This is a genomic window from Acinetobacter sp. CIP 53.82 (genome assembly GCF_000369465.1).
Taxonomy (GTDB): Bacteria; Pseudomonadota; Gammaproteobacteria; order Pseudomonadales; family Moraxellaceae; genus Acinetobacter; species Acinetobacter indicus.
Map to the genome: position 1 here is coordinate 621,669 of NZ_KB850045.1, position 115,343 is coordinate 737,011.

The window sequence follows — 115,343 nt, forward strand, 5'->3', positions numbered from 1 at the left end:
GGTTTTAAAGTCAAAACCTAGAAGGAAAATGGAATATAGGTATAAATCAGGCCATAGGTCACGGCCGCTGTCAGCGTAGCCGGTACAATTTTCTTGTATTTAAAATACAGCCCGGTCAGCACTATAAATCCGACCAGCATGGCAAAACTTTTATTGGGCGTTTCCAGTAACGGTGGCAAGGTCGCGACCACCAGCATTGAACTGATTGCGGCAATACCAATTGAACCCAGGGCAATCTTTAGCCAGAGAGCACCCCGTTTTTGTGAGTCCTGCTGAAACTTCTGAATCACAAAAAACGGCCCGAAGCGTGAAGCAAAATTGGCGATGCCGACCACAATCCCGACCAGAATAATTTCAAGATTCATGTGAGCCTCCTGCGTATGCATCATCCAGTTGTTTTAAGACATAGTGTTTGAACAGACCTGCAAAAATGCCCGATAAAATACCAATAAAGATGGCAGCGGACAGGTCAATGAAATAGCAGGCGATAGCTGATACCACCAAAGTCACACTGACCACAAAGGTATGTTTTTTCTCAAAGGCGGCCAGCAGGAAACTCAGGAACAGGGCCGGTAATAGGAAATCCAGTGCGGCTTGTAAAAACTGCGGCAGCTTACTGACCTGATCGGCAAACAGACCGCCCAGTAAAGAACCGAGCGCCCATGACATCCAGCTAAACAGACTTAAACCCAGCATCCAGGATTCCGACCATTGTTGCCGGCGCTGCGACAGCTTGATCATGCCAGAAGCAAAGACTTCATCGGTCAGGCCCCAGGCCCAGATCGCGGTTTTCTTTAAATTGAGCCGGTCCTGAATCAGGTTGGTTAAGGCCGGGCCATAGAGCAGATGGCGAATATCCAGTGCAATGACAGTCAGGGCGGTCATCCAGATGGAGGTGCCGCTGCCTAACAGGGCCACCACCAGAAACTGGCTGGCACCGGCATACATGGTGCAGGATAAAAACAGGGCTTCCCAGGCGCTAAAACCGAATTGGGTCGCCGAAACGCCAAATGCAAAAGAAACGGGGAGATAAGTAAAAATAATGGCTTGGCTATCTTTAGCGCCTTGCCAAAAACCGGCTGGCTGTGTGGAAAGCGTTTTGTGTTCAGACACGACACACCTGAAGGAGAGTTGAACAAGGAGTCAAATGATGATTGTGTATTGTACCCGAATTCACTAGCATAGTGCCGAAATGTTTGTTGAAGCGAGCCAGATATGTGGATGTTCAAAACACGTCAATTTGTGGTTGCAACTGTACTGGGCAGTAGCCTGTTATTACAGGCCTGTGGGGGCGATCAGTCCGGTGAAAAGCCGGAAATTAAACCTGCACCGAAACTGACCAATGATGCAACGGCGTATGCAGAAGCGGCCTGGAAGCTGATGAATGAGGTGGAACCTTATGTTTATCGCAAACAGCGCAATTTAATTGAAGATAATGTACGCAAACCGGCGCGCCAGTTAAGCACCGAATGGCGCATTAACGTCAAAATGACCGATTCAGTCACCGAAGGAAAATATGCCTTATGCCGTAAAGCACTCACCAGTCTGGAAATCTGGGCGCGTGCCACTTTGGAAAGTAGCGCAACGGTAAGCCAGAAACAGGCCGATTATGAACGCGATAAACAGCAATGTGCCGATGCGATTGCCCATCCGGAACTGGGCAATACCGATCCCAAACAAAAAGGCAATGCGATTGCGACAGCATCCTGAAGCATCAATAAGCGGAGTTCTGGCTCCGCTTTTTTAATGGCGCCGCCGTATTAAATTGATCTTTGCAATCAGAATAGCGATTACATTACACAATTAGTCTGCAAGATATTGGCGCATCTTTCACGGTGCTGAACGGTTATGGTGCGCTTGAGTGCACTGAAATCAAGCGCTTTCGAGAACTGGAAAGCGTAGGGAATTCAATAACATCTCAGTAAATCAAAGAAGATATCAAGATCGGTTCGCTGAATTGATTAATTTTCTTGCTTAAATTGTGGTGAGCCAAAGATTGCTCTTCAAAAAAAGAGTATAAAAAAACCCTCAAATATTTGAGGGTTTTTCATTGATATCAGGCGATTACACGTTAAAACGGAAGTGTAAAACATCACCATCTTGTACGATGTAAGTTTTACCCTCTAAACGCCATTTACCTGCTTCTTTGGCACCGGCTTCGCCGTTGTATTGTACGAAATCATCATAGGCCACACATTCAGCACGGATAAAGCCTTTTTCGAAGTCGGTATGAATGACACCTGCCGCTTGTGGAGCGGTTGCACCGACTTTCACCGTCCAGGCACGTACTTCCTGCACACCGGCAGTGAAGTAAGTTTGTAGGCCGAGTAAGCCATAACCTGCACGGATGACCACGTTCAGGCCAGGTTCTTCCATACCCATCGCTTCTAAGAATTCAGCACGTTCATCATCTTCTAATAATGAAATTTCGGCTTCAATCTGGTTGCAGAGTGGTACTACAATCGCATTTTCAGCTGCTGCCAGTTCACGTACTGCATCTAAGTGCGGGTTGTTTTCAAAGCCATCTTCCGCCACGTTGGCAATATACATGGTTGGTTTTAAGGTTAATAAACCAAAACCACGAATCAGTTTACGTTCGTCATCGTCCAGATTGGCTGCACGTGCCGGTTTGCCTTCATCCAGTAATGGCAGGATTTTTTCTAAAACGGCTTTGGTCGCAACCGCTTCTTTGTCACCGCCTTTGGCTGTTTTGGTTAAACGGGTCACGGCTTTCGATACCGTTTCTAAGTCGGCCAGCGCAAGTTCAGTGTTGATGGTGGCAATATCGTCCAGCGGGTCAATTTTACCATTGACGTGAATGACGTTTTCATCTTCAAAACAACGCACCACGTGAGCAATCGCGTCAGTTTCACGGATGTTGGCCAGGAACTGGTTACCCAGACCTTCACCTTTTGAAGCACCTGCAACCAGACCGGCGATATCCACAAATTCCATGGTGGTCGGCAGGACACGTTGTGGGTTTACAATGGCCGCCAGTTTGTCTAAACGCGCATCCGGCACCGGCACAATACCGGTGTTTGGCTCAATGGTACAGAACGGGAAGTTTTCAGCAGCAATTGCAGCTTTGGTTAAGGCGTTGAAAAGAGTCGATTTACCAACGTTAGGCAGACCTACAATACCACAATTAAAACCCATGAAATGACTCACAAAGTGTTATTCAAAAATTGTCGCTGATTTTACATGAAAGCCAGCATAAAGTCAGGTCATGGCGGGGATGTTTGTTGAAAAAGCATATTTATGAAATATGTGCTGCGGATGGTGGAGTAATGCGTGCCGTATCTGTGTTGATTTTTAAACAGGATAGCCTGACCTAGATACGCTTGATGAAGCGTTTGGCCGAATACCGGCGATTTTTGAATAAAAAGCGCATTGTTTTTCGGCAGCAGTATGACTAAAGTAGCCAATGGATGTTGGCTGTTCAAATTATTGAACAAAAAATAAAAATTGACGGAGAAGATATGCGTATTTTGTACCAGTTTCCTTTATCTCATTTTTGTGAAAAAGCACGCTGGTTGCTGGATCATAAGGAACTGGATTATAACGCGCAGAACTTAATTCCGGGTGTGCATCGTGCTTTTGCCAAGCTAAAAACCGGACAAAACAAGCTGCCGATTTTACGCGATCAGGATCAATGGATTGCGGACAGTACCCAAATTGCCCTGTATTTAGATGAGGTGTATCCGGAGCATACCTTATTACGCCCAGACCCGACACAGCGCAATGAAGCACTGGAGATTGACCAGTTGGCCTCGACTCTGGGCTATCACGTTCGTCGCTGGGGCTTGGCACATACTTTATCTGAAAGTGAGCAGCCTTTAGATTTGCTGATTGGTGAAAAAGGTTATTTACGTCAATTTGAAAAATACTCCAAACCGATTATGAAGATGCTGATTTCCAAAGGCTATCAGCTGGATCAGGACAAGGTTGATGAATCGGAACGGGAAATGCGCCGTTTAATAGCCGAATTAAACCAGCGTCTGATAGCCAATGGCGGCGCATATTTTGTCGGTGAGCGTTTAGGCCTGGCGGATATTGCGGTCTGTTCCATGCTGGCTCCGATTCTGGAAATTCAGGATACACCGTGGGAAAAAGAGCAGGGCGAAACCTTGTCCGAACAATTCCTGCAATTTAAACAGGAACTCAGTGATTTACCTTTAGGGCAATATGTACTGAGAATTTATCAGACCGAGCGTCATGCCCGTGTGGACTGGCGCGGTATCTAAACGGCAACCATAAAAAATACGCGCCTGTAGCGCGTATTTTTATGACTTTATCAAATCCATTAAATGAATGGGGTAGATGAATCCAGATCAATTGCAGGCAGTTGCGGCGCAAGGCTGAGCAGGTCAAAGTTGCTGCTACTGCTTTCTGTACTGGTCGATTGCAGAGCTTCTTGAAGTTCAGGTAACAGGTTGTCCAGACTCAGACTGCTGTCTGCTCCTGTACTGGCGCCTTGTAACAGATCTTCCAGATTAAAGTCAGTTGAACCAAATGCATCGCCCAAGCTGTCAGTAAGATTGCCTAGGTCAAAGTCTGTGCCACCGTCAGTCAGACCTTCCAGTAAGCCACCTAAATCAAAACCACTGCCGATGTCTGGGAGACCGCCAAGTAAGGCACTTAAGTCAAACTCACTGCTGCTACCTGTTAAGCCTTCAAATAACTGGGTCAGTGTTTCAAGGTTCAGATCACCGGTGTTATTGCCGATGAGTCCTTCAAACAGTTCAGAAATCGTTTCAAGGTTAATTTCACCCGTATTACCACCGATTAATCCGCTGACTAATCCGGCAATTGCACCGATATCAATATCACCAGCACCGCCGCCAATCAACCCACCAACCAATTCAGCAATCGCTGCGATGTCGATATCACCTGAACCACCGCCAATCAGACCGCTGACTAATCCGGCAATCGCGCCAATATCAATATCGCCAGCGCCACCACCAATTAAACCGCCAACCAATTCAGCAATCGCTGCAATGTTGATATCGCCTGAACCACCACCGATTAATCCACTGACTAATCCGGCAATCGCGCCAATATCAATATCGCCAGCACCGCCGCCAATCAACCCACCAACCAATTCAGTAATCGCTGCGATGTCGAGATCATCCGAACCACCACCGATTAATCCGCCGACTAATCCGGCAATTGCACCGATATCAAAGTCGCCAGCACCGCCGCCGATGAGACCACCGACCAGATCAGCAATGGCTGCAATATCGAGATCGCCCGAACTACCACCCATCAGGCCGCTCACCAGTTCTACGATTGCGCCGATATCAAAGTCACCAGCACCGCCGCCAATGAGACCACCAACCAATTCAGCAATGGCTGCAATATCGAGATCGTCAGAACCACCGCCAATCAAGCCACCAATCAGCTGGCTGATGGCTTCAAAATCCAGATCAGCAGTATCATCGCCAATCAGACCACCGATTAAATTGCTAATTGAGCCCAGATCAAAACTGCCCCCATTGGCTTGGGTCAGTTGATTAATCAGGCTAGAAATATCCAAACTGCCGCTATTACTTCCTGTAAACTGGCTGATTAAATTGCTAAGACTGCTACTGTCCAGGCTGTTTCCAGACAACAGACTTTGCAATAAGCTGTCGAGGGTTGGGGTAGAGGGGCTGGTGAGTTGTCCAAACCAGTTCGACAAGGTCGAGCTGATGCCACTGAAAAAGCTGCTGGTTTGGGTTTCGACAGTTAAAACCGGGCTGAGCTTGCTTTTCAGCAAACTGAAAGATTTAAAAGCCATGAAGACGATTCCTTGTGTTCTTATGTTTTTGTTTTGCTGGTGTTGAAACGCATCTTTTTTTAATCTATTTGTATACACTTGTAAAAGATGAACGTTCTGGAATTAGCTGTATTTGGGCAGAGAAGGCAATTTAAACGCAGTAGAGAGAAGGAAATTTTTGAGAAAACAGCGGTTTATTGAAGCTAACCGTTTATCTGTTTTTAAAAGATCAAGATAAATGGCAGAGGTCTGATCCGTTAGGCTACAGTTGTGTCTGCACATCATATCTTGAAAAAAAATTTCAATAGATGAAAAAATAATGAGAAATAAATATTGTTGTGGTACTGATTCGGCTAAAATTATAAAGTGTCATTGCCTGTTAAAAAGAGTATAAAAATGGAACTGGATCGCTTTGATAAGCATATTCTTGAAATTTTAAGTCATGAAGATGTCAATTTAAATGAACTGTCGGAGCGGGTGAATTTGTCGGTGAGTTCGGTACATCGCCGGATTAAAAGCCTGATTGATCATAATATTATTTCAGGTTTAAAGCGGGAAATTAATTACCAGAAACTCGGCTTTAGTCTGCATGTCCTGTTGCAGGTGTCGCTGAGTAAACATGATACCGATACCTTTGCCAAGTTTCTGGAAGAACTGGAAAATATTCCCGAAGTGATTAATGCCTTTTTGGTGACCGGGCAAACCGCTGACTTTATTGTAGAAGTGATTGCGCGGGATATGGAAAACTACAGTGAAATTTTACTCAAACGCATTGGTAAAATTGACCATGTGGTGGCGCTGCATTCGAGCTTCGTCATTAAAGAATATAATGTTTTAAACTGCTCGAATTTGCTCAATAAAGTTTAATTTCTAAGAAATAAAAAACGCGCCAGATGAGCGCGTTTTTTATCTGTAAGTTTTAAGCATCTAAGGCTGCTAAAACGTCATCAGAGAATTCAACGTTGGTATAAACGTTCTGAACATCATCCAGATCTTCAAGCATATCAATCATCTTCATGATTTTCTTAGCCTGATCGATGTCGGTGATTTCAGCTTTGGTTGATGGGCTCATCACCACTTCAGCATTGTCAGATTTTAAACCTGCTGCTGCTAAAGCATCCTGAACGGTACCAAACGTTTCTGGAGTGGTAATCACCAGAATTTCATCTTCAGAGACTTCAATATCTTCTGCACCGGCTTCTAATGCCACGTCCATGATCTGATCTTCTAAAGACACATCTTCAAACGTAATTTCACCACGTTTGGTGAATAAGAAGGCCACTGAACCGTTGGTGCCTAAGTTACCATCGGTTTTAGAGAAGCAGTGACGAACGTCTGGTACGGTACGGTTTAAGTTGTCAGTCATGGTTTCAACAATCACGGCCACACCGCCGACACCATAACCTTCATAGGTGACTTCTTTTAAGTCATCGTTATCTTCACCGCCAGCACCACGTTGAATCGCACGGTTAATCACATCACGTGTCATGTTGACCGATAATGCTTTTTCGACTACAGCACGTAAGCGAGGGTTGCTCCCTGCATCCGGACCGCCGAGTTTAGCAGCAGTTGTCAGTTCACGAATGTATTTGGTAAACAACTTACCACGACTAGCATCTTGTTTGGCTTTACGATGCTTGATATTGGCCCACTTGGAATGACCCGCCATGCGAAATATGCTCCTTGTAGATTGGCTGTATGCCGATCGAATTGCACAGATTCTACCATAAGCCCTTTTTCTGAAAAAAGGGCAGGGTTTTAAGTTTTAACTGAAAAATTTACGCTGTTTTCACGTCTGGAATAATAATATCCAATCCGGTGTTTTCTTTATAGAGCTGTTTGATCAGCGCGAGATCATGCGCCAGGTCGGTTGGATAAATTTTACCAAAAATCCCGCCTTGCTTGGTTTTAGAGTTGGCATACATCAGCACAATCGGCACATTGGCGGCTTTGGCAATATGCCAGAAACCGGTACGAATTGGCTTACGTGCTTCACCATTTTTGGCACGGGTCGCTTCAGGAGCAATCACCAGATTGAATTTTTCATTGCGCTGGAACAGCTCCACCATTTGTCCCACGATGTCCTGATTGGCTTTACGATCAACCGCAATACCGCCCACGGCTTCAAGTACCGGTTTAAGTGGACCTTTGAATAATTCTTTCTTGATTAAGGTATGAATTTTCATGTCGAAAATTTGGAAGATGGCCAGTGATAGCACTGCATCGAGCATCGAGGTATGCTCAAAACCAATAATGACCTGTTTATCTTCCAGAATATCAGGTTCGACGTTATAGCTCCATCCGGCAACTTTAAATGCAGCTTCGCCAATAAATTTTTTTAACATGGGTACAGAGTAAAACAAACGAAAGCGCATAATTTGTGCTTGTTCGGCTTTAGAGTCAAGGGTTAATTTGTGCAACTGTGCAGAAAAAATAAAGACCTGTTTAGCCGCAGAATATAATCTAACAACTTATTGTTTTTAGATATAAATTAAAAGTTATTAAGACTTAAAATAAATGAGTATATAGAAAATTACTATTAAAAAAAGTGAAAAAAAAGCTATTCAGCAGATAATTTAAGCATTAGACTTTTGTCGTAGATGGGTCGTAGTTCAGGCCAATGTCCAACTTTAGGCTTAACCTCAACAGGAATAGCAAAATGACATATTTGACCGCACTAATTGTTGCTTCGCTCATTTTAATGGTGATTGTGCTTTGGTCTATTGCTGAACTTGTGTTCGAATCGCGCAAAGAAAAGTCACTGAACTCAAAAAGAGTTTAAAATTTCAGCAATACGAATACTTTATAAGTTTTTGTACTCACGATATAAAGTTATTTCAAAAAAGTATAAATTTTTTATTGATTTATTGCTTTTTTATCTTAAAAAAAATAAATTTCGAATTTACCTCTCATGATATGAGCGCAGTTTCAGTGCAATGCTTGAGGAGATGATGTTGTGCAATTTCCTGCTAATTTTTGAGCTTCTGGTTAACTGTTGTCTTACTGTACAAGCGATTTTGAAAGGGCTTGTATTTTAAAAAAATCTTCGATAGTATTCATGGCGCCTGAACTTGTTGATATATAACAATTTCAGTGAAAAGGGCCTATAGCTCAGTTGGTTAGAGCAGCGGACTCATAATCCGTTGGTCGACAGTTCAAGTCTGTCTGGGCCCACCATATAAAACAACCACTTACGTGTACAAATCGTAAGTGGTTTTTTTGTTTTTAGATTCTGGTAAGCAAATGGTAAGCAGATAAAATCAACTTAAACAGTTTCTTTCTATAGTTCTACTAGGTTTTGATCTGTGCTTGGAATGAAGTCTTGAAGTTTGGGGTGAACACGGAAATCTGCTTCAGCTTTTGTAGATATCTCTTTAACTTCACTAGACCAGTTTTCCTTTCTGTATTCTCGCCAATTTAATTTAATTTTGAGTGGACGACTATATCCTTTTAATTCCATAAGGAAGATCTGATCACATAATTCATCAAATAAAAAGACATGTGAACGATGGAAGTGAGGATTTCTTTTTAGTAATAACTCTAATGAATTTATGAGAAGTGAACAGCAATCATTAGAAAGAGCAGTACTATTAATTGTTACTCCCCAGTGATGCAATAAATACAATGTACATAGGCTGTCGAGTGAGCCATAGCTTGCTATATGTTCTAAGCAACTCTTATCAAAATCTTTAATACGTCGATTGGATGAAATGAACTCTACGATATAGTGAGGTAGAGTAGTTAATTCTAATAATATAAGATCTTCATCAAATATTTGATATTTCAAAATTTTCCACAGGGGATGGTTGATAATTTGAGATGAACCAATACATTTAGATTCAACATTATTTATCTGGTATTTTTGTGGTGTGGATAATCCACATTTATACTTTGTAAAGGCTTTGTTGCACAAAGATTTCATAACTATATGATTTTAAAAGTTTTGATTATTTTTTGATCCAAAATTAAATTTATTTAAATCAGATGCTTACATATTTATGCAACAAAGCCATTTGAACCGTTAACATGTCAGTAGGAGTAGGATCTAATGGTGCAGAGCAAGATAAGGCAATAAATGCAGGTTTATTCGGTAGTGGTGAGCGATCATTCCCTGGCTTACCATCAATTAAGCGAATCCATTTGGATACAAGATTTGTATTCAATCCATGTTGCAAAGCGACCGAAGCAATTGAAACGTTCGGTGCTTTAAGGCAAAGGATTTCTTTCTTTGCTTCGAGAGGTTCATGTTCATCAGGGTTGTTACGTCGTAAAGGCTGTACGGCCTTATTTGTCTCGGAGAGTGGTGGCAGTCCAAACAACAAACCCCATGACCATAACTTATGGGGCTTGTTGGCTATTTTGCTGCGTATTGTGTGGCTTTTTGTGATTAAGCCTTACATCGCTTCACGCTGCGCTTCATCTTCCAAATAGCTTTCTAAAGAATCATCTAGCGCATATAACCATGGCGTGTGATGTGGCTTAGCCATTTTTCCAGTCATTACTGAGCGATAGACTTTATCTCTAAAGCCCATAATGTTTTCTTTTTTATGCTTTTTCCATTGCATGAAAATATCATGCACTGCATCAATATTGAATGATGGATAGTCCGTCTGCGCAATCAGGCGTTTGATGTAATCGCCTTGGAAGCGGGCAGATTGTTCATCGTTCAATAGGCGCTGCTCTTTTTCATGTAAGGTCTGCGTATGGCTCTGCATTTCTGCCGTGCTTGGTAAAGTAATTTTGCCCAAAATCACATCACGGACAAACCATGCTTGCGCATCGAACATATTGAAGGTGTACCATTGATCTTGCATGCCCAAGTAGAACAAGCGAGGATTCTTTTCCCACACCACACCCTGATATAAACCCTGCGGATAAAGGCAGTTATGTGTTCTGAGGCGTAGGTTATCTTCAATAAATGGGAAGTGGTGCAAATAGCCTGTGCATAAAATAATGGCATCAATTTTGGCAGATGTTCCATCACCAAAATAAGCAGTATTTTCATCTACACGCAGTAATTGTGGCTTTTCAGACCAGTTTTTAGGCCATTTAAAACCCATGGCTTTACTGCGATAGCAACTGTAAATTTGCTTAGCACCGTATTTATAACATTGTGAACCAATGTCTTCGGCAGAGTAGCTGCTGCCAACCAATAACACAGACTTACCTTTAAATTCCAGCGCATCACGGAAGTCGTGTGCGTGCAAAATGCGACCATGGAATTGATCAAAGCCTTCATAAACAGGAACACGTGGGGTAGAGAAGTGTCCAGATGCAACGACAACATAATCAAATTGTTCTGAATAGTGCTGTTGTTGTGCATAATCTTCGACATCTACCGTGAATTTTTGCGTTGTTTCATCATAGGCAATATGCTGAACGGCACTATTGAAACGGACTAAATCTTTGACCTGTGCTTTTTCTGCACGGCCTTTGATGTAATCCCACAGTACTGCACGTGGCGGATATGAAGCGATTGGTTTTTTGAAATGTTCATCAAAAGTATAATCGGCAAATTCTAGCGCTTCTTTGGGGCCATTTGACCATAAATAGCGGTACATACTGCCGTGGACAGGTTCCCCATGTTCATCTATACCAGTGCGCCAAGTATAGTTCCATAGCCCGCCCCAATCATTTTGTTTTTCGAAACATACAATTTCAGGAACTTGTAGACCTTTGGCCTTTGCTGACTGAAACGCTCTTAATTGGGCCATGCCACTTGGGCCAGCACCAATAATTGCAATTCGATCCATTGCTATCTCCATTAGTTTTGAGTTCTTAATTACCTCTCCAATTTTGAGTGTCACAATTTAGGATTTGAAATATAAGCATTATAAAGATAAGCAAATACAATCCTAAATTGAGCGATTAAAAATCTGTTCAAAATAGGATGTGAATTAAAAAATAAGAAAAAATAATAAAATGTGCTAAAGACAGTAAAAATTACCTAAGCAATTCATCTTTATAAAAAACACATTTTTTAAGAAAGCTGATCTTATCATAATTTCTGATTAATTGTGGTTTTGCTTAGTTATAAAAGTGAATTTAAAGTCATTCCATTAATATTGGCGGATTCAAGCGGCAAGTGCAACAGTATAAAAACCAGCCATAACTTCACTAGGCGTATACCAACCTAGTGTTTTTCTAGGACGACGGTTGAGTGCAAATTCTATCTGCTCTATTTGTTCGTTTACAATACTGAGCGTATTTTACTGTCACCTGCTTTTGATAAGTGACTTTGCTTGTTGACTGAACTGCCAGACAACTGATGTACTGGAACCAAACCTACATATGCAGCAGCTTGACTTGCTTTTTCAAACTTGTGCGAATGAAATAACCCCAACAGTAATAAGCCTGATCGTTCACCGATTGAAGGAATAGTTTGCAGTAATTTCAAATCCTGTTTCAATGTTGGATCTTGATCTATGTGATTATTTATTAACTTATCAATATGTTCAAGTTGCTGATTTAAATACTCAATATTCTCTTCAAGTAATTTAATCACAACAACGGAGGTATGAGTGGACTGCGCCTTTTCAAGTCGATTCTTTTCCTGCAATAGACTACCTAGATAGACATCTCGTCTGCCTAGTAAAGCTTTTAATAATCTGACATTTTCAGGTTCAGGCTGCCATATGATTAACTTTGCGGTGTAACCATAACGTGAAAGAGCTTCACTATCAGCTTTATCCGTTTTATTTAGCATGGACATGCCTTTGGCAAAGGCTCTTACTCGTGAAGGATTAGCCACACAAACCTTTACACCTGCATCATATAGATAATATCCCAAATTCTCATGATAAACCGAAGTCGCTTCCATGATTGCTGTCACTTGATCAGGTTCAATTTTAAGAGTGATGAGCCATTTGAACAGACTGCCAAAGCCACTTTCTGTATTAGTAAATATTTTATTTTTTCTTTTTCCAGTCAAACCTTGAGGGAAAATGCAACAATCTATTTTGGTTTTACTGACATCAATACCTAGCATAATCATGGTGATATTCCTTGAGTTTAAGCTATGATTTTTATCCCATTAACCATCATCTTACCTTGTGAATACAGCATCAAAGTGCTTAGTTACCGTTCAGAGTTGTATGAGGGATAAGGGCAAATTGTAGGTTTTATCTCAGGTTCAAATTTAAGATTTTAGCAGCACTCCAAACTCTACAATTTGCGTATAGTGGTAGCTAATCACTATATCAATCAAGATACAAAGCAGCACTGCTTCGCAAGGCTAAATGAGTTTTACTATGACCAGCTACCACAACAAAACAAAATGGCTTAACTAGAGCGGAATATCACTTATAAATAAGCTTTTAGTTGTTCAAACAAGTGGGACCACCTCTCACTCTCACTACCAACGCAATCGAGTCATTAAACAGTGAATACGCCAAGCGATCAAAAAACGTAAAGTCTTTCCAACGGATGATTCTGTACGTAAAGTGATTTACCTGGCAATTGATGCAGCGTCTAAAAAGTGGAATATGCATATTCGCGACTGGTGTTTAGCCATGAGCCGCTTTATTATTGAATTCGGTGACCGCTTAAGCAATCACCTTTAAATTTATGAAAAGCAATTACACAAAATTATTTACAGGCTCAGCGTGTAACCAAGTATTTTTAAAACTGTATTTACACAGAATTATTTACACCTTCATATTTGGATCAATCAAATGATGACTTTAATTTGACGTTTATGCTGATACATTTTTTCATCTGCTTCAATGACTGCCATTCGTAAATTTTTACTTGGTTCACGTGCCGCAACACCAACAGCAGCATTAATTCCAGCATTTTGTAAGGACTTTAAAAGCCGATTCACCAATTTCTGAGTATTTTCTAAAGTCGTTTCAATATTTAGAATGCCAAACTCATCTCCTCCTAAACGCGCGACTAAATCATTGGAGCGTACATTTTTCTTTAAGATTTCGGCCGTTTTTTGAATCATTTGGTCTCCAGCCGAATGACCAAATTTATCGTTTATAGCTTTTAAGTTATTTAAATCTATAATAATCACTGTGGTTGGATGTCCGTACGTTTTACATCGATCTTCCTCTAAATCCAAAAACGTATCCCAAGCACGACGATTAAAAACACCCGTTAAATGATCGGTTAATGAATCCATTTCAAGCTTTTCACTAACTCTTTTTTGTTCATTAATTTTAAGTTCATTTTGTAAAATTCGACTAAGTAATAAGCTGAATAGCTCTAATAGATCACTATATTGTTCTATACTTTGAGGCTGTACTGATGGATCAATAGCACATAATGTGCCGAAAATAGAACCATCTTCATTGAATAAAGGTTGCCCAATATAGGCGTTTATATCGACCATTTTGTTGATGCCTGCTTCTACATACAGTGGAATCTTTTTCGAATCAGGTGCTATGCGTGGCCCTTTATCTAGTACCATCTTAGAGCAGTATGAGTCAGCCCAATTGAAGACCTGTCCTGCCTGTACTCCATATCCATGATCTTTAGCTTGCAAAACTATCCAATCATTACTTTCAGTACGAGTAATCATCCATAAAGTAAAGCCTAAGTGATTATGTAAATACTCTAAAATTTTTTCACCAGCATCTTTAAAATCTTTAAAGTTTTCATAAGAAGGGATCATAATTACTCACTATTTTGATTAGGATTAAACCTAAAAAGTGGCAAAATGCCATTAAATAGGACCGATAGAAACTTTAATTCTCATCGTGTGAACCATACCGGGTTTGTCAGAGACGTTTTTATTTAAGGTAGGCCATTTAGAGGGGAACTCATCCTTTCAGGTATTTATGAAATAAAGCCTGTCTAAAATAACTTTTAAATCTTCTATAGAAACGGGCTTAGCAAAATAATAGCCTTGCAAGTAATTACATTTGCTCTCTGTTAAAAACTTAGCTTGTTCTTCTGTTTCTACACCTTCAGCCACGACTTCTAAGTTTAATGTTTTTGCCATTTGAGTAATTGCTATAACAATTGCCGCATCACTTTTATGTTCTGGCAAATGCTGAATAAAACTACGATCTAACTTAATTTGATCAATAGGCAGTTGACGGAGGTAACTCAGGCTGGAATAGCCCGTACCAAAATCATCGATTGCTACTTTGATTCCAAGTGCTCGTATAGCTTTTAAAATTTCAACCGATCTTTCAATACCCATCAGTAACATCCCTTCTGTTACTTCTATCTTCAATAACTTAGCATCAAAGTTATTTGTTAGTAGGGTATTTCTTAACTCAGCCAAAAAATTAGTACGTTTAAATTGTATAGGAGATATATTTACAGACACGCTAAGTTGATCTGGTCTATTCTTATTAATCTCAGTAATATCTTTGCATGCCTGATTTAATACCCAATTTCCTATCGCTGAAATTTGTCCAGTACGTTCGGCTAAAGGTATGAAAGACAATGGAGAAATTAAACCACGCTCAGGATGGAACCATCGAATAAGTGCTTCAACGCCTACAATTTTATTAGTTAAACTATCAACGATAGGTTGATAAAATAATTTAAATTGCTCATCTTCCAAGGCCATAATGAGTTCATGGCGTAACTGGATGTCATTCACTTTGTGAACCGTATTTCTGCCACTTGTATACCAGTGCCAAATGTTACGTCCTTCATTTTTGGCTTCATGCATTGCATGAATTGCATGATGCAATAACTCTCTAAAATTTTCGACTTCCTCTGTATCAGTCGCAATACCAATACTTGCGCTCAGACGAATATGATGCCCTTTTATATTAAAAGGTAAAGCTAAAATTTTTAAGACGCCTTCTACTGTTTGGGTTACTTTTTCCTGAGTATATTCTTTGTTTAATAATAGAGCAAAGCCATCAGCGGCAAAACGTGATAAAACATCATCTTCTTGTAAAATAGTCCGTAGACGCTGACTGACCAGCTTAATTAATTGATCCCCTTCAGCATATCCGAGATCTTTATTTATATTACGGAAGTCATCCAAATCAATATATAAAACCGCTAATGTATTGTTCATTCCACCCTTTTTGTAAAAGGCAAGGTCCAATAACTCTTCAAAAACCTGACGGTTAACTAATTCAGTAAGGCTGTCATGAGTACGCTGATAATTTATATATTCTTCATCTATAAGTTTCTGAGTCACATCTTGCTGGGTTCCAATAAAATGAGTACATTCATTATTTTGATTCCATACAGGGCTAAGAGTAAGTTGATTCCAGAACCAGGTGCCATCTTTCCTATAGTTTTTTAAGATAGTTTGAATTTCTCGCTTATCTTTAAGTGCTTGGTGAATTTCCTGAACTGCATTAATATCTGTATCTTCTCCTTGTAGAAAGCGACAATTACGACCTGAAATTTCTTTTTCGGAATATCCGGTTAATTTTAGAAAAGCAGGATTAATGTATACAATTTCATGATTTGAAGTAGCATCAGTAATTACAATACCATTAGGACTTGCATCTAATCCCCTTTTTAATAATTGTAAATGCTCTTCTGTTTTATATCGGTCTGTAATATTTTTTACAATTGCAAATACACCTACAATTTTTTTATTTTGAAATAATGGTAAAAAGGTGAGATCTGCCCAATATTTTTCCTCTCTAACGTCATAAATCTGTATTTCTAGACGTTGAATATGACCTTCTGTAGCTTTTTTAAAAGCTTCTTCTGTTATTTTTTGATATTGAAAATGAATAAAATTTAAATAGTGTAGTCCTACAATCTGCTCTAGCTCAAATCCATTAATCTTTTTTGATGTTATATTTAATTGAGTAATATTTCCATGTAAATCCAATTCATATACCGTATCAGGATGATGATCAAAAAAAGAATGATATTTATCATTCATAGCATTTTTATGCTGACGCTCATAATATAGATCGATCCCTAAAGCAGTCAGGTATGCCGCATGATTAAGCTTTTTAATCTCATCATCTGTTGGGCTCTTCGGTTTTCGATAATAAGTTGCAAAAGTTCCATATAAATTACCTTCAGAACTAATTATAGGAACCGACCAACAAGCAGAAATATTTTCTTCAATAAGAAATTTTTGATATCTTTTCCAGTTAGGATGAATAAAAATATCTTCACAAATAACGATATTACGATAATAAGCTGCTGCTCCACATGCACCAACATATGGCCCAATCTTTAAATTTGTTAATGCATTACGATATGCTGAAGTAAAATATTGTCCTCCACTGATTAAATTTAAATGTTTTTCATTCTCTGAGAAAAACATAATAGTTACCATTGATCCAGGAATTAAACCTTCCAACCACTTTGAAACTGTATCCAAAACAACTTTTAAATCAGTTTGCTTACCTAAAAAATCAAGAATAAATAAAGTATCAGGATTATTAGATTCTCTAGACATTACACACCATTCAATAAACGCAAACTCAAATCATAAGTGCGACACATTTGTAGTTAATTGAAAAAGTTAGGTGTATGCGTAGAATCATTAGACTTTTTCAACTCGCAATTAGAAGGCACACAATGAAGAAATACACTAAACTTTCTCAAGATAAAAGATACGAAATTTATACTACTTTGAAAAGTAAAAGTTCAATCGCTACGCTTGCTCGGGAGTTAGGGCACTCACGATCAACCCTCTATAGTGAATTAAAAAGAAATACTGGGTAACGTGGATGTAGAGCACAACAGGCAGCGAAATTTGTAAGTCAAAAAAGACGCTACCTTCCTTCATCACCCATGACAGCGTTTGCCTTCGCCTATATTGATTATCTGATTGGCTTGGACTGGTCACCAGAGCAAATTTAACGTGCTTTAACACAACGTGGTTGGCTGGATGTACCTTCACATGAGTGGATTTACCAGTACATTTATCAAGATAAATCAAAAGGCGGTAAACTTCATCTACACTTAAGGCATCAGAAGAAATATCGAAAACGCGGTTACAAAAACACGGATCGCAGGGGGCAAATCATTGATAAAACAAGTATTCACTGCAGAGACCAGGTCATTGATCAACGACAACGTTTAGGAGATTTCGAAGGTGACACGGTGATTGGTAAACATCATAAAGGTGCTTTATTGACTCTCGTTGATCGAAAGAGCCTGTATGTACATATTGTTCATTTAGGGTCAACGAGAGCATCCTCTCAAACGATTACTTGTGCATTAGATCGTTTACAAATGAGCCATGCTTATAGTGTGACATTTGATAATGGAAAGGAATTGTCCGAACACAAAAGAATTACTGATGCTGGGATGGAGACGTATTTTGCTGATCCTTACAAGTCTATTCAGCGAGCTAGAAATGAAAATACGAATGGTTTAATCCGTCAATATCTGCCAAAATCATCATCGTTTGATGACGTGTCAAACGAACAAATAGAGCAGATAGAATTTGCACTCAACCATCGTCCTAGAAAAACACTAGGTTGGTATACACCGAGTGAAGTTATGGCTGGATTTTATACTGTTGCACTTGCTGCTTGAATCCGCCACATAAAACAATAATGATAAGTGCAACACCAGGACGTGAGGTACGACAGGAGTTATACCTAAACCACCGATACGAAAAAGCCCGACAGGATGTCGGGCTTTTTTATTGTGTATTCACAGATTTTATTTAATTCGGCTAATGGACGAAAGTCAAAATACTCCATTTTAAGGGGCATTCTGTTATATTTTTTCTTCCGAAACTGTACCTACACTTCCTTAATCTGATGCGTAAAATAATGATAAATATGAGTTATGAGCAAGCATCGATGGATTTTTTATTTAAAAAAAATAAGGCATGGTTTGTATTTTTTATCATCACCATATATTCATTTCTGGGTTTTTTTATTGGCTTTGTAATTTGGGAATACGTTTTACAGTAAACCACAAGGTTTAAGAATCCATAGGATGCAGCCAAATAAAGTCCGTTTTAATTGGAAGTTGCTTTACCTAAAGAGAGTCCGCCTCGTTTTAATTTAGCGATTCCCTAAATTGCACTTGATTCAAGGATGCAGTTCAGGACTGAATTTCTGAAATCTGTTCAATCAAGAGATCGAGTGCCTTTGTATTCTGTTCATTCATTTCAAATGAACAATTAATACGGATGTGGTTCTGTTTTTTATTTTCACGATAAAAGAGAATACTTGGCGCGATGCCAATATTGTTTTGGATTATGTTTTCGTAAATTCGGCTGCTGTCTGCTTGTTCAGGCAGTGTCACCCACAGAAAATAGCCTGATGGATAATAATGCACGGTGCAATTTTCAGGTAGGTGCTTGCTGAGATATTGATAATATTGATTTTTAAGCCGTTTTAAGGTTGTACGAAGACCTTTTAAATGTTTTTCATAATGACGATGTGAAAGATAGTCTACCAGCGCATTTTGAATAAATGAGTTAACAGAGATAGTGCTCATCAATTGCAGATGCTGTATATGTTCCGAAAATTTTCCCGCATAAACCCAGCCAACGCGGAAACCAGCCCCCAAAGTTTTGGAAAAAGAAGAGCAGTGCAAGACCAAGTTTTTTTGATCATAATACTTCATGGATAGAGGCCTTTTTTGATCATAATAGAGCTCTTCATAGACATCATCTTCAATCAAATAAATTTCATGCTGATGCAGCAATTTAGCCAATTCAAATTTAATCTCGTCATTGACTGTAAATCCAATCGGATTATGGCTGTTCAGCATCATTAAACAGACTTTAATTGGATAGCTTGTAATGGCTTTTTTAAAGGCCTCTATATCCAGCCCATGTTCTGGGTGTTCTGGAATGGTAATGACCTTTAAGCCCAGATTTTCAGCTGCTTGCCAAGCTCCATAGAAAATCGTTTCCTGCAGCAGAATATAATCACCTGCCTGGGTCATGGCTCTTAAAGACAGATTTAAAGCATCCAGTCCACCAGAGGTAATCACGATGTCAGAGGGATCGGTGGGAATGCCTTGCATGCAATAGCGTTGAGCGATCAGTTTTCTGAGTTCGTAGTTTCCCGGCGGTAAGCTCGGCATTTGCTCATAGCCGACTCGGAATTTTGCCTGTTGCGCCAAGGTTTGCATCAGCTTCGGAGAATAAAGCAGTTGGCTATCGGGAAAAGCGCTTCCCAAGGGAATAATTTTTTCAGATTGAATGGATTTTAAATAACGGAATACCAGTGAGTTAATCTCAATTTTTTCATTCACAATGACTTTTTTTGCGAGCGCAGCTTGTAAGGGATTCTCTGCAACAAAGTAACCTAATTTTTCTTTTGAATAGATCAGTCCTTGAGCTTCCAGTTCTTGATAGGCATTCATGACTGTAATTAAGCTAAACCCTGAAATTTCGACTTGTTGTCTTAAAGAGGGAAGTTTCTCATGTGCTTTCCAAGCCCCTGTTTCAATTAGATGTTTTAGGCTTACGGCGAGTTGTTCTGATTTATACATAAAGTGTCATGCTCATATGAGAAAGGGATAGCCGTGATGACATGGCTATCCGAGGTTTTATCAAATATGCTTTTAATAGGCCAAGCTGAGTAGCAGTCTAAAAATTCCTGCAATTAAGCCTAGGGACAGGAAACCAAAACACCATAATAATATGAACCAGACTGTAGGATTCAAACGATTTTGCATTTTTTTCATCAGGGTCACCTTGCTTAATGATAGCCTTCATCACCAATACGCACTTTGTCACGGAACACCCAGTAGGACAAAAAGGGGCTTTGTTGCATAAATATGTAAGCATCTGATTTAAATAAATTTAATTTTGGATCAAAAAATAATCAAAACTTTTAAAATCATATAGTTATGAAATCTTTGTGCAACAAAGCCTGGGAGAATTCAGAGTGATTCCAAAAAATGATATAAGCTCAGTGTGAATGTGAATCACGTATCTGGGAAAAGCAGTTCAAAGCATATACCTTCTGCGCTATTAATCGCCTGATACATCCCTTGATGAAGCGTCATAATAGATGCCACAATGGATAGTCCCAAACCACCTGTTTGATGATAACTTTGTCTACTGGAACTGCATTGATAAAATCGCTCAAAGATATGCGGCAAATGTTCCGGGGCAATTTCTAAACCACTGGTCACGACCGATAGCGCAATCATAGGCAGTTTGTTGATGATCTTTCGATAGCTATGCACATAAATAGTCCGGTGCTTGCCGCCATGAATCAGGGCATTGGAGAGCAGATTATACAGAGCTTGTTGTAACTGTTCTGGATCTGCCAATAGCTCAGTTGCCTCAAGCTTTAAAACAAAATTGCAGTGTTGTTCTTCGGCTTGATACTCAAAAATGCTGAAGATATTTTCTATAAAGGATTGAAGTTGGATTTTTTGTCTGTTTAAGCAAACCTTCTGCGCATCTGCACGTGCCAGAAATAACATGCTGTCAATCATTCTTTTTAAGCGTTGATAGTCCTCTAGGTTGGAAATCAGTACTTCCTGATATTGTACGGGACTGCGTTCACTCATGAGTAAAATTTCGGTTTGTCCTATTAAATTATTCAATGGTGTTCTAAATTCATGCGCAATGTCTTCTGAAAAACGATTCAGCTGGCTATATCCCAGCTCAATACGGTCGAGCATGGCATTGATATCGGAGGCTAGTTGTGCAATCTCTTGAGGGGGATAGGGCAGATTGAGTCGCTGTTCAAGTTGCTGAATATTTATCGCATGGGTTTGTTCTCGCAGGGTTCTTAATACTTTTAATCCCAGATGGCTAGCAATAGCACAAAGGATGAAAATCGCCAAGATACCTGTGAAAACATAAATGACAAGGCTCTTTTGAAAAGGTGCAATGATGCCTAAACGTTCAGACCACTGTTTGCCTGCAATTAACAGATACGGCTGGCGATTAATTTGAATAGTTTTCCAGGCAATGCGGGTGGGATAAGCATGCGCCGATAAATCTTGGAATTGAATTTGGGGCTGATGGGTAAATTCAGGTAGAGGAATGCCAAGAGGATTAATGCTGATCAGCGCCTGATCACCCTGAATCAATAAAAACAAATTATCCTGATTTCCCAACATGTTTTGATACAGCTTCGGGCGAGCGATAATCTGTTCAATATTGCTACTGTCTTGTAGTAATATTTCCAGTCGCTCAATTCGCTCAATCAAAGCCCTATCTTGCTGAGCAATTAAAATCTGGTTGATACCCAGATAGGTCATAAATGCTACACCGCACAAGACCATTGCAGCACACCCTGTAACCAAGAGTGTTAATCGGAGTTCTAGCGAACGAATCGGTTTCAACATTATTTCTCTGCCGAAATTTTATAGCCCAAACCGCGAACAGTATGAATTAACTTTATATCATGTCCCTCATCAATTTTACTACGTAAACGCCTTACCGCTACATCAATAAAATTGGTATCGGTATCAAAATTGATCTGCCAGACTTCAGAAGCTATTTGCCTGCGCGTAATAATTTCATTCGGATGGCGCAGCAGAAAGCGCAAAAGGTTGAATTCTTTTCTACTGAGTTCTATCGACTGCTCGTTACGCCAGACTTTATGATGGATCAAATCCAATTTCAGATTGGCAATTTCTAATTGGTTTTCCTGTGCATACTGCTGGCGCCTAAGTAGACTTTTAATTCGGGCCAGTAATTCAATATAAGAAAAAGGCTTGGCCAGATAATCATCGGCGCCCAGTTCCAAACCTTTGACCCGATCAATCACCTGATCTTTTGCTGTAAGAAAAATGACCGGAATTTGGGAAAATTGTCGCAAGACTTTCAGGACTGCCCAGCCATCAATATCGGGCAACATTACATCTAATATGACTAGGCTATATGCATGCATCTTTAACTTTTCCAAACCTTCTAGTCCTGAATGGACGCATTGCGCCTCATAGCCAGATTCATTTAACCCTTTAACCAGATATGAGGCGATCTTCGCTTCATCTTCGATAATTAGAATACACATTTTGTTCAGACTCATTTTAAAGATGACAACTTTGTAATGTGATTGTCATCCTTCAAATCATTCAGGTTGTATAAGATTTTTAAAACTTAATTCAGGGCAATCATGATGAACAAACTCAAAGGGCTTATTGCAACAGTAATGCTGATGAGTAGCAGTACTTTTGCACAATCCGTTCAATTCAATCAAGTTTATTCACTTGATTCTCAGTCAGCACGAACTCTTACGGATGCTGCGGTGACTGCGTGTCAAAAAATACAGCACAATATCGCTGTGGTGGTGGTGGATCGGGGCGGAAATACGTTAATGGCAAACAGGCATGAAACTGTCGGACCGCATAATTTGGGCGCAGCTGAAAAGAAAGCCTATACCGCCTTATCGACCAAAACGGCGACTATGTTGTTAAGTCAAAATGCCAATGAAAACAAGGATGCAAAAAATTTAACCACCTTATCTAATCTACTGCTGTTGGGTGGCGGCCTACCTGTGCGTTATGAAAATCAGGTGATCGGTGCCATTGGCGTTGCCGGAGCAGGGGGTGCAAAAAATGACCATTACTGCGCTGAAACAGCTGTTAAGTCTATTTTCAATCCTTAAGGAATTCATCATGTTTAAAAAATTATTGCCACTTTCAACACTATTGTTGACCTCAATGACTTTCGCACAAACTAACCCTTTAAGTGTGCATGTGTTGAATCTAGAAAATGGTCTACCCTCAGCTCAAGTCGAAGTGGTACTCGAAAAAAGTACTGGGAATAAATGGGTGAAGTTAAATCAGCAACATACTGGTCCTAATGGCCGTATTACTGGATTGTTTCCTGAAAATCAGAAGCTTGAAGCCGGTATTTATAAAGTTACTTTTAAAACTGAGGACTGGTTTAAAAAAAATAAGCAAGATACTTTCTTTCCTGAAGTTCCTGTAATTTTTAAGGTAGATGGAAGTGTCAGCCATTATCATATTCCTCTACTTTTAAGTCCTTATGGATATTCGACTTATAGAGGTAACTAAGACTTAACAGGGCTAGTTTAACTAGCCCTTTTATTCGTGCTGAGTCCGTAAACTAGAGAAAAATCACAAAAAATTCATGATTGTACTGTTATTGTTTTAGTCATATTAAAGTCGATAAAGCTTATTGACGCTTCATGATGATTAAAAATGAGAATAGTATGAATCAATTTTCTGAAGAGGACTTATCCAGAATTATAGAAATGGCTTGGGAAGATCGAACTCCTTTTGAAGCTATTTTATGTGAGTATGGTTTAAATGAAGCGGCGGTGATCCGCTTGATGCGGCAAAATATGAAAGCATCGAGTTTTAAAATGTGGCGTGAACGCGTCACCGGCCGAAAAACTAAACATCTGCAACTGCGTTCACCCGACGTGATACGGGCCTATTGTTCACGACAATACAAGCGTTTTTAAGCGTTTGATTTTGAACGCTGTCTGGACTTACGTTTACATCGTTCAGAACAGTATCTGACTTCGTCCCAGCAGCGTTGCCATTTTTTGCGCCAAGTAAAAGGACGCAAACAGTGCATACAGATTTTTTCAGGGAGATGCTGTTTTTTCATGGTTTATAACTCATCAATCCTGCTAAGAAGCTGCTGGGCATGGCTGATGATCTGCGGCCGATCTTTAAGCTTGTCCAGCTGTCGATAGATCATGTACATACGTGGATTAGTACGGAATGTCGCTTCATGCCGGATCATGAAATACCAGTACAGGCTGTTGAAAGGACAGCTGTCCGGTTCGGTACGGGTTTTGACATTGTAGCTACAGTGCTTGCAGTAATCCGACATCTTATGGATGTAATTGCCCGAGGCCGCATAGGGTTTGCTGGCCATCAAGCCCCCATCGGCATGCATTACCATGCCCAGTGTGTTCGGTAGTTCTACCCATGCATATGCATCGGCATATACTGCCAGATACCACTCACTGATCTGCTTCGGGTCTATACCAGTCAATAAGGCAAAATTTCCAGTCACCATCAAACGCTGAATATGATGTGCATACGCATGCTGAAAAGTATTACGGAAACACTCAGCCATGCAGTTCATCTGAGTGCGGCCAGTCCAGTAAAATTGTGGCAACGGGGTTGAGTACTGCAGCGCATTGCGGCTGGCATACTCCGGCATGTACAGCCAGTAAATTCCACGCACATATTCGCGCCAGCCAAGGATCTGCCGGATAAAACCCTCCACCGCATTCAGTGGTGCATGACCGGCATAGTAGGCCGTTTCTGCGGCATCACAGACTTCTCGCGGCAGCAGCAAGCCACAGTTCAGATAAGGCGAGAGCAGGCTGTGAAACAGCATGTCTGCACCCTGAACCATGGCATCCTGATAATCTCCAAAATGCGGCAAACTGTGGGTAATGAAATGCTCCAGTGCAAGCAGAGCATTGCTCCGTGTGGTGGCCCAGCGGAAGTTGTCAAGGCTGCCAGAGTGAAGCGGAAACTCGCGCTCAACCAGTTCCAGTACATCCAGATCAATCTGATCGCGTTCAAAATTAAGTGTTGGAGGCAATGGTGGAGTGCCTGACCATGCCTTGCGATTGGCGCCGTCATAGTTCCACTGTTGTCCAAGTGGCTGCTGTCCCTGCATCAAATAACCGGTCTGTTTACGCATTTCTCGGTAAAAATATTCCATGCGCAACGTCTGGTAGCGGCTGGCCCAGTGCCGGAACTGCTCCGGGCTACAGAAAAAACGATCGTCATCCAGACAGTGTACTGGCAGTTGCAGCTGCTGGCTCCAGTGCTTTTCAATCTGCTGCTGCAGGCGGTATTCCCCGCATCGGGTCATTACCAATTCTGTGACGGGGAACAGCAGTTGCTGTGCCTGTACGAAATCCAGCAGGCTACGAATCGGACTGCCGTACTGAAAAGCATGGTAACGTACACGCCAGCCTTCCGCTTTGAGCTCTTTGGCAAAATGCCGCATTGCGCTAAAAATCAGGGCAATTTTCTGCGGATGATGGGCGACATAAGTCGCTTCCTCAACCACTTCGGCCATCAGGATCACATCCCGGGTACGGTCCAGCGCTTTAAGCGTAGCGAGCTGATGATGAAGCTGGTCACCTAAAATTAAACCGAAACGCATAGCCCTTCCAGACCCGATCAAAGATAGTCTAGTGTAAAGCCAGACAGTTCAATTTTTTGTGAAAACACAGATCAGTCCGCATGTTCAGTAAATTCAACCCGACCAGATGATCTGCTGACATTGCACATGAATCATGATTGCTACAATAACAGAGTGTTCATCTCTATAATGCTACATCCAGTTGATGAAATTCGCTTCGCATTATTCCTGAAGACATAATTGTTGTGAAAATTATGTGATTTTAATCAAAAAGATACAAATTATTATGGTTGTAATTCAGGCAACGTGCGCCTAGTATCTTCCGTGAAGTTACTCCATGTAAGCTTCCTTAGTTTTGTCCCATACACCCCTCTGTATGGGATTTTTTTTAATCAGGGAATTGTCATGAGCATGCATTCAAAAGCGTATATTTTTAGACAGCAGCAATTGCTGGTAGATGATCATTTCCAGTTGCCGCAAGTGGAAAGACTGCAGCACGACCTGAACCTGTCGGAAAATGGCCAGGTCATTGCACGCGATCTAAAAGAAGATGAAATAGTGCCCGAAGGTTATCAACTGGTCCCGATCCGGCAACTGGTACAGGTCTGGAGCAGGCCGCAGTTTGAACAGGCCAGCCGTGCCGTACAGTTACTGGAGTGGCGCCGTAATCATTGCTTTTGCAGCAAATGTGGCCATGCCACCCAGCAGCACGCCAGCCATTATGCCATGGTCTGTCCATCCTGTGGCTATAACCAGTATCCCCGGGTGAATCCCTGTGTGATTACCATCATTACCCGGGGTACAGATGAAATTCTGCTGGCAAAAAATGCCCGCAATAAAACTCAGATGTACAGCCTGATTGCAGGATTTGTTGAAGTCGGCGAAACCTTGGAGGAGGCAGTACGCCGTGAAACGCTGGAAGAAGTCGGGCTACAGATCAAGAATATTCAATATCTGGCCAGCCAACCGTGGCCGTTTCCCAGCAACCTGATGATGGCCTTCAGGGCAGAGTATCACTCGGGTGAGATTCAGATTCAGGAAGATGAACTGAGCGATGCGCAGTTTTTCAAGTTTGATCAGTTACCTGAGATTCCCTTCAAGGGCAGTATTGCCTATGCCATGATTCAGCATGTGATGCATGGTACCCCTGTGGCAGATGACAGCAAAGAATGGCTTTAACCCGGAAACCAGTCTAGGACTTTTTTAGCAGCACGCCTCCTGAATCACATCATTTCGTCTTCACGCTTTGTTCACATGCTGTTGAGTTATCTTAAGCCTAAAATCAAACAAGGCTAAAAAATGAAGATGCTATTCAAGTCTGTTTTGGCAGCGACAACGCTGGCGATAATCAGCTTAAGCTTTACTACGCAAGCTGAAACGGTTCCACCTCAGGCAGTCGATCAGGTAGATATCCAACGGTATGCGGGCAAGTGGTATGAAATTGCGCATCTACCGATGTATTTTCAGCGTAAATGCGTATCGAATATCTCGGCACAATACACTGTCAATGCCGATCAGACTATGGGCGTATTAAATAGCTGCCGGATTGAAAATGGTGAAATGATCAGCTCTGAAGGGGTGGCCTATCCGCAAAATCAGGGCAACAGTAAACTCAAGGTCAGCTTTTTGCCGCCAGGTTTAAGATGGATTCCGTTTACCAAAGGGCATTACTGGGTATTACGCGTGGATCCGGAATATAAAGTGGCGCTGGTCGGTGGACCGAGTACCAAATACCTGTGGATTTTATCGCGCGAACCGCAACTGGATGAAGCCACCTATCAGTCCTATCTGGATACAGCAAAATATTATGGTTATGACATCACAAAACTGATCAAATTGCCGCATTAATCTGTTACCCTTTTGCCGAACTCATTAGTCTCTCTACAGTTCGGCTTTTTTTTATTTCACTTCACATAAAATTCATATCTGACTGATTAGACTCATCAAATAGAATAAAGACAGTCGCTTGAAATAGGATGAGTCCATGTTGAAAAGTCTGATGCGATGGATAGACAGCTGGTCTACACCCACAGCGCCCAAAACCCTGACTGCTGAAAATAGTAAAATTCAGTGGTTCAGAATTTTACCCTTTATTCTACTGCATCTGGCCTGTCTGGCAGTATTCTGGGTGGGGGTATCGTGGTTTGCACTGGGTTTCATGCTCGCATTCTACCTAATCCGCATGTTTTCCATTACGGCCTTTTTTCATCGCTATCTGTCACATAAAACTTTTCAGACTTCGCGTCCGGTACAGTTCCTGTTTGTGTTGATGGGTACCATGAGTGCGCAGCGTGGCCCGCTCTGGTGGGCGGCGCATCACCGTTATCACCATCGCTATACCGATACCTTGCAAGACCCGCATTCCTCCACGCATGGTTTTTGGTACAGCCACGTTGGCTGGTTTTTAAACGAATATAACTTTGCCACGCGTAAAGAAGTCATTAGAGATTGGCTGAAATATCCGGAACTGATCTGGCTGGACCGTTTCAGTTTAATTGTGGTGCTGCTGACCGCGGGCGGTATTTATGCGCTAGGGGAGTGGCTGGCTATGACCTGGCCGCAACTCGGTACCTCCGGCCTGCAATTGCTGGTCTGGGGGTTTGTGGTCTCCACTGTGTTGCTGCTCCATGCCACTTTGTGTATTAACTCATTGGCGCATCATTATGGCAGCCGGGATTTTGACACTGAAGATCACAGCCGCAACAACTTATTCTTGTCACTCATCACCTTAGGCGAAGGCTGGCATAACAATCATCATTACTATGCTGGTAGTACCCGGCAGGGTTTTTACTGGTGGCAGATTGATGTGACCTATTACTTGCTGAAACTCATGTCCTGGCTGGGACTGGTCTGGGGCCTCAAGCCCATTCCGGCACGGATTTATGAAGCCAGTAAAATCGCTCAGGCTCGAAAACATAAAAAAGCTGCTACTGCCGACACTCACACGATTCAATCGAAGGAATCACCATGAAAATTGCAATTATTGGTTCAGGTATTTCCGGTCTGTACGCTGCCTGGAAACTCAGCAAAGTGCATGAAGTCACAGTCTTTGAAAAGAATAACTACTTTGGTGGTCATACCGATACCCATCAGCTGAATATCGAGGGTGAACAGGTTGCGGTGGATAGTGGCTTTATTGTGTTTAATGAGCATAACTATCCGCTGTTTTGCTCGATGCTAAAAGAACTAGGGATTCAATCGCAAAGCAGTGACATGGGCTTTTCGGTGAATAATCAGGTCAGTGGCTTACAGTACAATCCTTCAAAAAAATTCTCGCTGTTGTTCCGACCTCAAAACTTTCTTAATACTGATTTTCGCGCGATGTTGTCGGATCTGTTCCGTTTCTATGCGGCGAATAAAGATCTGGATGTGGAACAGGTCGATGCACAGCTCAGTATTGATGATTATTTAAATCAACATGGTTATAGCGATGCCTTTCGTCAGGAACATCTCTATCCGATGTGTGGGGCGCTATGGTCCTGCCCGGTCGAGCAAGCTGGACAGATTCCGTATAAGTTTGTGGTGAGCTTTTTCCAGCACCATCGCATGTTGCAGCTGAAAGACCGGCCATTATGGCTCACGGTCAAGGGGGGATCAGCTCGCTACGTTCGCGCCATTCAAGCCCAGTGCAATATCACGTTCCGTAAAACTGCTGTGCTTCATGTATCCCGTAGTTTCAATGATGTACTGGTTGAAACAGCACAGGGCAGTGAGCGTTTTGACTGGGTAATCTTTGCCAGTCATGCTGACGACAGCCTGAAACTACTTAAAGATCCGACAGCGCAGGAGCTGGACGTGCTGGGCAAGTTCCGCTATCAGGATAACCGCATGGTGGTGCATTCTGATACCCGCATCATGCCCAAATCTCGTCGCCAATGGGCCAGTTGGCATGTGCATGTGACCCAGAGTCAGGCAACTGAACAGACGCCATTCCAGCACAGTGGTATGCACTATGGTTTCAGCTACTGGATGAACCAGCTGCAGAACCTGAAATGCAAAACCCAGGTCTTTGCCACCCTGAATCCTAATTTTGCCTTGGATCCAAAAAAAGTCTGGGTAGAGCGGCATTACCGCCATCCTGTATTTGATGCCCCCGCAATTGAAGCCCAACAACGCTGGGCTGAGGTCAATGGACAAAACCGGACCTCATACTGTGGCGCCTACTGGGGCTGGGGCTTTCACGAAGATGGGGCGCGTAGTGCATCATGGGTGGTTGATCAGCTATTGCAGCAGACCGAGCAGGTAGCCTAGGAGCACATGATGCAGATGTATCCATTGGCAATCGCCGCTGCCGAAATTAGACACCGCCGTTATTTGCCCAAAGCCCATGCTTTTGAAACTCAGCTGACCTATCTATGGTTTGATCCGGATCAGCTTGCGACCTTTACCCGAAAATCTTGGCTATGGTCCTCTAGCCGCTGGAATTTACTGACCCTGGATGAGCGCGATTTTCTGAGCATGGAATGTGGTTCAATCCGGCAGAAAGTTGCACGCCTGCTAATCAAGCGGGAAAACTATCTGTTACCGCATGCCGCTTCCATCCGGGTGCTGGCCTTGCCGCGCACACTGGGTTTCCGTTTCAATTCCGTAGTGTTTTATCTGGTCTTTGGTGCCACCGACCAGTTGCTCTTTGTGCTGAGTGAAATCACCAACACACCGTGGAATGAACGACAGGTCTACATTCACGACTGCCGGTACAATGCAACTGAATATACGCCGTACCAGAGTCACCAGTTTGACTTCAAGAAGGCCTTTCATGTGTCGCCATTCATGCCGATGGCACTCGATTACCGCTGGCGCTTCAGCTTCTCCGATCAAAATAATGTAATCCATATGCAGCTGTTTCAGCAAGGAATCTTGCAATTTGATGCCACCATGCAATTTTCGTTGCAAGCCATCACAGTTCCTTCACAACAGCATCGCTATGCTGTGCTGAAAGTTCTTGAGCCCTTCAGGATGGTCGGTGGAATTTATCTGCATGCCTTTCGCTTATGGAAGAAGAAAATTCCATTTTACCGACATCCTAAAAAAGAAAAAGGAAACACTTTGTTATGAAAACACTGTTTATGGGAGAAGAAAGCACAATGCCGGTGGTACTGCGCCATCTGCTGAAATTACGTCATGGTCAGCTGATTTTTAAAGGCGTCTGGAACGGGGCTGTCGGGGAAAATAGCGATTTACAGGCGGTGATACAGGTGCATGATGTCCGTCTGATGGATCTGCTGTTCCGTAATGGTGTACTGGGTGCTGCCGAAGGTTTTATCCGTGGCTACTGGAGCAGTGAAGATCTGGTCGATGTGATCCGCATTTTGGCACGTAACCGCGATGTGCTGGACCAGATGAATCAGAATGCAGTGGCCAAAGCCAGCCAGTTACTGTTAAAGGTCTGGTATAAATCGCGCAAGAATTCGATTGATGGCAGCCGCAAAAATATTGCCGAGCATTATGACCTGAGCAATGACTTTTTCAAGCTGTTCCTAGATTCCAGCATGATGTATTCCAGTGCGGTGTTTAAAGAGCCGGGCATGACCCTGGAACAGGCTTCGGATTATAAAAAAGAGCTGATCTGCCAGAAACTGCAACTCAAACCGATGGATCATTTGGTTGAAATTGGCAGCGGCTGGGGCGGTTTTGCCATTTATGCGGCTCAGCATTATGGCTGTAGGGTGACTACCATTACCATTTCCAAAGCTCAGTACGATGAAGCACTCGCCCGAGTTGCTGAAGCAGGGCTGTCTCATCGGGTGTCTGTACAGCTTCAGGACTACCGTTTACTCGAGGGTAAATACGACAAATTGGTGTCCATTGAAATGATTGAAGCAGTTGGTGAGCAATATTTATCAACTTATTTCCGAAAATGCCGCGAGCTGCTGAAACCGAATGGTCTGGCCCTGATTCAGGCCATCACCATTGAAGATGCACGCTATGCCAAAGCCCTGAATACCGTGGACTATATCAAGCGCTATATTTTCCCGGGCAGTTTTATTCCCTGTATCAGTGTCATGACCCAGACCGCTTCCGAACAAAAACTGCGACTCAAACATCTGGAAGATATCGGCCAGAGCTATGCCCAGACCTTGCACTGCTGGCGTCAGCGTTTCTTGCAGCAGCATGATCAGGTACTTGGGCTTGGTTTTGATGAGCGTTTTATCCGCATGTGGGATTTTTATCTGTGTTATTGCGAAGGTGGTTTTAGGGAAGGCGTGATCAGTGATGTACATCTGCTGTTCGAAGCCAGTGCCTACTAAGCCAAGATAAAACAGGAGGGCCGAAATGCTGCTGAATTTACTGATGCTTAATGTCTTTATCATGCTCTGTAGCTGGGTGTTGGTGACCTATAACCGCAGAGCAGGGTTGGTCGATGTCGCTTGGAGTTTCAGTATTGCCCTCAATGTGATTATTGCCGCTTGGGCGATTGACAGTGCACCGATGTTGGTTCGCTTATTTCTGGGACTGGCGAGTGGGATCTGGTTTTCACGGCTGACTTGGCATCTGTTACGGCGCTATGCCAGTGAAACCCAAGAAGACACGCGTTATGCCAACATGCGCCGAGCGATGGGGGAGTATCAGCATCTTGGTTTTCTGGTGTTTTTTATATTTCAGGCAGGATTGGCTCTACTGTTTTCTTACCCAATGCTGAAGCTGTTAAGTATCTCGACCGAGCAATGGAATGACTGGACTTTGGTCACTGTGATTGTGGCGGGCACGATCATGCTATCCGCTTTGATAGGCGAAAGCACTGCCGATCAGCAACTTTACCGTTTTAAGCTAGATCCACAGAATCAAGGTAAAACCATGGATCAGGGTTTGTGGAAATATTCGCGCCATCCGAATTATTTTTTTGAATGGCTGCATTGGTTTGCTTATCCAGTGCTCGGTCTGGCAGCAGGATGCTATGAATTATGGATTTATCCACTGCTGATGTGGCTGTTTCTGTACTACATCACCGGGATTCCCTTTAGTGAACAACAGGCGCTGGCACATCGCGGCGACAACTATAAAGACTATCAACGACGAACTTCAATGTTTATTCCGTGGCCACCCAAACAGTAGGTAAATACATGGACTTTATGATTCAACAATCTTTAAAACTGGTCGAAAGCGGCAAGCTGCCCGATTCGGTGATTCGCGCGGGCATTCGCAGCCTAAGCAAAAAACGTCTGGCACAAGAAGGACGCTTTGACCCGGCACTGGCAGCTCGGCGCTATATGGATGTGCTGCATATGCTGAAAAATAGCGAGATTGCCATTGAGACAGACAAAGCCAATGAGCAGCATTATGAACTGCCGACCGCATTTTTCCAGGCGGTGCTTGGCAAGCGTCTGAAATACAGCGCTAGCCTGTTTGAACACACTCATACCACGCTGGATCAGGCGGAAGAAGCGGCACTTGCCAGCTATTGCCAGCGTGCACAGTTAAAAGATGGACAGGATATTCTGGAAATTGGCTGTGGCTGGGGATCTTTGAGTCTGTATATGGCCGAGCATTATCCCAAGGCCCGTATCACGGTGGTGTCGAATTCCTCGACCCAGCGCCAGTATATTCAGGAACAGGCGCGTCTGAAAAAACTGCAGAACCTGACGGTGATCACCTGCGACGTCAATGTGCTGCAACTGGAACCCGCGTCCTTTGACCGCGTGGTTTCGGTGGAAATGTTTGAACACGTACGTAATTACCAGAAACTGTTTGAAAATATCAGCAGCTGGCTGAAAGCGGATGGTCTGCTCTGGTGCCATATTTTCTGTCACCGTTTCCTGCATTATCCGTTTGAAGTGAAAAATGAATTCGACTGGATGTCGAGATATTTCTTTAGTGGCGGACTGATGCCGGCAGCTTCGACCTTTCTGCATTTCCAGCAGCATTTGCAATTAGAGCAGCACTGGCAATGGGCCGGCACGCAGTATGAACGCACCGCAAATGCCTGGCTGGAGAACATGGACCGGAAACAGGTCGAGCTGCAGCCCCTGTTTGAACAGACCTATGGTGCAGATGCCGCCATCTGGTGGCAACGCTGGCGGATTTTCTTTATGGCCTGTGCCGAGCTGTTCGGTTATGAGCATGGACGCGAGTGGGTGATCGGTCACTTTCTGTTTAAAAAGAAAACCGTATAATTGAATTGCGAATCGGATGGGCCAGCGGGGAATGCACCAATGTTAAAGCTGTTCAGGGACAAACACGATCATCCTCTGGGTGAGGTGTTTAACCGCTATTACTGGCTGCAAATCGGATTCATTGCCCTGTCTGTGGTGATCGGGATTGGCTGTAGTGCTTGGGTAATCAAGGGTTCCCTGCTCAGAACTGCGCTAGAACAGGAAATGTCACACTACTGGCAGCGGCTGGAACGTAATCCGGCTGCTGAACTGCCCGACACCAAAAACCTGTATGGTTACCGCTGGAGCGATGTGCCGCCAGTCCAATTTCGCCACATGCAGCTTGAGCAAGGGGTGAACCGGCATTTTGTCGATGGCAAGGAGCGCATGACCGTGTATGGTGAAAAAGACGGACAGCATGTGCTGCTGGTGTTTGGCGAAAGCAACGTCAACAAGCTGGTCTGGCTGTTTGGTCTGGCACCGCTGATGGTCAGCCTGTTTGTGCTATATAGCGTATTGTGGTGGTGGAACCGTCGGGCCCGACGTTATTTTTCCCCGATTACCCGGTTGGCCAATGCGCTGGAACATATCGACTGGGAACATCAGAAAAATCAGGCTTCGCCTTTTCAGGACATCCGCACCGACTCTAATCTGGAAGCTGAATACCTCAAGCAGGCGCTGGAAAAATATCATCAGGTATTAAGCGAATTTATTCAGCGTGAGCGTGAATTTACCGGAGATGTCAGCCATGAGCTACGCACGCCACTGACCATTTTAAAAGGGAATGTGCAGCTGTGTCAGGCACGCTATGGCGACAACAAGTCCTTTACCCGCCTGCATAACACCATTGAAGACATGCAGCTGCTGGTCGATACCTTGCTGGCCATTGCCCGCAATACCACCAACACTTTAACTGCTGAACCGACCATGCTTTCAGAATGTCTGGACAATCTGGTGCAGGATCTGGAAAGTGTCAGTCATAACAAAGGCATGCAGATAGACCTGCAAAAAGACCTCGATGAACAGCCGCGTAAACTTTATCCATCCATGACCAAAATGGTGTTTGGCAATATTCTGCGCAATGCGCTGAACTATTCACAGGGCACAGAAATTGATGTGATTCTGGAAAAAAATAAAGTGCTGATTGCTGACAATGGGGTCGGCATGCCTTTACCTAACAATTCTAAAGTTCAGGAACTGTCTGGTCAGCAGCTACAACTGGAAATCAAAGGGCATGGTATTGGATTGCAATTGGTGCAAAAGCTATGCAAACAGCTAGGTTGGCGTGTGGAGCTGTTTGACAGGCAATATTATCTTGACACTCATCAGAATGTTGATCTAGCAATGACCACTGGACTGATTGTTGTTGTGTACCTAAATTAGGCTTCATCTTCGAAAGCAATCTTTAAACCAATCCCAGATATGGTGTGAATCAGCTTTTGTTCAAAGGGTTTATCGACCATTTTGCGTAAATTATAGATATGACTGCGCAGAGCATCACTTTCTGGCTCTTCGTCACCCCAAAGCTGCATCATAATTTCCTGTTTGGTCAGTACTTTAGGAGAATGACGCATCAATAGCTTCAAAAGTTTAAACTGAATCGGAGGCAATTCAATGTTCTGCCCAGCTCGAGTTAGCTGTTGTGTTGCTGGGTCCAAAATTAGGTCATGAATTTGCAGACGACTGCTAGATACTTCACCCAGAGAACGTTTGATCAGGGCCTTGACCCGAACCACCAGCTCGTTAAAGTCAAAGGGCTTGACCAGATAATCATCCGTGCCGGAATTGAAGCCTTTGAGTTTATCATCCAAGGTATCCCGAGCGGTAAGCATCAAGACAGGTAAGTCCAACCCTTCTTCATTGCGTAACCACTCGCACAATTCATAACCAGAACCATCAGGCAAATTAATGTCTAGTAGTAAGATATGGTAGCGTTGCTGTTTCAGTAATTGTCTAGCAGCACTCAGATTGCGGGCATGATCGACCACAAAGCCATGTTCTTCCAGAAACTCGCATAGGGTAGAGGCCAGTTCATAATGGTCTTCAACCATCAGGATAAAATGTTTCGACATAGCGGCAGATACTAATTTAATAATTGCTGTTTTAATTTAGCACTAAATGGCTGGGGACCCAGCCATATATTAAAATATTGTTGTGCCAGAGGATGTTTAAGCTGCCCTAAACTTTGCTGGTTCAAAGATAAGCTCAGGGTCTGTGTAGCATGGTTGTATTTTAAACGGTAGAGGTCGCCTGATCTGACCGGACGATACAAATCGGTGATTGGGTTGAATAGAGCATGTATTTTTGCGTCTTTAACATTACGTTTCAGTAAATGTGTGGCCGCACGCTTAAATGCCCATTCCGGAATATTCTGTGTATAGGAAAAGTCCATCTGTATATTTTGTTTTTCCCAGGACTGGCTACAGTTTTGGGCAAAATAACTGGCCATACCGACCTGTTTTTGACCCACCATCAGCGGACCATTGCCGCATTGATTCAGGCTTTGTGCCTGTGCCCATGGACAGAAGCTACATCCCATCACTAACGCTGTACTAATCGCTATTTTTTGAAAGGCAGTAGCCATGAGTAGACCCCTCCAACATAAGGCAGGGAACGGTACAGGCCATTCGCAGGGTCCCAGAAATCCTGCTGGAAAATAATCTTGTTGTTTTCGTTGATCTTGATTTCACTGATACCGTAAGAGTCCATACTGCGGGTCGTGCCGAACAATTTAAAATCATAGGCCATATGCCAGTGCACATAGGCAGAGTCCTGATGATAAGAAGCGTTTAACAGCTTGACGCTGACCTTGCTGACCCGTTTGTTCATGCCTTGAAAGTGCTCGAGTAGATTTTGACGGGATGAAAATTGCGATAGCGTATCGTTAATAAACAGCTGGTCGGCATACAGTGCTCCAGCATTTTCAACGAATTCAGGTGTGCCCAAGGTATTAAAGGCTGAGGTAAAGCGGAGGCCGATATCCTGAGCTTTAGCCTGATCCAGCGCTATCCCCTGAATACCATTTCTGGATTGGGCGTAATCGGCTGAATAACTGGGAATACTTTTACATCCGGCTAACAACAGAAGCGGCAAGGATAAGGCTGTAGCAATTAGTGTTTTTACAAGTCTCATCATCAGTGTCCGTATGAAGTGTATGTTTATACCTTAGGCAGCACAGCGTGAACAGAATGTGAAATAGACGTTATAGATGAGCAATTGAATAGAATTTTTCAAATCAAAGATTAAATGTTTAACTTTTTTCTTCGGCCATTAACCAATCAATGATATTCATAACATCGCGATTTTCGTTATTTTTTCTGACCATTGCATAAAAATTATAGTCACAATAGATAAAACCAAAAGGGGCAATGATCTTTCCATTTAACATTTCTTTTTCTACTAGAATTTGAGGTGCTATGGCAATTCCTAACCCAGACACGGCAGCTTCTATCATTAAATTCAGACTATCAAAATAACGGTCATTGGATTTTGGTGAAAAGCTTATTTGAAACTGATCAAACCATGTATGCCATGCACTTTTATTTGAGTGGGTATGAAGTAATGGATAGTTTAAAAGATCATTTACGGAATGAAGAAGATTTATTTCACGATTACGAATAGGACCCATGTTATCGGGAAATAACAGATATTTATTCAAAAAGTTGGGAAGTAGATGATGCTCACTGACGCTATTGATAAATATGTCAACTTTTTCTTTTTCTAACAATTTTAAGTCATTACATGTCATTAATTTGATATGGATATTGGGATAAATGACTTCGAGCTTTTCTAATCGAGGAATCAGCCAATTTGCCATAAAACTATGAGAAGCGCCTATGACAACTTCTACTTCTGAAGTTTTATTTGTTAACTCAAAGATGCATTGTTCTAAACGATTAAAAAGCTCCATACAAACGAGCGATAATTCTTCGGCATCCGCCGTCAGAGAGATGGTCGAGGAATGTCGTATAAACAATTTTTTATCCAACCATTCTTCTAACTGCTTTATTTGATGGCTAATCGCGCTATGGGTTACACATAATTCTTCGGCAGCTAAGCTGAAACTTTTATTTCTGGCGACAGCTTCGAAAGCTTTTAAAGCATTAAGAGGAGGTAATGTTCTGCGTTTCATGTTGTAAAATTTTCTAACATCATAAGTTCAAAATATATCAATTATCATAAAAATGAAAATATTTTAAGATCAAACAAGTTTTGATAGTAAAAGAGATATGAGATGACAACCCCTTATACAGGTAATGGTCCTGATGATTTGGGATTTTTTGGTAAATTTGGCGGATGTTACATGCCAGAGAGCTTAATGCCAGCACTTCAAGAATTAGAGCAAGCCTTTAATACTGTTCGGCACAAACCTGAATTTTGGGCTGAATATCAGCAGATTTTAACGGACTTTGTTGGTCGTCCTAGTCCTCTTTTTTATGCAAAAAACCTAACAGCTTATGCAGGCGGCGCTCGAATATATCTCAAGCGAGAAGATTTGAACCATACGGGTGCGCATAAGATCAATAATTGTGTAGGGCAAATCTTATTAGCCAAATTTATGGGGAAAACCAGAATCATTGCAGAAACGGGTGCTGGACAACATGGTGTTGCAACAGCAACGGTTTGCGCGCTGTTTAAGATGAAATGTACTATTTTTATGGGAGAAACAGATATTCAGCGCCAACAAATGAATGTTGAACGTATGAAATTACTCGGTGCTGAAGTCAGAAGTGTTCAAAAAGGTCGTGGGACTTTAAAAGATGCCATGAACGAAGCATTACGTGACTGGATTCGTCATGTGGATACAACCTATTACCTATTGGGTACGGGTGCAGGCCCTCACCCATATCCCACCATGGTGAGAGAATTTCAGAAAATTATTGGTTTAGAAGCCAAAAATCAAATACTCCTGAAAGAAAATAAACTGCCTGATGCTCTAGTTGCTTGCGTTGGTGGGGGATCAAATGCATTAGGGTTGATGCATCCTTTTCTAGAAGACCTGAATGTCAAAATGTTTGGCGTTGAGGCAGGTGGAAAAGGAACAAATAGTGGTGAACATGCCGCCTCTATTTGCAAAGGTCAAGTTGGTGTGCTGCATGGCAATTTAACCTATTTATTACAAGATTCAGATGGGCAGATTTTAGAAGGACACTCTATATCGGCCGGCTTGGATTATCCTGGTGTTGGTCCTGAGCATGGTCTTCTGTTTGAAACAGGACGTGTGACATATACGGCGATCACCGATCAAGAAGCGGTAAATGCATTTCAGCTTTTAAGCCAACAGGAGGGCATTATTCCTGCGCTTGAGAGTTCTCATGCAATTGCGTATGCGATTCAACTTGCTCAAGAAATGCAGCCAGAACAGATCATTATTGTCAATTTAAGTGGCAGAGGTGACAAAGACTTAAACACGGTCAAAAAATATCTTGCAGGAGCTACAGCATGAACCGTCTAGATCAAAAATTAGAGCAATTGAAACTGGAAAATCGAAGCGGTCTGGTCTGTTATTTTACTGCTGGAGATCCTAATTTCGCAGAAAGTTGTCGTTTGTTAAGCCAATTGGGTCAAGCAGGGGCTGACATTATTGAAGTGGGTATTCCATTTTCTGATCCAGTAGCAGATGGAGAGATCATTCAGGCAGCGCATCTTCGGGCTTTAGATGCAGGTCAAACGGTAAAACAGACCATTGAGTTGGTAAAAGTAATCAGGCTGCATGATGACCAGACACCAATAATTTTCATGACTTATTTAAATCCGATTATGCAATATGCTTTTGAGACACTTATCGCCGAAACAGAAAATCTTATAGATGGAATATTGATTTTAGATGCTCCATATGGATATCGAGAAAAATTTGAGGTGCAATTAAATGAAAAAAATATGCATTTAATTGCAATGACCGCGCCGACGACCCCAATTGAAAGGTTAGAGCAAATTTCAGCGCGCGCGACAGGGTTTTTATATCATGTTGCAGAAAATGGATTAACAGGAGGAGACTTCAATTTATCTAATCTTGAGAAAAAGATGACTGAAATTAAGCCGATTTTTAATATTCCTGTTGCAATTGGTTTTGGGATCAAAAATGAAAGCCATGTTAAAGCACTAGCCAATAAAGTAGATCTTATTATCATTGGCTCAGCGCTTGTCGATACTTTTTTTAATAAGGGAATGAATGCGACTTTAGAAAAAGTGACGGTTTTTGCACAGATACTGAGACAAAATAAAGAATAGTCAGGCACCTTTCATAAATCTTCTTTAAAACCATAATTGAATATAAAACAATATTTTATATTAGACTTCTCCCGTGAGGGAGATGGAACTTTATACGTGGATTTTTTTCTAAAAGTGATCGCTTTTTAAAAATCACTATTATCATATAGATGTGACATGCGTTTTTGCTTTGTTTCAAGATAAGCTTTGTTAAAGATATTTAAACCAACTTTTAAAGGAATACGTTCAACAACATTAATTCCTAAATCAGTTAAAGATTTAATTTTAAGGGGGTTATTTGTAATGAGTTTTACATTCTTTATTTTTAAATAATCTAACATAATGGTACACATATCATATTTACGAGCATCTGCTGGTAAATTTAATAATAAATTGGCGTCAAGAGTATCATGTCCTTGATCTTGAAGGGCGTAAGCTCGAATTTTATTGGTTAGTCCTATGCCGCGACCTTCTTGGCGTAAGTATAAGATCACACCTTGACCTGCATCATTAATCATTTTCATGGTTGAATGTAATTGGGGGCCACAATCACATTTGAGTGATCCAAAAGCGTCACCTGTCAAGCACTCTGAATGAATTCTAACGAGTACAGGTTGATTAGAAATAGTACCCATGCCTTTGGCAAGAGCGATATGTTCTTCACCAGTACTTTGGTCTTGAAATGCTATAATTTCAAAATCACCAAATGCAGTAGGTAGTTTTGATTTTGAAACAAATTCTATAGCCATTGAAGAATACACCTATATAAATTTATATTTGATACGATTTACTTAATCTATCTTAAAAGCATCGGCTAAATTTTTTACAATTATAAATTTCAGCGTTTTACTTCTGATTAAAGAGTATGTATTTAATAGTGAATTTTTTGTGAAATGTTAAGTTGACAAAAACAACTAACCAGGTGGAAAAGTTTTTTAGTTAGCCAATGTTCACACATGCCTCGCATTGTTTCTATCCTACTCAGCCTAGAACAGCAAGAACAACTCATTTTTTTGACTAAGCATGCAAAACATTCGCGTGAAAGGCAACGTACCTAAATGATTCTTTTGCTTTCTGAAAGTAAAAGTGTTGTAGAAGTTGCTGTTTTACAAGAATGTATTTGATAAAAGATAAGGCTACTACGTCGACGTTGGGAGCTATATGAATTTGAATCGATCTAAGATGGGCATCGCTTAAGTCGGTGCAATACATTAACCTCGGACGATCAGGCGAAAATTCTAGGTTGGGTCAATACAACTACACTCGGCGCAGAACAAATCTGAGTCTAATTATATGAAGGATATAATGTGTCCGTGTCGATAATGTCAGTCAGTTAAGCAAACATTAGCAAAATGTAGTAAAAATGAGTGTATGCCAATACGCTCATTTTTTATGACTTTATCTGAAAATTTAGATTGCACTCTCCAAAAAGCCTCCCCCTCACTCGAGCCTGTAAATTAAATTGTGTAATTGCCTGAATTTGCTAAAGGAATCAAAACAGAAGACGATCTCAACCAATTCACCCGATTGTTGACCAAACTCACTGTTGAAACGGCTCTTAATGCCGAACTTACCGAACATCTCGGACATGAAAAAAATGCCCGTAAATCTGGCTCTCCTTCGGGGTATTATTTTTTCTTATGAACAATATTTTTTTTAATTTTGTTATCTTTAAGATAAATCATCTGAAAAACTTCAGATATTAAATAGTCTATAGAGTTCTTTCATAAGTCATTTTTTACTCAGCTCTAAATTATAGATTCCCGCAATTAAATTGAATCTCAAACCAAGTCTTTTACCTCGGTTGCGATATCGCTCGGCAAGGATTTTGAAGGTTTTTAAACTACCAAATACATGCTCAATGCCAATTCTTCTTTTATTAATTTCTTGATTGTAAAGCTTTAGCTCAGGAGTCAGTTTGCAACATTTTTTTGCTTTTAATGGCAATAGACTATTTGGATACACTGCGTAAATCCCTTGATAGCCTTTATCTGCAAGAATAAAGGAGCCTACAGGAATCTGATTCAAGTTACGTTTGAAGAGTTCGAAATCATGTACAGCACCATGACTTGTACATAAACTCAGAATTTTCTGAGTTCTATAATGAATGATGGCTTGAACTTTAAAAGTATGTGCCTTCTTTTTACCACTATAGCTCTTCTTCTATTTTTTTAGGTCTTTGTATTGGAATTTCTGTGGCATCTACGATCACCACATTCCAGTCAATACCTTCGCCTTCAGGCAAATTCTTCGGTAAATTAAATAGATTAGACTTGATTAGGAAATCCTCTACATGGCGAACGATTCTTGAAGCAGTAGGCTCTGACACGCCATAACTTGTTGCGACATGGAATAAAGTTCGGTATTCACGCCAATAGCTCAGACAAAGTAAAACCTGATCTTCTACACTTAATTTAGATGGTCTACCTTTTACAGGGATATGCATTTTTAGTTGTTCAACCATTAAATCAAAGGTTGACCATGAAATGCCTGTATATCGCTTAAACTGTGTTTCAGAAAGGTTCTTTGAATCGATGTATTTCATCCGTAGATTATGCCGTACTTCTCAAAAATTGAGAAAGCAAATATCCGTCAAAGAGTAAGATCATTTTTTGATTTATGAAAGAGATCTTATGTATAAAAGCAAAAAAGAGTAATAAATATATAAACACTTCAAGCTTATTAATTAGGGAACTTTAATTTTAAAATCTTTACGTAACCAAGCCATTTATAATGAAAACCCAAAATTATAACTTTTTCCCTAAATGATTCATTTTCAAAATAAAGACTAAAAGTACCGGACTTAGCAGCACCCAGAGCGCAACGAAGCTAATACTCTTGCTAAACTGTGCACTTAAGAGCCACATCACCATACATAAAATAGTGCCTGACGTGATTTGAACCAAGACTGGAAATGTCGCGAGTAGGGCATATCTGGAGGTTCTGGTTTTGATGATCTGTTTTTCACTGACGGTATAAAAACCAAAACAGGCCAGCCAGAGAAGTCCAAGCACTGCAATCCATATCATGATGAAGATCCTTGCTGCACAGTTTTGAGTTTGGTCTGGATTTTACGGACCGCCTTTTGCTGAATAGGGTGAATATTCTGGTGTAAAAAGCAAGCAAGCAGTGCCAATAGCCAGAGCATCAAATCAATACGTAAAAACAACCAGTAGCTTTTAAACGAATCAATATCGTGTTGCGAAGCCAGATAATACATATCAATCAGCGGAAGCATGAACGCCGCACCCATCAGGATTTTGAGTTGGGTTTTCCATAAATACTGCTGTGGCGTTAAACAGGCCAGCATGAAACTGCCAATCCAGATAATGAAAAAACTATAAATTTCATAATTCGGTGCACCTGCAGGGATGCTGACAAAACGATTGGCATACAGATAGCCGAGCATGGCCAGCGGAAGGCCAAGGATCATGCTGATATTTAAACGGTTAACTAGATAGTATCCGAGATGAAAACGTACCGACTTTTTCTGCATCTGACGTTTCAGGCTCCAGAGCAATAAACCCGAGGCAATCATGGCGCAACCTAAGAGGCCGGAAAAAAACAGAGCCAACCGTAACACCGGGTCAGCAAAACGTGCCATATGCAAGCCATACACGCCGGCATTTAAAGTGGCAATTGCACTGTCATTACGTGTGTTTTTTAGCAGTTTACCTGTGGCGGCATTGAATGTGAGTTGAGCCTGATTTCGGGTAATAGAATGATCTTTCAGTTCCGTGAAGGTGATTTGAGCCAGTTGGGTATTGGGCTGTTTAACGGTAATGCTCTCAAATTCAGTCTGTCCCCAATGCTGCTGTACCGTTGTAGTAAAATGCTGAACAGGAAGCATGTTGCTTTTGACAGGCGCAGTAGAAATAGCTGATCCATTTACAGTCTGGATATCTTCAAAATATTGAAAAGGATGTTCCGGATATAACTTTTTCATACCAGACGGCAGGATAATATAAAAGAAAATCGCCAATCCGGTAAAGGTAATAGTCAGGAAAAAGGGAAGTGCAATTACCGAACTGACATTATGAAAATCCAGATAGGATCGTTGTCCTTTAAAGGCCCTTAAGGTAAAAAAGTCGGTCAGGATTTTTTTGTGGGTAATAATTCCTGAAATCAGGGTGATCAGCATGATAAATGCTGCAATGGTCACCATCAGACGCCCGATGGTGTAGGGCATACCATACAGTTGAAAATGAAAATTATAGAAAAAATCTCCGCCTTGTGTCGCTGAAAGGGTTAATTCACGGCCCGTCGAGGCATCTAGAGTTTTCATTTCATAGTGGCCATCGGGTGTTTGCCAATAGATTTTATTGACCGGCGCGGCGGGATGAGCGACGCCAATGTACCAGTGCTGCGCATCTGCTGCATGTTGCTGTAAATATTGATAGGCCTTTTTGACCGCGGTGTCCTGATTTACCTGCATTGAGGCAAATTGTGGCTGCATCCACATGGTAATTTCATGACGATAATAGGTCACTGCACCGGTTAAAAAGATCGCGAAAAGCAGCCAGCCAAAGCTTAAACCCAGCCATGAATGCAGCCATGCCATAGATTGACGGACAGATTTATGCATGGTTTAACCTGTGAAGTGCGAGAGAATAAACAAGAGGGTGATGGGCACTAAGCCATATACAGAAAGCTTTTTTAAACTTTGAATACAGAAGATTCCAATCACGAAGCAGATATAAAAAATCAGTGCAGTAAAGGCCGCCAGATAGACCGATTCGGCTTTGGGAAGATAGGCTTGTAAAAAATAAGCCAGATCGCGTGCTATCAGGTAACTGCCTAGATAGCCCAGCCCAAAGCATATCCCCAGGCGGTACAGGATAGCGAGGGGCTGAATCACAGAAATCGAAATCATAGAGGACCTTTAGTTGCATCTCGACAAGAAAAATGAGTGGCTTAATGCACAAAGCTGAGCGTGGTGACAAAATATTGTTTTTTATAGGCTTGCTGATTAAAGGTGCCTGCTTGATCTAATTCTTTTGCCACTTCAAGCACGTACTGACCTTTCCATGGCGTAGCAATCGTAATTTGTCCCTGGCTATTGGTGGTGTATTTTTTCAGCCAGTACTGTGGAGAAAAGACGGTAACCTCCAGATCAGCCGCGGGCTTGCCTTGATACAGCACGGTAAAGGTATTGCTGTTGCGCTGGGCGGGGATAATATCCAGCTCGGATTCGGCTTTCAGATGCTGTCGGCCGGCTTTGGCATGGTAGCTCAGTAAAGATTCACCATAGATCAGTTCATGGCTGAGTTTTACATCAGCCTGATCTTGCGTGGCATAGACCAGATGATTCTGCTGAAGCTGAGGACTGAAGATTTTTTTGGCCTGAACCACTTTAGCTTGATTGAATGACTTTAAGGCACCTTCCTGAGTTTCTTTCAGCTGTTCACTGTATTCACCAAAGAAGGCATAGGTTTGAGCATTTGGGCCACGTTCCAGCCACAGCATATGCGCTTGGGCAGACAAGCTCATCGACAAGCCCATTGTCAACGCTATCATTTTTTTCATGTGTTTTTACCTGTTTTTTAAATAAAAGGATTGGCCCTGAAAAATCTTCAAGGCCAAGGGAGTAATCAATATTTGAATTTCACCGCAACGCTATAATTTGCCGGCGCACCATAGAAGCCTTGCTGGTTCGGGAAATTGAACAGGTATTTTTCATTGGTCAGATTATTTCCATTGGCCTGCAGGGTGATATGCTCATTCAGCTCATAACTGGTCATCAGGTTGACCAGTGCATACGCATCCTGTTCAAGCACACCCGCTTGCTGGGTCACGCCATTTGTGGTCGTTTCAGGTACTTCCAGATAGGTTTTATCCTGCCATTGCAGCCCAAGCCCCAGTTTGAGTTTTGGAATTTGTGGTACCTGGTAGGTCGTTAACAGATTAAAAGACTGGCTCGGATTAAAGGTACGGGCATCGCCGCCGTTGATCAGATCTTTGAGGCTAAACTGGGTATAACCAAAACTGAGATTGAGATGATCGCTTAACTGCCCGGCAAGGCTGAATTCATACCCTTGAGAACGTAAATCGCTGACTTGGGTTTTGCGTAACGTCGGAATGCCATCAGAGTCGCGTAGCGGATAATTACTTTGTTCTGTCCTGAAGATGGCCATGGTGGCAGTCAGTCTGTCATCTAACCAGGAACTTTTAATGCCGGCTTCGTAACTTTCACCTTCAATCGGTTTATTGAGATTGCCATCTGCCGCTTTGCTGGTTTGCGGACGGAAAATGGAGGTATAGCTTAAATAGCCGGTATATTCAGGACTGAAGTTATACGTTAGGCCGGCATAGGGGAGGACTTTATCTTCATCATAAATGGTGTCGGTACCATAACTGCTGCCTGTACTTTTGGCTTGTACATAATTGGCACCAAGCAGTACTTTGAGATCATCATTCAGATGCAGACGGGTGGCGGCATACAGGCTCTGATTTTTCTGCCGGATATGCATTTCCCCACTGGTTTTCGATAGATCCCAGCTCGGTTCTTCCGGGGTAAAACTGGCTAAATCTGTGGTGAGAGGCTGGGCAAAACGACCTCCGTAACCCAGTTCATCCAGCTGGTTTTCTGCCCAGATATACCCGACAGATGCTTCATGACGTTGTCCCCAGAGTGGATAAGTACCACTGAAACTCAGACTGGCTTGCTGCTGTTTATTGTCATCCAGATACATGCCCGGATAGAGAAACACGCCTGATGTGCCATCAGCCCCTGGCCGGCCGGACAGATATAAAAGTTTTGCATCCCGTTTTGTCCGCTTTTTGTCATAGCTGAGTTTGGCCGTCCAGTCACCCCCGAGTTTTTTTTCAATCTCGGCAAAATAGTTTTTAATATTGCTATCCCAATAGGCCCAGTCCGGACTGTAATTATAGTTTTGTGGATAATGAAGCTGTTCGCCTTCGGTGTTGATGAGCGGATTGGAACCCCAGTTCACGCTATTCGGTTGATGCTGGGTTTCGCTATACCCGGCGGTCAACAGGGTGGTATCGGTCAGATCTGCTTCTAGCACAGCCCCGACACCGTTTTTCTCCAGGCTATAACGCTCCAGATAACTGTCACCCGTCTGCTGATAACCAAACAGTCGCCCTCGGATTCTGCCATCTTCCGTCAGGGCGGAGGATACATCGGCTTCATAGCGCTGGGTATTCCATGAACCGTAACTGGCATTGAGTGCTGCCTGAAAGTCCTGAGTCGGGCGTTTTCGAATCAAGTTAATGGTTGCGCCCGGATCGCCAATCCCATTATTCAAGGCATTGGCACCTTTAACGACTTCAATCCGGTCAAATAAAAAACTGTCCGGATTGTCATTATTATAATTATAGCCTTCAAGCGGCAGCCCAACGCCGTCGACCAGCACATTGGAAATTTCAAAGCCGCGTGAGAGGTAAGAGCTTCGTTCCGTTTCCTGATTGCTCACCATAATACCGGGGGAGTTGCGCAGGACATCGCGGGTATTGTTCAGGCTAAAGTCATCCAGTTGCTGGCGCGTGACCACATTGACCGTTTGCGGCGTTTCTTTGAGTGGAATATCGAGCTTGGAGGCTGTTGCAGAGTTTTGAATAATATAACGTTGAGTATGTTCAGAACTTTGATCTGCCTTAGCGGGTTCAGCGGTCATGGTAATAGTGGCGAGCTGCTGCGTATCTTCTGCAAAGCCTTGTTGACACACTAAAATTGCAAGACTTAGCAAAGATAGCTTGAAGGATGGGTGCACGATGTAGGACATTTTTGTTAATGAAAATGATAATAATTATCATAAATTTTATTTGTTAATTTATTGCAAAGCAATCCTGATTCCATAGGAAATATGAATGAAAGATGAATAAATCATGGAGAAATTAGGAGGTCGTGCGCTTAAGTGTGAGATAGAAGGTAGCTATTTTTAGGAAAAATAAGGGGTTACTGTATTAGCTATTTCTGGCCAGTTCCTCCTGTATATATTGTTATATATTCTTTTAAATATTCTGGTTGGATGTTTTGGTGTTAAGTGATTGGCTTTTGAATAAGAATTGGGGGATAGAGGAGGTATTTTGCATCTTAGTCTATAAGAGATGACATCAATTCAATGATCGGGATAATGCAAAGCTTCTTTATCAAAGTTTTGCTCTGGTGAACAGGATTGGTGTCATATTGCTGTCAGCCATTTTTCAGTTCAACCACCTGAGTTCCTGTTCGCATCGAGATGACTTCATTTTTGAGCTACTCATATCAGCCCCTATGAATGACAGATAATCCAGTGACCTAGATGTTTTCATAAAGATAGACTATACAAAGAACTGAGCCTATTTAAGCATCTTTATTCAATCCGGTATTCAAAGGTATTTTTAATTTTAGCAACTTCAACAGCCTGACCATTGACGATCCGTGGCTGGTATTTGAACTGCCGGGCTGCATTGAGTGAAGGACGCACAAATATCGGATCACAGTCTGTTAATGCTTTAGGATTTACCACTTGGCCTTGAGTATTCACGCTATATTCGACCGTGCAGTTGCCTTCCAATTCATTCTCCAGAGCTCGCATTGGGTAATCCGGTTTCACTTTTGAAATCGGTTTATAGTTTTTTTCATCAAATACAGGCGGAGGTTGTGTATTTTCCGCCACTATCGGTTTGCTGACAGATGGCGCCGGCTGTGTGGTCGCAGCAGGCTGGGCCGGTGCAGGAGGAGCCTCATGCGTCACTACTGCAGTAGTTTGCATGGTGGTGGATGTATGATCTGTCATTGCTTGTGAGCTGGTGATTTTGGGTTGAGGATTTGGCTCTGGTCTTGCTTTGGCAGATTGGTTTGAAACTGGCTTCGCTTTAACCGGCTGAACGGGTTGAGTTGGCGCGGACTGGACTGGTGCAGCGACTGGGGGCATTACTTGAGGTTGAGCTGGTTCTTGAGTTGGCGCATGTTCAGGTTGGAGCTGAGGTGATATGTCAGCTTTTGGAAGCTGTATAAATTTAACCTGTACCGACTTGGGTGTGACTTCTTGGATGGGACTGTCAAAATTCTGGTTTAACACGCTGTAGACCAGGGTGGCATGCAATACAGCCGTCACAGAGAAAGCGACAGCAGTTGCTGGATTAATCCGTGATATGCTTTTCACTGATCCTGCTCCTCGGTGACTAGGCCCAATTGCTCAACGCCACTTTGTTGTAGCAATCCAATGGTTTGTGCAACAAGCTCATAATTGGCGCTACGATCCGCACGAATAAACACCTGAATATCCTGATGGATTTGTAGCAGTGGAGATAATTTTTCTTTCATTTCTGTCAGACTCGTTGCCCGATCGGTGACTTGTGTAGTATCGACACTTTCTCCCACATTCCAGTAATAGCGGCCATCTTCTTGAATCGAAATAGTAATGACTTTTTGTTCCTTGGGGGTGACCAGAGTTTCAGCCTCCAGATTCGGCAAGTTCACTTTTATGCCTTGGGTGAGCATGGGAGCAGTGACCATAAAAATCACCAGCAGCACGAGCATCACGTCGATATAGGGAACAACGTTCATTTCTGCGTTGAGTGCGTGCTTTTTCTGACGTTTCTGCATGTGGTATTAATTTCCTGCCTGTAAAAAACGCAGCATTCGGGTTTGTAATTCATTGCCGAAACTGTAATAACTATTAGAAATTTTTTCTGCACGGGCGCTCAGGCGGTTATAGGCAACCACCGCAGGAATGGCTGCAAATAAACCAATGGCGGTGGCAATTAATGCTTCCGCAATACCCGGTGCGACAGCGGAAAGGGTGGCTTGTTCAAGCTGAGACAGGCCAATAAAAGAATTCATGATGCCCCAGACGGTGCCAAACAAACCGATATAGGGGCTGACTGAACCCACAGTTGCCAGAAAACTCAGGTGCTTTTCCAGCTTTTCTTCCTGTTCACTGACACTGGTGAGCAAACGTCGTTCAACTTGATCGGTTACCGCTGCCGAGGAGAGGCGAGTGCTGGTATGTTGAAGTGTATGAAATTCATCCAGGCCGGCCTGATAGATCTGCCCAAGCCCCCCTGATTTCGGCTCGGATGGTTCGGTTGTGGCAAGTGGAAAAGGCTGTTGGCGGAACTGGCTTAAAAAGACTTTATTCGCAGCTGTTTCCTGACGCAGACGAATACTCTGTTTGATAATGACATACCAGCTAATAATGGATGCCAGTAATAAAATCAGCATTACTGCTTGAACCAGCAGACTGGCATGGCTAATCAATTCCCATACTGAAAGCTGTGCTGCAGATGGATTCGACATAAAAACCTCAATAAAATTATTCTTAGATGAAACACAGGTACAGCGCCGTAGGCTGTACCTGAGACAAGGGTTTATTCCAGACCCAAGGCTTGTGCAATTTTTTCCCAGGCCACATATTTGTAGTTCTGATTGCCTTCTGGCATACGCTTACGTCCGTCCTGAACCACCAGCATACCTTTTTTCCAGATGCCTCCCAGATTGGCTGAGGTCACCTCAAGCCCGTCCGTTTCAGAGACCGCATCAATCTCGTGATTCAGATTGGCTGAGATTTTAAATTTCCCGCGCAGCTGATAAGGGGCGGCAGCATCGACCACAACATAACTGTCATCTCCCTGGCTGGAAATGACCAGATAATCACGTACTTGACCTTTATAAATGGCCAGTCCTTCAATGTCCGCCTTGACCTGTTCCCCAACAGTAATCACCGGTTGTAGCTGAATCTGCTTAGGGTCATCCAGCCTGGTGGTCCACACTGCTTTTGCTTCTTCACCGATATAGATCCGGTCATGTTCATCATCCACCACACAGCCTTCAGGCTGGCTAGATACTTTAAACCTAAGGACTTCCTCTGCGCTCAGGCCGCTTGCCTTGCTTTGAATCTTATATTGCACAAAAGTGCCATTTTTATCGTTTGGAATGGCAAAGGTTTCACCTTGCCGGTTCTGGTACATACAGAATCCATAGATGTTATTGAGATCTGTTGGCAGTTCTCCTAAATCTTTGACCTGTCCAGTTTTTTGATGGATGCTGAACAGGTGAAGGCTGTTCTGATCGCGGTTGGTGGCGATGGCTAAATCGACTGTCTGTTGCCCCAGTTTGAAATTCGGTCGAATATCAACATTATTCAGACGGCCGACTTTTAAGTATTGCAGCTGTTTCCCGTTCAGGTCGTAGACCGCAAGGCCACCTTGTTTATCTGTACCCAGTACACGTGACAGACGTGGGTTAGCCTGATTGACCCAGATTGCGGGATCATCAGCCGCATCACCACGGCTTGGAACCAAATCGGTTTCGACATCTGCCGGGATGGCTAAGCCTGCTTTTTTAGGAGGCAGGGCTTGCGTGGTCCAGTTAATGTTCAATAGCTTGATCTGATCATCAACCAGTAACAGCTGTTTCTGGTCTTGGGTACCTTTCAGGCTGATACGTTCAGGCTCATCTACATTCTGTAGAGAGAGTGGAGGTAATTTGTGCCATGAAGTACCCTCAATGCGATAGCGGTACAGCACAGCTTTGGATTCATCCATTGCTGCCAGTGCATTGTCGATCAAGCTTAGTCCGCTAACATTGCCTAGAATTGATCCATACGGATGATTCAAATCTACTGGATAGCGGATCAGATCTGCTTCAGGATCTGCCTCATAGGCCCAAATGCCCACATCTTCTTCATTGATATACAATTTGTCATGATGGTCATCTACCACACAAAAACCACTGTTGGGTGGCAGGCTCATGTTACGAATAAAACGAGGGCTAATCTGGTTTGAGCCTCCAGACTGAATCATCCATTGCTCCCCGATACCTTCTTCTCCCACCAGAAAGCTATATAAAGATTGATCAGGCGTGAGATACAGGCAGTTATCTTCGGTTTTAAAGCTACGGGCCGCCAGATAGACAGGCTTTGCCCAGGTTCCGGTGTTTAAATCAAAACGGAAAATGACCGGTCGCTGCTGAAGTAAATCAGTGGTCTGGATAATCAGCTGTTGGCCAATGCTGCGATAGTCAATTTTACTGAACGAGCCGGGAATATGCTGTACACGTTGGGCATTTGAATTCCACAGGCTTAGGCCTTGGGTTTTGCTGCTGGTGAGCACTTGAGCATTTAAACCATCAATCTCAATCCAATGTGCATCTTCGACGGTGATGGGTAACTTGAAAATTTGCTCCACCGGCAGCGCAGGCTGATCCAATGCTGAAAGAGTCTGTTCCAGATGAAGCGGGCTGCTGATGGTATTCTTTTGGGTATGAGCAGAGGAGGTGCAGCCAGATAAAGCCACAAGCGCTGCACAGAAGGTGCTTAATTTAAAAAGCATTGTCATGATTTTTCTCTAAATAAAAAGTACCCAAAGCCAAAGTGGCTTTGGGTGAGCTAAAGGCTTAGAAATGTGTGAATTTCAGACCAACTTTATAGCTCGGGCCGTATTCTTCGTATTGCGCGTTATAATGACGATTGCCGTTATAGTTGTAATACACTTCATCGGTCAGGTTTTGTGCATTAAAGAACAGCTGGATATTTTTGTTAAAATTCACATGACCGCTCAAATCAACAAACACCTGATCATCGGTATATAAATCTTTTTCTGGCTCATCAATGCCAGAAATTTCATTCAGATAACGGGATTTATAGTTGGCGGCAAGACGCAGACCCACACGGTCGTTTTCCCAGCCGATCATGGCATTACCGACCACTTTAGATTGGCTTGGGAAATTAATGGTTCGGGTCATCAATTCACCATCGACCATACCATCAATATCGGCTTTGGCACGACTGAAGGTGCTGTTGAGACCAAAGATGAAGTTATGCCATTTTTGGCTATAGCCGAGTTCTACACCGTAAATTTTGGCGGATGAACCGTTTTTGAAAGTCATGGCTTCATCAAAATCGATCCAGTCACCAGTGCCTGCAACGTTAGCGTTATAAATAAAGTGATCAATATCTTTATAGAACGCATTCATGGAAATTACGCTGGCATCACCAAAGTATTTCTCTACGCCTAAATCAAAGTTGGAGGCTTCCAGCGCTTTAAGATTTGGATTACCAAACTCGGCTTCATCACCATCAATATAAATTCCCGGTCGGGATTGTTCAAAGTTTGGACGTACCACAGTATTGGTCCATGCGGCTCTTAAAATAGCATCACTACTTAATTGATATTTAAGATGCAGGCTCGGTAACCAGTGATCATAATCATTTTGGGTCGAAACAGCCGTGCTTTCACCGTCCAGAATCCGATAGCCTTGTGTTTCAAAATCGGTATCTTCATAGCGTAAACCCGCAATCACCCGTAACCGATCAAAATCAATGGTATTCATGACGTAAGCGGCATGAATATCTTCCGAAGTTTTATAATCGTTGATGACCGATTCTTCAGCATCTCGCCAGTCATTCAGGTTGAGCTGGGCCAGTTGGTTATGGATCGGGCCACTAGACAAGGTCGGGCCGAACTGTGCCAGTTCATAATGACCGTTTGAACCAAAATGGGCAGGGGATGTGTCTAAATCTTCAACTTTCCAGATTTCAGTATCATTGGTTTTGGTGCGCTGGCTGACTTTTGCCCCAAATTTGAAGATAGATGCATAATCGTTGAGCAGATAATCGCGGCTCAGATCGAATTTGGCATTTTTCTCTTTATCTTTGGCTGTGCTTTTTTCCCATTCTACTTCATCGAGTTCATATTGGCTTGGGTCATAGAAGCTGGCCGCGCCTTTCACGACAGGAATACGCGTGCTTGAATATTGCAGATCATCAAATTCACCGACAAATCCGGCACCGGCAATACCGCCCGGATTCTTTTCCGAGGCTTCGCTATAGCCGAGCTGAGCTTCCAGCGTCCACTGATCAAAACGGTTTTTACCGCCTAGCACAAAGGATTTAATTTCCTGGGTTTCTTCACGTTCTTTCAGTTCACGAACTACTTCTGCACTGCCTGGTGTATTTATGGCGAGCGGATCGGAAAATTCAACACCTGCAGCCTGACGGGTTTCATTGTCCTGGAAGCGGCTATATAAGGTACGTAAATAGTATTCACTGTTCTTATTTGGTCGAAAATCGAAATTCAGGCCCGCGCCCAGACGTTCACGTTCAATATCATATTGACGCATTTCTGTTTCTTCGAGCAGGCCATCCTCCCATTTCCCTCCGGTTTCAACGTTATCTGAACCAAAGGTACGCTCTTGCCAGCTCAGGGCTGCAGCGACACCAAAATTATCGGTGCCGGAACCGAGACTGAATTTCTGGCTCACCGCACCTGATACTTTCGGGCTATATTCTTCACGTTTTTCATCATAACCGCCTTCAACTGCAGCCGTATAAAACAGGCCGTCATGATCAAACGCCGACAGACTTTCAACCTGAATGGTCCCGCCCAGTGAGTTTGCATCCATATCTGGAGTTAAGGTTTTAACCACGGTTAAAGACTGCACTAGTTCTGCAGGTAAGACATCCAGCGCTACACCACGGCGCGATGCTTCTGGTGCAGGAACCAGCGTGCCATTAATCGTAACCGCATTCAGATCGGTGCCCAAACCTCGCACTGTAACAAAACGGCCTTCACCCTGGTCACGTTCAGTTGACACTCCAGGAATCCGTTGTAAGGCTTCCGCTGCGTTATCATCAGGTAGTTTTGCAATGGCATCGGCATGCACCACGCTGGAAATCGAATCGGATTTGCGCTGTTCTTTTAATGCTTCATTGATACTTGCGGCCTGTCCAATTACACGGACGTATTCGGTTGCGGTTTCGGCTGCCAGACTATGGCCAGTGGCCAACATACATAACACTAAAGTGCTGACCTTAAAGGTAAATGCTGCTGTTTTATTACTGCAATGAGTGCTCATTTATATTATCCCCAAAGAGCGCAATGGCTGTTTGTTGAGCACCTTAAATTTGGTCAATGACTAAATGATGACAATAATAAAAGCTGAAATGATATCCACCGATGTTTCAGTCCGGTTTGAGCTGATTTGATGGAAATATTGAGGCTCATGAAGAGCAGAAACGCGTATAAGCACCTGTTAGCAGTGGCATTAAAAGCGAAGCGACAGACTTTTTAAAATTTATCCTGAGCTGATTTGAAAATCGGGCAAAAGCGGCTTGTAATTAAATTGTCATAAAATACTGATTAGCTTATGAAAACAATAATTATGTTCGGGCTATGCTAAAACCATTCTTCTACTATCCACGGCACTTTTTACTGGTGATGATCATGGCCATCGCCTGTCTGGCTTTTTTTATGCTGTCCGGAAATTTTAAAGCACACAGTGAAATTCAGGTGATTGATGTGATTGGGGAGGGGCTGGCCTGTTTACTGACTTTATTATGGATTTATCTCATTCTGAAAAGCCGTCCAAGAGGCTATGTGACCCGATATTTTTATTGGGGACTGACCTTTGTCTTTCTGGCTTTATGGATGGATGTGCTGGATGAATTTATTGCCATCCCCAAAACATTGGTTTGGGATGATTTACTGGAATCCTTTACTCCCCCTATCGGTTTTATTGTGCTGACCATTGCTATGGTGAACTGGCATAAAGAGCAGCTGGTCTTGTCCAGAAAATTGCAAACCAAAGAGCATGTATTTCGGGATCACCGTTTATTTGATGCGATTACACCGCTGGCAGATGCCCAATACTTTAAACAGCAATTACAGCATGAAATTAACCAGCGCCATCATTCGGCAAAAAATATCCATCTGATGATGATCAATATTAAAGATTTAAGCGCCATCAATAGAGAGTTTGGTTTTGATACGGGCAATCAGGTCTTGTCGGTCATTGCACAAACCATCAGTCTGAATATCCGACCGTGTGATCTGGTCTGCCGTTTGGCCGGTGACAAATTTATTTTGATGCTGCTGGATCTGGCTGATGCACAGGTTGAGATCATGGCCAGAGAACTGCAGAAATGTATTCAGTCACAAATTTTTTATACACATCAGGATTTTCAGAAATTTAACATCGACTGCCGCTATACCATCAGTGAAGTTCAACAAGACAGCCCAGCTACGGAAATCCAGAAATTATATAAACAGATGAAACATCAGCAGATTATCAAGTTAAGAACAAGGATGTCGGTATGAGCTATCAGAATGATCAGTTGATTCTGCCGACTTATCTGGCACCTGCATTATTGATTGATTTAGCTGAGATGTACGGTGTAAATCCTAACCGTATTTTAAAAGGAACACCGGTGTTTATTGAGGGGCTGATCTCGGTGAATCAGTGTGTTAGTGTCGAACAGCTGATACACATGATCAGGAATTTGCATGAGAGTATTGTGCATCCTGAAGTGCAATTTTTATTTGGTCAGCGTTATATTGAAACTTTAACGCATCCGGCCTTAAATGCCATTGCGTATAGCCAGAATATTAAAGAAGCGATACAGCGCTATGTCGAGTTTCATATATATTTAAGCCCTTGGCTGACGCCGGTGGCTTACTATTCTGATCATAAAATTATTCTGTTCTGGCTAAATAGCCAGGAGCGTCATGCCACCTCTCTGGTTATTAGTGCCATGACGGCTGTCCGGACAATTTTGCTCAATAGTACCCAAGAAGAGCTGAAGATGAACTATCACTTTGTCGGTGCAGAGCCGGAATTTATTGAGCAGTTCTGGGAACATCTGGGAGAGAATATTCAATTTAATAGTCTGGTGAATGCCATACAGATTGATATTCAGGAGTGCACACAAAAACAGAATTATCAAACCAGTGCGATGCGCCAAGCCTACTATCATCAGGCGAAAGTGCTGCAACAACAGTCCGGTCTGGAGCAGAGCTTTCTGCAAGAGGTACATCATTTTTTGATTCGTAACATTCATCAGGCACCGAATCTGGAAGAATGTGCAGAATATTTTCAAATCAGTATTGCGAGTTTTAAGCGAAGATTGAATAAACATAATACCAGTTATCAGCAAATGCTGGATCAGGCCCGTTTGTTTACGTCTATACAATTAAAGACCTTATTTGCCTATAACGATGAGCTGGTCGCCGACTATTTAAATATTAATGATATTCATAATTTTAGAAGGGCATTTAAGCGCTGGAGTAATGTGGTTGTATCCTGATTTAGAGGATTTTATAGAGAGCTGGGACAGGTTTCGGCTTTGAGTTGAGGCCTTGATTGATGTCTCGGATTTCCAAGTGAGTTGCAATTTAATTTCCGTTATTTGTAAGCGTCCGCTGAGCCCCACTTTTTCTAACTCATTAATACCGCGATAGTGTCCACTAAATTTTAAGTGGACACCTATTTATGGATTTCAAGATAGTTATAGACAGCACACCAACGCTAAAAAAGCCCCGTCGAACCTTCACTGCTGAATTTAAACATCAACTTATTCAGCAATGCCAGCAGCCAGATACATCGGTGGCTAAGGTCGCAATGCAACATCAGATCAATGCCAATCTGTTGCATAAATGGATTCGTCAGTCCAGATCAATGGTTCCATCATTAACAACCCCATCTTGTCCACAGACCGACTTCCTTCCCGTCATTCTTCACCCGACGCCAGTCAAACAAGAAGCACCTCCGCCACCTGTGCCAGAGAGGAAAGCTACCGCTCATATCAGGATTCCATTACATGATGAACAATGTTCCGTAAGGGATCAGATGATCGAAATCGAATGACCGGTGGAGTCTGCAACTGAATTACTGCTTTTACTTCAGGGCTTGATCAAATGATCCGTATCGATGAAATCTGGTTGTCTACCCAGCCCATGGACATGCGTGCGGGTATGGATACGACCCCATACAGGCAGCTTAGAAAATTCCGCTCTGCTGGCTGGAAATACCTGTCTAGTTCACTGCCATATAGGCAGCTTAGAAAATTAGCCAAAGCAATCAGCGCCTCTCCACCACGTTCACTGCCATGTAGGCAGCTTAGAAAATTCACCAGAATTTTCAGTATGACAGGACCAGGTTCACTGCCATGTAGGCTGCTTAGAAATGGGTGCTTTTTTATTGCCAGATCAAGAGGGGGTTCACTGCCATGTAGGCAGCTTAAAAACACCCAAAATAAAACCGGAGCATTGCCCCAGTTTTATTCTTCATCTATTTATTCTTCTAACAGACTTCTTAACATCCAGGCCGTTTTTTCATGTACTTCCAGTCGTTGGGTCAGTACATCCGCAGTTGGCTGGTCATTGGCTTCTTCCACCACATCAAAAATACTGCGTGCGGTACGGGCAACTGTTTCATGGGCACGAACCAATAACTCCACCATTTCATTGGCTTTTGGTACACCTTCGACTTCTTCAATCGACGCCAGTTTTACAAATTCTTTATAGGTTCCCGGCGCCGGAAAACCCAGCGCACGAATCCGCTCGGCAATAACATCCAGTGCATTCCATTGTTCGGTATATTGCGTCATAAACATGGTGTGCAGGCTGTTAAACTGTGGCCCGGTCACGTTCCAGTGGAAATTATGGGTCATTAAATATAGGGTATAACTGTCGGCCAGAAGTCGGGAAAGCCCTTCGACAATTTTGGCCCGGTTATCTTCAGAAATACCAATATCAATATGCATCGATGCTTTTTTCATTTTCGCCATGAGTCGCTCCCAAAGCTTGTCGTTATAAGGAATCAGATGATCAACATACATGAATGTAGCACAGTTGCTGCTGCAAAAAGATTGCAGATGGTAGTAATACTGTATAAGCATCATCACCAGAAATCAGAGGAATTTTGAAGATGCTGAGAACGCGCAGATTAGGAGATAGAAAAGTCAATTTGAACAGGGAAGATGAGATAGGATGGATGATCTGCCAGAAATAAATGAAGAATGAGGCCGGCTCATTCTTCATCAGGGATGGAGCACTTAGTTCAATTTTTCATGCTGGATACTGTCACGATAATAGCGACAACCTTTATATAGCAGGAATACGCCAATCACACCGGCTACTGCATTGACAATAGAAATCGAGTGGCCGACCATCAGCGTGTTTTCAAAATAGTTATCGGTAATTAAAGCCACAGCCGTAGTACCCACACCCAGGGCAATCAGGTTGGAGATTAGCAGGAATTTGGCAGAAACCTGAGCGCGGAGTTGGTTGGGGGTCAGCATTTGTGTCGCGGCAGCCGAGGCTGGAATCGGGAAGGTCGAGAAGAACATGGCCACAAAAATCAGCGCAAACGATAAGTACAGATTATCTACCTGGGTAAACAGCACACTTGGAATAATCAGCGCTGCACAGCCCAAAGCACCGGCACGAATAGCCGCATCGCTATAGCCACGTTTGGAGAAAAAGTCGATGAGCCAGCCGCAGAACAGCGCACCCGCCGTATTCGCCACCAGAATAATACAGCCCAAGACATAACCGGTCTGACTGGCATCGAGACCAAAATGACGCATGTAATAGGCCGGTGCCCAGCCTAATAACGAATACAGCATCATGGTGTAGAAAGAGAAGCCAATAAAATGACAGAAGAAAGCTTTCTTGTGCAATTTAATAAAAGCCACCGAGTTTTTAAATGAGGCTTTAACGACTTCACCATCCTGACCGACTTTCACACCTTTACGGCTGGGTTCACGTACGGTCAGAATCATCACCAGGGCCAATAATACACCCGGTAAACCGACAATAAAGAAAGTCAGTTGCCAGGTTTTTAATTCACCAATTATTGGCAATACCACAAAATCGACTTCTTTTAATAAGCCAATCACGTAGCCGCCAATCAGGAAGGCCAGACCAGAACCAATAAAGGCACCAATCGCATAAACACCTAAAGCACGGCCAAGTTTTTCTTTCGGGAACAGGTCAGCCACAATCGAGTAGAAGGCAGGTGACAGGGCCGCTTCACCGGCGCCGACACTTAAACGTGCTAAAAACATCTGGATGAAGTTTTTACTTAAACCACAAGCCGCTGTGGCCAGACTCCAGAAGGCAATGCCGATAGAAATAATTTTAATCCGTGATTTTTTATCGGCCAGTGCGGCAATGGGCACACCCATAAAGGCATAGAACAGCGAGAAGGCCAGGCCTTGCAATAAGCTGAACTGGGTATCACTGAGCATTAAATCGGCCTTAATTGGCTCAATCATTAAGGACAGAATCTGGCGGTCTACAAAAGACAGGATATAGGCCACCATACAGATAATCACCACATACCACTGATAGGTACTGCTGCTGTCCTGCGAACTAGGCGTGGCCGGCAGGTCAATGGGATGAGCCGCTTCAAACTGTTTGCTTTCGGGTTGAATATTCCTTTCAACCGCATCTATCTCTAGAGTTTTATCATTCATTGTGCAACTTCCTGTGCTGAACGTATAAGATAATATGATACGTTTTAAACCTTGTTATTTTTGTTTTGTATCGTCTATCTTCAATTTATTCCTTTCTGCACAGCGGGTCAATCTGTTCTGAATAAAAAGATACATATTTTTAAGTATAAATAAAAAAAGGAATCATAAAGATTCCTTTTCTTGGTTCAATATAGTTCGGCTTAAGCTTCGCCACGTTCTACCAGTGTCAGAATATCGTAGGTGGCGACCAGTTCATTACGCTGGTTTTTGACTTTAATATCCCACACCACCACGCCGTGTGGCTTCTGGCTTGGGTCGCGTTGCTGTTTCGGGGTTTTCTGCTTGCAGGTCAGCTCGACCTGAATGGTATCACCAATTTTCACCGGCTCGACAAAGCGCAGGTTGTCCATGCCGTAGTTGGCAATCACCGGGCCAGGCGCAGCATCAACAAACAGACCGGCTGCGGCCGACACCACAAAGTAGCCGTGTGCGACACGCTCTTCAAACAGCGATTCTGCCGCGGCAATTTTGTCCATATGTGCATAGAAATAATCACCGCTTAAGCAGGCGAAGTTCACCAGATCGGCCTCGGTCACGGTACGGCGTGCGGTGAGCAGACGTTCACCAACACGTAATTCATCAAACGATTTTTTAAATGGATGAACCCGATCTTCAAACACCTGAGCACCGGCGGTCCAGCTATGCCCAATCTGGGTCATGGCATTCGGTGAACCTTGAATTGCGGTGCGTTGCATATAATGTTTTACCGCGCGCAAGCCGCCCAGTTCTTCACCTCCACCAGCACGACCCGGACCACCATGCACCAGATGCGGCAATGGCGAACCATGACCGGTACTTTCTTTGGCGCTTTCCTCATCCAGCACATGCACACGGCCATGCCACGGGGCAATCTTGGCAATCAGCTGTTCAATATTCTGCTCGCAATCACGTACCACCGAGGCCACCAGACTACCTTCACCGCGTGCCACCAGACCGGCCAGTTGTGCCAGATTATCATAGGCCATCAGCGTTACCACCGGACCAAAGGCTTCAATCTGATGCAGGCTGCTGGCCTGTTCAGGCTGTTCACAGACCAGTACAGTTGGCGGATAGAATGCGCCGAGTTCGGGTTGATCGGCCTGAATACTAAAGTCCTGACGTAAATGGCTACCAAAGACAATTTGGGCTTCCTGGCTTAACTGTTCCACCTTGGCCGCCACGTCCTGTTTCTGTTTGAGGCTGGCCAGTGCACCCATGGTGACCTGATCCAGCTCCGGATTACCGACTACCACTTTTTGCAGCTTGGCAATCAAACGTTCCTGCACGGTCGCTAAAAGTTCACGTGGCACAAAAGCGCGACGAATTGCAGTACATTTCTGTCCGGCTTTGCTGGTCATTTCACGGAAGACTTCACGCACAAACAGGTCAATCGCCGTATCGCTGGCCTGTTCCGTCAGAATGGCGCTGTTGACAGAATCGGCTTCCATGCTAAATGGAATCGAGTACTGATTCAGGTGTGGATGCGCACGTAATTTCTGGCCGGTTGCAGCAGAACCGGTGAAAGTCACGGTATCTTGTGGAGTCAGCTGCTCAAACAGGTCATAAGTCTGGCCGCAAATCAGCTGCAATGCACCTTCTGGTAAATACCCGCTGGCATGAATAGCTTTAACTACGGCATGGGTCAGCTCGGCACCTTCGGTCGCCGGTTTAACAATACACGGTACACCGGCCAATAAGGTTGGCGCGATTTTTTCCAGCATGCCCCAGATCGGGAAGTTAAAGGCATTAATATGCACCGCCACGCCTGCTTTCGGGCTTAAGACGTGTTTGGCACCAAAAGAGCCATGCTTGGACAGCGGAATCCAGTTGTCTTCCACCCAGGCGGTTTCATCGCTCAGTTCGCGGCGCACCAGACTGGAGTAGGCAAACAGGGTGCCAATACCGCCTTCGACATCAATCCAGGCATCTTTACGGGTACAGCCGGTGGCTTTGGCCAGTTCATAAAAGTCTTCTTTACGTTCCAGCAGATATTGCGCCACCTGTTTTAGCGCATTGGCACGTTGATGAAAAGTCCAGGAAGCAATCGCCGCGCCATGCTGTTTGGCATAGTCGACCACCGCACGGGTATCGAGGCCAAAGCTGCTGACCTGATAAATGGTTTCACCGGTAATGGCATGCTGTACCGGACGGAAATCCTGACTGGCGACAAATTCCTGACCGCATACCAGTGAGCTTAAGGTCTTCAGTGCCGGGCGAACGCTTGAATAATCAGTCGCTTGTGATTCCGTCTGCGCTGTCTGGGTGTCTAACTCAAGCATGATATAACTCCTTTTATGATACGTTTTGAGTAATATTTTAGTTTTGATGTTTCATAATTTCTGACTTTAACGCGCTTTTGTCAATCATATTTCTGCTCAAATTTTGCAATAAAAAATTTTTTAAAAAATAAAAATATTAAAAAACAATAAATTGAGTTAATTTTGTGAATTATTTTATTTGATACTTAAAAATTAATATTGATTTTTAAAATGTATCGTTTTAATTTTAATACCAGAACACTTGGGATAAGTGAGGATAAAATGACAAATCAACTTCACAGCTTTGAGCAGGCAATTGAAAAGGACATTTCAATTGAACCTAAAAACTGGATGCCAGAGGCTTACCGTAAAACCCTGATTCGCCAGATTGGTCAGCATGCGCACTCTGAAGTGGTCGGCATGTTGCCAGAAGGCAACTGGATTACCCGTGCACCTAGCTTAAAACGTAAGGCCGTATTGCTGGCCAAAGTGCAGGATGAAGCCGGTCATGCGCTGTATCTGTACAGCGCGGCAGAAACTCTGGGCGCCGATCGTGACGACATGATGGACAAGCTGATTGCCGGTCGCATGAAATATTCATCCATCTTTAACTATCCAACCCTGAGCTGGGCCGATGTAGCCGCGATTGGCTGGCTGGTCGATGGCGCAGCGATTGTGAATCAGGTCGCGCTTTGCCGTACCTCTTATGGTCCGTATGCCCGTGCCATGGTGCGCATCTGTAAAGAAGAAAGTTTCCATCAGCGTCAGGGCTTTGAAGCCATGATGCAACTGGCCAACGGTACGTCAGAACAAAAACAGATGGCGCAAGATGCGGTTAACCGTTTCTGGTGGCCGGCGCTGATGATGTTTGGTCCAAGCGATGACAACTCGCCGAACAGCGCGCAAAGCATGGCCTGGAAAATCAAACGTTTCAGTAATGATGAACTGCGTCAGAAGTTTGTCGATAACACCGTACCACAAGTGTTGCAGCTTGGCCTGAGCGTGCCAGATCCAGATTTACGTTTTAATCAAGACACTGGCCATTACGAGTTTGGTGAAATTAACTGGACCGAATTCTTTGATGTGATTGCCGGCAAAGGCCCATGTAATCACGAACGTATTGAAGCACGTCGTAAAGCCTGGGAAGGCGGCAAATGGGTGCGTGAGACCGCAGCCGTTTATGCACAGAAACAACAGACCCAGCAACAACAACAGAAAGTTGCTTAAGCAGCTCACATACGGAAATGAAGAAGGAATACGCTCATGGACAATAAAAATCACTGGTCTTTATATGAAGTGTTTGTACGCAGCAAACAGGGTTTAAGCCATCGTCATGTTGGCAGCCTGCGTGCATCTGATGATGAAGTGGCACTGCAAAATGCACGTGACGTTTATACCCGCCGCAATGAAGGGGTGAGCATCTGGGTGGTGAAATCGGAACTGATTACCTCATCTCAACCAGATGAAAAACCGGAATTTTTTGATCCTTCACTGGACAAAGTCTATCGTCACCCGACGTTTTACAATATTCCAGATGGCATTGAGCACATGTAAGGAGCAGTACAATGAATCAAACTGTATTAGCACAATTTCTCCTGCATGTGGGCGATAGCCAGCTGATTTTATCGCACCGTCTGGCCGAGTGGTGTGGCCATGCGCCGGAACTGGAGCTGGACATTGCACTGGCCAATATCGGTCTGGACCTGCTCGGTCAGGCACGTACCGCTTTAAGTCTGGCTGGTGAGATTGAAGGTTTGGGCCGTGATGAAGACAAACTGGCTTATTTCCGCACCGAACGTGAATACCGCAACCTGTTGTTATGTGAACAGCCGAATGGTGACTTTGCCCAGACCATGGTACGCCAATGGTTAATGGATCTGTATCACCTAGAACTGTTTACAGCTTTAAGCCAGAGCCAGCAGGCCGATGTCGCTGCTTTTGCGGTGAAATCTTTAAAAGAAGTCAAATATCATTTGCGTTTTTCTACCACCTGGATGGAGCGCTTAAGTCTGGGCACTGCCGAAGCGCATGAGAAAACCCAGCAGGGTTTGAACCAGTTATGGCGTTTTACTGCAGAGCTGTTTGAACAGACCGCAGATGAGCAGCAGCTGGTCGCACAGGGCATTTTACCAGACTTTGCACCTTTAAAAGCCGCCTGGACGGCACAGGTACAGACCGAACTGCAACGTTTTGGCCTGAGCCTGCCAGACACGGGTGCGTATCGTAGCGGTGCCAAACAGGGCCTGCATACCGAACACCTGGGCTTTATTCTGGCCGAACTGCAATATATGCAGCGTTCCTATCCAAATATGGCCTGGTAATTCAGCTTGATCACAGGGAGTGAGTCGCATGAATTTAATTCGACATTGTCTAGATGAATGCTGGGATGCGCTGGCGCAGGTGTCTGATCCGGAAATTCCAGTGCTGTCGGTGCTGGATCTGGGCATGATTCGCGGCGTTGAACTCAACGCGCAAGATGAAATTGTGGTGCGACTGACCCCGACCTATAGCGGCTGTCCGGCCACCGATCTGCTTAAAGATGAAATTACCGCGGCGTTTCAAAGTAAAGGTCTAACCCCGGTTCAGGTGGTGGTGGATTTATCGGAAGCCTGGACCACCGACTGGATGAGCGAAACCGGCAAGCAGAAGCTGCAGCAGTACGGCATTGCACCGCCACAAGGCCAGTCACATCAATGTGGTACGCATGTGGCGCTCAGTGATGGCATTCGCTGTCCACACTGTCATAGCCAGCAGACCAAATTATTAAGCGAATTCAGTTCCACAGCCTGCAAAGCCTTATACAAGTGTCAGGACTGTCTTGAACCGTTTGACTATTTCAAATGTATATAAGCATGACAAGCATCGTCGGCATGCAAGAGGGATTTTCACATGAGCCAATTTATACCTTTAACCATTAAATCAATTCAGCCACAAACCGAACAGGCCATCTGTATTGCCTTTGATCTGGCACCTGAACAGGCCGATTTATTCCAGTATCAGCCGGGGCAGCATCTTACCATACGTCATTTGACCGAGCAGGGTGAAATCCGTCGTTGTTATTCAATTTGCAGTGATCGTGCTGAAGACATGAGCATTGCCATCAAGAAAATTGATCAGGGCCAGTTTTCGACCTGGGCTAATGAACATCTTAAAGCCGGTGATGTACTGGAAGTGATGCCACCACAAGGCGTATTTTTTCAAAAAGCAGCCAAAACTGGCGGCCAGAATTATCTTGGCTTTGCTGCTGGTAGCGGCATTACCCCAATTTTGTCGATTGTGAAATCGGTGCTGAACCATCAGCCGGGTGCGCATTTTACCTTGGTTTATGGTAACCGTTCCTGGAAACAGACCATGTTCTCGGAACAGATCATGGATTTAAAAGACCGTTATAAAGAGCGTCTACAACTGGTCAATGTTTTCTCGCGTGAACTGAATGACAGCCAGTTACTCAATGGCCGGATTGATGCGGAAAAACTGCAACAGCTGTTTCAGGCCGGTTTAATTCATTCCCAGTTCGATCACTGCTTTGCCTGTGGCCCGGAAGAGATGATGAATGCAGTGGAAACAGTGTTACCAGAACTGGGCATCGAGCGCAGCAAAATTCACACCGAGCGTTTTAATACCGGCACTGCACCGAAAGCCAGCGCGGCACAAATTGAAAGCCGTAGCGAAGAGAAGGTTAATATTATTCTCGATGGCCGTGAGCTGATTGTCGACGTTTCCAAACAGGATGACAGCATTCTCGATGCCGCCTTACGTGCCGGTGCTGACTTGCCTTATGCCTGTAAAGGTGGGGTCTGTGCGACCTGTAAATGCAAGGTGCTGGAAGGTGAGGTCGAAATGGCCATCAACTACAGCCTGGAAGAAGATGAAGTGGCCAAAGGCTATGTGCTGAGCTGTCAGGCACGTCCGACCAGTGCCAATGTGCGCTTGAGTTTTGACGAATAAGCAGCGGACAGGGAGTCACAAGCCATGGATTATTTAAAAAGCAGTCTGGCTGCGCCGGGTGTGGTGTTAATTGAACTGAACCGCCCGGAAAAGCGTAATGCCTTGAACAATGCCACCTTAAAAGAACTGGCTGATCATCTGCAGCAGCTGGATGCAGATTCCAGTGTAAAAGCCGTGGTGATTACCGGCAATCCGCAATGTTTTGCTGCCGGCGCAGATTTAAATGAACTGGCGCAACTGGATGTGGTGAGCATCCAGCAGGATCAGCGTCCATTGCTGTGGAAAGGCATTGATGAGTTTTCCAAGCCACTGATTATGGCGGTCAATGGTTATGCACTGGGGGCAGGTTTTGAACTGGCCCTGCATGGCGACATGATCATCACCGGTGAAAATGCCCAGTTTGCACTCCCTGAAATTGGTTTGGGCATGTTACCAGGCGCCGGTGGGACCCAGCGTTTGGCGCGTCTGGTCGGACAGCAACTGGTGATGCGCTGGGCCATGACCGGAGAGATGGTCTCCGCCACGACCGCCTTGCAACACGGCATTAGCAGTCAGGTCTGTCCAAGCGGCCTTACGGTGCAATATGCACTGGAACTGGCAACAAAAATTGCAGCGCAGGCACCACTGGCTATCCGTGCCATCAAACAGTCCTTAAAGTCGATTCATGAAGTGACCTTGAGCCAGGGCCTCAAATTAGAACGTCAACATTTTGTCTGGCTGGCCGCGACCCAAGACCGTCAGGAAGGCATTCAGGCATTTTTAGAAAAAAGAAAACCGGAATTTAGAGGTGTGTAATGGATTACCAAACAATTATTGTCGAAGAAAAAAATGCAGTGGGCTATTTGACCTTTAACCGTCCGAAGCAGCTCAACAGTTTTAATGAAACCATGCATCAGGAAGTGTCCAAGGTTATGAAGGCCTGGGCCAAAGACAGCAAGATTCGCGCGGTGGTCATTTCTGCCGAAGGTCGTGGTTTCTGTGCCGGACAGGATTTGAATGACCGCGTGGTCGATCCGAATGCCGATGCACCAGATTTAGGCCTGTCAATTGAAAAATATTACAACCCTTTAATCAAGCTGATTACCGATATGCCCAAACCGGTGCTGTGCGCAGTCAATGGGGTTGCGGCCGGTGCTGGTGCCAATATTGCTTTGGCCTGTGACATTGTACTGGCGGCAAAATCGGCGTCTTTTATTCAGGCTTTCTGCCGTTTAGGTCTGGTTCCGGATTCTGGCGGCACCTGGTTCCTGCCGCGTCTGGTTGGCCGTGCCCAAGCCATGGGGCTGGCCATGCTGGGTGATAAAGTCAGCGCAGAACAGGCGCTGCAACTGGGCATGATCTGGCAGGTGGTAGAAGATGATCAGCTGAAAGCCGAAGCCGGGAAAATGGCCGAGCATTTAGCCAAACAGCCGACCTATGGCCTGTCCTTAATTAAAAAAGCCATTCATGCTGCAGCCGACAATAATCTGGATGAACAGCTCATTCTGGAACGTGACCTGCAGCGTCTGGCCGGCCGTTCAAGTGATTATAAAGAAGGCGTCCAAGCCTTTATGCAAAAACGCACACCGCAATATACAGGATGCTAATCATGGAACAACTTTGTTTACAGCAGGCCCGTGTCGCGGTGATTGGTGCCGGCACCATGGGCATTGGTATTGCACAATTGGCGGCGATGCATGGCCATCCAACCCAGCTGTTTGATGTGGATGTGCAAAAATCTGAGGCTGCTTTGGCACAATTAAAAAACCAGCTGGAAAAACGTGTCGCGGCCGGGAAAATGACAGCGCAGCTGTTACAGCAAACGCTGGCCAATTTAACGATTGCTAGTGATCTTCAGGCACTGGCGAATGCACAACTGGTGGTCGAAGCCATTGTGGAAAAGAAAGAGGTCAAACAAGCGCTGTTTCAGCAACTGGCGGCACTGTGTCCAGCGGAAACTATTTTTGCCTCCAACACCTCATCCATTTCTATTACTGCCATTGCCGCGACAATTCCACAGCCTGAGCGTGTGGTCGGACTGCACTTTTTTAATCCGGCACCGGTAATGAAACTGGTAGAAATTATTCGTGGTCTGAAAACCTCAGCCCAGATTGCACAGGCATTGTTCAGCCTGATGCAAAGTTGGAACAAAGTGCCAGTGACGGCCAAATCAACTCCGGGTTTCATTGTCAACCGGGTAGCGCGTCCTTATTATGCAGAAGCTTTTCGTGCCTTACAGGAAAATGTCACCACGCCTGAACAATTGGATTTTATCATGCGTGAATGTGGCCGCTTTGCCATGGGGCCATGTGAACTGACCGACTTAATCGGGCAGGATGTCAATTTTTCCGTGACCCAAAGCGTGTATCAGGAATTCTTTTATGAGCCGCGCTATCGTCCGTCTTTAATCCAGAAAGAACTGGTGGATGCCGGCTGTTTCGGCCGTAAAAGCGGGCAGGGTTTTTATGATTATCGTCAGGCTGAACGTTCACCGGCCTATCGTTTGCCGGCCATGCCGAGCGTTGCACCGGGTGAACTTGAGATTGAGGTCAATGGGAGCTGGTCACATTCTAGCGGCTTGATCTCGCGGATTCAGGCTGCCTCACAGCTGAAAGTACAGTGTCAGCCACAGGCAGATGAAGAGATTGTACTAGGTGATGTACGCCTGCGTTTAAGCCGCGGTGAATCGGTCGAGCTGGACTATAGCAAGGACAAAGTGGTGCTGATGGACTGGCATGCTGACTGGAATGCAGCACAGGCACTACCAATCGTGGCATCACCGGCCTGTAACGCAGCCGATATCGCCAAAGTCGAGCAGTTTTTTGCCGCGATTGATCTGATACCAATCTGGACTAAAGATCATGCAGGTCTGTATGTGCTGCGTACCATTTCCATGCTGGTGAATGAAGCCAGTGAAGCAGTGCTGCATGCTATAGCAACCGAACAAGATATTGATTCAGCAATGAAATATGGTGTGAATTATCCGCAAGGTCCATTCCAGTGGGCAGAAAAAATTGGATATAACACTATTTTACAAATTTTGAAAAATATGTATCGTATTTATGCTGAAGAACGCTACCGTTGTAGTATATATTTAAGCAAGAAGGCTGCACAGGAACGTACGCAGTCAGAGCAAGAATTAGAATTTCGCCAAGCAGGCTAAGGAAACCACAGGACATGGAACAGGTATTTATTTGCGATGGAATTCGCACCCCAATTGGCCGTTATGCCGGTGCACTCAGCAGCATCCGTGCAGATGACCTGGCTGCCTTGCCAATACAGTATTTAAAAGCCCAGCATCCTGAACTGCCTTGGCAGGAACTGGATGAGGTGATTTTAGGCTGTGCCAATCAGGCTGGTGAAGATAACCGTAATGTGGCGCGTATGGCTGCCTTGCTGGCCGGCATGCCGGACAATGTCGCGGGCATTACCCTAAACCGTCTTTGTGCTTCAGGTTTAGATGCGGTTGCCACAGGCGCGCGTATGATCAAGGCCGGTGAAGCGCGGTTTGTACTGGCCGGTGGGGTTGAGTCCATGAGCCGTGCACCTTTTGTCCAGTCCAAACCGGAAACCGCTTTTAGCCGCACCCCGGAAATTTTTGATACCACCATCGGCTGGCGCTTTATTAACCCGAAATTTAAAGCGCAGTTTGGTGTTGACAGCATGCCGGAAACCGCCGAGAACGTTGCAGAAAAATACCAGATTCATCGTGCCGATCAGGATCTGTTTGCCTATCGTAGCCAGCAGAAAACTGCAGTGGCCCAGCAAAACGGAATTCTGGCCGAAGAAATTATGCCGGTTGAAATTAAAGACCGTAAGAAAAACAGCATCATCTTCCAGACCGATGAGCATCCACGTGCTGACACCACGCTGGAGGCTTTAGGCAGCCTGAAAACCCCGTTTCGTAAAGAAGGTGGTTCAGTCACTGCTGGTAATGCTTCCGGGATAAATGATGGCGCTGCCTGTGTCATGCTGGCCAATCAGGCTTTTGTCGATCAGCATCAGCTCAAGCCTTTGGCAAAAGTGGTGGCTTCGGCCAGTGCCGGTGTTGAAGCTAAATATATGGGCATTGGGCCGGTGCCGGCGGTACGTAAAGTACTGGCGCTGACCGGGCTAACCCTGGACCAGATGGATATCATTGAGTTGAACGAGGCCTTCGCCGCACAGGCACTGGCGGTGACCCGTGAACTGGGCTTGCAGGATGATGATGCCCGGGTCAATCCAAATGGCGGCGCGATTGCCTTGGGACATCCACTCGGGATGAGTGGAACGCGTCTGGTGATTACCGCCATGAAAGAATTAAAACGTCGTCAAGGGAAATATGCACTGTGCACCATGTGTGTCGGTGTGGGCCAGGGCGTGGCCATGATTATCGAAAATGTGGATGAGGACACATCCAAGTAAAAAATACAGCACTCAATCAGGATGATTGAAAAGGAGTAATAAGATGAATAACAATGCAATGGAAAAAATCGAAACTGTTTCAATCGATGAGTTACGTAGCATCCAGCTGCAACGCATGAAAAAAACGCTGCAGCATGCCTACCAGAACAGCCCGGTGTATCAAAAGAAGTTTGATGAAGCAGGGGTCCATCCTGATGATTTCAACACTTTGGAAGATCTGGCCAAATTCCCGTTTACCACCAAACAAGATTTACGTGACAACTATCCGTTTGGCATGTTTGCCGTGCCACAGGAACAGATTGTGCGTGTGCATGCCTCATCAGGCACCACCGGCCAGCCGACCGTGGTTGGGTATACCCAGCAGGATATTCAGACCTGGTCAGATGTGGTAGCACGTTCCTTACGTGCAGCCGGTTTAAGTGCCAAAGATACCATTCAGGTGTCCTATGGTTATGGTCTGTTTACCGGCGGTTTGGGTGCGCATTATGGCGTAGAGCGTTTGGGTGCCACGGTTATTCCAATGTCGGGTGGCCAAACCGAGCGTCAGGCGCAGCTGATTCATGACTTTAAGCCCACCGCTTTAATGGTTACGCCATCTTACTGCCTGAATATTATTGAAGCGCTGGAAAAGAAATTTGGCACAGCCAAAGACTGTTCTATCCGTACCGGTATTTTTGGTGCCGAGCCGTGGACCAATGAAATGCGCAAGGAAATTGAAGAGCGCTTGGGCATTGATGCACTGGATATTTATGGCCTGTCCGAAGTAATGGGACCAGGTGTGGCAATGGAATGTCTGGAAAGCAAAGACGGCCCAACCATCTGGGAAGATCATTTCTATCCAGAAATTATCAATCCGGAAACCGGTGAAGTCCTGCCAGATGGTGAGCTGGGCGAGCTGGTCTTTACCACCATCACCAAAGAAGGCATGCCGGTGATCCGTTACCGTACCCGTGACCTGACCCGTCTGTTACCTGGCACGGCACGCACCATGCGTCGTATGGACAAAATCGTTGGACGCAGCGATGATATGATGATTATCCGCGGTGTGAACGTGTTCCCGTCACAAATTGAAGAGCAGATTTTACATATTCCGCAGCTGATTCCGAATTATCAGATTCATATTTGTAAACAGGGGCACCTCGACACATTGCATATTCAGGCAGAAATGCGTAAAGATACCAATGATGTTATGGCGCACCAGTTGGCCGGGCAGTTAAAAGCCCAGATTAAAACCATGGTGGGCATTAGCGTGACGGTGGATGTGTTGCCGGAAGGTAGTCTGCCACGCTCAGAAGGTAAGGCGCAGCGGGTATTTGATATCCGAAAGTCTGCATAGGTTCAGTGGGCGATTGACTGCGGTCAATTGCCCTCACAAACAGGGTGTGAATACATCGCAATGAATCCAAAACTAAAACAAAGTATTGATGATTTTATTCAGCATGAAGCCTTAAGTGGCACATCGCTGATTATGACCGTATTTGGTGACTGTATTTTTCATCGCGGTGGGATTATCAGTCTGGCCAGCCTGATCCAGCTGATGGATGTGTTTGGCCTGAATGAACGTTCGGTACGTACCGCCGTATTTCGTCTGGTACAAAACGGCTGGTTGGTATCGGAAAAAATTGGCCGCACCAGTTATTACCGTATTACCGAAAACAGCCGTCAGCGTTTTATTATGGCGGACCAGAAAATTTACAGCTTCCAGCACAAGGAATGGGATCAGAAATGGGATCTGGTACTGCTCAGTTCGGTCGAGCTGGAAAATAAAGCCATTTTAAAGAAAGAACTGGAATGGCTCGGTTTTGCCAATATTGCCACCAACGTGATGGCTTATCCGGGTTGTGATCATCTGAAACTGCAAAATCTGCTACTGAATCTGCAAATGACCGATCAGGTGGTGATCTTTAAAGCTGAAACCTTGCAGTTATGGCAGGAGTCGTATCCAACCATTAAACGCATGGTGGCAACCAACTGGCCGGTGCCTGAACTGCATCAGCGTTATGAAAAATTCATGGGTGATTTCCGTGAATTTCTGAATCTGGTTGATGCCGAAGATGAACTGGACCCGGTACAGGCCTTCCAGATCCGGATTTTGCTGATTCATCAGTATCGCCGGATTTTGCTGAAAGATCCGAACCTGCCGTTTGAGCTGCTGCCATCGGACTGGTTATCGCTGAATGCACGCAACTTAAGTAGCAACCTGTATCAGCGTGTGGTCAGTGCCGGAGAAGAATTCTTTATGGAACTGGCGCGCACGTCGGAAGGTTCAATGCCACCGGCGCATCCGCAATTCTTCAAGCGTTTTGGCGGTATTAAAATAGAAGAACCCAGCTCATTGGCTTGAGCTTATTCATAGAGCTTCCTTGCCTCGTGGTGGGGAAGCATCTACTCCGCTTATTTTAAAGGAATAAAATATGCCGTGTTACTCCATTGATGGTGTGATTCCTGTGGTGCATCCGCAGGCTTATGTGCATCCAACTGCTGTACTTATTGGTGATGTGATTATTGAAGCCGGGGCTTATATTGGCCCATTTGCTGCCTTACGTGCCGACTTTGGCCGAATCCATATTCAGCAGAATGCCAATGTGCAGGATTCCTGTACCGTGCATGGTTTTCCAGACAGCGTGACGCTGGTAGAAGAATATGGCCATATCGGACATGGGGCAATTTTGCATGGCTGCATCATTCGTAAAAACGTACTGGTTGGCATGAATAGCGTGATTTTGGATGAAGCGGAAATTGGTGAAAATACCATTATTGGCGCCAACAGTACCGTGAAAGCCAAAGCCCAGATTCCGGCCAATGTCCTGGCACTTGGCAGTCCGGCTAAGGTGGTGCGGCCACTGGAAGACAAGGAAATTGCCTGGAAACGTCATGGCACCCAGCAATATATTGAACTGACTGCACGCTGTCTGCAGAGCATGCACGAGGTTGAGCCATTGCCTGAACAAACTGCCTCACGCCGTACCTATCGCGATTTTTCCGCCGAGCATGTGATTAAAAAACAGGCTTAAGTGAATATAAAAACCTGTGATCTTTAGGTATATCGCATTGTTGATCCCATAAAAAAGCGCTGAATCTATCAGCGCTTTTTCTATCTTATCTCTACATAGACCAATATTTACACGGGCGCTTCCATCAACACCTGACCATATTGTTCGCGTAAATCTTTTTTCAGCATTTTGCCGGTCCCGCTGAGCGGAATACTGTCAACAAAAATAACTTTATCGGGAATCTGCCATTTGGCCACCTTATCGGCATAATAATCCAGTAGTTCGCTTTCGGTAATCTGGCTGTCCGGCACTTTCATGGCAATCACTACCGGACGTTCATCCCATTTTGGATGGCTGGCGGCAATCACTGCGGCCATGGCAATTTCCGGATGGCACATGGCCAGATTTTCCAGTTCTACCGATGAAATCCATTCACCACCCGATTTAATCAGGTCTTTAGAACGGTCACTAATGTGCAGGAAACCATCACTGTTCAAGCTGGCAATATCACCGGTATCGAACCAGCCATCACTGGTCAGGGCAGATTCCTCTTTGCCAAAGTAACGCTCGATAATCCAGTGGCCTTTAATCTGTAAATTGCCAGTGGTCTGGCCATCACGTGGTAGCAAGTCGGTGCCTTTTTCTGCCGAAGCCAGACGTAAATCCACCCCAAATGGCGGACGACCTTGAGACAGGCGTAGCTGGGTTTTCTCCTCCGGACTGAGCAGTTCATGCTTGGCTTTGAGCTGGTTGGCAGAACCCAGCGGACTGGTTTCAGTCATGCCCCAGGCATGAATGGTGTCGCAGTTATACTGCTCTTTAAAGGTTTTCAGCATCGCTGGCGGGCAGGCTGAACCACCAACCACATTGCGGTTCATGCTTTCCAGTGTGCTGCCAGACTGTTTGGCTGCGGCCAGTAAACCTTGCCAGATGGTTGGTACCCCCAAGGCCACGGTGACTTTATAATTATCAATTAGCTGTACCAGACTGGCACCGTCCAGCCCTGGTCCCGGCAACACCAGGGTTGAGCCAACCATCGCCGCAGCATAAGGCGTGCCCCAGGCATTGACATGGAACATTGGAACCACGGGCAGCATTACATCTTTGGCCGATAAATTCAGGGAGTCGGGCAGGCTGATGCCATAACTGTGCAATAAGGTCGAACGGTGGCTGTAGAGCACGCCTTTTGGATTACCAGTGGTGCCTGAGGTGTAGCACAGGGAACTGGCCATATTCTCATCCAGTTCTGGCCAGTCAAATGTCTTGGACTGGGCGGCAATCAAATCATCATAAAACTGAACTTCAGGCAATTTTTCCCGGACCGCATCATCCGGTGCATCCAGACAGATAAAATGCTCCACCTGCGGCAAATGCTGTTTGACCCCGACAATTAGCGGCAGGAAGGTTTTATCAAAAATTACCACCCGGTCCTGGGCATCATTAATAATAAAAATCAGCTGTTCAGGAAACAGACGCGGGTTAATGGTATGGCAGACCAGACCACTCCCGGAAATTGCATACCAGCTTTCCAGGTGACGATGATTGTTCCAGGCAATGGTCGCCACACGGTCACTCTGCTCTAGGCCCAAGGCCTGCAGTGCATTGGCAAAGCGTTTGGCATTCTCTGCCACAGCGGCCCAGTCGGTGCTGCTCATACTGCCATCGGTATTTTTTGAAATGATGGGTGTATCGCCATGATAGCGTGCTGCATGTTCAATCAGCGAGCTAATCAATAACGGTTGATACATCATACGTCCAAGCATGTTGATATCCTTATTCCATTTTTTGTTGTTTAAATAATGTCTTGTTTCTTGATTACTTTTCCGAGGCATCATTGCCGAAAAAGGCTGTTTTTTCATCCTAAACACTTGCGTGATGAAATCAAGAGGGGATTACAAAAAATCTGTTTTGCACCAGTTTTAAACCCAAAAATGCGCTAGCTATTTGAATATAGAGTAAAAGATTCAATAATTATGATGAATGACGTTCAAAAGAAGTCCTTGAAATAACACTTGATCTTTTTAAAAAATGTGTTAAAAAATGAGTATAACCAATTTTGGTTATGCTTGTTTCAGGATGAAATAAGCGGCAAGAAGCTGAATGAAAAAATAATCAAAAATAGGAGTGTTAGGATGCTTCAATTATTAAAAAACTTTTTCTGCTTACATATTTATGAATATGAGCAAATGGAGGAAATTGGTGCGCATATTGAGTGTCGTAAGTGTGGGGCCAATAAATCATAGAGGGGATCAAACCAGATTCAACAAAGAAGTGGGCTAGACCCACTTCTTTTTTGTTTATACACTGCATCAACATTTGCGCAGGCTCATCTCCGCCTTTAAATATTTAAATCTCATTCCAAGCTGCTTTATTTACTGCCGTTTCAGGCTAAAATCCTGTCATCTCTCTATAACTGAATGTGCACATGGCCAAAGATTTTAATGCCCCGACCTATATTGTAGATGATCAGCTCAGCGATACCTTGGCCTGGTTGTGTCAGCATCAGGACTGTTTTGATGCCTTCCATTTTGATGTCATCCAGCAGGAACTCACGGTTTATCATGCCAATGGTGCCGATCTGATTAAACCGGGTATGTATCTGAATGCCAATTATGGCCTGTTAATTACCTCATAAAAAAAAGCCCATCCAGAAGATGGGCTTTTTCGTGTGATGCGGATTAAACAGCCATCGCATCTACCGACAGTTCCTGAACGGTCGGTTTGGCTTTTTCCGCCACCAGTCCCAGTTTCTGGAACAGTTGACGGTCTTTACCTTCACCGGCATTTGGGGTGGTTAGCAGTTTTTCACCCGAGAACAGCGAGTTGGCACCGGCCATAAAAGCCAGGGCCTGATCTGAATCGGATAAAGATTCACGACCGGCAGACAGGCGGATATAACTGGTTGGCATGATAATGCGCGCCACGGCAATGGTACGAATCCATTCGGTGACATCGAGTTTTTCTACATCGGCCAGTGGTGTACCTTCAATTGGCACCAGCATGTTAATCGGTACAGATTCCGGATGAATCGGCAAGGTGGCCAGTTCATGTAACAGGCCAATCCGGTCCTGAGTATCTTCACCTAAACCGACAATACCGCCGCTACAGACTTTCATGCCGGCATTACGCACATGCTCTAGGGTATTTAAACGGTCATCGAAGCTGCGGGTACTAATAATATTGGCATAGTATTCGCGCGAAGTATCGAGGTTATGGTTGTAATAATCCAGGCCGGCATCTTTCAGGCGTTCTGCCTGAGACTGGTTCAGCATACCCAGCGTCATACAGGTTTCCAGACCCAGCGCTTTTACTTCACGCACCATTTCCAGCACATAAGGCATATCGCGTTCATGCGGATTGCGCCACGCTGCGCCCATACAAAAACGTGAAGAACCTGATTCCAGCGCTTCCTTGGCTTCCTGAATCACTTTTTCAACGGCAATACGTTTTTCAGCTTCCAGCTGTGAATCATAATGAGCCGATTGAGAGCAGTATTTGCAGTCTTCCGGGCATTTACCGGTTTTAATCGAGAGTAAGGTACTCACCTGAATGGTATTGGCAGCAAAATGCTCACGATGTACACGCTGCGCCTCAAAAACCAAATCTAAAAACGGTTGCTGATAAAGTGCCTCAATTTCTTCACGAGACCAATCATTACGTACCGGACGCATACTGTTCATAAGTCTGTCCCTAATTATCCATATTTTGCATACTGCATATTAAGCAAAAGCAGCAGGCGCTTCATTAGCAAAATATGACGTAATCCAAAAACAAAGTCCACCTGAAGTGGACTTTGTTGAGTGAGGGAACATGAACTTCAGCATTATTCACGATGGTTGCCGTGCATGTTCTGGTTTTGCAGATCGGCACGGTGCTGTTTATTCAGCATCCGGTCATCCTGTTCATGCTGGTTGTTTTTAGGGCTATCAATAGGCCCTTGGGGTTGCTGCTGTTGCTGTTTTAAATGTTCAGTCTGCTGTTCAAGTTCCTGCTTTTGCTGTTGTTTCTGCTGCTGTTGGTTTTTATGATGCGTTTGCATAATAAATTCCTCCTGATGACAACATCTTTTCTGTTGGATTCCTCTATTGAGCCACAATTCAGTACCACGCGCTGTAGGGCTTGTGTGGGGATCTGTGAGCTCAGGTAAAGAAATGAAAAATTATGCAGATTTGGTCAACTGCTCCTGAATGGCCCAGTCAATATGCACATTCACCACCTCATCATGCGGCGTTTTGGCCTGTTGTAGCTGGGCAATAATATCTGCGGAATAAGGCGCATTGCCCAGACCAATCGCAATATTGCGTTTAAAACTCTGATAACCGGTCCGTCTGAGTGGACTGCCTTCGGTGCAGGCCAGGAAGGTGGCTTCATCCCATTGCCAGAGTTCCAGCAGGCTCATCCGGTCTAGCCCATGACGCGGGGCAAAATCATCCAGCGGAGTCAGCTGGGCAAAACTGTTCCAGGGGCAAATTAACTGGCAGTCATCACAGCCAAAAACCCGGTTGCCAATCGGTCGGCGCAAATCTTCTGGAATAATGCCTTTATATTCAATGGTTAAATAGGCAATACATTTGCCCGCATCCAGCACATAGGGTTCCACAATGGCTTTGGTCGGGCAGATGTCGATACAGGCACTACAGGAACCGCAGTGCGCCGTGGCCGGTTCATCAAACGGCAACTCAAGCGAGCTAAACAGCTCACCTAATACAAAGAACGAACCGGATTTTTTATGAATCAGCAGGGTGTGTTTACCGGTCCAACCCATGCCGGCACTTTCGGCCAGCGATTTTTCAAAGATCGGGGCTGAATCGGCAAAAGGGCGCGATTCAAAATCACCGATTTTGTCCCGAATTCGGCTGGCCAGAGTTTTAAGACGACCACGCATGACTTTATGATAATCACGGCCGCGGGCATAACGCGCAATAATGGCGCTATTGGGTGCATCTGGGACTTGTCTTGGCGCAGGCCGATCGACCAGATAATTCATGCGCACACAAATAATGCTTTTGGTGCCCGGCACCAGTAAAGCCGGGTTGGCACGTTTCTCCAGATTTTCGCCCAGAAAATGCATATCTGCCTGATAACCTTGCGCTAAATAGGCTTCCAAACGGGGTAATTCTGCTTGAGCATCGGGCCGGGCAATGACACAATCAGCAAAGCCCAGTGCTAAAGCCTGCGCTTTAATCCATGCTTTTAACTGGACGGGATCGAGTTGATTGACCGGAATATTTTGCATGGCAGGTGATGAGTTCATAATGACAAAACAAGGGAAAAACAATGCATCCACAAGTTTATCATAGCCGTGATATTCAAGCATGGGAGCAGCGCTGGTTTGCTCGGCAAAACTCGTCTTATGGCCTGATGCAGCAGGTGGCCTGGTCGATTGCCCAGCGCGTCGTTCCCGTTTTACAGCAGCACGACTATCAATCTGTCGCCGTTTGCTGCGGGCAGGGCAATAATGCCGGGGATGGCTATCTACTGGCCAAATATTTACAGCAGGCCGGTTTTCAGGTGCATATTTATGCGGCTGAACTCGGACCCTCGCCTGATTTGCAGCAGGCTGAACGCGAGGCCCAAGCGGCTGGCCTAGATATTCAATCCGGTTTTCGGTTTCAACAGGCTTATGAGGTCTATGTTGATGCGCTGTTTGGGATTGGCCTGAATCGTGAACTGAGCGTTGAGTGGCAACAGATTATTCATCAGATGAATCAGCAGCGCGGCTTGAAAGTCGCAATTGATATTCCAAGTGGCCTGGATGCCAATTGTGGTCAGCCTTTACCTTGCGCAATTCAGGCCGATTTGACCTATAGCGTATTGGGTTTAAAAGCCGGACTCTTTACCGGTAAGGGCAAAGCCTACGCTGGACAGGTGGAGCTGATTGCCGCCATTCCTCCCGATGCCGAATTACACGCCATCGCCCAGCTGGCACCCACCCAGATTCAGTTGCCGCCACGTCAGGCTTTTGGTCATAAAGGCAGTTATGGGCATGTGCTGGTGGTCGGCGGTCATGCCGATATGGGCGGCGCGGTAATAATGGCGGCGGAAGCGGCGTTTGCGGCTGGCTGTGGCAAAGTAACCGTGGTCTGTGATGCCAAACATCATACCGCCATTTTAAGTCGCGCTCCGAATATCATGCTGCGTGATATTAACAGCTTGCAGGATGATGCCATTGAACAGCTGCTACAGCAGGTCGATGCCATCTGTTTTGGTATGGGACTTGGACGTGATGACTGGGCGGCTTGTCAATATGCGATGTGGTTGCCGAAACTGTTACAGGCTGAACTGGAACGGGTACTCGATGCCGATGCCTTATGGTTTCTGGCCGCACATCCGCAGCAGTTACCTGAAGGTAGTTATTTAACGCCACATCCGGGTGAGGCAGCGAAACTTTTAGGCCTAACGACAATGGAAGTTGAGCAGAACCGCTTACAGGCTATTCAGGAATTACAGGCTCGTTATGGCGGCCAGTGGGTGCTTAAAGGCGCGGGCAGCCTGATTCTGGAAGATCAGCTCTGGCTATGTACTGCCGGCAATGCCGGAATGGGCACAGGTGGCATGGGCGATGTCCTGTCCGGCATGATCGCCAGTTTAAAAGCGCAATATCATACTGAACTCAGTTTACATGAGATTGTCACTTTACATGCGCAAGCTGGAGATGTACTGGCGGAATCCGGTATGCGCGGACTTCAGGCACAGCAGATGAATCAGGCCATTTATCAGGTCGTGAACAGGTGAGAGATGCAAGCACTTAAAATTATTATTCAGGGAAATGTGCAGGGCGTGGGGTATCGCCGCTGGTTTGAACAGCAGGCGCAAGAACTGCAGCTAACCGGCTATGTCAAAAATCTGGACAATGGTGATGTCGAAGCAGAAATTATTGGCGAGGAAATGCAGATTCAGGAAATTCTGAAACGCAGTCTGGTTGGACCATTGCGGGCACAGGTCACTAAAATTGAGCGCATCCCGTTTGATCCGGCAGAACGTGAATACACCCATTTCCAGATGATCCGTTAAGTAGAAACTCCCGATTTGGACATCCCCTCACCGGGATCAAGATGGCTTCCAGTTAGCGCCGTCTGCTGCTAGAACGGCTACGGCCGCGCGCCATACCACCCAGGGCATTCAGTAGCGCCATTTTGCTCATACTGCCGGAGGCGTGGGCATGGCAGATGGCAGCGGCCAGCGCATCAGCTGCATCAGCTTGCGGTTTAATGCTTAAATTTAACAGCTTCATCACCATCATCTGCACCTGTTCTTTATCGGCTGCCCCATAGCCGACCACAGACTGCTTGATTTGGCGGGCGGTATATTCCGCCACCTGTAAATCCAGATTGGTCAGTGCGGCAATGGCAGCACCACGCGCTTGCCCCAGTTTCAGTGCCGAGTCCGGGTTTTGCGCCATAAAAACCTGTTCAACTGCGGCCTCAGTCGGGCCATGAAATTTTACAATCCGGTCAATACCACCAAAAATACGTTTCAGGCGTTCAGGCATTTCCGTGGTTTCGGTCCGAATGGTGCCGGCATCTACAAAACGCAATTTTGAGCCATCACGCTCAATAATGCCGTAACCGGTAAGCCGGGAACCGGGATCGATACCAATAATCAGTGACATGCCAAGCCTTAAAAAATTACATCAAAATGAATTATATGATTTTACAGCGGTATTGTGTGAGGGAATTTGCAGCAACCGGTGCGGATACTCAAGACTATCAACAATGCTTCAAACTCGCTGGAGCTGCTATTAAAAATAGCAGGGACAATATATAGGTTATCTTGGTAAAAAAGGCTGCATCTTCATTTTGGCTTAAGTTTCGGGGTTTATACTGTACATCTACAGTCAAAAGCCGTGCAGTACAGTGGCCGCGGCAGTGTTTATCGGGCTGTGGCTGCTGCTCGTGTATGCGGCTTATGTTTATTTTTATCGTGCTACAGCATAAAGCTCAGGTCTGTCATTGAAAATATTAATGACAGGCCTGCACTTTAAAAATAGAATAATGCCCATATTGTTACATAAGCGTGTCAAAAAAAGCTTGATGCTGATTAAGCAGTTGATGCCTGCACTCTATTTATTTTGTTGAGATTAGATTAATTTTCATGAAATTATTTCTTATTATTCTGGCTGGTTTAATTCTGGAAGTATTCGTCTGGATCGGCGTGGGTGACCTGGTCGGTAGCATGTGGTACGTGTTCTTCTGGTTTATTGCCGCCTTCTTTATTGGTATGAATCTGATCCGTAAGTATTCTGCGGGCATCATGCCACAAATGCAGCAGATGCAGATGGGACAAATGAGTGCAGATCCGGCATTAAGCAATAACTTGCCTAAAATCTTTGCAGGTTTCCTGCTGTTGATTCCAGGTCTGATCACCGATGTGCTGGCTGTGCTGATTATGATTCCGGGCGTACAAAATGCCTTTAAAGCGGCCATGATGAAAGCGATGATGAAACGTCAGCAAGCCATGATGAACCAGATGATGGGTGGCATGATGGGCGATATGAATGGCATGGGTGGTGGTGCACAAGGCCAGAATCCGTTCGCCGATCTGATGCGTCAGATGCAGGACATGCAAAACCAGCAGGCGGGCCGCGACTCGACTATTATTGATGGTGAAGCGCGCGAAGTGACGCCAGAAGCAAAAAAATTGAAATGAAAGATGTGAATAAACACTAAGCCATCTTTATTTGAAAAACCGGATCTGCAAGGATTCGGTTTTTTTATGCTTGCAGTGCTCGTATATTTTTGAACGGGCGATATAATAAATGACTTTTTAAGCTTCTCCCTGTGTTATGTCCTTACTGTTGACCATTTGTGCCTTACATTTTGTGGCACAGCTTAGTCCCGGCCCCGATATTATTCTGATTGCCAAAAGCTCGGCATCGACCACACGTCGCAATACCATTCATATTATTGCCGGAATTTCATTGGGCATTGTGCTGTGGGTGGTTTTAACCCTGCTGGGCTTTACCGTTCTGGTCGAGCAGTTTCCATGGATTCAGCAGGTATTGATGCTGATAGGCGGTTTGTTTCTGGCGAAAATGGGCTGGGCCATGCTCAGTGGCGGACTACGCAGTTTAAAACAGTCTAGTGCACTGGAGGATGTGCAGGCACAGAGCTCTGCACAGAAAAACTATTTTTTACTGGGCCTGTTCACCAATTTATCTAATCCTAAAACCCTGATTTATTTTAGCAGTGTATTTTCATTGGCGCTCAGTTCATCGGCCAGTGATTATTTAAAAGCACAGCTGGCAGTGATTATTCCGCTGCAAACCTTCCTGACCTTTGTGTTGCTGATGCTGTTATTGTCACAGCCGAAAATTAAGGCAGTGTACCAGCGTTCAGGCAGTTATATTGATATTTTATCGGGCGCCTTATTCCTGATTTTTGCCCTGTGGCTGGGCTATGACGCCATCGGTATGTTCTGATTCAGAATCTGGTTGATCCTGTTCACTAACCAAAGCAGAAACAGCCGTTTCTGCTTTTTTATGGGCAGATGAATAACGGTTTGGTGCCAGAGTGGTTTCGGTATTTTCAGAGCCATGAAAACGGCGGCTGCGGTTGGCGCGTTCGCGTAATCCGCCTTTTTTGATCAATTGTACCATCTTCATCCTCCTGTATTTCAGTCCGCTAGTTTAAACAAAAGAGCAGCCGGATGCATCTGACTTAAGAGTAGTCCGATAAAATTATTGGCAGAGAATACGGTGTTAAAGCAGCAGCTTAAGTGTCTGAAAGCGTGCATAAAAAGATAAATAAAGTCAACAAAAGCAGGCAGGGTTTACTTAAGCTTACATAGACTCACCAGTAATAGAGCTTGCTATGCTACACAGGCTCACATAAGATAAAACAATATTACAAAAAGCGTTTTTCGCATGATGTAAAAATAAAAACAAGAATTACAGTAAATTAGGAGAACTGCCTATGCTGTACCATCAATACCATTGCTCATGTTGCAATCAAGTGGTGGCGTCAACAGAAAAAGAATGTCCAAATTGCGGTTCACACAATATTCGTAGTCCTTATGGTTTCTGGATGTTCTGTATTTTAAGTTGTCTGGCCTTTGCGGTTATTTTTAAAGTCGTGCATGTCTATTTGCAGGACCATCAGGAAACCCCGACACAGCCGACTTTATTGGAAGTCTTAAAACAGGAATCCAGCTAACTGGATTCCTTGAATCTGATGAGCTTAACTCAACTTTCGTTTAGCGGGATGCGCCAGAAAAGCGGCCTGATTCAGCACCGACAGTTCAGTATTAATGTCAAAAATTTTCCCGTGAATCTTGTCGATGCCAAAACTTTGCAGACGCGCCGTGTGCATCTGTAAATATTGTTCTGCATGATGCTTTGTATCAAACAGGTAAATCCCGCCAGCCTGCTGGGTGTCACTATTTTCGGTCCAGATTTTCCAGATGAGACCTGGTTCCTGGTTAATACTGGCTGCCAGCTCGCGATAGGCCGTGGCCATTTCTGCGCCAAAAGGGCCATTTGAAGGGAAATCAACCTGAAGAATTACTGCCATCATGTTCATCCTGTTTTAAATGTTCCATCTTATTGTAAACAGTTTATGTTTTTATAAAATGATATTTCTGCCCAGAATTGCGATAAAGCAGACAATAAAAGACCCATCACGTGGATGGGTCTTTTAATATCTTCAGAGCTTAAAGGCCAGCAGCGGCTTTTAAGATATCGACTTTGTCGGTTTTTTCCCAGGTAAAGGCAGTGTCTGAACCTTCGCGGCCAAAGTGACCGTAGGCAGCAGTCTGCTTGTACATTGGTTGTAACAGGTCCAGCATACGGGTAATGCCGTATGGACGCAGGTCAAAGTGTTCACGAACTAGCTGAACAATCAGTTCATCAGCCACTTTACCGGTGTTAAAGGTGTTAATTGAAATTGAAGTTGGCTCCGCCACACCAATTGCATAAGACACCTGAATTTCACATTTGTCTGCCAGGCCAGCAGCGACAATATTTTTCGCCACATAACGACCGGCATAAGCAGCAGAGCGGTCTACTTTCGATGGGTCTTTACCAGAGAAGGCACCACCACCATGACGCGCCATACCACCGTAGGTATCTACAATAATTTTACGGCCAGTCAGACCACAGTCACCCACTGGGCCACCAATCACAAACATCCCGGTCGGGTTGATGTGGAATTTGGTGTCAGCATGGAACATGTCAGCTGGGATGATCTTTTTCACGATTTCTTCAATCACGGCTTCTTTCAGCTGTGCTTGACTGATTTCAGGATCATGCTGGGTTGACAGTACCACCGCATCTAAACGTACCGGTTTGCCATTTTCATAGGCAAAAGTCACCTGGCTTTTCGCATCTGGACGTAACCAAGGCAGGGCACCGCTACGACGCAGTTCAGCCTGTTTTTCCATTAAGCGATGCGCATAAGAAATTGGCGCAGGCATCAGCACATCCGTTTCACGGCTGGCATAACCAAACATCAAGCCCTGGTCGCCAGCACCCTGATCTTCAGGTTTTTGACGGTCTACACCTTGAGCAATTTCTGGTGACTGTTTACCAATCATGTTAATCACGGCACAGGTTGAACCATCGAAGCCGAGGTCAGAATGATGATAGCCAATACCATTTACGGTTTGACGTACAATCGCTTCAAAGTCCACATTGGCTGTGGTTGTGATTTCACCCGCAAGTACGACCGCACCGGTTTTTACAAGCGTTTCACAAGCAACCCGCGCATATGGGTCTTCTTTTAAGATTGCATCCAAAATGGCATCACTGATTTGGTCAGCCATTTTATCTGGATGGCCTTCGCTTACAGATTCCGAGGTAAATACAGCGTACTCGCGCATAAGTCCTATCACAGTTATTTCAAAAGACGCAATATGTTACATCGAGTTAGACTTTAGGACTAGCTCAATACGACCAAATTGGCTGAATTTATTTCAATTCAATGACTTTTTATCTGATATAGGCATTTAAAAAACTGATATAAAATCCAAAACGGTATAGATTCATCATCCGGATAAACTTGAGTTTTAATTCAATAAATCACTATTTTAAAAGCGGCTGTATTCTTATAATTTATATTAGGAATCAACCAATTATCTTGTTTTTAGAGTTTTGGGGAAATGCTGTCTGTCATCTTTTGGTCGTCATCATGCTCTAAAATGAAGTCTGTTACTGTTGAGCAGGATTGTGCAGTTTTGAATTAAATTGAATGAATTTCACAATGAGCGCTTTTTTGTATAAAAAACCATCCAAAAAGGTCAGTTATGTAACGGGGAAATCCGGATGAGCTACCCGGTTATTCGCCAGAACTTCAATTTTCTCATGCCTCTAGCCAGGAATTGTACGAAAATGCGCAGGCAAACGAATAAATACCGAAAAATTACCGCTGAGGCTTTACCCCATACGCTTTTTTTAAGACAATAGAAGTGTTTTGAATTCCTATTCATCTTCCTTTATTAAACGATTTATTTGGACTCTGACCTATGACGACCCCGCTTAATGAACGTCGTATTGCAAACGCAATTCGTGTATTGGCTATGGATGCCGTGCAAAAAGCAAATTCCGGACATCCAGGTGCGCCGATGGGGATGGCAGACATCGCTGACGTGGTGTGGCGTGAATTTTTAAATCATAACCCGACAAACCCGCAATGGGCTAACCGCGACCGTTTTGTTTTATCCAATGGTCATGGTTCTATGCTGCATTATGCGCTGTTACATTTAACCGGTTATGATCTTTCAATTGAAGATTTAAAAGCATTCCGTCAACTACACTCTAAAACACCAGGTCACCCGGAATACGGCTATGCACCAGGGGTTGAAACCACCACTGGTCCACTTGGTCAGGGTATTGCCAATGCGGTTGGTTTTGCTCTGGCTGAAAAGACACTGGCAGCGCAGTTCAATAAAGATGATATGCAAGTGGTTGACCATTACACCTACTGTTTCCTGGGTGATGGCTGCCTGATGGAAGGTATTTCTCACGAAGTATGTTCACTGGCCGGTACTTTAGGTCTGGGTAAACTGGTGGTTTACTATGATGACAACGGTATTTCAATTGATGGTGAAGTTGAAGGCTGGTTCTCTGATGACACTGAACAGCGCTTCCTGTCTTATGGCTGGCAAGTACTGAAAGTTGATGGTCATGATGCAGATGCTATTCGTGAAGCAACTGTGGCTGCCAAAGCTGAAACCGCTAAACCAACCATTATTATCTGTAAAACCATTATCGGTTTAGGTTCACCAAACAAACAGGGTAAAGAAGATTGCCACGGTGCACCGCTGGGTAATGATGAAATCGTGTTAACCCGCGAAGCGCTGGGCTGGACCGATGAAGCGTTTGTAATTCCTGAAGATGTGTATGCTGCTTGGGATGCGAAAACCAAAGGTGCTGAAACTGAAGCTGCCTGGAATGCTACTTTTGCTGCCTATGCAGCAAAATATCCTGCAGAAGCGGCTGAATTAAAACGCCGTTTAAGCGGTGAATTACCAGCAGAATTCCTGGCACAGGCCGATGCCTATATTGCTGAAGTGAACGCGAAAGCAGAAACCATTGCGACCCGTAAAGCCAGCCAGAATACGCTACAGGCTTTTGGTCCATTATTACCTGAATTATTGGGTGGTTCTGCGGACCTGGCTGGTTCAAACCTGACGCTTTGGAAAGGTTGCCAGGGCGTACAAGACAATGCCGCAGGTAACTATGTACACTACGGCGTACGTGAATTTGGTATGACCGCGATTGCCAACGGTGTGGCGCTGCACGGCGGTTTCATTCCTTATGTAGCAACATTCTTAATGTTCATGGAATATGCGCGTAATGCCGTGCGTATGTCGGCGTTAATGAAGCAACGCGTAATTCATGTTTATACCCATGATTCGATCGGTCTGGGTGAAGATGGTCCTACGCACCAGCCAATTGAGCAGATTGCATCGTTACGTGGTACGCCAAACCTGAACACATGGCGTCCATGTGACACGGTTGAAGCTGCGATTTCCTGGAAATCTGCTTTAAGCCGTGCGGAAGGTCCATCTGCGTTAATCTTCTCTCGTCAAAACCTGCCATTCCAGGCGCGTACTCAAGCGCAAATTGAAAACGCGGCCAAAGGTGGTTATGTGCTGGCTGAAGAAAAAGGGGAATTGAAAGCAATCATCATTGCGACTGGTTCTGAAGTGGCCTTGGCGATGGAAGCACATGCACAGCTTGAAGGTGTACGTGTAGTATCTATGCCATGTGCTGAAGAATTCATGCAGCAAGATGCGGCGTATCGTGAAGCGGTTCTGCCATCGAATATCCGTGCCCGTGTTGCAGTTGAAGCAGCGCATGTCGATTACTGGTGGAAATTTGTGGGTCTGGACGGCCGCGTGATTGGTATGACCACTTACGGCGAATCTGCACCAGCCAAAGATTTGTTCCAGCACTTTGGTATTACCACGGAAGCAGTAGTTGCTGCGGTGAAAGAACTGACGGCTTAATCGCTCAGAAATTTCAAAAAAGACGCTCCGAATGGGGCGTTTTTTTATGCTAGTTTAAAAGGCTGAATGATATAAAAGAAGACCCACATGACAGCAATCAGTATTGTGCCTTTGGCACAGACCAGTCAGCCGCAATGGCAAGCACTTTGGGTCGGTTATCAGGCCTTTTATCAAACCAAGTTATCAGATGAACTGAGTGCCCATACCTGGCAGCGTCTGACATCAGCCGAGTCTGCGCATATGTATGGTTTTGCAGCCCTGCTTGAACAGCAGATGGTCGGCTTTGTACATGTGATTGAACATGACAGCTGCTGGACATTCAAGCCTTATGCCTATTTGCAGGATTTATTTACCCACCCCGATTATCGCGGGCAGGGTGTGGCCAGATTACTGATTGAACAGGTCTATATGGAAGCCAAAAAACGCCAGTGCGACCGGGTTTACTGGCTGACACAAGAAGCCAATCAAACTGCACAAATATTGTATGATAAAGTGGCACACAAGACCGGATTTATTCAATATAAACAAAGTCTGTAACGGCATCCATGCGTTAATCGTTTCATTGCTGCAACAGAACGTTTTATCTGTAGCAATGAACTCTAACAAGAAATCTATACACTAATAAGCATTCAAAAAGCGAGATAAAAGCATGAACTTTAAAGCACTTGTACTTGGTTTGGCGGTCACTTCAGTAGCAACAGCTGCGTTGGCAAAACCAGTGGCGTATCAAATTGACCCGACCCATACGGCAACTGTATTTAGCTGGGATCACTTCGGTTTCTCTACGCCATCAGGTAACTTCTCTAACATTCAAGGTACCATTAATGTTGATGAGAAACAGCCAGAAAAATCATCTGTCAACGTGACTATTCCATTAAACAGCCTGAACACCAACGTCAAAGCGCTGGATGAGCACTTAATGGCAGCAGACTGGTTTGATGCAGCAAAATATCCAACTATTACTTTCAAAAGTACCAAAGTTGAAACTCAGGACAAAAAGAACTTTAAAATCACAGGTGATTTAACTGTGAAAGGTGTAACGAAACCTGTAGTTCTGGATGCGGTACTGAACAAACAAGGTCCACATCCAATGACCAAAGCGGCAACTGTTGGTTTTAATGCCACCACGTCATTTGACCGTTCAGCATTTGGTATCGCCGGTTTTGTACCAAATGTAGGTGATAAAATTACTGTAAACATCACCACTGAAGCTTCTGTTGCTGCGAAAAAATAATCGCAAGAACAGCACAAAAAGCACCCGCTTCAGGGTGCTTTTTTTATGACGATGATAAATGTAAGGACAATTTAAAGCTTTCCGGTCAGCTTTGAGATTTTAAGCCGGCTAGAAACTGACCAAGAACCGTCGCGCTAACCTGTTGCAGTTGCGGCGCGTATTGCTGATGAGCGGCGCGTAAGGTGGGAATATCAATCTGGGCCTGACGTAATTCACAGGTATGGCCAATCAGCCATTTTTCTAAACTGTCTGCTGCAACTTCAGCATGAAACTGTAGTGCCAGAATATGTGGTCCGACCCGGAATGCCTGATTCGGATACAGGTCGGAGCTGGCCAGTAATTCAGCCTGTGCTGGTAAATCAAAAGTATCGCCGTGCCAATGCAAGACCGGTGTATCGGCTAATGCTGCCAGTGGATGATGGACGGCATCTGCCAGACTGAGCGTACTCCAGCCAATTTCTTTGGTATGGCCGGCATAGACTTTGGCACCCAAGGCATAAGCAATGAGCTGTGCACCCAAACAAATACCAATAGTTGGTAAATTCTTTTCTAAACGTACTTTTAGTAAGTCTATTTCTTGTTGTAAGAAAGGATAGTCTGTGATTTCATAAACGCCAATTGGGCCACCCAAAATAATCACTAATCCTTCATGTGCAAACGCCTTTTCTAGATTTTCCACACCAGCTTCAAAATACCGTACCCGTAAACCTTGTTCATACAGGACATCTTCCCACGCGCCGAGGTCTTCAAATGCAAGATGTTGAATGGCATAGACAGTGTCGGGTAAATCGAACATGGCAGATACTTCAGGCTGAAAGGGAGATTTAATGTAACGTGAAATAATCCTGAACTAAAGTGTAATACTTTAATAAAGGATAGACTTTTAACTTGATCTTCCGGTTTATAACACGCTGAAAGAGCGTGCTGCGAAAGTCATAGCATTTTATGTCGCAATAAAAACGCCCGATGCAAATACATCGGGCGCAGGTTGAAACGGTAACTTCAACGCTGTTGGAATTCTAAAGACGAGTCTTTAGAAGAAGCCCGCAGGTTTAGTTGAATAGCTCACCAACAAGTTTTTGGTTTGTTGATAATGTTCTAACATCATCTTGTGGTTTTCACGGCCAATACCTGACTTTTTATAACCACCGAAGGCAGCGTGTGCAGGATAAATGTGATAACAGTTGGTCCAGACACGACCTGCCTGAATTGCACGGCCTGCACGGTAAGAGGTATGCGCAGAACGTGACCAAACCCCAGCACCTAAACCGTAAATGGTATCGTTAGCGATTTTAATGGCTTCATCGAAGTCTTTAAATGTAGTGACTGAAAGCACAGGGCCGAAAATTTCTTCTTGGAAAATTTTCATATCATTGGTGCCTTTGAAAATGGTCGGTTCAATATAGAAACCGCTACCCACTTCCTGACGTTCACCACCACCTGTCAAAACTTGTGCACCTTCGGCACGGCCTGTTGCGATACAACCCAAGATTTTATCTTGTTGTTCTTGTGAAGCCTGCGCACCAATCATGGTTTCAGTGTCTAATGGGTGACCTGTTTTAATGCGCTTAACACGTTCAATGGCTTTTTCCAAGAAACGGTCAGCAATACTTTCCTGTACTAGCGCACGTGATGGACAGGTACAGATTTCACCCTGATTTAGCGCAAACATAGCAAAACCTTCAAGAGCTTTATCTAAGTAGTCATCATCTTGCGCCATAATATCTTCAAAGAAAATATTTGGAGATTTACCACCAAGTTCCAAGGTCACTGGAATAATATTTTCAGTGGCATATTGCATGATCAACTGACCAACTTGCGTTGAACCTGTGAATGCAATTTTGGCAATACGTGGATTTGTCGCCAATGGACGTCCAACTTCTACACCATAACCATTGACTACGTTTAATACGCCTGCAGGCAATAAATCTTGAATGAGTTCAACCAAAACTAAAATACTGGCAGGCGTTTGTTCTGCAGGTTTAAGCACAATACAGTTACCCGCAGCCAATGCAGGTGCAAGTTTCCATGTCGCCATTAAAATAGGGAAGTTCCATGGAATAATTTGTCCAACCACACCCAATGGCTCGTGGAAGTGGTAGGCAATGGTATCTTCATCAATTTCAGAAATTCCACCTTCCTGCGCACGGATACAGCCTGCAAAGTAGCGGAAATGGTCAATCGCTAAGGGAATATCGGCTGCTAATGTTTCACGTACAGGTTTACCATTATCCCATGTTTCTGCCACTGCCAATAATTCTAGATTTTGTTCTAAACGATCTGCAATTTTTAACAAAATATTAGAACGTGTCGTTGGAGATGAACTGTTCCATTGTGCTTTGGCTTTATGGGCTGCATCTAAAGCCAGTTCAATGTCTTCTGCCGATGAGCGTGGGACTTTGGTAAATACTTTGCCGTCCACAGGAGATATATTTTCAAAGTATTCGCCTTTTACAGGGGCGACCCACTCGCCACCAATAAAGTTTTCGTATTGTGCTTTAAATTGAACTTTTGAACCGGGTTGATTGGGATCTACATAACGCATAATTCTCTTCCTTTGATGGTTTTTATAATCTGCGGTCTATTTACCGTTTACAATAATCCTGTGTTTAAATCAGGTTAAATTTACGGCTAAGGTATAAGGTACTTTAGTACGTTATTTGTTTAGCATACCAATATAAGGTTGGAAAAAGGTTGGAAAGTTGCAGGTTTACAAGCAGCGAACAAATCCTTACAAAAGTAAGCAGTACAATGGATGTAATGCCCACAGGATTGTGAGAGTCAATAATGATGAAAAAACAAGACCTATTGGAAAAAAGGGTGCATATTGAACAGTTTAGACAAAGTAGCAGTTTATCGCCGCTGCATGCGCAGCAAATTCAGCAGAGTATTTTAAAATCTTGGCAACGCTCTCAAATTGCTGAAATTCCTGTTGATCGGTTGGCAGCCCCGTTAAATTATAGTCTAACGCATACACATGGTGGTTCGGCCTTACAACGTGCTGTGCAAAACTGTGCAGAAGATTTAAGACATATCGCACAGCAGTCCGACATGGTGGCAGCCGTGGGCGATGTGGGCAGTACAATTATTTGGACGGCAGCGAGCGCGCAAATGCGTAATGTGGCGGAACAGGTGCATTTTGTAGAAGGCGGGCAGTGGCGTGAAGAGTTGGTGGGTACCAATGCTTTGGCTTTGTCACTTAAAACTCAGCAAGCAAGTTGTGTGTTTTCCAGTGAACACTTTATGTCATCATTACATGACTGGGTTTGTTATGCAGCGCCTATTTTAGACCCTTATTCCAAACAAGTATTGGGTGTAATTGATTTATCGACTACTTGGAAAAACCATAACAGTTTGGGGATGTTGGCAGCAGAACGCTGTGCTTCTTTGATTCAAAATGCACTGCTTGATCAGCAAAAACAGCAGCTTTATATTCGCGCGTTTCGCGTGCCACAGGTGTTATTTAATGGCAAAGTGGTGGTGATGACACCGCGTCAAATTGAAATATTGGTGATTTTAGCACTTTGTCCACAAGGCATGAGTTTAGATACTTTACACCAAGCTCTATATGGTGAGCGTAAAGTCAGTATGGGCACGCTTAAAGCTGAGATGTCTCAATTACGTGATATTCTAGGCGGGATGCTTGGTTCGCGTCCTTACCGAATTTTGGCGCATATAGAAGCCGATTTTTTACAAGCTGAGCAGGCTTTAGATGCTGGTTATGTGCAGTCTGCCTTACAAACGTGTGCAGGAGTATTTTTGGCGAAAACTGAAAGTCCATTTTTATGTGCATGGCGAGATTGCTTAGAATCTCGCCTGAGTGATGCCATTTTTAATGCACAAGATACCGATGTATTGCTAAAACATTTGGCACGCAGCCCTGAAGCGATTGACGCAGTGGAGCGTTTAATTGAATTGATGCCCAAGGGGCATCCTGCACATCAAATTTTATTAAAATACACAGCTTAAGGGATGCATCAAGTCATTTAGCCGTTAATTCACTTCCTTTAGTTCAAGTTTTTAGTTTTATAGCCCCTTGCGGTTTAACCAGTCAAACAAGGACTGATACACTTCCGCACGGACTTCGGGCGCAGAAAGTACCAAATCATGCACGCCATTTTCAATTTGGCAAAGCACAATATCACCATGCATGTGATGCCCATATTTTTGCATATCTGCAACATTTAAAATTACGTCAGTGCGTTGCGCAATCTCATTCCATTGGCGTGGATAACTACTTTGACTCGAATGCATAATTAAGGTTGGTACACCCAAATGTACGCTGGCATGAATTTCCTTTTGTGCTTCATGAATTGCACGTACAAAACTTAATCGCACTTTAGGATAGCGCGGTTTTTTCCATTCCAAATTAAATAACCATTCACCATGATATTGCTTGTGTAGACTTGGTACATAAAATGGATTAAGGCGGCTTGGAAATTTCATTTCTGGCAGTAATTTGCCTAATTGGCTTAAACGAGGAATGCCGACTTTTTTCTCAATTTCGCTCATATTGAAATCATAAAAAGGGCTGTTACACCATAAACCACGAATCAGTGGATGATTGGGATGATGTGCTACATATAACGTGGTGATTAATCCACCTGTTGAATGTCCCGCCAAAATCACCGAGTCATGTTCTTCTGTGGCAATTTGCTCAAGTGCAGCGGAAATTTCTGCATCATATTCAGACAAGCTGCGCACATTGTACCAATGTTGATGTGACAAATGCGAACGCCCGTATTTACGCAAATCCAACGCATAAAAGTCATAACCGCGCTGATTAAACTGGTCTGCCATTTCTGTTTGAAAAAAATAGTCAATAAAACCATGAATATAAAGTACGGCTTTACGGGTTTTCTGTTCGGCTTTTTTGCGTACCAAGGTAGCAATCACTTTGCCTTCATAATCCGAAGGAAAATCCAGCGTCATTTGTTGGTAATCGGCACTCAAAATATCGGGTTGATAGCTTGGTGTTGTTTTTTGTTTTTTACCTAACAGCATAAGGTGTTCGTCATCCATTTTATTTTGACTATATCCTTGATGAGTGGTGCGCATTTGTCAAATTGAATTATGCAGACTCTCTGCATCTACATCGCTTTAGTTTTATGCAGCGAGATCATTTTGTTCTGAACAGCAAAAAAAAGCAGAACGCATCTGAGGTGGTTCTGCCAAAGGGAAGGATAAAAATAAAACAGCAACAGAGGAAATTTGAGAAAAACGATGGGAGATGCTGAGCAAATCGTGATTCACTCAGCAGGAGATTCAAATTACATCGCGGCTTTAAAAATTTCGACCACTTGTGCATGATTGGCTTTACGTGGGTTGGTGAGCATGCAGGCATCTTTTTGTGCATTTTCAGCCATAATCGCCAAGTCATCTTCTTTAACGCCTAACTCAGCTAAACCTGTTGGAATACCAATCGAGCTAGATAGTTCACGAATTGCATCAATTGCGGCATAGGCAGCTTCTGTGATGGTTAATCCATCAGTATTGACTCCCATCAATTCTGCAATATCGGCATAACGCTCAGGGCAGGCAATCAGGTTAAACTCGCAAACATGCGGCAATAAAATTGCATTACAAACGCCGTGCGGCAAGTTGTAGAAACCGCCAAGTTGATGCGCCATGGCATGCACATAGCCTAGAGAGGCATTGTTGAATGCCATACCTGCCAAATATTGCGCATAGCTCATGGCATCACGTGCTTCAATATTTTCACCATTTGCCACAGCAGGGCTAAGCCACTGGCTAATCATACGAATGGCTTTTTCTGCACAGGCATCGGTAATAGGATTGGCTGCAGTTGAAACGTAGGCTTCTACAGCATGGGTTAAGGCATCCATGCCCGTTGCTGCGGTTAAACCTGCAGGTTTGGCAATCATGAGTTTTGGATCATCAATGGCGATGAGTGGTGTACAGCGCCAATCGACAATTGCCATTTTAACGTGCGTGTCTGTATTGGTAATAATACAGAAACGGGTCATTTCCGAAGCTGTACCTGCAGTGGTGTTAATGGCAATCAGTGGGGTCATTGGCACAGTACTTTTATCAATGCCTTCATAATCACGAATATGCCCACCACCTGCGGTCACTAAGCCAATGCCTTTGGCACAGTCGTGGGAAGAACCACCACCTAAGGACACAATGAAGTCGCAGTGATTGGCATTGTAGGCATCAACACCGTTATGCACGTTAATATCGGTCGGATTTGGCTCTGCACCAGCAAAGATATGGCTGGCAACGCCTGCTTCGGTGAGGTAGCCTGCAATGGTATCGGCAACGCCAAATTTAAACAGTCCTTCATCAGTCACAATTAGGGCTTTTTTGGCGCCTAAATTTTGTGCTCTTACGCCAATTTCTTTGGCACAACCAGGGCCGAAGAGTGACACACAAGGAATATAAAAACCGTTGGTTTGATCTGCAATATTTTTAAAAGCCATGCTCAGATTCCTTCTTGCATTGGATATTGGAATAATGTGTTGTTATCGCGGTGTTGAACCGTAATTTGAGTATCCATTGCTTTGTTGTGAAATCCTACCTACCAAATACCAACCCTAGTTGCTGATCAAAGAGTGTAAAATAATCACTTGAAAATTATGGATTTTTAATTTGTTTTATTATCTGAAGTAGTGCGCAGTCTATAGGCAAGAGCACAAATCTTGTTTATAGTATTTTTTGTATCTCTAATTTTAAGGTGTGAATACAGCACACACATATTTAAAGTGTAATTCAATTAATAAGTGGTTTAAGCTAGATTGAAGAATTGTCCACTTTTTGCGGATGGGAAATAAAAAACAAAAAATAGGGATGTATCACGTGATGGGTCTATTCGGTGTAATCAAATAAAAATAAGATGACACTTAGATAGACCGCACTTAAGCATGAGGAGCGTATATGCAGCCAAGTCGCCAGCATAGCCAGTTGCATGCCGTTGCACAGCAATTGGTTCGTATTTCCAGTGTGGCCGCAGAAATCTATCAAGATCAAATGGATCTGGTTGGGCATTTTACAGCACAAAATATGTTTCGAATTGATCCTTTGCAGCATCGGGTCGAATTGTTGAATGGTCTGTTTAGCCTTGAATTTTATTCGCCAAAATCGCATACAAATTTAATAGAAACCCACTTTGAATTTGCGGGGCAACAGCAAGAAGCGTTTGAAGATTTTTTCTTACATGATCTGCATTTTTTGACAGGGGATTTAAAACCGCAGCATTCCTTATTTTTGCGTAAGCAGGCGCAGCAATTGCGGCAATTGATTCTGCAGCAAGTTTATCTTTGGGTAGATGGTGCAGCACGGGTTAAGCAATTGTTGTTGCATTTAGATGCTATGCAGGCACAAATTTTAGATCAGGCATTAATGCAGGTAGACGATCAGTATCAACCAGTATTGACCAAATTTGTGCAGCAAGGGCAGCCGATTCCTGAAGATGTTTTAACTGCTTTATCGACACTATGCGCTTTGGAATTTGTAGAGGGTGAAACCTTTTTGCCAGTGCAAGCACTGATGCTAAGTTATGATGATTTTTGTTTTAGTGCAGCAGAATTTCTGCCTAAAGCCATGTATCGTATTTTAAGTATCTCATTTCCAGAGCGATTTAATTTACAGGATTTAATCGATCATCAGGACGATATTCGGCTGTTGTATCGACACGCGGTAGAGCAGAGTCATTTATTAGGCTTTGTCCGGATTATGAACCGCGCGGTCTGGGCCGAAGATAATATTCTGGCCAAACGGCATTTTCTGGAAAAAAATACCCGCATCTGGCAGACCAAAGTTGCGCGCTTGCCACTGTTTGATTATCCACGTGCAGTCAACTGGCTGTTTCGGCAATCGAAACTGGTGCTGGACTGGCTCAGTGACAATATTCATCATTCCAGTGTCCGCGTGGCGGTGGTGGCGCTAAGTTTTGTCGATTGCAGCCAGATTCATCCACGCATTATTCTGGCAACTTTGCAATATTTTCAATACTCAGCCGCGCGTATGTTTATTCAAAGCTGTGATCATTTTGCGCTGCAACATCAGTGGTTTGAGCATCAGCATAATTCCCGGGTAGTGCAAAAAGGTCAGCGCCAGTCGCTGGAAGACCCGCGCATTAGCATCAGCCCGTCTATTTTGTATTTAGATGAATGGATGAATTTGCTGGCGATTGTTGCGGCACAGGATGAACTGCAGGTGAAACAGGTTTATGCACGTTTAAGCCGGGTGATGCAGGCCTATATGCTGCATCTGCATAAGGTCACGGCAGAACTGCCGGCTGAATTAATGCAGTTTATTCATCCGGAGAGTCAGCAATCGCGTGACTTTATGCACTGTTTACGCCGTCATCAGTTGACGCTGGAGCAATTCCGGCAGCTGTTTTATTTAAAGGCCGGGCCGGTGCGTGAATCGGTGTTTGATGCTTATGTGCGCGATTATCTGGTCGATTATTTTAATGAAAAAAATTACACCCCGAAAAATGTCAGCTGGAGCAGTATTTTTCAGCGTGCGGTGCGCTGGCATCATGAAGTACATAAAGCCGAAATTCTGGCTAAGCTGAAAAAACAGTTAAACGTCAGCCACTGGCCGCCCGTATCGCTACAAGGCAGAACCCAGTATCTGGGCTGGTGCTTTGAGGAACTGAACAGTCTGGACCGGATTATTCAGGAGTCGCGCAGTTTTCATCATTGTCTGGCGGTGAGTTATAGCCAGAAAATTATTGAAGGCGAATATGTGGCTTTTCATATGTCATCGCCGTGTTATCGCCAGTCCTTAACGCTGGGTTGTCATCTGCTCGATGGACAGCTGCGCTTTGATCAGCTGGAATATCCGAACAATCATAAAGCCGAACAGTTGCTGGTCAATATTGCGGAACAGTTTATTCAATGGCTGAACAGCCGCTTAAAACAGGACCCATCTGCCGGAACTTTATGACAAGTGATGTCGCCAGATGTGGTTTTTGCCTTAACTTTTTGCTGAAAAATGGGTAGGCTATAGCCGTTCATCTACGGTATAGGTCTTATGAAACAGGAAACTGCACTCAAACTCTTAAAAGCGGGCGAAAATGTATTTTTAACAGGCTCGGCCGGTGCAGGGAAAACCTATACGCTCAATCAGTACATCAACTATTTAAAAGCACGTAAAGTGCCGGTGGCGATTACGGCCTCGACTGGAATTGCCGCCACACATATGAATGGTATGACCATTCACACCTGGGCCGGCATTGGTATTAAAGATGTCTTGTCTGATGCCGACCTGAAAAATATGAAAGAGCGCAAATACCTGAAAGAACATCTGGAAAATGCGCAGGTCTTGATTATTGACGAAATTTCGATGCTGCATGCCAAGCAGTTGAATCTGGTCAATCAGGTGCTGAAATATTTTAAGGAAAGCGATGAAGCCTTTGGTGGTATTCAGGTGATTGTCGCTGGTGATTTCTTCCAGTTGCCGCCAGTGGGCAGAAATGATGAACGTAATCGCGATAAATTCTGCTTTATGTCGGAGGCCTGGGTCGAGGCCAAATTCCGGGTCTGCTATTTGACCGAACAGCATCGTCAGGGCAATGACTTTTTAAATGATATTCTCAATGCGATTCGTCGTCAGAATATTGGCCCGCAGCATCTGCAGGCGCTGCAAAATACCCGCCAGCAGGATATTGGCGACACCTTTACCCGTTTGTATACCCACAATATGGATGTCGATACCATTAACTTTAAGCATTTAAATGAAATTGATGCTGAAAGTCGCCAGTTCGATGCCAGCTGTGATGGGAATGACAAACTGATAGAAACCTTAAAATCTTCGGTACGTGCGCCTGAAACCTTGACCCTGAAAAAACATGCCAAAGTGATGTTTGTTAAAAACAACTTTGATATGGGTTATATCAACGGCAGTCTGGGCGAGGTGATTGGCTTTGAAGAAGATGATGAATATGGCTGCCTGCCGAAAGTCAAATTAACCGATGGCACGGTGCTGCTGGTCGAACCGGAAACCTGGTCGATTGACAATGAAGCCGGAAAAACCATTGCCAGTTTCCAGCAAATTCCGTTGCGTCTGGCCTGGGCAATTACCATTCATAAATCACAAGGCATGACTTTAGAAGCGGCAGAAATTAACCTGAGCCATACCTTTGAAAAAGGTCAGGGCTATGTGGCACTGTCACGTTTAAAAACTCTAGATGGCCTGCGTTTATTGGGTTTTAACGAGCAGGCACTGGAGCTGGACAGTCTGGCAATTAAAGCCGATCGCCGTTTTCAGGAACTGTCAGATGAAGCAGAACAGAATTTCGCCGAGATTGACCTGACCGCACAGCATAAAGCCTTTATTCGGCATTGTGGCGGTACCTTGAATGAAGTTGAAATTGAACGCAATGAACGGAAAATCGCACGCAGTGGCGGCAAGCAGAATTATGCCTCGGCAACGCTGGATGAAACCCGGGCCTTGTTTGAGGAAGGTTATGAGATTGAAGATATTGCCCATGAACGCGGCCTGACTCCAGCGACGATTATTAACCATCTGGCGCGTTTGCATAAGGAACAGGGACTAGATATTTCGGTGGCGCATCCGGGTGAGGAAGTGGTGGAGCAAATCCGCAAAATTTATAAACGCCTGCAAAAACGTCAGCAAAGTGATCATTTTAATGATGATGGCACGATCAAGCTGCGTCCGATTGTCGAGCTGACCAGCCCGCGGATGGGCTATGATCAGGTGCGTCTGGCCTTGTTATATGTAGAATAAACTTTGCATCCTCCCATCATCAAAGAGCATCTTAAAGATGCTCTTTTTTATGCTTATTCGGTATTTAGGCGTATTTCAAATTCAACTTCATCTTGCTTAAAAACAGCGCCATCTCTTAAAAGCTGCCTTATTTAGAATAATGAAACCAACTCATGGAATTTATGCTAAGATGAATTTAATTCATATTTTTATTTTTAGGGCGACATTGCATTCAGCGCAGTGCATCTCCTGATTTTGAGATACTTCATTTCCCATGCTTGAAATTCGTCATTTAAAAACCTTATTGGCCTTACGCGAACATGGTTCACTGGTGGCCGCGGCCAATGATTTATGCCTGACCCCATCTGCCATTTCCCATCAGTTGAAAGAGCTGGATCACTGGTATGGGGTGGAAGTGGTCAATCGTCGCTCGCGTCCGGTGACGTTTTCCAATGTGGGGCAGCGTTTGCTGAAACTGGCAGATGATATTTTGCCGCAGATCCAGATTGCCCAAACCGATATTACCCGGATTGTGCATGGGCAAACCGGCCGGATTATTTTTTCTTCGGAATGTCATAGCTGTTTTGACTGGCTGATGCCGCTGTTAAATCAGTACCGCCAGCAATATCCCGATGTTGATTTGGATTTTGCTTCTGGCTTTGAAGCCAATCCGCATGAATTATTACAACATGCCGAATTTGATTTGCTGATTACCGCCGACCCGATTGCCTTAAAAGGCATCGAGTATTTCCCGATTTTTGAATATGAGTCGCGTCTGGTGCTGTCCAATACCCATCCATTGGTACGTGCTGCGGACATTTCGGTGCAGGACCTGGCCGAAGAAACTTTAATTACCTATCCGGTGGATAAACACCGCCTGGATATTATGGCCAAGCTGTTTATTCCGGCCAATATTTATCCGAAAGCGATACGCACCACAGATTTAACCCAGATGTTAATCCAGCTGGTGGCCAGCGGTCGGGGTGTGGCGGCCTTACCGGATTGGGTGGTAAATGAATATGAACAAAAAGGCTGGGTCACTTCACGCCGTCTGCATTGTGTTTCGGCAGAAGGGCTACGCCGTACGCTGTATGCCGGTTATCGCAGTGAAGAAAAAGAAAAAAGCTATTTTGAAGGCTTCCTGAAACAGCTGGAAAAATTTTCGCAAAAGCGCAGTCATTACTATGCACAATAACATCTGCACAAATAGTGTAATTTTTGAGTAAATAATGATGAGGATTCAGGTCGTTGAATCATCTGCCAGCTACGCCATTTATTCAGGAAAAACATAAGCTGAGATGTTTTTTTAATAAATGGCAGTTACTGAACTTGATAAGCTCAAGTCACAAGATTGAAGTGAGTAAGGGTATGTCCAAAGTACAATGGTTCAGCAGGGATATTTGGATTATTTGTGCAGGTTTTGTCGCGGCGATGCATGTCGGTAAATTACCGCCAGCGGTGCCGGTATTACAGCAGGAACTGGGGATCGGGCTGGTACAAGCTGGTTTGTTGCTGTCGCTGGTGCAAGGGGCTGGTATGCTGTTTGCACTGACCTTGGGCAGTTATGTCGAAAAAATTGGACTGAAACGCTGTGTCTTGCTTGGACTGGGCTTACTAAGCGCAGCTAGTTTGGTCGGTGGGTTTAGCCAAAGCGTCAGCAGTTTGCTGCTGCTGCGGGTAGTGGAAGGATTTGGCTTTTTACTGGTGACCTTAAGTGGTCCGGCCTATATTCGCCAGCTGGTGCCGGCAGAAGAAATTTCCGCCAAAATGGGCTTGTGGAGTGCCTATATGGGCGGCGGCATGGGGATTTCCTTATTACTGACGCCGTGGCTAATCACCATGATGGGCTGGCAAGGGGTATGGCTGACGCTAACACTACTGACCTTAAGCCTGTTTGCGCTGGTCGCCACCCGAGTGCCGAAACCGCAACAATCAACCCAGAAAATTGAAGTGTTTCAGCTGATCAAAACCACGCTCAAACATCCACCAGCGTGGATGCTGGCATTGATGTTCGGCACCTATGCCGGACAATGGTTTAGTCTGGTGGGTTTCTTGCCAACCATCTATCAGCAAAACGAGATTTCCTTGACGCTGGCAGGTGCATTAACTGCGTCGGTGGCGATTGCCAATGCAGTCGGGACCTTTGCCTGCGGCATCATGTTGCAGCGCGGTTTGTTGCCTAAAACTTTAGTCCAAACGGGTTTTATCATCTTGATGCTGTGTGCCTTAAGTTTCTATATCTTTCAGGCCCAGTTACCATTTTTACTGCAGTTTGCCTGCGTGTTTAGCTTTTCGTTATTTGGTGGTCTGGTCGCCGCGGTGGTCTTTGCTCAAGCCTTGCGTTTTGCGCCCAGTCCGGTGGCCATTAGTGCGACCATTGGCATGATTTTACAGTGCTCAGCGACATCGCAGTTTCTGTTGCCACCAGCAATTGCTGCGATTGTTTCTGCCACCGGAGACTGGTTCTGGGTCGGTATTGTGATGGCTGCGTTCTCGGCAATGGGCTGGCTATTATGCCAAAAGCTGTTTCAGGCCGATGTACGTGCCTAATCGTGTATCCGTATCTCTTTAAAGCCGTGTCTGTATGAAGCGGCTATTTAGAACCAATCAATAACGATAAAATGCCGGCGGCAATTAATGGTCCGACCGGCACACCGCGCAGCAAGGCCACACCGGCAACCGTACCAATCAGCAGGCCAGCGACAATATTCGGTTGATGGCTCATCAGCTGTACCCCACGTGCACCGAGCCAGGCCACAAACAGGCCTATGCCAATCGCGAGTATGGATTTCCAGTGCATAAATGATTTCAGGATTTCATCACCGGGGATTTTACCGCTGGCAATGGGCGTTAGTACGCCAATGGTCAAAATGATAATGCCAATATTTAAACCATGCTGTTGCAAGAGCGGAAAATATACTTCCAGTGGTGTGATGCGAAACACGATTAACACCGCGGCGGCAATGGTGACGGCAGTATTGTGACTAAAAATACCGCAGGCCAATAAAATAAGCAGAACAATCAGGTTTAAATCGAGGTGTGACATACAGGCTGAACACGGTGGCATGGGAGAAAAAGAGGCCATTATTGTAGCCTTTTTCAGCGGGGCCTGCTGATAGATTCCAACTCCAGCGCGGTTTCAGTATAAAATACGCCATCTTCCATATTGATACAGCTTTCACTCCACAGGTAATTCGATGACTTTAGAAAAAATGTTGCAATCGCAAGGCTTTGGTTCACGCAAACACTGCCAGCAGCTGATTCAAAATGGTGCGATTGCCATTGAGGGTGAAGTCATCACCCAACCCAAACAGAAACTGCAGTTGCAGGGTTTAAAATTTTCGGTCTATGGGCAGGACTATACCTATCGGGAGAAGGTCTATATCGCGTTAAACAAACCGCAAGGTTATGAGTGTTCACATCAGGCCACCCATCATTTTAGTGTGTTTGATCTGTTTGACGATATTTTGCTGAATCGTGGCCTGCAATGTGTGGGACGTTTAGATCAGGACACCACCGGTTTGTTATTGCTAACTGATGATGGCCAGTTTTTACAGGCGCTGACCCATCCGAAAAAGCATGTGGCCAAAGTCTATCGCATGTACACCGCAGATCCGGTCACAGATGCGCAAATCCAGCAACTGGCAGATGGAGTCGAACTGCGCAATGAAAGCGGCATTTTTGCTGCCACCGATATTTGCCGTCTGGCCGAGCACGAGCTGGAAATGACCATTCATCAGGGTGTCTATCATCAGGTAAAGCGGATGCTGGCAGCAGTTGGCAATAAGGTGGAAAAGCTGCATCGTCAGCAAATTGGCGCTTTAAACCTGCCAGAACTCGAGTTGGGGCAGTGGATCTATTTAGATGACGCCCAGGTACAGCAGGCGCGTACCCGGATGCAGGATTAAACCGGCTTTTAATAGATTGGGCTATTTTAAGAAACAGTGGTAGGTCTGAAACTCATTGTCTTTAATAAAGCCCATCTGTTCATACAGTTGATGCGATTGATAGTTGTTGTTCTGGGTTTGCAGACTAATCCGTAGTGCATTGTTATGACGGGCAAAATGAATCGCGGTATCAATCAGCTGTTTGGCCGAGCCTTGACGACGATAGACCGGCGTCACATAGACATCATCCAGAATATAATAGGTGGTACAGGCCACCGAAGAAAAGCCTAAATACAGCAGGATAAAACCGGTAATCACCTCATCTTTCACATGAATAAAAATCACGCTTTCATGATTTTCAAAACGCTGTTGTAAAAACTGGTGTGAAAGCTTCAGGTTAGAAGATGCACCATAAAATTGACGATATTCATCAAATAATACGGCCAGCTGCTCGAGATCTGCTACGGTTGCGCGTCTGACAATCATCCATGACTCCCTGCATATCTTATTGTTGTCTATGCAGCATAACCAAGTTTTTAGCAGATTAAATTAAAATATTGTTTATAAATACAACACTGTTAACTTTTGTCAGTTTCACCCAGCAGGGCATTTAATTCGGCAAACAGGTCCAGATCTTCATCGTCCAGCGGGGAGGTGTCGGTGCTGACGGGTGCAGGTGTTGGTGTGGCCTGAGTATTTTGCTGTTCCTGCTTGAGCTTTCTTAACTTGATCAGTTGCTCCAGATTAATGTTCTGGTTTTCGATAGAAAAAGGAATAGATTTGGTCAGAACGACCTGTTTAAAGAACAGACGAACCGCTTGTGCCGGTGTAATCCCCAACTGTTTAAACACGGCAAAAGCCTGTTTCTTTTCCTGAGAATCCAGGCGAATTTGATAAACTTCAGTTTTTCTCATGATTTTAATTAATTTAAGTGCACTTAACTGTGTAGACACATTTTAATCTAACCATTTGTAATTTCAATATTCATACACAGGAAAAATTGAAATAAATGTAATGACAATTAGATTACAGTGTCAGGTCAAATTGCGAGCTAAACGCCAGTGCTGCTTTGCTGATCGGGTCCTGAAAGCAAATGTCTTTGGCCAAAAGCTGTAAAGGCGCAGAAAAATCATCTTCCGCTTTATGCTGCACCTGCGGATAAAACGGATCATTTAAAATAGCAATTCCAAGCTGGTTTAAATGCACCCGCAATTGATGCTGCTTACCGGTGACAGGTTTAAGCAAATACTTTGCCAAATGACCGTTATGCGCTAACAGCTCAATATCGGTTTCGCTGTTGGGTATTCCTTCCACCACCTGCATGGTATAAAACGGTTGACCTTTTTCCATGCGGTAACGGGTGGTGCAAGGAAAACTTAAATCGGCACGAAAAGGTGCAATCGCATGATAGGTCTTGCGGACCTGACGTTCGGCAAACATTTGCTGATAAAGACCACGACTGGCCGGCTGTTTGGAAAATAGCACCACGCCGGCAGTTTCCCGGTCTAAACGGTGAATCGGGGTCAGCTGTTCATTGCCAGTTTGCTGTTTCAAACGCACCAGTAAGGTTTGCTGCACATATTGTCCGGTTGGGCTCATGGTCAGAAAATGCGGTTTATCTACCACCAGCAAATCTTCATTTTCAAATAAAATCTGATGCTGAAACGGCACCGTTACTTCATGGGCCAAAAAACGATAGTAAAAACAGTGCGTATGCGCCTGAAAAGGACTGTCGATGTGTAGACGCTGACCGTGCGCATCATAGACCAGCCCATCCTGAAAGCGCGACTGCCATTCAGCAGCGGAAATATGCGGAAACTGCTGGCACAGGTAGGCATACACTGTACGTGCCGATGATAGCTGCAAATAAACTTTGCTGGCGCTAACGCCATTAATCATCGGGGGAATAAAATCGGCAGTGGAGCTCATGAACGGGTGCACATCTCAAATTAGGTAACAAATGCTGTGAAAAAATACAGATTCTGACGCAGTCGAATAGGCTTTTAAACGGCTGCGATGCTATCATAATTGCTGTTTTGAATCATGTCGCGAGTATTATGCAGTATTCATTTTGTCTGAACCTGAACAATGAACAAGAGACCCAAAATCTGGCTCAGGTTTTGGCGGCGCATTTCCCGCGCGGGGTGATTTATCTGATTGGGGATTTGGGCGCAGGGAAAACCACGCTGACCCGTTATCTGTTACAAAGCTTAGGTCATCAGGGATCGGTAAAAAGTCCCACCTATACCCTGGTGGAGCCGTATCAGGTCAATGGTCAGGATATTTTCCACTTCGACCTGTATCGTCTGAATGACCCGTATGAACTGGAACTGATGGGCATCCGTGATTATCTGGATACAGCAAACGCCTTATTTTTATTTGAATGGCCATCAAAAGGTGGGGATGAAATTCCAGCACCGGACCTGATTATTAATATTCTAAAGTCTGAAGATGAATTGAGCCGCACCGCAACCCTCAGCTCGTCTTCTGCCGCTTTACAACACGCTCTGGAGCAGAATTTTACCCATGTCGGCTGATTTAAGTACACGTCGTATCCGCGCGCTTGATCCGGCACTGGCCAACCAGATTGCCGCCGGTGAAGTTATTGAGCGTCCGGCTTCTGTGGTCAAAGAATTATTAGAAAATGCGATTGACGCCGGTGCGACCGAACTGATTATCCGGGTGGAACAGGGCGGCAGTACCCTGATTGAAATTATTGACAATGGGCGCGGCATTCACCCTGAAGATCTACCCTTGGCAGTCATGCGTCATGCCACCAGTAAAATTCAAACTGCCGATGACTTGCATGCCATTGTCAGCCTCGGTTTTCGCGGTGAAGCGCTGGCGTCCATTGCCGCAGTATCGCGTTTAAGCCTGATCAGCAGCCAGACAGATGAAGGGGTGGGCTATCAGGTTGAAGTGAATGGCACGGCTTTTGATCATCAGGAGATTGTGCCGGTGGCTGCGTCGAAAGGAACCCATATTCGGGTGCAGGATCTGTTTTTTAATGTGCCGGCACGCCGTAAATTTTTAAAAAAGCCGGGTACCGAATTTGGCCATATTGAAGAAATTGTGCGCCGTCTGGCACTGACGCATTTTGATATCCGTTTTGTGCTGGAACATAATAACAGCATCAAGCTGAACCTGCCGGTTGCTGACAGCGGCGAGCTGCGTTTTCAGCGTGTACAGCAATTGCTGGGACGACAGTTTACCGAAAATGCTTACTGGATTGATGCCGATAGTATCAGCATGCGTCTGTCGGGCTGGTTGGGCCATCCTTCCGACGCGCGGGCACAGGCCGATTTACAATATGTCTATGTAAATGGCCGGATTGTCAAAGACAAGACCATCTCGCATGCGCTGCGCATGGCCTATGATGGTATTTTGCATGGTCATCAGCATGCGGCGTATTTGCTGTTTCTGGAAGTTGAACCTGAAAATATTGATGTCAATGTGCATCCAACCAAGCATGAAATCCGCTTTTTAAACCAGCGTGAAGTGCATGAGTTTGTGCGTCATTATGGCAAAGAAACCCTGGCACAGTTCCAAACCGCCAGTGCCGACTTGGCCACGGCCATGAAAACTGAAACCCCGGAGCCGGTGTTTGCGGTGCAGCCACGTTATCAGGAACAGTTCCAGCTGCATAAAGCAGCCGAAGCCATCGTGCCAGGATCTAATCAGGCGGCACCAGAATTACTGACAGATTTTAGCGATGCCCGCCCGCAAAGTGTGGATTATGCACTACCACAAGGCCAGAAAATGGCCAGTGGCCAGAATACCGGTTATAGCAATGCCTATACCGGTTCACAGCAGCTGAACAATGCGCTGAAAAGCTATCTGGCACCGTTACGTGAGCTGGATGAATCTGCATTATCCAGCCCACAGTCGGCCGCAGGTGATACGCAGCCAGCTCCGGTAGATGAACATCCACTCGGGATTGCCATTGCCCAGTTACACGGAATTTATATTCTGGCGCAAAATACCGAAGGCTTGATTATTGTCGATATGCACGCGGCGCATGAGCGGATTTTATTACAGCAAATGAAATCGGCCTGGGATAAGCCGGAATTCTGGACCTCGCAGCAGCTGCTAATTCCTAAAGTGATTAGCATTAGCCGGATGCAGGCGATGCGGATTGAAGAGCTGAAACCGCAGCTGGCGCGTTTAGGACTGGATCTGGATCAATATGGTGATGAACAGGTGATTGTGCGTGGGGTGCCGGCGATTTTACATAAGGCCAATTTTGACGCCCTGATTCCTGAACTACTGAATGATCTGGACCCGGCTGATGAAGCGCAAGCACTGCTACAAAAACGTGACCAGATTCTGGCCGGCATGGCCTGTCATGGTGCCGTGCGTGCGCATCGTATGCTGAGCCTGTCTGAAATGAACGCCTTGCTGCGCCAGATGGAACAAACCGAATTTGCCAGCCAATGTAATCATGGCCGCCCGACCTGGCGTGCCTTTCCATTGGCTCAATTAGATAAACTTTTTGCTCGAGGAGAGTAGTGGTACATGTCAAATCAATTGCCGGTCATCAATTTAATGGGACCTACTGCAAGCGGTAAAACTGCTTTGGCGTGTGAACTCTATGAACTGGGGCATTTTGAGCTGATTTCAGTCGATTCCGCTTTGGTGTATCAGGATATGGACATTGGCACCGCCAAACCAAGCAAAGCCGAGCAGGCGCGTTATCCGCATCATCTGATTGATATTATTACCCCTTTAGAGGTGTATTCTGCTGCGCAGTTTGTAGAAGATGCCTGTGCTTTAATTGATGATATGCATGCGCGTGGCAAAACCCCGATTCTGGTGGGCGGAACTATGCTGTATTTCAAGGCCTTGCTGGAAGGGTTGTCCAGTAATTTGCCAAGTGCAGATTATGCGGTGCGCGCTGAAATTGAAGATAAGGCTGCACGTGAAGGCTGGGAAGCGGTGTATGCCGAATTGTGCACGGTAGATGCTTTAGCCGGACAGAAATTTAAAGTCAGCGATAAGCAACGGATTATCCGGGCCTTGGAAGTGTTCAAGTTAACCGGTCAACCTATTACCAAACTACAAGCAGAACAGCCCAAAAATGTACCATATCGTTACACTTTTCATAATCACGCCTTGCTGCCAGATCGGGTAGAATTACATCAACGTATAGAAAAACGATTAGAAATAATGTGGTCAATGGGTTTTTTGAATGAAGTAGAAAGGCTTATTGAAAAATACGATTTAGATGAGAATTTACCCTCTATGCGCTCTGTTGGATATCGACAAGCTTTAGAGTTTCTAAAGAAAAGTGATAAAAGTCTCAATAAAAAGCAGGAAATGGAGGATAAGGCCCTATTTGCAACACGACAACTTGCAAAACGTCAATATACTTGGCTCAGATCGTTGCAGGAATCGCATAAAATTCAAACATATTTTACGATAAAGCAGGCTCAAGAAGACTTGCGAAACTGTTACGGATAAAGCAAAATTTATGAACTGTCTTTTTTATAAATTTTAATTGAAAAATAAAGATAGTTTTTGCGCTGATTTTTAATTATTTTTGGAGTTATAACATGTCTAAAGGTCAAACTTTACAAGATCCGTTCTTGAATTCTCTCCGTAAAGAACGTATTCCAGTTTCTATTTTCCTTGTAAACGGTATTAAATTACAGGGTCATATCGAATCTTTTGACCAGTATGTGGTGCTATTAAAAAATACAGTAAGCCAAATGGTTTACAAACACGCGATTTCTACAGTTGTACCTGCACGTAATCCACGTCCTGCTGGTGCACCTGCTGGTGCTCAAGGTGCTGGTGGCTTCGGTGGTCAAGGTGGTGGCTTCGGCGGCGGACAAGGTGGTGGCTTTGGTGGTCAAGGCGGCTTCGGTGGTCAAGGCGGCGGCTTCGGTGGTCAAGGTGGCTTCGGTGGTCAAGGCGGCTTCGGTGGTCAAGGCGGCTTCGGTGGTCAAGGCGGCGGCTTCGGCGGTCAAGGTGGCTTCGGTGGTCAAGGCGCTGGCTTCGGTGGTCAAGCTTCTGGTTTTGACAACGACTCTAAATTTGAAGATTCTCAAGAAGATGACAACAACCGTTAATCAATATTAATGGCTTAAGTCCTCTTATAAAAAAACCGCTGAATTCAGCGGTTTTTTTATTGCTATTGATGGCGAGGTGAAAAGCCAGAATTAAAAAACCAGTGCAGGCACTGGTTTTTCATTTTTTAAGACCTAGTTATTTTTACGGTCCAGGTTTGGATCTTTAATATCGACAAAGGCATTGCTGCGAATTTCACGTAACCAGCTGTCCAGTTCGGTATCAAACTGACGTTCACCTAGAATCTGGCGTGCCATACGTTCCTGGAATTCGCGGGTCATGTCCTGCTGGCGGGTATCTGTCACCTGTAGAATATGCCAGCCAAACTGGGTTTGAAATGGCTGGCTGATTTCACCTACCGGGGTGCTTTTCATTTGCTGTTCAAATTCAGGCACCATCACTCCAGGGCTAACCCAGCCCAGGCTACCGCCATCACGGGCAGAACCGGTATCGGTTGAGAAAGTACCGGCCAACACTGCAAAATCTTCACCGGCTTTGAGGCGGTTATACAAACTGTCAATCATGTGCTTGGCATTTTCTGGGCTCACCACTTCTGTTGGCTGAATCAGAATATGACGGGTTTGATATTGTGGGACCAGCGCGCGCTGTTCACCGGCTTTACGATCGACCAGTTTCAGCACATGAATACCATCATTGACTGCAATCAGCTCAGTGGTCTGACCGACGTCAAGTGCACTTACACGTGCAGCCAGTTCAGCCGGAATTTCAGAAAGGCTGCGGAAACCCATATCAGCCGATTCAACTTTGGTGGCAGCTGTGCTGAACTGCTTGTTAATGGCATTGAGGTCATTGCTGTTATTCAGTGCAGTTTTAACCTGTTCCGCGGTGGCCTGTGCATTTTCACCGGATACGCGCACATGCAACACATGCGCCTGACTGCCTAAAGCGGCCTGACCTTGCGGGGTTTTCAGGAAGTTATCGACATCCTGGTCGCTAATTTTAATTCGCGACATCACGACTTGCTGACGCAGACGGTTAATTGCCAAATCTTCAGCAATACGGTTGCGTAAAGAGGCATAGGTCCCCGGTGCAATACGGTCGACTTTCTGCTGGAAATCTTCCAGACTTTTGCTGCCATTTTGTTGGGCCACACGCATCACCGCTTCATTTAAGGCTTTTTCATCAGGCTTGATGTTATAGCGTTTGACCTGTTCCAGCTGTGCCTGACGCACGATCAGTTGTTCTAAGGCTTGTTGTTGTAGATATTGAGCCGGTGGCACGGTTTTGTTCTGTGCCTGTAATTGTTGCTGCATTTCAGCAGCGGTTTGCGCTAAATCACTTTGTAGGATGACACTGTTATCCACCACGGCCACGACCTGATCTACAGTTTGTGCAAAAGCAGGTGCAGCTGAAGAAATACATAAAGCTAAGGCAGTGGCTTTAAAAAATTGTTTTAACTGTGGTGTCTTCATTAACGTTGTGTCCAAGTTTGATTAGTTCTATTAAACCCTAAAATACGGTTTTCAAGTAAAGATGCAAGTTTATTGTTGAAACTGCCGAGGCCTTTCAGGTTTAATTCGGCCATGATGGCGCGTTTCGGCTTGACGTTGTGATCGGAGACATCATCCAGATCATTATAATAAGAGCGGCCGTAGACCGAGATGCCCCAGCAGCAGGATTCATAGTTCACACCGAGTAAATATTCACGGGCGACGCTATTGTCCAAATCGTATTGGGCATGACCCAGAATACGCCAGTTGTTGTAGACCGGTTGAATGAACGAGGCCACCACCTGATCATAATGATCCTGACGGTTTGGAATATGACGACGGTTAATATAGCCGACATTGTATAAATTGCCTTGTTCACCGGTATAGAACAGGTGCAGATCGCGCTGGGCATTGTCACCGTTTGACATCCAGGCGGCATTGGCACCAATATTCAGGTTTTCGGTTAACTGGCTGGCCAGACTCACTACCGGGCCGGTGCGGCTTTCGGTATCAAAGCTGTCTGCAGTATTTTCCAGGGTCACACGGCGATCTTCAAAGAAGAAGCTTTGACCCAGGCTGGCACGAATCCGTTCCAGGCCTACTTCATCAAACAGGCTGTAGCTTAAACCAAGCGACAGGAAGTTGTTGTCTTCCAGGCGGTCATGGCCGTAGAAACGGTATGGGCTAAACAGCTGGTCATAATTAATGGAAGCAGTGGCTGAATCAAAATTTGGATGGCCATCCTGCTTCTGATACGGCGCGTAGGCATAGAAGGCACGCGGGGTAATGGTTTGCAGGAAGCGGCCTTCTTTTTCAAAGGTCAGGCCGGCGTCCAGGGTAAACTGCGGTACTGTTACCGATTTATTTTCACTTGAGCTATTGGTCAGAGTACCGCTGTTATTGTCATAAAACGCGATGGTGTCTTTATCAAAGAAAGTATTGACGTTGCGAAGTGACACTTCTGGAATTACAAAAGACCACGGGTTGCGGTAATTATAACGTATTTTAAAATCGTTATAGATACGGGTACCGCTTGGCTCATACGTATTTAGATCATTGGTATGACCTTCAAGATGGTTGATATCTTTTTTGAAATAAGCAGTATCGTGATTGAATTCAAGCTGGAAGCCTTGTGGATTACCAGTTTTATAATTTAATAAGAACTGAGGTAAACGCGCATACGGACGGTCTTCATCTGGAATAGTCGGGTCCAGCGTGTGGAAATCTTCAACTTTTAGCTGCGTTCTTAAACCCGGAATACCATTGCGATAATTCAGTTCCCAAGCGCGGCGTAAGTTCAGGTCGGTTCTGGAGTTCGGGTTGTTGTTTAAGTCGGCAAAATAGTCTTTATCTGAAGCGTAATTATATTCCAGATTGGTATTGAACTGCTCGTTAATCTGCCACTTATGCAGGAAGTGAAAGTCCTTACGGTCTTCATCATTGTATTTATTGTCAGAGGCCAGGTAGCCGCCCCAGATCTGACCCTGACCAAAATTCTCGGTCAGATAGCGAAATTCACCTTCTAACATCGGGCCGCGGTCACCAATATAGCGTGGTGTCACGGTGGCATCATAGTTTGGAGCCAGGTTCAGGTAGACCGGTACCGCCAGTTCAACCCCACCATCATTGGTAAAGCCAAAGCTTGGGGTCAAAATACCGGTAGTACGACGGTCATCAATCGGAAAGTTAAAATATGGCACCGCCAGCACCGGTACATCTTTTACATACAGCTTGGTGCCACGGGTTTCACCGCGACCGGTTTCCTGATTTAGCTTGATTTCATCGGCCTGAATTTTCCAGGTCGGTGCCTGTTCAGGCGGGCAGGTGCTATAGGTGGCATTATTCAATACCAAGGTATTGGTTGAAGTGCGGGCAATCTTTTCCGCCATGCCATGTGCGTGCTGTTCTTCTGCAATATAGAAGCTGTTGTGTAAATCGCCTTGCTGGGTTTTCAGGTTGTAATTGATCTGGTCGCTTTGCGTCAGTAAACCGGCTTGCGCCATTTGTACCCGGCCTTCGGCACTGGCATAGGTCTGGGTCTGGTCAATGGTAATTTTATCGGCGCGAATCTGGCGGCCTTGCTGGTCAATTACCACATTGCCTTCTAAGACCGAATCCCCATTAGGATTATAGTGACCATAATCAGCGGTAACGGTCGAGGTGGCTTCTTCCGCAGCAACGGCCACGGTGTCCGGGCTAATTGGCGTAACCCAGGCGCCTTGACAATAGGCTGAACTCAGCTCTTGGCCAAAACGCTGCTGGGCTTCCGGCGCGGTTTTATCGACATAATACTGTTCAAAAAACGACTGGCCCGGATAAGCATCCTGAATGCTCTGTTTGAGTTGTTGATTGGTGATGGATGAAGCGGGCTCTGTGGTCTCTGCATGACTGCTCATCGCGTGTCCACATAACAGGGTCAAGATCGCAGTCGCTAAAGGATTAAATTTAAACTGATGCTTCATTTGTCTCATTAACCAAGAGTGCTTAATCGCAATTAATTATTGTCGCATCATAGAGAAAAAGCGCAGAAGTAGCTACACTTAGCACTTTAAAAACTCAGCCTGTATTAGAATTTATTGCAAATGAATACACAACGTGAACAATTGATACAAACATGGATTACATCTGTACTCGGTTCAGATCAATTTGAAACTCATTTTTTAGCAGGCGATGCAAGCTTCCGTCGTTATGCACGAATCAAATTGAATAATAAAACATTTATGCTGATGGATGCACCACCAGAAAAAGAAGATTGTGGTCCTTTTGTGACGATTGATGAATTTTTTGATGCGCATGGTGTACGCGTGCCGCATATCATCGCCAAAGATCTGCAGCAGGGCTTTTTGCTACTGGAAGATTTTGGTGATGTATTGCTCTCGACCCTGTTAAATGAACAGACTGTCGATGACTACTATGCACAAAGCTTTAAGCAGCTGATCCAATTGCAGTCCATTGCTGGCGAAGGCCATTTCCCGGACTATTCCTATGAAAAACTGATCAGTGAAATGGAGCTGCTCACCGACTGGATGTTGCCCTCATTACAGATTCAGCCAACCGCAGAAGAGAGCGCGTTAATCAAGCGTACCTTTGCTATTCTGGCCAATGCGGCTTTGGCCCAGCCACAAGTGATTGTACATCGTGATTTTCACAGCCGGAACCTGATGAAAATTGCAGGTGAAACCGAACTTGGGGTGATTGATTTTCAGGATGCGGTAATTGGCGCCGATACCTATGATCTGATTTCAATTACCCGTGATGCCTACGTGCAGTGGAATGCAGATCGTGTCTATCGCTGGTTTAAAACCTTTTATGATTTGCTGCCGGAAAGCGCCAAGCAGGAGCGTGATTTTGAGCAGTTCAAGAAAGACGCCGACCTGATGGCGATTCAGCGTCATATCAAGATTCTGGGTATTTTTGTGCGCCTGTTCGAGCGTGATGGCAAATCGGGTTACTTAAAAGATTTGCCGCGCGTGATGTGGTATCTACTGGAAGAATCGCAGCCTTATGCCGAATTGCAGCCTTTTATGCAGTTTATTCGTGAAAAAGTTATGCCGGCATTTGAAGCCAAATATGGTCGTTATGAGGTAGCTGCCTGATGAAAGCCATGATTCTTGCTGCCGGTTTAGGTAACCGGATGCGTCCTTTAACCTTGCATACGCCTAAACCCTTGCTGGAAGTGGGCGGTAAGCCGCTGATTGTTTGGCATATCGAAAAACTGCAGCGTATTGGCGTAACCGAAATTGTGATCAATA

At 44.5% G+C, this 115,343-nt stretch carries 108 protein-coding genes, 1 tRNA gene and 5 pseudogenes (1 of these 114 only partly in view); 58 read left to right on the top strand and 56 right to left on the bottom strand.

Features of this window, described 5'->3' with window-relative positions; genetic code table 11:
- Nucleotides 1–17: 17 nt before the first annotated feature.
- Nucleotides 18–365, bottom strand: coding sequence for an L-valine transporter subunit YgaH (gene ygaH / locus F905_RS03495; RefSeq protein WP_005177199.1), 348 nt, complete (start codon nt 363–365; stop codon nt 18–20).
- A complete protein-coding gene (locus F905_RS03500) occupies nt 355–1,113 on the bottom strand; it encodes an AzlC family ABC transporter permease (protein WP_005177201.1) in 759 nt (252 codons plus the stop codon). Before F905_RS03500 ends, ygaH begins: the two co-directional genes overlap by 11 nt.
- Before the next feature lie 102 nt (nt 1,114–1,215).
- On the opposite strand from F905_RS03500, the gene F905_RS03505 reads away from it, so the two are divergent.
- Nucleotides 1,216–1,710: a hypothetical protein gene (locus F905_RS03505; protein WP_005177204.1), complete on the top strand. Its 495-nt coding sequence runs from the start codon at nt 1,216–1,218 to the stop codon at nt 1,708–1,710.
- A gap of 354 nt (nt 1,711–2,064) precedes the next feature.
- Here F905_RS03505 and ychF read toward each other — a convergent pair whose 3' ends face one another.
- The gene (gene ychF / locus F905_RS03510; protein ID WP_005177206.1) at nt 2,065–3,156 is read right to left on the bottom strand and encodes a redox-regulated ATPase YchF; all 1,092 of its coding nucleotides are present in this window, start codon (nt 3,154–3,156) and stop codon (nt 2,065–2,067) included.
- Between the two features lie 323 nt (nt 3,157–3,479).
- Here ychF and F905_RS03515 point away from each other — a divergent pair, with 323 nt between their 5' ends.
- Nucleotides 3,480–4,244, top strand: a complete 765-nt coding sequence (locus F905_RS03515; RefSeq protein ID WP_005177208.1) for a glutathione S-transferase family protein — start codon at nt 3,480–3,482, stop codon at nt 4,242–4,244.
- Between the two features lie 59 nt (nt 4,245–4,303).
- On the opposite strand, the gene F905_RS03520 is transcribed toward F905_RS03515, so the two are convergent.
- The gene (locus tag F905_RS03520) at nt 4,304–5,779 is read right to left on the bottom strand and encodes a hypothetical protein (protein WP_005177210.1); all 1,476 of its coding nucleotides are present in this window, start codon (nt 5,777–5,779) and stop codon (nt 4,304–4,306) included.
- 375 nt (nt 5,780–6,154) lie between these two features.
- Here F905_RS03520 and F905_RS03525 point away from each other — a divergent pair, with 375 nt between their 5' ends.
- Entirely contained in the window at nt 6,155–6,625 is a 471-nt protein-coding gene (locus F905_RS03525; protein WP_005177212.1) for an Lrp/AsnC family transcriptional regulator, read from the top strand.
- Between the two features lie 52 nt (nt 6,626–6,677).
- Here F905_RS03525 and F905_RS03530 read toward each other — a convergent pair whose 3' ends face one another.
- Together F905_RS03530 and F905_RS03535 are read right to left on the bottom strand one after the other, a co-directional pair.
- Nucleotides 6,678–7,427: a YebC/PmpR family DNA-binding transcriptional regulator gene (locus F905_RS03530; RefSeq protein WP_005177213.1), complete on the bottom strand. Its 750-nt coding sequence runs from the start codon at nt 7,425–7,427 to the stop codon at nt 6,678–6,680.
- A 109-nt stretch (nt 7,428–7,536) separates the two neighbouring features.
- Complete coding sequence (locus tag F905_RS03535; protein WP_005177219.1) at nt 7,537–8,103, bottom strand: 1-acyl-sn-glycerol-3-phosphate acyltransferase; 567 nt, start codon at nt 8,101–8,103, stop codon at nt 7,537–7,539.
- 755 nt (nt 8,104–8,858) lie between these two features.
- Between F905_RS03535 and F905_RS03540 the strand changes: the two genes are divergently transcribed.
- Nucleotides 8,859–8,935 (top strand) — tRNA-Ile (locus F905_RS03540).
- Between the two features lie 103 nt (nt 8,936–9,038).
- Here F905_RS03540 and F905_RS03545 read toward each other — a convergent pair.
- The 5 genes and pseudogenes from F905_RS03545 to F905_RS03555 all read right to left on the bottom strand — a co-directional run bounded on the left by F905_RS03545 (nt 9,039) and on the right by F905_RS03555 (nt 12,752).
- Entirely contained in the window at nt 9,039–9,680 is a 642-nt protein-coding gene (locus tag F905_RS03545; RefSeq protein ID WP_005177222.1) for a hypothetical protein, read from the bottom strand.
- A gap of 58 nt (nt 9,681–9,738) precedes the next feature.
- Nucleotides 9,739–10,080: a transposase gene (locus tag F905_RS15765; RefSeq protein ID WP_373366863.1), complete on the bottom strand. Its 342-nt coding sequence runs from the start codon at nt 10,078–10,080 to the stop codon at nt 9,739–9,741.
- 72 nt (nt 10,081–10,152) lie between these two features.
- Nucleotides 10,153–11,511 (bottom strand): NAD(P)-binding domain-containing protein, encoded by a 1,359-nt coding sequence (locus F905_RS03550; RefSeq protein WP_005177227.1) that lies wholly within the window; start codon nt 11,509–11,511, stop codon nt 10,153–10,155.
- A gap of 321 nt (nt 11,512–11,832) precedes the next feature.
- Nucleotides 11,833–11,955: pseudogene (locus F905_RS15365) on the bottom strand (IS30 family transposase); the annotation flags it as partial.
- Nucleotides 11,949–12,752 carry an IS110 family RNA-guided transposase gene (locus F905_RS03555; protein ID WP_005177229.1) on the bottom strand — a complete coding sequence of 268 codons (804 nt, stop codon included), beginning with the start codon at nt 12,750–12,752 and terminating at the stop codon, nt 11,949–11,951. The gene F905_RS03555 and the pseudogene F905_RS15365, both read right to left, overlap by 7 nt.
- A 359-nt stretch (nt 12,753–13,111) precedes the next feature.
- Between F905_RS03555 and F905_RS15095 the strand changes: the two are divergent.
- A pseudogene (locus F905_RS15095) lies at nt 13,112–13,320 on the top strand (transposase); the annotation flags it as partial.
- A 107-nt stretch (nt 13,321–13,427) separates the two neighbouring features.
- Here the strand turns inward: F905_RS15095 and F905_RS03560 are convergent.
- Entirely contained in the window at nt 13,428–14,375 is a 948-nt protein-coding gene (locus F905_RS03560; protein WP_005177232.1) for a sensor domain-containing diguanylate cyclase, read from the bottom strand.
- 156 nt (nt 14,376–14,531) lie between these two features.
- Entirely contained in the window at nt 14,532–17,105 is a 2,574-nt protein-coding gene (locus F905_RS03565) for an EAL domain-containing protein (protein ID WP_005177235.1), read from the bottom strand.
- Between the two features lie 122 nt (nt 17,106–17,227).
- Here F905_RS03565 and F905_RS03570 point away from each other — a divergent pair.
- Nucleotides 17,228–18,193 (top strand): annotated as a pseudogene (locus tag F905_RS03570) (IS30 family transposase).
- A gap of 272 nt (nt 18,194–18,465) precedes the next feature.
- Nucleotides 18,466–18,579, top strand: coding sequence for a hypothetical protein (locus F905_RS15655; protein WP_228127892.1), 114 nt, complete (start codon nt 18,466–18,468; stop codon nt 18,577–18,579).
- Between the two features lie 133 nt (nt 18,580–18,712).
- Here F905_RS15655 and F905_RS03575 read toward each other — a convergent pair whose 3' ends face one another.
- The 3 genes from F905_RS03575 to F905_RS03585 all read right to left on the bottom strand — a co-directional run bounded on the left by F905_RS03575 (nt 18,713) and on the right by F905_RS03585 (nt 22,605).
- Entirely contained in the window at nt 18,713–20,116 is a 1,404-nt protein-coding gene (locus F905_RS03575; protein ID WP_005177238.1) for an aminotransferase-like domain-containing protein, read from the bottom strand.
- Nucleotides 20,117–20,554: 438 nt separating this feature from the next.
- Nucleotides 20,555–21,937: a heavy metal sensor histidine kinase gene (locus F905_RS03580; protein WP_155756615.1), complete on the bottom strand. Its 1,383-nt coding sequence runs from the start codon at nt 21,935–21,937 to the stop codon at nt 20,555–20,557.
- Complete coding sequence (locus F905_RS03585; protein WP_005177241.1) at nt 21,934–22,605, bottom strand: heavy metal response regulator transcription factor; 672 nt, start codon at nt 22,603–22,605, stop codon at nt 21,934–21,936. Before F905_RS03585 ends, F905_RS03580 begins: the two co-directional genes overlap by 4 nt.
- 105 nt (nt 22,606–22,710) lie before the next feature.
- Between F905_RS03585 and F905_RS03590 the strand changes: the two genes are divergently transcribed.
- The 3 genes from F905_RS03590 to F905_RS03600 all read left to right on the top strand — a co-directional run bounded on the left by F905_RS03590 (nt 22,711) and on the right by F905_RS03600 (nt 24,024).
- Entirely contained in the window at nt 22,711–23,199 is a 489-nt protein-coding gene (locus tag F905_RS03590) for a GlcG/HbpS family heme-binding protein (RefSeq protein WP_034597655.1), read from the top strand.
- Nucleotides 23,200–23,209: 10 nt separating this feature from the next.
- Nucleotides 23,210–23,611, top strand: coding sequence for a hydroxyisourate hydrolase (gene uraH, locus F905_RS03595; protein WP_005177244.1), 402 nt, complete (start codon nt 23,210–23,212; stop codon nt 23,609–23,611).
- Nucleotides 23,612–23,769: 158 nt separating this feature from the next.
- Entirely contained in the window at nt 23,770–24,024 is a 255-nt protein-coding gene (locus tag F905_RS03600; protein WP_004976999.1) for a TIGR03643 family protein, read from the top strand.
- Here F905_RS03600 and F905_RS15100 read toward each other — a convergent pair.
- Nucleotides 24,021–24,173, bottom strand: a complete 153-nt coding sequence (locus F905_RS15100; RefSeq protein ID WP_081401160.1) for a DUF2256 domain-containing protein — start codon at nt 24,171–24,173, stop codon at nt 24,021–24,023. The genes F905_RS03600 and F905_RS15100 overlap by 4 nt on opposite strands.
- 3 nt (nt 24,174–24,176) lie before the next feature.
- Nucleotides 24,177–25,700 carry a cryptochrome/photolyase family protein gene (locus F905_RS03605; RefSeq protein WP_005177256.1) on the bottom strand — a complete coding sequence of 508 codons (1,524 nt, stop codon included), beginning with the start codon at nt 25,698–25,700 and terminating at the stop codon, nt 24,177–24,179.
- A gap of 384 nt (nt 25,701–26,084) precedes the next feature.
- On the opposite strand from F905_RS03605, the gene nudC reads away from it, so the two are divergent.
- From nudC to F905_RS03650, 9 genes are all read left to right on the top strand, one after another.
- Nucleotides 26,085–26,858, top strand: a complete 774-nt coding sequence (nudC, locus tag F905_RS03610) for an NAD(+) diphosphatase (protein ID WP_005177259.1) — start codon at nt 26,085–26,087, stop codon at nt 26,856–26,858.
- A 120-nt stretch (nt 26,859–26,978) separates the two neighbouring features.
- Nucleotides 26,979–27,527 carry a lipocalin family protein gene (locus tag F905_RS03615; RefSeq protein ID WP_005177261.1) on the top strand — a complete coding sequence of 183 codons (549 nt, stop codon included), beginning with the start codon at nt 26,979–26,981 and terminating at the stop codon, nt 27,525–27,527.
- A 136-nt stretch (nt 27,528–27,663) separates the two neighbouring features.
- Complete coding sequence (locus tag F905_RS03620; protein ID WP_005177264.1) at nt 27,664–28,650, top strand: acyl-CoA desaturase; 987 nt, start codon at nt 27,664–27,666, stop codon at nt 28,648–28,650.
- On the top strand, nt 28,647–29,930 hold the full coding sequence (locus F905_RS03625; RefSeq protein WP_005177267.1) for an NAD(P)/FAD-dependent oxidoreductase: 1,284 nt from the start codon (nt 28,647–28,649) through the stop codon (nt 29,928–29,930). Before F905_RS03620 ends, F905_RS03625 begins: the two co-directional genes overlap by 4 nt.
- Nucleotides 29,931–29,939: 9 nt before the next feature.
- Entirely contained in the window at nt 29,940–30,734 is a 795-nt protein-coding gene (locus F905_RS03630) for a DUF1365 domain-containing protein (protein ID WP_005177271.1), read from the top strand.
- Entirely contained in the window at nt 30,731–31,927 is a 1,197-nt protein-coding gene (locus tag F905_RS03635) for an SAM-dependent methyltransferase (RefSeq protein ID WP_005177273.1), read from the top strand. Before F905_RS03630 ends, F905_RS03635 begins: the two co-directional genes overlap by 4 nt.
- A 25-nt stretch (nt 31,928–31,952) precedes the next feature.
- Nucleotides 31,953–32,732 carry a DUF1295 domain-containing protein gene (locus tag F905_RS03640; RefSeq protein WP_005177275.1) on the top strand — a complete coding sequence of 260 codons (780 nt, stop codon included), beginning with the start codon at nt 31,953–31,955 and terminating at the stop codon, nt 32,730–32,732.
- 8 nt (nt 32,733–32,740) lie between these two features.
- Nucleotides 32,741–33,790, top strand: a complete 1,050-nt coding sequence (locus F905_RS03645; RefSeq protein WP_005177277.1) for an SAM-dependent methyltransferase — start codon at nt 32,741–32,743, stop codon at nt 33,788–33,790.
- 39 nt (nt 33,791–33,829) lie between these two features.
- Nucleotides 33,830–35,152 carry a sensor histidine kinase gene (locus F905_RS03650; protein ID WP_005177279.1) on the top strand — a complete coding sequence of 441 codons (1,323 nt, stop codon included), beginning with the start codon at nt 33,830–33,832 and terminating at the stop codon, nt 35,150–35,152.
- Here F905_RS03650 and F905_RS03655 read toward each other — a convergent pair.
- The 4 genes from F905_RS03655 to F905_RS03670 form a co-directional block, all read right to left on the bottom strand.
- Nucleotides 35,149–35,841 (bottom strand): response regulator transcription factor, encoded by a 693-nt coding sequence (locus F905_RS03655; protein WP_005177281.1) that lies wholly within the window; start codon nt 35,839–35,841, stop codon nt 35,149–35,151. The two genes, F905_RS03650 and F905_RS03655, sit on opposite strands and share 4 nt — an antisense overlap.
- Before the next feature lie 11 nt (nt 35,842–35,852).
- Complete coding sequence (locus F905_RS03660; RefSeq protein WP_005177287.1) at nt 35,853–36,353, bottom strand: chalcone isomerase family protein; 501 nt, start codon at nt 36,351–36,353, stop codon at nt 35,853–35,855.
- Complete coding sequence (locus F905_RS03665) at nt 36,329–36,901, bottom strand: nuclear transport factor 2 family protein (RefSeq protein WP_171065058.1); 573 nt, start codon at nt 36,899–36,901, stop codon at nt 36,329–36,331. Before F905_RS03665 ends, F905_RS03660 begins: the two co-directional genes overlap by 25 nt.
- A gap of 118 nt (nt 36,902–37,019) precedes the next feature.
- Nucleotides 37,020–37,901, bottom strand: a complete 882-nt coding sequence (locus F905_RS03670) for a LysR family transcriptional regulator (protein WP_005177298.1) — start codon at nt 37,899–37,901, stop codon at nt 37,020–37,022.
- Between the two features lie 102 nt (nt 37,902–38,003).
- On the opposite strand from F905_RS03670, the gene trpB reads away from it, so the two are divergent.
- Together trpB and trpA are read left to right on the top strand one after the other, a co-directional pair.
- On the top strand, nt 38,004–39,215 hold the full coding sequence (gene trpB / locus F905_RS03675; protein WP_005177299.1) for a tryptophan synthase subunit beta: 1,212 nt from the start codon (nt 38,004–38,006) through the stop codon (nt 39,213–39,215).
- Nucleotides 39,212–40,000 (top strand): tryptophan synthase subunit alpha, encoded by a 789-nt coding sequence (trpA, locus tag F905_RS03680; RefSeq protein ID WP_005177301.1) that lies wholly within the window; start codon nt 39,212–39,214, stop codon nt 39,998–40,000. Before trpB ends, trpA begins: the two co-directional genes overlap by 4 nt.
- A gap of 125 nt (nt 40,001–40,125) precedes the next feature.
- Here trpA and ribA read toward each other — a convergent pair whose 3' ends face one another.
- Nucleotides 40,126–40,728, bottom strand: coding sequence for a GTP cyclohydrolase II (gene ribA, locus F905_RS03685; RefSeq protein ID WP_004976959.1), 603 nt, complete (start codon nt 40,726–40,728; stop codon nt 40,126–40,128).
- Nucleotides 40,729–41,449: 721 nt separating this feature from the next.
- On the opposite strand from ribA, the pseudogene F905_RS15110 reads away from it, so the two are divergent.
- Nucleotides 41,450–41,596: pseudogene (locus F905_RS15110) on the top strand (IS256 family transposase); the annotation flags it as partial.
- Nucleotides 41,597–41,710: 114 nt separating this feature from the next.
- On the opposite strand, the gene F905_RS15575 reads toward F905_RS15110, so the two are convergent.
- The 12 genes from F905_RS15575 to F905_RS03745 form a co-directional block, all read right to left on the bottom strand.
- A complete protein-coding gene (locus tag F905_RS15575; RefSeq protein ID WP_034597497.1) occupies nt 41,711–42,091 on the bottom strand; it encodes an IS5/IS1182 family transposase in 381 nt (126 codons plus the stop codon).
- A gap of 37 nt (nt 42,092–42,128) precedes the next feature.
- Entirely contained in the window at nt 42,129–42,524 is a 396-nt protein-coding gene (locus tag F905_RS15580) for a transposase family protein (RefSeq protein ID WP_005177302.1), read from the bottom strand.
- A gap of 202 nt (nt 42,525–42,726) precedes the next feature.
- On the bottom strand, nt 42,727–43,008 hold the full coding sequence (locus F905_RS03700; protein WP_005177306.1) for a hypothetical protein: 282 nt from the start codon (nt 43,006–43,008) through the stop codon (nt 42,727–42,729).
- A complete protein-coding gene (locus F905_RS03705; RefSeq protein ID WP_005177308.1) occupies nt 43,005–44,564 on the bottom strand; it encodes a PepSY-associated TM helix domain-containing protein in 1,560 nt (519 codons plus the stop codon). Before F905_RS03705 ends, F905_RS03700 begins: the two co-directional genes overlap by 4 nt.
- A 3-nt stretch (nt 44,565–44,567) precedes the next feature.
- Nucleotides 44,568–44,852, bottom strand: coding sequence for a hypothetical protein (locus F905_RS03710; protein WP_005177311.1), 285 nt, complete (start codon nt 44,850–44,852; stop codon nt 44,568–44,570).
- A gap of 41 nt (nt 44,853–44,893) precedes the next feature.
- A complete protein-coding gene (locus F905_RS03715; RefSeq protein WP_005177313.1) occupies nt 44,894–45,505 on the bottom strand; it encodes a DUF4198 domain-containing protein in 612 nt (203 codons plus the stop codon).
- 65 nt (nt 45,506–45,570) lie between these two features.
- Complete coding sequence (locus F905_RS03720; protein ID WP_005177320.1) at nt 45,571–47,724, bottom strand: TonB-dependent siderophore receptor; 2,154 nt, start codon at nt 47,722–47,724, stop codon at nt 45,571–45,573.
- A gap of 570 nt (nt 47,725–48,294) precedes the next feature.
- A complete protein-coding gene (locus tag F905_RS03725) occupies nt 48,295–49,089 on the bottom strand; it encodes an energy transducer TonB (RefSeq protein ID WP_005177323.1) in 795 nt (264 codons plus the stop codon).
- Complete coding sequence (gene tolR, locus F905_RS03730) at nt 49,086–49,532, bottom strand: protein TolR (RefSeq protein WP_005177325.1); 447 nt, start codon at nt 49,530–49,532, stop codon at nt 49,086–49,088. The genes F905_RS03725 and tolR overlap by 4 nt, the downstream gene beginning before the upstream one ends.
- A gap of 6 nt (nt 49,533–49,538) precedes the next feature.
- Nucleotides 49,539–50,225, bottom strand: coding sequence for a protein TolQ (tolQ, locus tag F905_RS03735; RefSeq protein WP_005177328.1), 687 nt, complete (start codon nt 50,223–50,225; stop codon nt 49,539–49,541).
- A 71-nt stretch (nt 50,226–50,296) separates the two neighbouring features.
- Nucleotides 50,297–52,264 (bottom strand): phytase, encoded by a 1,968-nt coding sequence (locus tag F905_RS03740; RefSeq protein WP_005177331.1) that lies wholly within the window; start codon nt 52,262–52,264, stop codon nt 50,297–50,299.
- A gap of 58 nt (nt 52,265–52,322) precedes the next feature.
- Nucleotides 52,323–54,782, bottom strand: coding sequence for a TonB-dependent receptor (locus F905_RS03745; protein WP_005177333.1), 2,460 nt, complete (start codon nt 54,780–54,782; stop codon nt 52,323–52,325).
- A 317-nt stretch (nt 54,783–55,099) separates the two neighbouring features.
- Between F905_RS03745 and F905_RS03750 the strand changes: the two genes are divergently transcribed.
- The 3 genes from F905_RS03750 (at nt 55,100) to tnpA (ending at nt 57,569) form a co-directional block, all read left to right on the top strand.
- Nucleotides 55,100–56,023 (top strand): GGDEF domain-containing protein, encoded by a 924-nt coding sequence (locus F905_RS03750; protein ID WP_005177336.1) that lies wholly within the window; start codon nt 55,100–55,102, stop codon nt 56,021–56,023.
- On the top strand, nt 56,020–57,009 hold the full coding sequence (locus F905_RS03755) for a helix-turn-helix domain-containing protein (RefSeq protein WP_005177339.1): 990 nt from the start codon (nt 56,020–56,022) through the stop codon (nt 57,007–57,009). Before F905_RS03750 ends, F905_RS03755 begins: the two co-directional genes overlap by 4 nt.
- 185 nt (nt 57,010–57,194) lie before the next feature.
- Entirely contained in the window at nt 57,195–57,569 is a 375-nt protein-coding gene (gene tnpA, locus F905_RS03760; protein WP_051065015.1) for an IS66-like element accessory protein TnpA, read from the top strand.
- Between the two features lie 427 nt (nt 57,570–57,996).
- Here tnpA and F905_RS03765 read toward each other — a convergent pair whose 3' ends face one another.
- From F905_RS03765 to paaZ, 3 genes are all read right to left on the bottom strand, one after another.
- Nucleotides 57,997–58,491, bottom strand: a complete 495-nt coding sequence (locus F905_RS03765; RefSeq protein ID WP_005177343.1) for a Dps family protein — start codon at nt 58,489–58,491, stop codon at nt 57,997–57,999.
- Nucleotides 58,492–58,758: 267 nt separating this feature from the next.
- A complete protein-coding gene (locus F905_RS03770; protein WP_005177345.1) occupies nt 58,759–60,183 on the bottom strand; it encodes a spinster family MFS transporter in 1,425 nt (474 codons plus the stop codon).
- A gap of 200 nt (nt 60,184–60,383) precedes the next feature.
- Nucleotides 60,384–62,501 carry a phenylacetic acid degradation bifunctional protein PaaZ gene (gene paaZ / locus F905_RS03775; RefSeq protein ID WP_005177348.1) on the bottom strand — a complete coding sequence of 706 codons (2,118 nt, stop codon included), beginning with the start codon at nt 62,499–62,501 and terminating at the stop codon, nt 60,384–60,386.
- A gap of 261 nt (nt 62,502–62,762) precedes the next feature.
- On the opposite strand from paaZ, the gene paaA reads away from it, so the two are divergent.
- The 12 genes from paaA to F905_RS03835 all read left to right on the top strand — a co-directional run bounded on the left by paaA (nt 62,763) and on the right by F905_RS03835 (nt 73,825).
- Nucleotides 62,763–63,707: a 1,2-phenylacetyl-CoA epoxidase subunit PaaA gene (gene paaA / locus F905_RS03780; RefSeq protein WP_005177349.1), complete on the top strand. Its 945-nt coding sequence runs from the start codon at nt 62,763–62,765 to the stop codon at nt 63,705–63,707.
- A 36-nt stretch (nt 63,708–63,743) separates the two neighbouring features.
- Nucleotides 63,744–64,034, top strand: coding sequence for a 1,2-phenylacetyl-CoA epoxidase subunit PaaB (gene paaB / locus F905_RS03785; protein ID WP_005177351.1), 291 nt, complete (start codon nt 63,744–63,746; stop codon nt 64,032–64,034).
- Nucleotides 64,035–64,045: 11 nt separating this feature from the next.
- Entirely contained in the window at nt 64,046–64,801 is a 756-nt protein-coding gene (gene paaC / locus F905_RS03790) for a 1,2-phenylacetyl-CoA epoxidase subunit PaaC (protein ID WP_005177355.1), read from the top strand.
- A 28-nt stretch (nt 64,802–64,829) separates the two neighbouring features.
- Nucleotides 64,830–65,330: a 1,2-phenylacetyl-CoA epoxidase subunit PaaD gene (paaD, locus tag F905_RS03795; protein ID WP_005177356.1), complete on the top strand. Its 501-nt coding sequence runs from the start codon at nt 64,830–64,832 to the stop codon at nt 65,328–65,330.
- A gap of 39 nt (nt 65,331–65,369) precedes the next feature.
- Nucleotides 65,370–66,428 carry a 1,2-phenylacetyl-CoA epoxidase subunit PaaE gene (paaE, locus tag F905_RS03800; RefSeq protein ID WP_005177359.1) on the top strand — a complete coding sequence of 353 codons (1,059 nt, stop codon included), beginning with the start codon at nt 65,370–65,372 and terminating at the stop codon, nt 66,426–66,428.
- A gap of 24 nt (nt 66,429–66,452) precedes the next feature.
- Nucleotides 66,453–67,223 (top strand): enoyl-CoA hydratase-related protein, encoded by a 771-nt coding sequence (locus F905_RS03805; RefSeq protein WP_005177367.1) that lies wholly within the window; start codon nt 66,453–66,455, stop codon nt 67,221–67,223.
- Nucleotides 67,223–68,014 carry a 2-(1,2-epoxy-1,2-dihydrophenyl)acetyl-CoA isomerase PaaG gene (gene paaG, locus F905_RS03810; RefSeq protein ID WP_005177370.1) on the top strand — a complete coding sequence of 264 codons (792 nt, stop codon included), beginning with the start codon at nt 67,223–67,225 and terminating at the stop codon, nt 68,012–68,014. The genes F905_RS03805 and paaG overlap by 1 nt, the downstream gene beginning before the upstream one ends.
- A gap of 2 nt (nt 68,015–68,016) precedes the next feature.
- The gene (locus F905_RS03815) at nt 68,017–69,570 is read left to right on the top strand and encodes a 3-hydroxyacyl-CoA dehydrogenase (protein WP_005177373.1); all 1,554 of its coding nucleotides are present in this window, start codon (nt 68,017–68,019) and stop codon (nt 69,568–69,570) included.
- 14 nt (nt 69,571–69,584) lie between these two features.
- Nucleotides 69,585–70,811 (top strand): 3-oxoadipyl-CoA thiolase, encoded by a 1,227-nt coding sequence (pcaF, locus tag F905_RS03820; protein WP_005177375.1) that lies wholly within the window; start codon nt 69,585–69,587, stop codon nt 70,809–70,811.
- A 43-nt stretch (nt 70,812–70,854) separates the two neighbouring features.
- Nucleotides 70,855–72,147 carry a phenylacetate--CoA ligase PaaK gene (gene paaK / locus F905_RS03825; protein ID WP_005177377.1) on the top strand — a complete coding sequence of 431 codons (1,293 nt, stop codon included), beginning with the start codon at nt 70,855–70,857 and terminating at the stop codon, nt 72,145–72,147.
- A gap of 60 nt (nt 72,148–72,207) precedes the next feature.
- Complete coding sequence (gene paaX, locus F905_RS03830) at nt 72,208–73,155, top strand: phenylacetic acid degradation operon negative regulatory protein PaaX (RefSeq protein ID WP_005177380.1); 948 nt, start codon at nt 72,208–72,210, stop codon at nt 73,153–73,155.
- Nucleotides 73,156–73,225: 70 nt separating this feature from the next.
- Nucleotides 73,226–73,825, top strand: a complete 600-nt coding sequence (locus F905_RS03835) for a hypothetical protein (RefSeq protein WP_005177381.1) — start codon at nt 73,226–73,228, stop codon at nt 73,823–73,825.
- Nucleotides 73,826–73,932: 107 nt separating this feature from the next.
- Here F905_RS03835 and F905_RS03840 read toward each other — a convergent pair whose 3' ends face one another.
- Nucleotides 73,933–75,567, bottom strand: coding sequence for a long-chain-fatty-acid--CoA ligase (locus tag F905_RS03840; RefSeq protein ID WP_005177382.1), 1,635 nt, complete (start codon nt 75,565–75,567; stop codon nt 73,933–73,935).
- A 662-nt stretch (nt 75,568–76,229) separates the two neighbouring features.
- Here F905_RS03840 and F905_RS03845 point away from each other — a divergent pair.
- Nucleotides 76,230–76,439, top strand: coding sequence for a hypothetical protein (locus F905_RS03845; RefSeq protein ID WP_005177384.1), 210 nt, complete (start codon nt 76,230–76,232; stop codon nt 76,437–76,439).
- A gap of 43 nt (nt 76,440–76,482) precedes the next feature.
- Here F905_RS03845 and bioB read toward each other — a convergent pair whose 3' ends face one another.
- The 3 genes from bioB to queG all read right to left on the bottom strand — a co-directional run bounded on the left by bioB (nt 76,483) and on the right by queG (nt 79,040).
- Nucleotides 76,483–77,484 carry a biotin synthase BioB gene (gene bioB, locus F905_RS03850; protein ID WP_005177385.1) on the bottom strand — a complete coding sequence of 334 codons (1,002 nt, stop codon included), beginning with the start codon at nt 77,482–77,484 and terminating at the stop codon, nt 76,483–76,485.
- A gap of 143 nt (nt 77,485–77,627) precedes the next feature.
- Nucleotides 77,628–77,843: a hypothetical protein gene (locus tag F905_RS03855; protein WP_005177388.1), complete on the bottom strand. Its 216-nt coding sequence runs from the start codon at nt 77,841–77,843 to the stop codon at nt 77,628–77,630.
- A 120-nt stretch (nt 77,844–77,963) separates the two neighbouring features.
- Nucleotides 77,964–79,040 (bottom strand): tRNA epoxyqueuosine(34) reductase QueG, encoded by a 1,077-nt coding sequence (queG, locus tag F905_RS03860; protein ID WP_005177394.1) that lies wholly within the window; start codon nt 79,038–79,040, stop codon nt 77,964–77,966.
- Nucleotides 79,041–79,081: 41 nt separating this feature from the next.
- Here queG and F905_RS03865 point away from each other — a divergent pair, with 41 nt between their 5' ends.
- Both F905_RS03865 and F905_RS03870 read left to right on the top strand, forming a co-directional pair.
- Nucleotides 79,082–80,539 (top strand): bifunctional ADP-dependent NAD(P)H-hydrate dehydratase/NAD(P)H-hydrate epimerase, encoded by a 1,458-nt coding sequence (locus F905_RS03865; RefSeq protein WP_005177396.1) that lies wholly within the window; start codon nt 79,082–79,084, stop codon nt 80,537–80,539.
- A gap of 3 nt (nt 80,540–80,542) precedes the next feature.
- Nucleotides 80,543–80,818: an acylphosphatase gene (locus tag F905_RS03870; RefSeq protein ID WP_005177399.1), complete on the top strand. Its 276-nt coding sequence runs from the start codon at nt 80,543–80,545 to the stop codon at nt 80,816–80,818.
- 52 nt (nt 80,819–80,870) lie between these two features.
- Here the strand turns inward: F905_RS03870 and ruvC are convergent, their stop codons facing one another.
- On the bottom strand, nt 80,871–81,416 hold the full coding sequence (gene ruvC / locus F905_RS03875) for a crossover junction endodeoxyribonuclease RuvC (protein WP_005177410.1): 546 nt from the start codon (nt 81,414–81,416) through the stop codon (nt 80,871–80,873).
- Nucleotides 81,417–81,898: 482 nt separating this feature from the next.
- Between ruvC and F905_RS03880 the strand changes: the two are divergent.
- Together F905_RS03880 and F905_RS03885 are read left to right on the top strand one after the other, a co-directional pair.
- Nucleotides 81,899–82,473: pseudogene (locus F905_RS03880) on the top strand (FxsA family protein).
- 116 nt (nt 82,474–82,589) lie between these two features.
- Complete coding sequence (locus F905_RS03885) at nt 82,590–83,225, top strand: LysE family transporter (protein ID WP_005177415.1); 636 nt, start codon at nt 82,590–82,592, stop codon at nt 83,223–83,225.
- On the opposite strand, the gene F905_RS03890 is transcribed toward F905_RS03885, so the two are convergent.
- Nucleotides 83,172–83,402, bottom strand: a complete 231-nt coding sequence (locus tag F905_RS03890; protein ID WP_005177416.1) for a hypothetical protein — start codon at nt 83,400–83,402, stop codon at nt 83,172–83,174. The two genes, F905_RS03885 and F905_RS03890, sit on opposite strands and share 54 nt — an antisense overlap.
- A 319-nt stretch (nt 83,403–83,721) precedes the next feature.
- Between F905_RS03890 and F905_RS03895 the strand changes: the two genes are divergently transcribed.
- Complete coding sequence (locus F905_RS03895) at nt 83,722–83,958, top strand: hypothetical protein (RefSeq protein ID WP_370459256.1); 237 nt, start codon at nt 83,722–83,724, stop codon at nt 83,956–83,958.
- Nucleotides 83,959–83,982: 24 nt separating this feature from the next.
- Here the strand turns inward: F905_RS03895 and F905_RS03900 are convergent, their stop codons facing one another.
- A complete protein-coding gene (locus tag F905_RS03900; RefSeq protein WP_005177420.1) occupies nt 83,983–84,318 on the bottom strand; it encodes a monooxygenase in 336 nt (111 codons plus the stop codon).
- A 136-nt stretch (nt 84,319–84,454) separates the two neighbouring features.
- The gene (metK, locus tag F905_RS03905) at nt 84,455–85,621 is read right to left on the bottom strand and encodes a methionine adenosyltransferase (protein ID WP_005177421.1); all 1,167 of its coding nucleotides are present in this window, start codon (nt 85,619–85,621) and stop codon (nt 84,455–84,457) included.
- A gap of 642 nt (nt 85,622–86,263) precedes the next feature.
- Between metK and tkt the strand changes: the two genes are divergently transcribed.
- The 3 genes from tkt (at nt 86,264) to F905_RS03920 (ending at nt 89,486) form a co-directional block, all read left to right on the top strand.
- Complete coding sequence (tkt, locus tag F905_RS03910; protein ID WP_005177422.1) at nt 86,264–88,252, top strand: transketolase; 1,989 nt, start codon at nt 86,264–86,266, stop codon at nt 88,250–88,252.
- A gap of 87 nt (nt 88,253–88,339) precedes the next feature.
- Nucleotides 88,340–88,789, top strand: a complete 450-nt coding sequence (locus tag F905_RS03915) for a GNAT family N-acetyltransferase (RefSeq protein WP_005177423.1) — start codon at nt 88,340–88,342, stop codon at nt 88,787–88,789.
- A 112-nt stretch (nt 88,790–88,901) separates the two neighbouring features.
- Nucleotides 88,902–89,486: a YceI family protein gene (locus F905_RS03920; RefSeq protein WP_005177424.1), complete on the top strand. Its 585-nt coding sequence runs from the start codon at nt 88,902–88,904 to the stop codon at nt 89,484–89,486.
- Nucleotides 89,487–89,571: 85 nt separating this feature from the next.
- On the opposite strand, the gene F905_RS03925 is transcribed toward F905_RS03920, so the two are convergent.
- Both F905_RS03925 and F905_RS03930 read right to left on the bottom strand, forming a co-directional pair.
- Nucleotides 89,572–90,282, bottom strand: a complete 711-nt coding sequence (locus tag F905_RS03925; RefSeq protein ID WP_005177425.1) for a glutamine amidotransferase — start codon at nt 90,280–90,282, stop codon at nt 89,572–89,574.
- Between the two features lie 237 nt (nt 90,283–90,519).
- Nucleotides 90,520–92,031 (bottom strand): acetaldehyde dehydrogenase ExaC, encoded by a 1,512-nt coding sequence (locus tag F905_RS03930; protein WP_005177426.1) that lies wholly within the window; start codon nt 92,029–92,031, stop codon nt 90,520–90,522.
- A gap of 242 nt (nt 92,032–92,273) precedes the next feature.
- On the opposite strand from F905_RS03930, the gene F905_RS03935 reads away from it, so the two are divergent.
- Nucleotides 92,274–93,455, top strand: a complete 1,182-nt coding sequence (locus tag F905_RS03935; protein ID WP_005177427.1) for a sigma-54-dependent transcriptional regulator family protein — start codon at nt 92,274–92,276, stop codon at nt 93,453–93,455.
- Nucleotides 93,456–93,512: 57 nt separating this feature from the next.
- Here the strand turns inward: F905_RS03935 and F905_RS03940 are convergent, their stop codons facing one another.
- Together F905_RS03940 and mdh are read right to left on the bottom strand one after the other, a co-directional pair.
- Nucleotides 93,513–94,508, bottom strand: coding sequence for an alpha/beta hydrolase (locus F905_RS03940; RefSeq protein WP_005177429.1), 996 nt, complete (start codon nt 94,506–94,508; stop codon nt 93,513–93,515).
- A 248-nt stretch (nt 94,509–94,756) separates the two neighbouring features.
- On the bottom strand, nt 94,757–95,929 hold the full coding sequence (mdh, locus tag F905_RS03945) for an iron-dependent methanol dehydrogenase (RefSeq protein WP_005177432.1): 1,173 nt from the start codon (nt 95,927–95,929) through the stop codon (nt 94,757–94,759).
- A gap of 454 nt (nt 95,930–96,383) precedes the next feature.
- Here mdh and F905_RS03950 point away from each other — a divergent pair, with 454 nt between their 5' ends.
- From F905_RS03950 to F905_RS03965, 4 genes are all read left to right on the top strand, one after another.
- On the top strand, nt 96,384–98,402 hold the full coding sequence (locus tag F905_RS03950; RefSeq protein WP_005177433.1) for a hypothetical protein: 2,019 nt from the start codon (nt 96,384–96,386) through the stop codon (nt 98,400–98,402).
- 87 nt (nt 98,403–98,489) lie between these two features.
- On the top strand, nt 98,490–100,205 hold the full coding sequence (locus F905_RS03955; RefSeq protein WP_005177435.1) for an AAA family ATPase: 1,716 nt from the start codon (nt 98,490–98,492) through the stop codon (nt 100,203–100,205).
- 253 nt (nt 100,206–100,458) lie between these two features.
- Complete coding sequence (locus F905_RS03960; protein WP_005177438.1) at nt 100,459–101,379, top strand: LysR family transcriptional regulator; 921 nt, start codon at nt 100,459–100,461, stop codon at nt 101,377–101,379.
- A 173-nt stretch (nt 101,380–101,552) separates the two neighbouring features.
- Nucleotides 101,553–102,734, top strand: a complete 1,182-nt coding sequence (locus tag F905_RS03965) for an MFS transporter (protein WP_228127886.1) — start codon at nt 101,553–101,555, stop codon at nt 102,732–102,734.
- Between the two features lie 43 nt (nt 102,735–102,777).
- Here the strand turns inward: F905_RS03965 and F905_RS03970 are convergent, their stop codons facing one another.
- The gene (locus F905_RS03970; RefSeq protein ID WP_034597660.1) at nt 102,778–103,230 is read right to left on the bottom strand and encodes a DUF441 domain-containing protein; all 453 of its coding nucleotides are present in this window, start codon (nt 103,228–103,230) and stop codon (nt 102,778–102,780) included.
- Nucleotides 103,231–103,381: 151 nt separating this feature from the next.
- Here F905_RS03970 and F905_RS03975 point away from each other — a divergent pair, with 151 nt between their 5' ends.
- Entirely contained in the window at nt 103,382–104,092 is a 711-nt protein-coding gene (locus F905_RS03975; RefSeq protein ID WP_005177444.1) for a pseudouridine synthase, read from the top strand.
- A gap of 21 nt (nt 104,093–104,113) precedes the next feature.
- Here the strand turns inward: F905_RS03975 and F905_RS03980 are convergent, their stop codons facing one another.
- The 3 genes from F905_RS03980 to F905_RS03990 all read right to left on the bottom strand — a co-directional run bounded on the left by F905_RS03980 (nt 104,114) and on the right by F905_RS03990 (nt 106,000).
- On the bottom strand, nt 104,114–104,557 hold the full coding sequence (locus F905_RS03980; RefSeq protein WP_005177446.1) for a GNAT family N-acetyltransferase: 444 nt from the start codon (nt 104,555–104,557) through the stop codon (nt 104,114–104,116).
- Between the two features lie 92 nt (nt 104,558–104,649).
- The gene (locus F905_RS03985; protein WP_005177448.1) at nt 104,650–104,985 is read right to left on the bottom strand and encodes a type II toxin-antitoxin system RelB/DinJ family antitoxin; all 336 of its coding nucleotides are present in this window, start codon (nt 104,983–104,985) and stop codon (nt 104,650–104,652) included.
- A gap of 112 nt (nt 104,986–105,097) precedes the next feature.
- Nucleotides 105,098–106,000 carry an RluA family pseudouridine synthase gene (locus F905_RS03990; protein WP_005177450.1) on the bottom strand — a complete coding sequence of 301 codons (903 nt, stop codon included), beginning with the start codon at nt 105,998–106,000 and terminating at the stop codon, nt 105,098–105,100.
- 128 nt (nt 106,001–106,128) lie between these two features.
- On the opposite strand from F905_RS03990, the gene tsaE reads away from it, so the two are divergent.
- The 4 genes from tsaE (at nt 106,129) to hfq (ending at nt 110,142) form a co-directional block, all read left to right on the top strand.
- Nucleotides 106,129–106,608, top strand: a complete 480-nt coding sequence (gene tsaE / locus F905_RS03995) for a tRNA (adenosine(37)-N6)-threonylcarbamoyltransferase complex ATPase subunit type 1 TsaE (RefSeq protein ID WP_005177453.1) — start codon at nt 106,129–106,131, stop codon at nt 106,606–106,608.
- A complete protein-coding gene (mutL, locus tag F905_RS04000; RefSeq protein ID WP_005177457.1) occupies nt 106,598–108,580 on the top strand; it encodes a DNA mismatch repair endonuclease MutL in 1,983 nt (660 codons plus the stop codon). The genes tsaE and mutL overlap by 11 nt, the downstream gene beginning before the upstream one ends.
- A 6-nt stretch (nt 108,581–108,586) precedes the next feature.
- A complete protein-coding gene (gene miaA, locus F905_RS04005; protein WP_005177459.1) occupies nt 108,587–109,531 on the top strand; it encodes a tRNA (adenosine(37)-N6)-dimethylallyltransferase MiaA in 945 nt (314 codons plus the stop codon).
- A 92-nt stretch (nt 109,532–109,623) separates the two neighbouring features.
- Nucleotides 109,624–110,142, top strand: a complete 519-nt coding sequence (hfq, locus tag F905_RS04010) for an RNA chaperone Hfq (protein ID WP_005177462.1) — start codon at nt 109,624–109,626, stop codon at nt 110,140–110,142.
- 132 nt (nt 110,143–110,274) lie between these two features.
- Here the strand turns inward: hfq and F905_RS04015 are convergent, their stop codons facing one another.
- Both F905_RS04015 and F905_RS04020 read right to left on the bottom strand, forming a co-directional pair.
- Nucleotides 110,275–111,573, bottom strand: coding sequence for a peptidylprolyl isomerase (locus F905_RS04015; RefSeq protein WP_005177464.1), 1,299 nt, complete (start codon nt 111,571–111,573; stop codon nt 110,275–110,277).
- Nucleotides 111,573–114,053, bottom strand: a complete 2,481-nt coding sequence (locus F905_RS04020; protein WP_005177467.1) for an LPS-assembly protein LptD — start codon at nt 114,051–114,053, stop codon at nt 111,573–111,575. The genes F905_RS04015 and F905_RS04020 overlap by 1 nt, the downstream gene beginning before the upstream one ends.
- A gap of 120 nt (nt 114,054–114,173) precedes the next feature.
- Between F905_RS04020 and F905_RS04025 the strand changes: the two genes are divergently transcribed.
- Both F905_RS04025 and murU read left to right on the top strand, forming a co-directional pair.
- Nucleotides 114,174–115,187, top strand: a complete 1,014-nt coding sequence (locus tag F905_RS04025; protein ID WP_005177470.1) for an aminoglycoside phosphotransferase family protein — start codon at nt 114,174–114,176, stop codon at nt 115,185–115,187.
- A protein-coding gene (gene murU / locus F905_RS04030; protein WP_005177471.1) for an N-acetylmuramate alpha-1-phosphate uridylyltransferase MurU crosses the window boundary here: on the top strand, nt 115,187–115,343 show its start. The gene runs 533 nt beyond the window's last position; the window shows 157 of its 690 coding nt (coding positions 1–157); it begins with the start codon at nt 115,187–115,189; the stop codon falls past the right edge of the window. Before F905_RS04025 ends, murU begins: the two co-directional genes overlap by 1 nt.

Coding starts and splice junctions, on each gene's coding strand:
- ygaH (WP_005177199.1), bottom strand. CDS start 365: ATGAATCTTGAAATTATTCTGGTCGGGATTGTGGTCGGCATCGCCAAT.
- F905_RS03505 (WP_005177204.1), top strand. CDS start 1,216: ATGTGGATGTTCAAAACACGTCAATTTGTGGTTGCAACTGTACTGGGC.
- ychF (WP_005177206.1), bottom strand. CDS start 3,156: ATGGGTTTTAATTGTGGTATTGTAGGTCTGCCTAACGTTGGTAAATCG.
- F905_RS03515 (WP_005177208.1), top strand. CDS start 3,480: ATGCGTATTTTGTACCAGTTTCCTTTATCTCATTTTTGTGAAAAAGCA.
- F905_RS03520 (WP_005177210.1), bottom strand. CDS start 5,779: ATGGCTTTTAAATCTTTCAGTTTGCTGAAAAGCAAGCTCAGCCCGGTT.
- F905_RS03525 (WP_005177212.1), top strand. CDS start 6,155: ATGGAACTGGATCGCTTTGATAAGCATATTCTTGAAATTTTAAGTCAT.
- F905_RS03530 (WP_005177213.1), bottom strand. CDS start 7,427: ATGGCGGGTCATTCCAAGTGGGCCAATATCAAGCATCGTAAAGCCAAA.
- F905_RS03535 (WP_005177219.1), bottom strand. CDS start 8,103: ATGTTAAAAAAATTTATTGGCGAAGCTGCATTTAAAGTTGCCGGATGG.
- F905_RS03545 (WP_005177222.1), bottom strand. CDS start 9,680: ATGAAATCTTTGTGCAACAAAGCCTTTACAAAGTATAAATGTGGATTA.
- F905_RS03550 (WP_005177227.1), bottom strand. CDS start 11,511: ATGGATCGAATTGCAATTATTGGTGCTGGCCCAAGTGGCATGGCCCAA.
- F905_RS03555 (WP_005177229.1), bottom strand. CDS start 12,752: ATGATTATGCTAGGTATTGATGTCAGTAAAACCAAAATAGATTGTTGC.
- F905_RS03560 (WP_005177232.1), bottom strand. CDS start 14,375: ATGATCCCTTCTTATGAAAACTTTAAAGATTTTAAAGATGCTGGTGAA.
- F905_RS03565 (WP_005177235.1), bottom strand. CDS start 17,105: ATGTCTAGAGAATCTAATAATCCTGATACTTTATTTATTCTTGATTTT.
- F905_RS15655 (WP_228127892.1), top strand. CDS start 18,466: ATGGATTTTTTATTTAAAAAAAATAAGGCATGGTTTGTATTTTTTATC.
- F905_RS03575 (WP_005177238.1), bottom strand. CDS start 20,116: ATGTATAAATCAGAACAACTCGCCGTAAGCCTAAAACATCTAATTGAA.
- F905_RS03585 (WP_005177241.1), bottom strand. CDS start 22,605: ATGTGTATTCTAATTATCGAAGATGAAGCGAAGATCGCCTCATATCTG.
- F905_RS03590 (WP_034597655.1), top strand. CDS start 22,711: ATGAACAAACTCAAAGGGCTTATTGCAACAGTAATGCTGATGAGTAGC.
- uraH (WP_005177244.1), top strand. CDS start 23,210: ATGTTTAAAAAATTATTGCCACTTTCAACACTATTGTTGACCTCAATG.
- F905_RS03600 (WP_004976999.1), top strand. CDS start 23,770: ATGAATCAATTTTCTGAAGAGGACTTATCCAGAATTATAGAAATGGCT.
- F905_RS15100 (WP_081401160.1), bottom strand. CDS start 24,173: ATGAAAAAACAGCATCTCCCTGAAAAAATCTGTATGCACTGTTTGCGT.
- F905_RS03605 (WP_005177256.1), bottom strand. CDS start 25,700: ATGCGTTTCGGTTTAATTTTAGGTGACCAGCTTCATCATCAGCTCGCT.
- nudC (WP_005177259.1), top strand. CDS start 26,085: ATGAGCATGCATTCAAAAGCGTATATTTTTAGACAGCAGCAATTGCTG.
- F905_RS03615 (WP_005177261.1), top strand. CDS start 26,979: ATGAAGATGCTATTCAAGTCTGTTTTGGCAGCGACAACGCTGGCGATA.
- F905_RS03620 (WP_005177264.1), top strand. CDS start 27,664: ATGTTGAAAAGTCTGATGCGATGGATAGACAGCTGGTCTACACCCACA.
- F905_RS03625 (WP_005177267.1), top strand. CDS start 28,647: ATGAAAATTGCAATTATTGGTTCAGGTATTTCCGGTCTGTACGCTGCC.
- F905_RS03630 (WP_005177271.1), top strand. CDS start 29,940: ATGCAGATGTATCCATTGGCAATCGCCGCTGCCGAAATTAGACACCGC.
- F905_RS03635 (WP_005177273.1), top strand. CDS start 30,731: ATGAAAACACTGTTTATGGGAGAAGAAAGCACAATGCCGGTGGTACTG.
- F905_RS03640 (WP_005177275.1), top strand. CDS start 31,953: ATGCTGCTGAATTTACTGATGCTTAATGTCTTTATCATGCTCTGTAGC.
- F905_RS03645 (WP_005177277.1), top strand. CDS start 32,741: ATGGACTTTATGATTCAACAATCTTTAAAACTGGTCGAAAGCGGCAAG.
- F905_RS03650 (WP_005177279.1), top strand. CDS start 33,830: ATGTTAAAGCTGTTCAGGGACAAACACGATCATCCTCTGGGTGAGGTG.
- F905_RS03655 (WP_005177281.1), bottom strand. CDS start 35,841: ATGTCGAAACATTTTATCCTGATGGTTGAAGACCATTATGAACTGGCC.
- F905_RS03660 (WP_005177287.1), bottom strand. CDS start 36,353: ATGGCTACTGCCTTTCAAAAAATAGCGATTAGTACAGCGTTAGTGATG.
- F905_RS03665 (WP_171065058.1), bottom strand. CDS start 36,901: ATGAGACTTGTAAAAACACTAATTGCTACAGCCTTATCCTTGCCGCTT.
- F905_RS03670 (WP_005177298.1), bottom strand. CDS start 37,901: ATGAAACGCAGAACATTACCTCCTCTTAATGCTTTAAAAGCTTTCGAA.
- trpB (WP_005177299.1), top strand. CDS start 38,004: ATGACAACCCCTTATACAGGTAATGGTCCTGATGATTTGGGATTTTTT.
- trpA (WP_005177301.1), top strand. CDS start 39,212: ATGAACCGTCTAGATCAAAAATTAGAGCAATTGAAACTGGAAAATCGA.
- ribA (WP_004976959.1), bottom strand. CDS start 40,728: ATGGCTATAGAATTTGTTTCAAAATCAAAACTACCTACTGCATTTGGT.
- F905_RS15580 (WP_005177302.1), bottom strand. CDS start 42,524: ATGAAATACATCGATTCAAAGAACCTTTCTGAAACACAGTTTAAGCGA.
- F905_RS03700 (WP_005177306.1), bottom strand. CDS start 43,008: ATGATATGGATTGCAGTGCTTGGACTTCTCTGGCTGGCCTGTTTTGGT.
- F905_RS03705 (WP_005177308.1), bottom strand. CDS start 44,564: ATGCATAAATCTGTCCGTCAATCTATGGCATGGCTGCATTCATGGCTG.
- F905_RS03710 (WP_005177311.1), bottom strand. CDS start 44,852: ATGATTTCGATTTCTGTGATTCAGCCCCTCGCTATCCTGTACCGCCTG.
- F905_RS03715 (WP_005177313.1), bottom strand. CDS start 45,505: ATGAAAAAAATGATAGCGTTGACAATGGGCTTGTCGATGAGCTTGTCT.
- F905_RS03720 (WP_005177320.1), bottom strand. CDS start 47,724: ATGTCCTACATCGTGCACCCATCCTTCAAGCTATCTTTGCTAAGTCTT.
- tolR (WP_005177325.1), bottom strand. CDS start 49,532: ATGCAGAAACGTCAGAAAAAGCACGCACTCAACGCAGAAATGAACGTT.
- tolQ (WP_005177328.1), bottom strand. CDS start 50,225: ATGTCGAATCCATCTGCAGCACAGCTTTCAGTATGGGAATTGATTAGC.
- F905_RS03740 (WP_005177331.1), bottom strand. CDS start 52,264: ATGACAATGCTTTTTAAATTAAGCACCTTCTGTGCAGCGCTTGTGGCT.
- F905_RS03745 (WP_005177333.1), bottom strand. CDS start 54,782: ATGAGCACTCATTGCAGTAATAAAACAGCAGCATTTACCTTTAAGGTC.
- F905_RS03750 (WP_005177336.1), top strand. CDS start 55,100: ATGCTAAAACCATTCTTCTACTATCCACGGCACTTTTTACTGGTGATG.
- F905_RS03755 (WP_005177339.1), top strand. CDS start 56,020: ATGAGCTATCAGAATGATCAGTTGATTCTGCCGACTTATCTGGCACCT.
- tnpA (WP_051065015.1), top strand. CDS start 57,195: ATGGATTTCAAGATAGTTATAGACAGCACACCAACGCTAAAAAAGCCC.
- F905_RS03765 (WP_005177343.1), bottom strand. CDS start 58,491: ATGGCGAAAATGAAAAAAGCATCGATGCATATTGATATTGGTATTTCT.
- F905_RS03770 (WP_005177345.1), bottom strand. CDS start 60,183: ATGAATGATAAAACTCTAGAGATAGATGCGGTTGAAAGGAATATTCAA.
- paaZ (WP_005177348.1), bottom strand. CDS start 62,501: ATGCTTGAGTTAGACACCCAGACAGCGCAGACGGAATCACAAGCGACT.
- paaA (WP_005177349.1), top strand. CDS start 62,763: ATGACAAATCAACTTCACAGCTTTGAGCAGGCAATTGAAAAGGACATT.
- paaB (WP_005177351.1), top strand. CDS start 63,744: ATGGACAATAAAAATCACTGGTCTTTATATGAAGTGTTTGTACGCAGC.
- paaC (WP_005177355.1), top strand. CDS start 64,046: ATGAATCAAACTGTATTAGCACAATTTCTCCTGCATGTGGGCGATAGC.
- paaD (WP_005177356.1), top strand. CDS start 64,830: ATGAATTTAATTCGACATTGTCTAGATGAATGCTGGGATGCGCTGGCG.
- paaE (WP_005177359.1), top strand. CDS start 65,370: ATGAGCCAATTTATACCTTTAACCATTAAATCAATTCAGCCACAAACC.
- F905_RS03805 (WP_005177367.1), top strand. CDS start 66,453: ATGGATTATTTAAAAAGCAGTCTGGCTGCGCCGGGTGTGGTGTTAATT.
- paaG (WP_005177370.1), top strand. CDS start 67,223: ATGGATTACCAAACAATTATTGTCGAAGAAAAAAATGCAGTGGGCTAT.
- F905_RS03815 (WP_005177373.1), top strand. CDS start 68,017: ATGGAACAACTTTGTTTACAGCAGGCCCGTGTCGCGGTGATTGGTGCC.
- pcaF (WP_005177375.1), top strand. CDS start 69,585: ATGGAACAGGTATTTATTTGCGATGGAATTCGCACCCCAATTGGCCGT.
- paaK (WP_005177377.1), top strand. CDS start 70,855: ATGAATAACAATGCAATGGAAAAAATCGAAACTGTTTCAATCGATGAG.
- paaX (WP_005177380.1), top strand. CDS start 72,208: ATGAATCCAAAACTAAAACAAAGTATTGATGATTTTATTCAGCATGAA.
- F905_RS03835 (WP_005177381.1), top strand. CDS start 73,226: ATGCCGTGTTACTCCATTGATGGTGTGATTCCTGTGGTGCATCCGCAG.
- F905_RS03840 (WP_005177382.1), bottom strand. CDS start 75,567: ATGCTTGGACGTATGATGTATCAACCGTTATTGATTAGCTCGCTGATT.
- F905_RS03845 (WP_005177384.1), top strand. CDS start 76,230: ATGGCCAAAGATTTTAATGCCCCGACCTATATTGTAGATGATCAGCTC.
- bioB (WP_005177385.1), bottom strand. CDS start 77,484: ATGAACAGTATGCGTCCGGTACGTAATGATTGGTCTCGTGAAGAAATT.
- F905_RS03855 (WP_005177388.1), bottom strand. CDS start 77,843: ATGCAAACGCATCATAAAAACCAACAGCAGCAGAAACAACAGCAAAAG.
- queG (WP_005177394.1), bottom strand. CDS start 79,040: ATGCAAAATATTCCGGTCAATCAACTCGATCCCGTCCAGTTAAAAGCA.
- F905_RS03865 (WP_005177396.1), top strand. CDS start 79,082: ATGCATCCACAAGTTTATCATAGCCGTGATATTCAAGCATGGGAGCAG.
- F905_RS03870 (WP_005177399.1), top strand. CDS start 80,543: ATGCAAGCACTTAAAATTATTATTCAGGGAAATGTGCAGGGCGTGGGG.
- ruvC (WP_005177410.1), bottom strand. CDS start 81,416: ATGTCACTGATTATTGGTATCGATCCCGGTTCCCGGCTTACCGGTTAC.
- F905_RS03885 (WP_005177415.1), top strand. CDS start 82,590: ATGTCCTTACTGTTGACCATTTGTGCCTTACATTTTGTGGCACAGCTT.
- F905_RS03890 (WP_005177416.1), bottom strand. CDS start 83,402: ATGGTACAATTGATCAAAAAAGGCGGATTACGCGAACGCGCCAACCGC.
- F905_RS03900 (WP_005177420.1), bottom strand. CDS start 84,318: ATGATGGCAGTAATTCTTCAGGTTGATTTCCCTTCAAATGGCCCTTTT.
- metK (WP_005177421.1), bottom strand. CDS start 85,621: ATGCGCGAGTACGCTGTATTTACCTCGGAATCTGTAAGCGAAGGCCAT.
- tkt (WP_005177422.1), top strand. CDS start 86,264: ATGACGACCCCGCTTAATGAACGTCGTATTGCAAACGCAATTCGTGTA.
- F905_RS03915 (WP_005177423.1), top strand. CDS start 88,340: ATGACAGCAATCAGTATTGTGCCTTTGGCACAGACCAGTCAGCCGCAA.
- F905_RS03920 (WP_005177424.1), top strand. CDS start 88,902: ATGAACTTTAAAGCACTTGTACTTGGTTTGGCGGTCACTTCAGTAGCA.
- F905_RS03925 (WP_005177425.1), bottom strand. CDS start 90,282: ATGTTCGATTTACCCGACACTGTCTATGCCATTCAACATCTTGCATTT.
- F905_RS03930 (WP_005177426.1), bottom strand. CDS start 92,031: ATGCGTTATGTAGATCCCAATCAACCCGGTTCAAAAGTTCAATTTAAA.
- F905_RS03935 (WP_005177427.1), top strand. CDS start 92,274: ATGATGAAAAAACAAGACCTATTGGAAAAAAGGGTGCATATTGAACAG.
- F905_RS03940 (WP_005177429.1), bottom strand. CDS start 94,508: ATGGATGACGAACACCTTATGCTGTTAGGTAAAAAACAAAAAACAACA.
- mdh (WP_005177432.1), bottom strand. CDS start 95,929: ATGGCTTTTAAAAATATTGCAGATCAAACCAACGGTTTTTATATTCCT.
- F905_RS03950 (WP_005177433.1), top strand. CDS start 96,384: ATGCAGCCAAGTCGCCAGCATAGCCAGTTGCATGCCGTTGCACAGCAA.
- F905_RS03955 (WP_005177435.1), top strand. CDS start 98,490: ATGAAACAGGAAACTGCACTCAAACTCTTAAAAGCGGGCGAAAATGTA.
- F905_RS03960 (WP_005177438.1), top strand. CDS start 100,459: ATGCTTGAAATTCGTCATTTAAAAACCTTATTGGCCTTACGCGAACAT.
- F905_RS03965 (WP_228127886.1), top strand. CDS start 101,553: ATGTCCAAAGTACAATGGTTCAGCAGGGATATTTGGATTATTTGTGCA.
- F905_RS03970 (WP_034597660.1), bottom strand. CDS start 103,230: ATGTCACACCTCGATTTAAACCTGATTGTTCTGCTTATTTTATTGGCC.
- F905_RS03975 (WP_005177444.1), top strand. CDS start 103,382: ATGACTTTAGAAAAAATGTTGCAATCGCAAGGCTTTGGTTCACGCAAA.
- F905_RS03980 (WP_005177446.1), bottom strand. CDS start 104,557: ATGATTGTCAGACGCGCAACCGTAGCAGATCTCGAGCAGCTGGCCGTA.
- F905_RS03985 (WP_005177448.1), bottom strand. CDS start 104,985: ATGAGAAAAACTGAAGTTTATCAAATTCGCCTGGATTCTCAGGAAAAG.
- F905_RS03990 (WP_005177450.1), bottom strand. CDS start 106,000: ATGAGCTCCACTGCCGATTTTATTCCCCCGATGATTAATGGCGTTAGC.
- tsaE (WP_005177453.1), top strand. CDS start 106,129: ATGCAGTATTCATTTTGTCTGAACCTGAACAATGAACAAGAGACCCAA.
- mutL (WP_005177457.1), top strand. CDS start 106,598: ATGTCGGCTGATTTAAGTACACGTCGTATCCGCGCGCTTGATCCGGCA.
- miaA (WP_005177459.1), top strand. CDS start 108,587: ATGTCAAATCAATTGCCGGTCATCAATTTAATGGGACCTACTGCAAGC.
- hfq (WP_005177462.1), top strand. CDS start 109,624: ATGTCTAAAGGTCAAACTTTACAAGATCCGTTCTTGAATTCTCTCCGT.
- F905_RS04015 (WP_005177464.1), bottom strand. CDS start 111,573: ATGAAGACACCACAGTTAAAACAATTTTTTAAAGCCACTGCCTTAGCT.
- F905_RS04020 (WP_005177467.1), bottom strand. CDS start 114,053: ATGAAGCATCAGTTTAAATTTAATCCTTTAGCGACTGCGATCTTGACC.
- F905_RS04025 (WP_005177470.1), top strand. CDS start 114,174: ATGAATACACAACGTGAACAATTGATACAAACATGGATTACATCTGTA.